The 115343-nt window shown below is 65.2% G+C and carries 107 protein-coding genes and 1 pseudogene (2 of these 108 cut by a window edge); 54 read left to right on the top strand and 54 right to left on the bottom strand.

The features are described from left to right. Window positions 1-3829: the 3' portion of an EAL domain-containing protein gene (locus CH251_RS11400; protein WP_094613302.1), read on the top strand. 770 nt of this gene lie to the left of the window's left edge; the window shows 3829 of its 4599 coding nt (coding positions 771-4599); its start codon lies beyond the left edge, outside the window; its stop codon occupies window positions 3827-3829. 1 nt (window position 3830) lies between these two features. Here the strand turns inward: CH251_RS11400 and CH251_RS11395 are convergent, their stop codons facing one another. The 3 genes from CH251_RS11395 to CH251_RS11385 form a co-directional block, all read right to left on the bottom strand. Beyond that, entirely contained in the window at window positions 3831-5291 is a 1461-nt protein-coding gene (locus tag CH251_RS11395; protein WP_094613301.1) for a dynamin family protein, read from the bottom strand. Continuing rightward, window positions 5288-7096, bottom strand: a complete 1809-nt coding sequence (locus CH251_RS11390; protein WP_094613300.1) for a dynamin family protein — start codon at window positions 7094-7096, stop codon at window positions 5288-5290. The genes CH251_RS11395 and CH251_RS11390 overlap by 4 nt, the downstream gene beginning before the upstream one ends. A gap of 149 nt (window positions 7097-7245) precedes the next feature. Next, a complete protein-coding gene (locus CH251_RS11385) occupies window positions 7246-9825 on the bottom strand; it encodes an IniB N-terminal domain-containing protein (RefSeq protein WP_094613299.1) in 2580 nt (859 codons plus the stop codon). Between the two features lie 288 nt (window positions 9826-10113). Between CH251_RS11385 and CH251_RS11380 the strand changes: the two genes are divergently transcribed. From CH251_RS11380 to CH251_RS11355, 6 genes are all read left to right on the top strand, one after another. Beyond that, the gene (locus CH251_RS11380; protein WP_094613298.1) at window positions 10114-11886 is read left to right on the top strand and encodes an Hsp70 family protein; all 1773 of its coding nucleotides are present in this window, start codon (window positions 10114-10116) and stop codon (window positions 11884-11886) included. Between the two features lie 7 nt (window positions 11887-11893). Beyond that, on the top strand, window positions 11894-14404 hold the full coding sequence (locus CH251_RS11375; RefSeq protein ID WP_094613297.1) for a helix-turn-helix transcriptional regulator: 2511 nt from the start codon (window positions 11894-11896) through the stop codon (window positions 14402-14404). Between the two features lie 43 nt (window positions 14405-14447). Then, a complete protein-coding gene (locus CH251_RS11370; protein WP_094613296.1) occupies window positions 14448-15602 on the top strand; it encodes a hypothetical protein in 1155 nt (384 codons plus the stop codon). Continuing rightward, the gene (locus CH251_RS11365; protein WP_094613295.1) at window positions 15599-17245 is read left to right on the top strand and encodes an Hsp70 family protein; all 1647 of its coding nucleotides are present in this window, start codon (window positions 15599-15601) and stop codon (window positions 17243-17245) included. The genes CH251_RS11370 and CH251_RS11365 overlap by 4 nt, the downstream gene beginning before the upstream one ends. 75 nt (window positions 17246-17320) lie before the next feature. Beyond that, window positions 17321-18619 (top strand): S1 family peptidase, encoded by a 1299-nt coding sequence (locus CH251_RS11360; protein ID WP_179273448.1) that lies wholly within the window; start codon window positions 17321-17323, stop codon window positions 18617-18619. An 89-nt stretch (window positions 18620-18708) separates the two neighbouring features. After that, window positions 18709-19818, top strand: a complete 1110-nt coding sequence (locus CH251_RS11355; protein ID WP_094613294.1) for a S1 family peptidase — start codon at window positions 18709-18711, stop codon at window positions 19816-19818. On the opposite strand, the gene CH251_RS11350 is transcribed toward CH251_RS11355, so the two are convergent. Further along, window positions 19815-20900, bottom strand: coding sequence for a GNAT family N-acetyltransferase (locus CH251_RS11350; RefSeq protein WP_179273447.1), 1086 nt, complete (start codon window positions 20898-20900; stop codon window positions 19815-19817). The genes CH251_RS11355 and CH251_RS11350 overlap by 4 nt on opposite strands. Window positions 20901-21172: 272 nt before the next feature. After that, on the bottom strand, window positions 21173-21829 hold the full coding sequence (locus CH251_RS11345; RefSeq protein ID WP_094613292.1) for a hypothetical protein: 657 nt from the start codon (window positions 21827-21829) through the stop codon (window positions 21173-21175). A 591-nt stretch (window positions 21830-22420) separates the two neighbouring features. On the opposite strand from CH251_RS11345, the gene CH251_RS11340 reads away from it, so the two are divergent. The 4 genes from CH251_RS11340 (at window position 22421) to CH251_RS11330 (ending at window position 27221) form a co-directional block, all read left to right on the top strand. Then, window positions 22421-25702 (top strand): (Fe-S)-binding protein, encoded by a 3282-nt coding sequence (locus CH251_RS11340; protein ID WP_094613291.1) that lies wholly within the window; start codon window positions 22421-22423, stop codon window positions 25700-25702. Window positions 25703-25873: 171 nt separating this feature from the next. Next, window positions 25874-26227, top strand: coding sequence for a hypothetical protein (locus CH251_RS27885; protein ID WP_256978974.1), 354 nt, complete (start codon window positions 25874-25876; stop codon window positions 26225-26227). Between the two features lie 204 nt (window positions 26228-26431). After that, complete coding sequence (locus CH251_RS27880; protein WP_256978973.1) at window positions 26432-26863, top strand: hypothetical protein; 432 nt, start codon at window positions 26432-26434, stop codon at window positions 26861-26863. Window positions 26864-26951: 88 nt separating this feature from the next. Continuing rightward, complete coding sequence (locus CH251_RS11330) at window positions 26952-27221, top strand: hypothetical protein (RefSeq protein WP_094613290.1); 270 nt, start codon at window positions 26952-26954, stop codon at window positions 27219-27221. On the opposite strand, the gene CH251_RS11325 is transcribed toward CH251_RS11330, so the two are convergent. Next, window positions 27214-29127, bottom strand: a complete 1914-nt coding sequence (locus CH251_RS11325; RefSeq protein WP_094613357.1) for a prolyl oligopeptidase family serine peptidase — start codon at window positions 29125-29127, stop codon at window positions 27214-27216. The genes CH251_RS11330 and CH251_RS11325 overlap by 8 nt on opposite strands. A 101-nt stretch (window positions 29128-29228) precedes the next feature. Here CH251_RS11325 and CH251_RS11320 point away from each other — a divergent pair, with 101 nt between their 5' ends. Next, the gene (locus CH251_RS11320; RefSeq protein ID WP_032396086.1) at window positions 29229-29456 is read left to right on the top strand and encodes a DUF3263 domain-containing protein; all 228 of its coding nucleotides are present in this window, start codon (window positions 29229-29231) and stop codon (window positions 29454-29456) included. A gap of 7 nt (window positions 29457-29463) precedes the next feature. On the opposite strand, the gene CH251_RS11315 is transcribed toward CH251_RS11320, so the two are convergent. Next, window positions 29464-30168, bottom strand: coding sequence for an SOS response-associated peptidase (locus CH251_RS11315; RefSeq protein ID WP_094613289.1), 705 nt, complete (start codon window positions 30166-30168; stop codon window positions 29464-29466). A gap of 102 nt (window positions 30169-30270) precedes the next feature. On the opposite strand from CH251_RS11315, the gene CH251_RS11310 reads away from it, so the two are divergent. Both CH251_RS11310 and CH251_RS11305 read left to right on the top strand, forming a co-directional pair. Next, window positions 30271-31521 carry a pyridoxal phosphate-dependent aminotransferase gene (locus CH251_RS11310; RefSeq protein WP_032396087.1) on the top strand — a complete coding sequence of 417 codons (1251 nt, stop codon included), beginning with the start codon at window positions 30271-30273 and terminating at the stop codon, window positions 31519-31521. A 214-nt stretch (window positions 31522-31735) separates the two neighbouring features. Beyond that, a complete protein-coding gene (locus CH251_RS11305) occupies window positions 31736-33094 on the top strand; it encodes a YibE/F family protein (protein WP_094613288.1) in 1359 nt (452 codons plus the stop codon). 140 nt (window positions 33095-33234) lie between these two features. On the opposite strand, the gene ald is transcribed toward CH251_RS11305, so the two are convergent. Next, window positions 33235-34317, bottom strand: a complete 1083-nt coding sequence (gene ald / locus CH251_RS11300) for an alanine dehydrogenase (RefSeq protein ID WP_094613287.1) — start codon at window positions 34315-34317, stop codon at window positions 33235-33237. A 116-nt stretch (window positions 34318-34433) separates the two neighbouring features. Between ald and CH251_RS11295 the strand changes: the two genes are divergently transcribed. Next, entirely contained in the window at window positions 34434-34958 is a 525-nt protein-coding gene (locus CH251_RS11295; RefSeq protein ID WP_179273446.1) for an Lrp/AsnC family transcriptional regulator, read from the top strand. 6 nt (window positions 34959-34964) lie between these two features. Here the strand turns inward: CH251_RS11295 and CH251_RS11290 are convergent, their stop codons facing one another. Both CH251_RS11290 and CH251_RS11285 read right to left on the bottom strand, forming a co-directional pair. Further along, the gene (locus CH251_RS11290; RefSeq protein ID WP_094613356.1) at window positions 34965-36884 is read right to left on the bottom strand and encodes an Hsp70 family protein; all 1920 of its coding nucleotides are present in this window, start codon (window positions 36882-36884) and stop codon (window positions 34965-34967) included. Between the two features lie 175 nt (window positions 36885-37059). Then, a complete protein-coding gene (locus CH251_RS11285) occupies window positions 37060-38481 on the bottom strand; it encodes a hypothetical protein (RefSeq protein WP_143537836.1) in 1422 nt (473 codons plus the stop codon). 268 nt (window positions 38482-38749) lie between these two features. Here CH251_RS11285 and CH251_RS11280 point away from each other — a divergent pair, with 268 nt between their 5' ends. The 12 genes from CH251_RS11280 (at window position 38750) to CH251_RS11225 (ending at window position 53174) form a co-directional block, all read left to right on the top strand. Further along, window positions 38750-39007 (top strand): acyl carrier protein, encoded by a 258-nt coding sequence (locus tag CH251_RS11280; RefSeq protein WP_032396368.1) that lies wholly within the window; start codon window positions 38750-38752, stop codon window positions 39005-39007. 4 nt (window positions 39008-39011) lie between these two features. Continuing rightward, window positions 39012-40166, top strand: coding sequence for an acyl-CoA dehydrogenase family protein (locus CH251_RS11275; RefSeq protein WP_094613284.1), 1155 nt, complete (start codon window positions 39012-39014; stop codon window positions 40164-40166). Further along, window positions 40166-41113, top strand: a complete 948-nt coding sequence (locus CH251_RS11270) for an amino acid--[acyl-carrier-protein] ligase (protein WP_094613283.1) — start codon at window positions 40166-40168, stop codon at window positions 41111-41113. The genes CH251_RS11275 and CH251_RS11270 overlap by 1 nt, the downstream gene beginning before the upstream one ends. 43 nt (window positions 41114-41156) lie before the next feature. Further along, a complete protein-coding gene (locus CH251_RS11265) occupies window positions 41157-42929 on the top strand; it encodes an alpha/beta fold hydrolase (protein WP_256978972.1) in 1773 nt (590 codons plus the stop codon). After that, window positions 42926-44608 (top strand): lipopolysaccharide biosynthesis protein, encoded by a 1683-nt coding sequence (locus CH251_RS11260; RefSeq protein ID WP_179273445.1) that lies wholly within the window; start codon window positions 42926-42928, stop codon window positions 44606-44608. Before CH251_RS11265 ends, CH251_RS11260 begins: the two co-directional genes overlap by 4 nt. Beyond that, window positions 44605-45885 (top strand): hypothetical protein, encoded by a 1281-nt coding sequence (locus CH251_RS11255; protein WP_094613282.1) that lies wholly within the window; start codon window positions 44605-44607, stop codon window positions 45883-45885. The genes CH251_RS11260 and CH251_RS11255 overlap by 4 nt, the downstream gene beginning before the upstream one ends. Further along, window positions 45882-46592, top strand: coding sequence for a DUF998 domain-containing protein (locus CH251_RS11250; protein ID WP_094613281.1), 711 nt, complete (start codon window positions 45882-45884; stop codon window positions 46590-46592). The genes CH251_RS11255 and CH251_RS11250 overlap by 4 nt, the downstream gene beginning before the upstream one ends. Beyond that, complete coding sequence (locus CH251_RS11245) at window positions 46589-47575, top strand: glycoside hydrolase family 16 protein (RefSeq protein ID WP_256978971.1); 987 nt, start codon at window positions 46589-46591, stop codon at window positions 47573-47575. The genes CH251_RS11250 and CH251_RS11245 overlap by 4 nt, the downstream gene beginning before the upstream one ends. Before the next feature lie 48 nt (window positions 47576-47623). Further along, on the top strand, window positions 47624-48910 hold the full coding sequence (locus CH251_RS11240) for a glycosyltransferase family 2 protein (protein WP_094613280.1): 1287 nt from the start codon (window positions 47624-47626) through the stop codon (window positions 48908-48910). Continuing rightward, window positions 48891-51143, top strand: coding sequence for a hypothetical protein (locus CH251_RS11235; protein ID WP_094613279.1), 2253 nt, complete (start codon window positions 48891-48893; stop codon window positions 51141-51143). The genes CH251_RS11240 and CH251_RS11235 overlap by 20 nt, the downstream gene beginning before the upstream one ends. 214 nt (window positions 51144-51357) lie before the next feature. Continuing rightward, entirely contained in the window at window positions 51358-52215 is an 858-nt protein-coding gene (locus tag CH251_RS11230) for a glycosyltransferase family 2 protein (protein ID WP_094613278.1), read from the top strand. Then, entirely contained in the window at window positions 52212-53174 is a 963-nt protein-coding gene (locus CH251_RS11225) for a glycosyltransferase family 2 protein (RefSeq protein WP_094613277.1), read from the top strand. The genes CH251_RS11230 and CH251_RS11225 overlap by 4 nt, the downstream gene beginning before the upstream one ends. Window positions 53175-53247: 73 nt before the next feature. Here CH251_RS11225 and CH251_RS11220 read toward each other — a convergent pair whose 3' ends face one another. Together CH251_RS11220 and CH251_RS11215 are read right to left on the bottom strand one after the other, a co-directional pair. Continuing rightward, the gene (locus tag CH251_RS11220; RefSeq protein WP_094613276.1) at window positions 53248-55653 is read right to left on the bottom strand and encodes a glycoside hydrolase family 2 protein; all 2406 of its coding nucleotides are present in this window, start codon (window positions 55651-55653) and stop codon (window positions 53248-53250) included. Then, window positions 55650-56654 (bottom strand): DUF1839 family protein, encoded by a 1005-nt coding sequence (locus CH251_RS11215; RefSeq protein ID WP_094613275.1) that lies wholly within the window; start codon window positions 56652-56654, stop codon window positions 55650-55652. Before CH251_RS11215 ends, CH251_RS11220 begins: the two co-directional genes overlap by 4 nt. 358 nt (window positions 56655-57012) lie before the next feature. Here CH251_RS11215 and CH251_RS11210 point away from each other — a divergent pair, with 358 nt between their 5' ends. Next, the gene (locus CH251_RS11210) at window positions 57013-57951 is read left to right on the top strand and encodes an endonuclease/exonuclease/phosphatase family protein (protein WP_094613274.1); all 939 of its coding nucleotides are present in this window, start codon (window positions 57013-57015) and stop codon (window positions 57949-57951) included. 22 nt (window positions 57952-57973) lie between these two features. Here the strand turns inward: CH251_RS11210 and CH251_RS11205 are convergent, their stop codons facing one another. Next, the gene (locus CH251_RS11205; protein ID WP_094613273.1) at window positions 57974-59335 is read right to left on the bottom strand and encodes an Hsp70 family protein; all 1362 of its coding nucleotides are present in this window, start codon (window positions 59333-59335) and stop codon (window positions 57974-57976) included. 143 nt (window positions 59336-59478) lie between these two features. Between CH251_RS11205 and CH251_RS11200 the strand changes: the two genes are divergently transcribed. Continuing rightward, window positions 59479-59988, top strand: coding sequence for a low molecular weight phosphatase family protein (locus CH251_RS11200; protein WP_094613272.1), 510 nt, complete (start codon window positions 59479-59481; stop codon window positions 59986-59988). Window positions 59989-60078: 90 nt separating this feature from the next. Continuing rightward, window positions 60079-60459, top strand: coding sequence for a hypothetical protein (locus CH251_RS11195; protein ID WP_094613271.1), 381 nt, complete (start codon window positions 60079-60081; stop codon window positions 60457-60459). 17 nt (window positions 60460-60476) lie between these two features. Here CH251_RS11195 and CH251_RS11190 read toward each other — a convergent pair whose 3' ends face one another. From CH251_RS11190 to CH251_RS11180, 3 genes are read right to left on the bottom strand one after another with little or no spacing between them, the layout of a single operon-like run. Then, window positions 60477-62264 (bottom strand): ABC transporter ATP-binding protein, encoded by a 1788-nt coding sequence (locus tag CH251_RS11190; RefSeq protein WP_094613270.1) that lies wholly within the window; start codon window positions 62262-62264, stop codon window positions 60477-60479. 30 nt (window positions 62265-62294) lie between these two features. Beyond that, window positions 62295-62750, bottom strand: a complete 456-nt coding sequence (locus CH251_RS11185) for an ATP-binding protein (protein WP_094613269.1) — start codon at window positions 62748-62750, stop codon at window positions 62295-62297. 21 nt (window positions 62751-62771) lie between these two features. After that, the gene (locus tag CH251_RS11180; protein WP_373454937.1) at window positions 62772-63152 is read right to left on the bottom strand and encodes an STAS domain-containing protein; all 381 of its coding nucleotides are present in this window, start codon (window positions 63150-63152) and stop codon (window positions 62772-62774) included. Between the two features lie 102 nt (window positions 63153-63254). On the opposite strand from CH251_RS11180, the gene CH251_RS11175 reads away from it, so the two are divergent. Further along, the gene (locus tag CH251_RS11175) at window positions 63255-63644 is read left to right on the top strand and encodes a CrcB family protein (RefSeq protein ID WP_256978970.1); all 390 of its coding nucleotides are present in this window, start codon (window positions 63255-63257) and stop codon (window positions 63642-63644) included. After that, window positions 63641-64006, top strand: a complete 366-nt coding sequence (locus CH251_RS11170; RefSeq protein WP_143537835.1) for a CrcB family protein — start codon at window positions 63641-63643, stop codon at window positions 64004-64006. Before CH251_RS11175 ends, CH251_RS11170 begins: the two co-directional genes overlap by 4 nt. A 10-nt stretch (window positions 64007-64016) precedes the next feature. On the opposite strand, the gene CH251_RS11165 is transcribed toward CH251_RS11170, so the two are convergent. The 7 genes from CH251_RS11165 to CH251_RS11135 all read right to left on the bottom strand — a co-directional run bounded on the left by CH251_RS11165 (window position 64017) and on the right by CH251_RS11135 (window position 70092). Then, entirely contained in the window at window positions 64017-64592 is a 576-nt protein-coding gene (locus CH251_RS11165; RefSeq protein WP_094613266.1) for a YdcF family protein, read from the bottom strand. A 50-nt stretch (window positions 64593-64642) separates the two neighbouring features. Then, complete coding sequence (locus tag CH251_RS11160; RefSeq protein WP_094613265.1) at window positions 64643-64849, bottom strand: hypothetical protein; 207 nt, start codon at window positions 64847-64849, stop codon at window positions 64643-64645. A gap of 76 nt (window positions 64850-64925) precedes the next feature. Beyond that, window positions 64926-65663, bottom strand: a complete 738-nt coding sequence (locus tag CH251_RS11155; RefSeq protein WP_094613264.1) for a MerR family transcriptional regulator — start codon at window positions 65661-65663, stop codon at window positions 64926-64928. A gap of 110 nt (window positions 65664-65773) precedes the next feature. Then, window positions 65774-67291, bottom strand: coding sequence for an NAD(P)/FAD-dependent oxidoreductase (locus CH251_RS11150; RefSeq protein ID WP_094613263.1), 1518 nt, complete (start codon window positions 67289-67291; stop codon window positions 65774-65776). Then, window positions 67288-68208, bottom strand: coding sequence for a reductase (locus tag CH251_RS11145; protein ID WP_094613262.1), 921 nt, complete (start codon window positions 68206-68208; stop codon window positions 67288-67290). The genes CH251_RS11150 and CH251_RS11145 overlap by 4 nt, the downstream gene beginning before the upstream one ends. Before the next feature lies 1 nt (window position 68209). After that, a complete protein-coding gene (locus tag CH251_RS11140; RefSeq protein WP_094613261.1) occupies window positions 68210-69088 on the bottom strand; it encodes an SDR family NAD(P)-dependent oxidoreductase in 879 nt (292 codons plus the stop codon). Then, on the bottom strand, window positions 69085-70092 hold the full coding sequence (locus CH251_RS11135) for an alpha/beta hydrolase (protein ID WP_179273444.1): 1008 nt from the start codon (window positions 70090-70092) through the stop codon (window positions 69085-69087). The genes CH251_RS11140 and CH251_RS11135 overlap by 4 nt, the downstream gene beginning before the upstream one ends. Before the next feature lie 105 nt (window positions 70093-70197). On the opposite strand from CH251_RS11135, the gene CH251_RS11130 reads away from it, so the two are divergent. Further along, complete coding sequence (locus CH251_RS11130; RefSeq protein WP_256978969.1) at window positions 70198-71292, top strand: ferredoxin--NADP reductase; 1095 nt, start codon at window positions 70198-70200, stop codon at window positions 71290-71292. Window positions 71293-71308: 16 nt separating this feature from the next. Here CH251_RS11130 and CH251_RS11125 read toward each other — a convergent pair whose 3' ends face one another. The 3 genes from CH251_RS11125 to CH251_RS11115 are packed head-to-tail and all read right to left on the bottom strand — an operon-like array spanning window position 71309 to window position 74361. Beyond that, entirely contained in the window at window positions 71309-71986 is a 678-nt protein-coding gene (locus tag CH251_RS11125; RefSeq protein ID WP_094613258.1) for a TetR/AcrR family transcriptional regulator, read from the bottom strand. Continuing rightward, a complete protein-coding gene (locus CH251_RS11120; RefSeq protein WP_094613257.1) occupies window positions 71983-72804 on the bottom strand; it encodes an alpha/beta fold hydrolase in 822 nt (273 codons plus the stop codon). The genes CH251_RS11125 and CH251_RS11120 overlap by 4 nt, the downstream gene beginning before the upstream one ends. Before the next feature lie 21 nt (window positions 72805-72825). Then, window positions 72826-74361: an NAD(P)/FAD-dependent oxidoreductase gene (locus CH251_RS11115; RefSeq protein WP_256978968.1), complete on the bottom strand. Its 1536-nt coding sequence runs from the start codon at window positions 74359-74361 to the stop codon at window positions 72826-72828. A gap of 103 nt (window positions 74362-74464) precedes the next feature. Here CH251_RS11115 and CH251_RS11110 point away from each other — a divergent pair, with 103 nt between their 5' ends. The 3 genes from CH251_RS11110 to CH251_RS28135 all read left to right on the top strand — a co-directional run bounded on the left by CH251_RS11110 (window position 74465) and on the right by CH251_RS28135 (window position 76150). Further along, window positions 74465-74695 (top strand): hypothetical protein, encoded by a 231-nt coding sequence (locus tag CH251_RS11110; protein ID WP_094613256.1) that lies wholly within the window; start codon window positions 74465-74467, stop codon window positions 74693-74695. Between the two features lie 73 nt (window positions 74696-74768). Beyond that, entirely contained in the window at window positions 74769-75416 is a 648-nt protein-coding gene (locus tag CH251_RS11105; protein WP_094613255.1) for a TetR/AcrR family transcriptional regulator, read from the top strand. A gap of 143 nt (window positions 75417-75559) precedes the next feature. After that, on the top strand, window positions 75560-76150 hold the full coding sequence (locus CH251_RS28135; protein WP_094613254.1) for a CsbD family protein: 591 nt from the start codon (window positions 75560-75562) through the stop codon (window positions 76148-76150). Between the two features lie 73 nt (window positions 76151-76223). Here the strand turns inward: CH251_RS28135 and CH251_RS11095 are convergent, their stop codons facing one another. From CH251_RS11095 to CH251_RS27220, 3 genes are all read right to left on the bottom strand, one after another. Further along, entirely contained in the window at window positions 76224-76520 is a 297-nt protein-coding gene (locus CH251_RS11095) for a hypothetical protein (protein ID WP_032376174.1), read from the bottom strand. Window positions 76521-76625: 105 nt separating this feature from the next. Further along, window positions 76626-77591 (bottom strand): alpha/beta hydrolase, encoded by a 966-nt coding sequence (locus tag CH251_RS11090; RefSeq protein ID WP_373454940.1) that lies wholly within the window; start codon window positions 77589-77591, stop codon window positions 76626-76628. Between the two features lie 177 nt (window positions 77592-77768). Further along, a complete protein-coding gene (locus CH251_RS27220) occupies window positions 77769-78020 on the bottom strand; it encodes a hypothetical protein (RefSeq protein WP_143537834.1) in 252 nt (83 codons plus the stop codon). Between CH251_RS27220 and CH251_RS11085 the strand changes: the two genes are divergently transcribed. Continuing rightward, window positions 78007-78402 (top strand): hypothetical protein, encoded by a 396-nt coding sequence (locus tag CH251_RS11085; RefSeq protein ID WP_094613352.1) that lies wholly within the window; start codon window positions 78007-78009, stop codon window positions 78400-78402. The genes CH251_RS27220 and CH251_RS11085 overlap by 14 nt on opposite strands. 93 nt (window positions 78403-78495) lie before the next feature. Here CH251_RS11085 and CH251_RS11080 read toward each other — a convergent pair whose 3' ends face one another. The 3 genes from CH251_RS11080 to CH251_RS11070 all read right to left on the bottom strand — a co-directional run bounded on the left by CH251_RS11080 (window position 78496) and on the right by CH251_RS11070 (window position 81016). After that, window positions 78496-79818 carry an NAD(P)/FAD-dependent oxidoreductase gene (locus tag CH251_RS11080; protein ID WP_094613252.1) on the bottom strand — a complete coding sequence of 441 codons (1323 nt, stop codon included), beginning with the start codon at window positions 79816-79818 and terminating at the stop codon, window positions 78496-78498. A gap of 109 nt (window positions 79819-79927) precedes the next feature. Next, complete coding sequence (locus CH251_RS11075) at window positions 79928-80539, bottom strand: DUF305 domain-containing protein (RefSeq protein WP_094613351.1); 612 nt, start codon at window positions 80537-80539, stop codon at window positions 79928-79930. Window positions 80540-80620: 81 nt separating this feature from the next. Then, the gene (locus CH251_RS11070; RefSeq protein WP_094613251.1) at window positions 80621-81016 is read right to left on the bottom strand and encodes a DUF6153 family protein; all 396 of its coding nucleotides are present in this window, start codon (window positions 81014-81016) and stop codon (window positions 80621-80623) included. Window positions 81017-81167: 151 nt separating this feature from the next. Between CH251_RS11070 and CH251_RS11065 the strand changes: the two genes are divergently transcribed. Beyond that, the gene (locus CH251_RS11065; RefSeq protein WP_094613250.1) at window positions 81168-82046 is read left to right on the top strand and encodes a universal stress protein; all 879 of its coding nucleotides are present in this window, start codon (window positions 81168-81170) and stop codon (window positions 82044-82046) included. Beyond that, a complete protein-coding gene (locus CH251_RS11060) occupies window positions 82043-84433 on the top strand; it encodes a phosphoketolase (protein WP_094613249.1) in 2391 nt (796 codons plus the stop codon). The genes CH251_RS11065 and CH251_RS11060 overlap by 4 nt, the downstream gene beginning before the upstream one ends. Window positions 84434-84452: 19 nt before the next feature. Here CH251_RS11060 and CH251_RS11055 read toward each other — a convergent pair whose 3' ends face one another. The 4 genes from CH251_RS11055 to CH251_RS11040 all read right to left on the bottom strand — a co-directional run bounded on the left by CH251_RS11055 (window position 84453) and on the right by CH251_RS11040 (window position 88645). Next, window positions 84453-85337 (bottom strand): universal stress protein, encoded by an 885-nt coding sequence (locus tag CH251_RS11055; RefSeq protein WP_094613248.1) that lies wholly within the window; start codon window positions 85335-85337, stop codon window positions 84453-84455. After that, on the bottom strand, window positions 85334-86176 hold the full coding sequence (locus CH251_RS11050) for a universal stress protein (RefSeq protein ID WP_094613247.1): 843 nt from the start codon (window positions 86174-86176) through the stop codon (window positions 85334-85336). The genes CH251_RS11055 and CH251_RS11050 overlap by 4 nt, the downstream gene beginning before the upstream one ends. Window positions 86177-86283: 107 nt before the next feature. After that, a complete protein-coding gene (locus CH251_RS11045) occupies window positions 86284-87987 on the bottom strand; it encodes a GAF domain-containing protein (protein WP_094613246.1) in 1704 nt (567 codons plus the stop codon). Further along, window positions 87980-88645, bottom strand: coding sequence for a response regulator transcription factor (locus tag CH251_RS11040; RefSeq protein WP_094613350.1), 666 nt, complete (start codon window positions 88643-88645; stop codon window positions 87980-87982). Before CH251_RS11040 ends, CH251_RS11045 begins: the two co-directional genes overlap by 8 nt. A gap of 193 nt (window positions 88646-88838) precedes the next feature. Here CH251_RS11040 and CH251_RS11035 point away from each other — a divergent pair, with 193 nt between their 5' ends. The 4 genes and pseudogenes from CH251_RS11035 to CH251_RS27865 all read left to right on the top strand — a co-directional run bounded on the left by CH251_RS11035 (window position 88839) and on the right by CH251_RS27865 (window position 91152). Next, the gene (locus CH251_RS11035; protein ID WP_094613245.1) at window positions 88839-89750 is read left to right on the top strand and encodes a universal stress protein; all 912 of its coding nucleotides are present in this window, start codon (window positions 88839-88841) and stop codon (window positions 89748-89750) included. 370 nt (window positions 89751-90120) lie between these two features. Continuing rightward, window positions 90121-90651, top strand: a complete 531-nt coding sequence (locus tag CH251_RS11025; protein WP_094613243.1) for a flavodoxin domain-containing protein — start codon at window positions 90121-90123, stop codon at window positions 90649-90651. Between the two features lie 29 nt (window positions 90652-90680). Then, window positions 90681-90893: pseudogene (locus CH251_RS27870) on the top strand (universal stress protein); the annotation flags it as partial. Window positions 90894-90924: 31 nt separating this feature from the next. After that, on the top strand, window positions 90925-91152 hold the full coding sequence (locus CH251_RS27865) for a hypothetical protein (RefSeq protein WP_256978979.1): 228 nt from the start codon (window positions 90925-90927) through the stop codon (window positions 91150-91152). A 20-nt stretch (window positions 91153-91172) separates the two neighbouring features. On the opposite strand, the gene CH251_RS27860 is transcribed toward CH251_RS27865, so the two are convergent. The 6 genes from CH251_RS27860 to CH251_RS10995 form a co-directional block, all read right to left on the bottom strand. Further along, window positions 91173-91772, bottom strand: coding sequence for a hypothetical protein (locus tag CH251_RS27860; RefSeq protein WP_256978978.1), 600 nt, complete (start codon window positions 91770-91772; stop codon window positions 91173-91175). Between the two features lie 140 nt (window positions 91773-91912). Continuing rightward, window positions 91913-92581, bottom strand: a complete 669-nt coding sequence (locus CH251_RS11015; RefSeq protein ID WP_256978966.1) for a GAF and ANTAR domain-containing protein — start codon at window positions 92579-92581, stop codon at window positions 91913-91915. Window positions 92582-92781: 200 nt separating this feature from the next. Then, window positions 92782-93792, bottom strand: a complete 1011-nt coding sequence (gene adhP / locus CH251_RS11010; protein ID WP_094613349.1) for an alcohol dehydrogenase AdhP — start codon at window positions 93790-93792, stop codon at window positions 92782-92784. Window positions 93793-93995: 203 nt separating this feature from the next. After that, complete coding sequence (locus CH251_RS11005; protein WP_179275130.1) at window positions 93996-94496, bottom strand: flavodoxin domain-containing protein; 501 nt, start codon at window positions 94494-94496, stop codon at window positions 93996-93998. Then, window positions 94493-94924, bottom strand: a complete 432-nt coding sequence (locus CH251_RS11000; protein WP_143537833.1) for a hypothetical protein — start codon at window positions 94922-94924, stop codon at window positions 94493-94495. The genes CH251_RS11005 and CH251_RS11000 overlap by 4 nt, the downstream gene beginning before the upstream one ends. A 282-nt stretch (window positions 94925-95206) precedes the next feature. Further along, complete coding sequence (locus CH251_RS10995; RefSeq protein ID WP_094613238.1) at window positions 95207-96586, bottom strand: rhodanese-like domain-containing protein; 1380 nt, start codon at window positions 96584-96586, stop codon at window positions 95207-95209. A gap of 137 nt (window positions 96587-96723) precedes the next feature. Between CH251_RS10995 and CH251_RS10990 the strand changes: the two genes are divergently transcribed. Continuing rightward, entirely contained in the window at window positions 96724-97497 is a 774-nt protein-coding gene (locus CH251_RS10990) for a sulfite exporter TauE/SafE family protein (protein ID WP_094613348.1), read from the top strand. Here the strand turns inward: CH251_RS10990 and CH251_RS10985 are convergent. After that, window positions 97472-97873: a DUF5313 family protein gene (locus tag CH251_RS10985; protein WP_094613237.1), complete on the bottom strand. Its 402-nt coding sequence runs from the start codon at window positions 97871-97873 to the stop codon at window positions 97472-97474. The genes CH251_RS10990 and CH251_RS10985 overlap by 26 nt on opposite strands. Before the next feature lie 227 nt (window positions 97874-98100). Here CH251_RS10985 and CH251_RS10980 point away from each other — a divergent pair, with 227 nt between their 5' ends. Both CH251_RS10980 and CH251_RS10975 read left to right on the top strand, forming a co-directional pair. Continuing rightward, window positions 98101-98409: a WhiB family transcriptional regulator gene (locus tag CH251_RS10980; RefSeq protein ID WP_094613236.1), complete on the top strand. Its 309-nt coding sequence runs from the start codon at window positions 98101-98103 to the stop codon at window positions 98407-98409. Window positions 98410-98529: 120 nt separating this feature from the next. Beyond that, complete coding sequence (locus tag CH251_RS10975) at window positions 98530-98748, top strand: ANTAR domain-containing protein (RefSeq protein ID WP_094613235.1); 219 nt, start codon at window positions 98530-98532, stop codon at window positions 98746-98748. Window positions 98749-98893: 145 nt separating this feature from the next. Here the strand turns inward: CH251_RS10975 and CH251_RS10970 are convergent, their stop codons facing one another. Next, window positions 98894-100108, bottom strand: a complete 1215-nt coding sequence (locus tag CH251_RS10970; RefSeq protein WP_094613234.1) for an EAL domain-containing protein — start codon at window positions 100106-100108, stop codon at window positions 98894-98896. 444 nt (window positions 100109-100552) lie between these two features. Here CH251_RS10970 and praA point away from each other — a divergent pair, with 444 nt between their 5' ends. Both praA and CH251_RS10960 read left to right on the top strand, forming a co-directional pair. After that, on the top strand, window positions 100553-101062 hold the full coding sequence (praA, locus tag CH251_RS10965) for an alkane oxidation protein activator PraA (protein ID WP_094613233.1): 510 nt from the start codon (window positions 100553-100555) through the stop codon (window positions 101060-101062). Between the two features lie 52 nt (window positions 101063-101114). Then, on the top strand, window positions 101115-101831 hold the full coding sequence (locus CH251_RS10960; protein ID WP_094613232.1) for a hypothetical protein: 717 nt from the start codon (window positions 101115-101117) through the stop codon (window positions 101829-101831). A gap of 64 nt (window positions 101832-101895) precedes the next feature. Here the strand turns inward: CH251_RS10960 and CH251_RS10955 are convergent, their stop codons facing one another. The 5 genes from CH251_RS10955 to CH251_RS10935 form a co-directional block, all read right to left on the bottom strand. Then, entirely contained in the window at window positions 101896-103005 is a 1110-nt protein-coding gene (locus CH251_RS10955; RefSeq protein WP_094613231.1) for a GGDEF domain-containing protein, read from the bottom strand. Window positions 103006-103102: 97 nt separating this feature from the next. Beyond that, entirely contained in the window at window positions 103103-103321 is a 219-nt protein-coding gene (locus CH251_RS10950) for a hypothetical protein (protein ID WP_143537832.1), read from the bottom strand. 388 nt (window positions 103322-103709) lie between these two features. Then, window positions 103710-104126, bottom strand: a complete 417-nt coding sequence (locus CH251_RS10945) for a hypothetical protein (protein ID WP_094613229.1) — start codon at window positions 104124-104126, stop codon at window positions 103710-103712. A 98-nt stretch (window positions 104127-104224) separates the two neighbouring features. After that, on the bottom strand, window positions 104225-104893 hold the full coding sequence (locus tag CH251_RS10940) for a GDSL-type esterase/lipase family protein (RefSeq protein WP_179273442.1): 669 nt from the start codon (window positions 104891-104893) through the stop codon (window positions 104225-104227). 34 nt (window positions 104894-104927) lie between these two features. After that, window positions 104928-106757, bottom strand: coding sequence for a DUF4012 domain-containing protein (locus CH251_RS10935; RefSeq protein WP_094613227.1), 1830 nt, complete (start codon window positions 106755-106757; stop codon window positions 104928-104930). Between the two features lie 458 nt (window positions 106758-107215). Here CH251_RS10935 and CH251_RS10930 point away from each other — a divergent pair, with 458 nt between their 5' ends. Genes CH251_RS10930 through CH251_RS10910 form a run of 5 tightly spaced genes read left to right on the top strand, consistent with a single transcriptional unit; the run spans window position 107216 to window position 110609 of the window. Continuing rightward, window positions 107216-108439, top strand: a complete 1224-nt coding sequence (locus CH251_RS10930; RefSeq protein ID WP_094613226.1) for an alkane 1-monooxygenase — start codon at window positions 107216-107218, stop codon at window positions 108437-108439. Next, window positions 108439-108603, top strand: coding sequence for a rubredoxin (locus CH251_RS10925; RefSeq protein WP_037193905.1), 165 nt, complete (start codon window positions 108439-108441; stop codon window positions 108601-108603). Before CH251_RS10930 ends, CH251_RS10925 begins: the two co-directional genes overlap by 1 nt. Continuing rightward, window positions 108600-108773, top strand: a complete 174-nt coding sequence (locus tag CH251_RS10920) for a rubredoxin (protein WP_027495558.1) — start codon at window positions 108600-108602, stop codon at window positions 108771-108773. The genes CH251_RS10925 and CH251_RS10920 overlap by 4 nt, the downstream gene beginning before the upstream one ends. Continuing rightward, window positions 108770-109978 carry an NAD(P)/FAD-dependent oxidoreductase gene (locus CH251_RS10915; protein WP_256978965.1) on the top strand — a complete coding sequence of 403 codons (1209 nt, stop codon included), beginning with the start codon at window positions 108770-108772 and terminating at the stop codon, window positions 109976-109978. Before CH251_RS10920 ends, CH251_RS10915 begins: the two co-directional genes overlap by 4 nt. A gap of 10 nt (window positions 109979-109988) precedes the next feature. Further along, the gene (locus CH251_RS10910; RefSeq protein WP_094613346.1) at window positions 109989-110609 is read left to right on the top strand and encodes a TetR family transcriptional regulator; all 621 of its coding nucleotides are present in this window, start codon (window positions 109989-109991) and stop codon (window positions 110607-110609) included. 171 nt (window positions 110610-110780) lie between these two features. On the opposite strand, the gene CH251_RS27855 is transcribed toward CH251_RS10910, so the two are convergent. Next, on the bottom strand, window positions 110781-110906 hold the full coding sequence (locus tag CH251_RS27855) for a hypothetical protein (RefSeq protein WP_256978964.1): 126 nt from the start codon (window positions 110904-110906) through the stop codon (window positions 110781-110783). Between the two features lie 61 nt (window positions 110907-110967). On the opposite strand from CH251_RS27855, the gene CH251_RS10905 reads away from it, so the two are divergent. Beyond that, a complete protein-coding gene (locus tag CH251_RS10905; RefSeq protein ID WP_094613345.1) occupies window positions 110968-112431 on the top strand; it encodes a PLP-dependent aminotransferase family protein in 1464 nt (487 codons plus the stop codon). A gap of 139 nt (window positions 112432-112570) precedes the next feature. On the opposite strand, the gene CH251_RS10900 is transcribed toward CH251_RS10905, so the two are convergent. The 4 genes from CH251_RS10900 to CH251_RS10885 all read right to left on the bottom strand — a co-directional run. Beyond that, window positions 112571-113329 (bottom strand): ABC transporter permease, encoded by a 759-nt coding sequence (locus tag CH251_RS10900; protein WP_094613344.1) that lies wholly within the window; start codon window positions 113327-113329, stop codon window positions 112571-112573. Window positions 113330-113367: 38 nt separating this feature from the next. Beyond that, window positions 113368-114306, bottom strand: coding sequence for an ATP-binding cassette domain-containing protein (locus CH251_RS10895; protein WP_094613225.1), 939 nt, complete (start codon window positions 114304-114306; stop codon window positions 113368-113370). A gap of 16 nt (window positions 114307-114322) precedes the next feature. Continuing rightward, window positions 114323-115174: a DUF4097 family beta strand repeat-containing protein gene (locus CH251_RS10890; RefSeq protein WP_094613224.1), complete on the bottom strand. Its 852-nt coding sequence runs from the start codon at window positions 115172-115174 to the stop codon at window positions 114323-114325. Window positions 115175-115251: 77 nt separating this feature from the next. Further along, window positions 115252-115343, bottom strand: partial view of a histidine kinase gene (locus CH251_RS10885; RefSeq protein ID WP_094613223.1) — the end only. It continues 397 nt past the right edge of the window; 92 of the gene's 489 nt are visible here — the last part of the coding sequence; the start codon falls outside the window, past its right edge; its stop codon occupies window positions 115252-115254.

The following is a 115343-nucleotide window of genomic DNA, read 5'->3' as shown; positions in this document are numbered from 1 at the left end:
TCGGCAGATCGAGCGTCGTCGACACGGTAAAGGGATCTCGGTGGCCGAGTATGCCGCCTCGTTGCCGGACGACACCGCCGAAGCCGGTGCCCTGGCACGAGCGATTCTCGTCAGCGTCACGTCGTTCTTTCGCGACGGCGCAGTGTGGGAGAGCGTCGGAATGCGGTTGAAGACCGTGGTCCGCTCGCTTGCGGCTCACGAACCCCTCCGCCTGTGGATACCCGGATGTGCAACGGGAGAAGAGGCCTACACGATTGCGATGTTGGCCGCCGATGCTCTCGATGGAGCCGAGCACAGGAGCGGGCTGAGCAGCCGATTGAAGGTGTTCGCCACCGACCTCGACGACGCTGCGCTGACCGTGGCTCGGCGGGGCCAGTACCGCGCCGCCGAGATCGACGCCGTGCCACAGCGACTCCGTGACCGATGGATGTATCAGTCCACCGCCGGATGGGCAGTCGTCCCGGAACTGCGCGAGTGCATGGTCATCGCTCACCACAATGTGGCCTACGACCCGCCGTTTCCTCGTGTGCACCTGATCTCGCTCCGCAACACACTCATCTACTTCGAGTCGCGCCTCCAGGCACGAGTGATGGATCTGTGTCACTACGCTCTGGTGCCGGACGGGCTCGTCGTCCTCGGCCTGTCGGAGCGAATCTCCAATGTCGATGCAGTGTTCACCGCGGTCGACTACACACATCGAATCTACCGGCGAGGCGATTCGAGCCGACTGCCGTCCATCGCCGTGACTCGGCGCCTTCAAGCTCCACCGGCCAACGGCGGCAATTTCCCGAGCGGCACAGGCCCGACCCGCGCCGACGCCGAACTCCCGTACCGCCGCATACTCCAGATCACCTCGGCTCCGATGCTGATCGTCGACGACCGCGATGTACTGATCGAGGTGATCGGCGACGTCTCACGCTGGTGCACGGTCGGCGAGGGCAGACAGACCGGGGCGGTGACCGAGATCCTCCGGGAACCCTATCGCCTCACGGTGCGGACGCTACTGAGTCAACTGCGTCAAACCAATTCCACGACAGTGGAATTGGTGACCGGTGAGGGCAATCGTGTGCGAATCACGGGCGCTCAGGTATCGACGGAGTTCACCACCCGGACGGTCGTGTCGTTCCGCGCCGAGGAGGCTCTGCCCACGCACGGCACGGTGGATTCGTCCGCTACGGCGTCCACACCCGTCCTCGACATGAATGCGCAACTCGACTCCACGCAGCGCGCGCTGGAGGCCATCGTCGCCGACCTCGGATCCTCGAACGAGGAACTGCAAGCGATGAACGAAGAGCTGCAAGCATCCTCGGAGGAATTACAGGCCACCACCGAAGAAGCACAGGCCGCCAACGAGGAACTCGAAGCGACCAACGAAGAGCTGACGACCCTCAACCAGGAACTGCAAGCGCGCACCAACGAGGCGCAGCAGGCCAACACCGATCTCACCAACATCCAGTCGTCGCTCACCAGCGGACTGATCATCATCGACCGCGAACTGCGCGTCACCCGCTTCACTCCCCTGGCCGTCCGCTTGTTCTCGCTGATCGACGCGGACCGCGGCCGACCGCTCACAGCCATTCCCACCACTGTCGAGATCTCCGGCCTCGAGGACGACCTTCACGCGACCCTCGAACATCGCCAGTCGCGCATACGCGAAATCAGCAGCGCCACTGCCGACTACCTGTTGCAGACCCAACCTTATGTCGGTGCCGACGGCGACGTGCGGGGTGTCATCGTGGTGGTGACCGATGTCGGCGAGATCAGCGCCACGAGGCGGGCTCGTGATGCCGCACTGACCAACTTCCACCTCGTCGCGGACTCCATCCGCGAGATAGTCTGGCAGCGCGACGCCACCGGCACGCTGACCTTCATCAACTCACGCGTCGAGGAGATCTACGGTCTCGACCGCGACAGGGTCATGGCGGAGCCGCGGCTACTTCTGTCGACCGTGCACCCGGAAGACCGAGACCGAGTCGCCACTGTTTCTGCTGCCGCCGAACAGGATTGGAGATGCGAGTATCGCATCGTCCGTCCGGACGGATCGATTCGCTGGATCGAAGAAGTTACCCACACCATCCGTACGAGCGACCCCGCCGACCGACTGGTCATCGGTAGCGCCGTCGATGTCACCGACCGCCGCGTCTTCGAGGACCAGGCAGCGGAGCGCAGCGCCGTACTCGACGCACTCTTCGGTACGGTCACTGCCGGAATCGTCGTGCTCGATCGCGAGAACCGGATACTGTCCGTCAGCACCGGTTTCACGGCCATCACCCGATTCGAGCCTCACGAATTGATAGGAACGAGTCTGTCGATGCTCATCGATCGAAGGGCCGGCGGCATGCCCCCGTCACCCGAGATCGAACCGGGACTGCCGGACAACGGTGCGTTCGACAGCTGGACGGTCGTCGACGCACATGGGTCCTCGCATCCGATCAGCATCGAATTCCATGCTGTACCGGTGAAATCCGACTCGCCCGCCGGACCACATTCGGTTGCAGTCGTTCACGACACCTCACGGATACGCGAGATCAGCGCCGACCTGGCCGCTCGGGAACAGTTCGACCGACACACCGGGCTGCTCACCAGGCAGTTCTTTCGATCACGCCTCGCCGAGCTTCTGAATTCCGGGACCACGAGAGTCGCGGCACTGTGGATCGACCTGGACGGCTTCAAGGAGATCAACGATCGCTTCGGGCATCGTGCAGGCGATCTCGTACTGAGCACGGTTGCGGCACGACTGCAGCAGGCGGCACGCCGACACGACATCGTCGGTCGTCTCGGCGGTGACGAGTTCGCCGTTCTCGTCACCCGAAGCGAGGACACGGACAGCCTCGAGATGCTGGCGCACAGAATCCTTCAGGACTTACGGAACCCGATCTCACTCGTCGACACGACGGTGTACGTCTCGGCATCGATCGGCATCGCACTGAGTCCAGGCGACGGCACGACTGCGGACGAACTGCTGCACAACGCCGACACGGCCATGTACGAGGCGAAGAAGTCCGGCCGTGACCGACATACGTACTTCGCTGCAAGTATGAACGCGATCGCGGACGAGCGGGCATCGATCCGGCACGAGCTGGGAGAAGCGTTCCGCAACAAGGATTTCGAGTTGCACTATCAGCCGATCGTCGATGTGAGCACCGGACGAGTGACGATGCTGGAGGCACTGGTCCGATGGCGGAGGAACGGGGTCGTCGTTTCCGCTCAGGAGTTCATCGACCACGCCACCCAGACGGGCCATCTCCGGGCCTTGGGAAAGATCGTTCTCACGTTGCTCGATGCGGATCTGACTACACTCGAGAGCAAGCTCGGTCAGACCCGCCCGCGGGTGGCGGCGAACTTCTCCGGAATCGAACTCGACGAACGCGACGTCATCGACCGTCTCATCACCTGGGCACCACCGGGAGGGTTCGACAAGCTCGTCATCGAAGTCACCGAATCCGCATTGCTCGACGAGCACGGTCGTGCCCGAGACACCCTGGGCATCCTGAAGCGTTTCGGCGCGAAGATCAGCATCGACGACTTCGGCACCGGATACTCGAACCTCGAGCTGCTCGACAGACTCGAACCGGACGTCATCAAGATCGACCGATCTCTGCTGCAGCGAGCATCGAGTCACCCGCGCGGCCGAGCCATCCTCGATGCCGCTGTGCGACTGGCGAAAGCGCTCGACGCAGAGACCGTCGTCGAAGGCGTGGAAAGCCAACAGATGTGGGACTACGTGTGCACACTCGGTGTGGACATGGCGCAGGGGTACCACATTGCCCGACCGATGCCGCTGCGCCAGGCGATCGACTGGATCGCCGCGGCCGATTCGGCCCGTTAGATCAGGACAGAGACGCGAGTATCCCTTCGGCGCTGCGGGCGGCCAGGGCGCACGAATTGGACGTGAAGCGATCCAGCAGTGGATGCTCGGACAGCGCTCGCCACTTGTGCACGGCCGCCAGCGCGGTGTCGCGCTGCTCGGCGCGTCCGGCATCGGGAGGCAGATCGAGGCGCTCGGTGGCGGCGATGCCGAAGCCGCCGATGATGCGCTGCAGCTCGAGCAGTCCGCCGTCGGGCAATTTGGGTGTGGTGGAGCGCAAACGGCCGAGCAGACGCAATTCGGCGAAGCCGTGCACGTCGGCGAGCATTCGGCCGGCTTCGGTGCGAAGCGCGTGAGATTCCGGCCTGAACTCCAGGATCCGTTGCAGGGCAACCAGAGCCGAATGCAACTTGAGCTGATCGGCGCGCTGACCGAATTGCACGTCGATCACCGAACGAAGTTCGGTGAGCCCGCTGCGCTCGACCAGATCGGCAGCCAGCGTGGGCGAATCGCGCACCCCGAGCCTGATCAACGTCACAGCCATCCGAATACCGAACAGCCCGAACCGATCGACGATGCTGGCCCGCAGCGATGCATCGACCGGAAGCGTGCTCTCCGCACGTACGAACCGATCGGCCGAGAGCATCGCCAACTGCAGATCCTCGGTGGGCACCGTGGCCAGCATCTCGAACGCCGCGAACTCGTTCTGCCGCAACGTTTCCGCTCCGAGCGCAAGCAGACCTGCAACCGGAACCACGGCCTGGCACAGGCCGGTGGCCTCGAGTTCGGACGCGAAGCGCGCGGCGACCTCCTTGGCCGACATCATCGCGTCCATCCGCCCCGAACCCACCTCGTCGGCCCGCGAGACGACGCCGATCACACCGAGCGGTCCCGAATCGCCGCCCACGTGCGCACCGATCTGCCCGAGAAACGACACGTCGGTCGCATTGAGGGTGCGCAGCAGATACACGACGGCGTCTGCACCCGAGGACGAGTTCTCGGGCGTGAGCATCGCCAACGTACGCGCCGACACGTCTCGCGAGAGGGACGAGGTACCGGGGGTGTCGATGATCGTCGTCTGCGCCAAAGCGCTTGCGGGCCATTCGACGTCGAGTCGATCGACCTGCGCGGCCGTCAACGACCCGAGGTCGAAGGTCAATCGCCCGTCGCGCCGTTGCACCGGCACGTTCGCGGCCCGGTCGCCGTCGTACCAGGCCGTGACGGCGGGTGTGACGCCGTTGCGGTACCACGTGACGACCTTCGTGCACTCGGTTGCGTCGGTCGGGGCAATGTCCTGTCCGACAAGAGAATTGAGCAGGGTGGATTTACCTGCCTTGAGTGATCCCGCGAGAGCCACTCGCAGCGGCTCGTCCAAGCGGTACAGGCATTCGTCGAGCATCCAGGACGCTTCGGCATCACCGGAGTACGTCGATCGTGCCGCCGAGATGAGATCGCGGGCCCGGGCGAGAGCCGCCACGCTCATACGGCGGCGTCCTCGACCAAAGACACTGCCCGAGAATTCAGTTCGGCTACCACCCGCATGTCCTTCTCCAGCGCGGCGATGCGAGCGGCACGGTCGGTGTTGTCGGCAGCGGCGGCCTCCTGCGCCGAGCGCAACGACTCGTTGAGCGAGCGCAGCGTCTGCTCGGCGATCGAGGTGAAGTGATCACGCAGGACTCGCTGAATCTGCCGCAGCCGGTCCTTGGACTCCTTGCCCACCTGGAAGCTGACGTCGTCGGTGAATCGCCTGATCGCGATCTTGGCCTCGGAACGCCGCGCTTTGACGCGGTTCTCCTTGTCCTCCTTGTACGCCTTGGTGCCGAGCAGTACGCCCGCACCGATCGAGATCGGGTTGAGCAGACTCAATCCGACGAACGTGGTGATCAGGCCGAACATCAGCACACCGCCGTAGGATCCGCGCATTCCCACCAGGACCTTCTGGGTGATTCCGATACGACCGGATTCCAGATCGGCCAGGGACGAGACGGGATCGAGGACGTTGTCGAGATCACCGAGATCCAGATCGGGTAGCGCCGCCGCTCCGGACGAGGCGAAGTGTTCGGCAACCAACTCCGAAAGCCACAGTGCCCGTTCGTGAGCCCACACGAAGTTGTCGCCCACCGACGCGGCGATCTGCTCCTCGAGCCACTCGCCGAGCTGCGGCCAGTCCTTGCCCGGATCCCCCTCGTCGACGGTCTCTTCCGCTTCCCGGGTCACTCGCCGCAACCGGTCGCGCAGATCGTGATCGATGTCGGAGGCGAGATCGGCGATTCCGTCACCGAGCGTCTGCTGCCATTGCGACGACCGCTTGTGCAGCTCCTCGGCAGCGGACTTGGCGCGCTGCAGACCGGCGACGGCCGCGGCTGCCCGCTCCGGATCCTTCAGTGCCGCAAGCTCACTGCCGAACGAGAGTGTCAGATGTTCGGTGACGGATCGGACGTCGAGCGAGACCGAGGAGCGGGCCAGCACATCCGCCCGGGCCACCACGTCGTCCCGCAGAAACGCGTAGAGCTGTTGGAAACCGGATTCGGCGTTGAGTTCCTCGTCGTTCAAACGCAGTGCGTGCGAACGCAACAGAGACGAGACCGGCAACATCTGGACGTCGATGCCTGCGCGGTCCAGGTGTCCACGATTGGCCTCGACGATCTGCCGCCAGTGCGGATACAGATCGATCTTGGTGATCAGCACCGCCACGGCCGGGCACAGTCCCTGCACCTGTCGGAGAAAGCACAGTTCCGGCTCGGTGAATTCGCGCGAGGCGTCGGACACGACGAGCACCGCGTCGGCCGACGGAATGAGACCCAATGTGCCTGCAGCGTGCGGATTCGTGTGCCCGCCGACTCCTGGAGTGTCGACCAACACCAGGCCGTCGGCGAGCAACGGACTCGCCACCCCGATGTCCAGGCGCAACACTTCACGGCCCTGGGCCAGCGGACTGGCCGGGGTGACCGTCGTGATCTGTTCGGGCGGAACGTCGACTCGGATGGGCTCGTTGCCCGGATCGGCGAGTACGAGCTGCGCGGACAGGCTCTCGGCGTTGGACACCACGGTCGGGATGGCGGTGGTCTCGTCGTCGCCGACCGAGCACACCGTCAGATTGAGCAGCGAATTCACGAACTGACTCTTGCCCTGCTTGAGCGGTCCGACCACGATGATGCGTCGACGTGGATCCAGCACTCGCGAGCGCGCCGCCTCGACTCGATCCACCAGGTCGGATCTTCCCGCCGATGTCGCCACCGCCGCGGTTCGGCTCAGCAGCTCGGCCAGCTCCGTAGATTGCCCGTCCATACGCTCGTGCTCACAACCGTTCTCGTCGACTTCCGCGGTACCCGGGCTTCAACCGACGCCCAGGAACGAACTCTAGCTACGACTCGGCCCCGAGTGCCGGTGAACACTCGGGGCCGAGTCATGTCATCGCCTACCCGCAGGCGAGAGGATCAGGGCTGCGTCGGGTCGAAGTCGTGATCGACGGTCACATGTCCCAGCGAGTCGGCTGCCGAATCCACCGAACCGTGCAGGCTCGAGTCGCTGAACAGGCTCGAATCGGTCTCGCCCTGACCGAAGACGTCCGAGTCGACGCTCGACCAGCCGGTGCCGGTCGCGGTAGCCGTGGAATCGAAAGAGCTGGAGTGATCGAACGATCCCGACGCCGCGGAGGAAAGGCTGCCGCCTGCGTCTGCCAGTCCCTCGGCACCCGACTGCAGGCCACCGGTGAGGCTGCCTGCGGCCTGGCCACCGATGTCGGCAGCGGAATCAAACCCGCCGCCCGCGGAAGCCGCAGCGTCCGCACCAGCATCCAAACCCGCACCCACAGTGGACGCGAAGTCGCCTCCGATCGAGGCACCGGTATCCAGTCCTGCACCGACGTTGGAGGCGATCTCGCCGCCCACCGAGGTTCCGGCGTCGACGACTCCGCCCGCGGCACCTTCGAGGCCACCGGCAACCGAGCCTGCAGCTCCCGCGGCACCTTCGAGGCCCGCACCTGCGGACGCTGCGGCATCGATTCCGCCGCTCACCGCACCCGAGACGGCTCCTTCGAGTCCGGCTCCGGCCGAGGCCGCGGCATCCACGCCGCCTGCGACTCCGCCTGCCACTCCGCCCGCGATACCGCCGCCGAGGCTGCCGAGTCCGGCCAGACCGCCGGTCAGGCCCGCACCTGCATCACCCACACCGGCGAGCCCGCCGGCCACACCTGCACCGACATCTCCGACGGCCGCCAGGCCACCGGTCACATCCGCGCCCACGTTTCCGACGGCCGCCAGGCCACCGGTGAGGTCTGCGCCCGCGTTTCCGACGGCCGCCAGGCCACCTGTCACATCTGCACCGACGTTTCCGAAGGCCGCCAGGCCACCGGTCAGATCGGCACCGACATTCCCGACGCCGGCGAGGCCACCGGTCAGATCAGCACCGACATTTCCGAGGCCTGCGAGTCCTCCGGTGAGGCCCGCGCCCAGTCCGCCGAGTCCGGCCAGGCCGCCCGACAGGTCTGCGCCGAGTCCGCCGACTCCGGCGAGTGCTCCTTCGACGGTTCCCGAGAGGTCTGCTCCGGCGGCAACCGCGGTGTCGATCGCTCCGACGAGTCCTGCGCTGACGTCGGCTCCGGCTCCGAGTGCGGCTCCGAGGTCGAGTGCTGCGCTGGTGTCGAGTACCGATTCGAGGGCGGTACCGAGCTGGGCTCCGGCTGCTCCGCCGACGCCGAATGCCGTTCCGAGAATGCCTTCGAGGCCGCCGGCAACTCCGCCCGCAAGTCCGCCTTCGAGTCCGCCGACAAGTCCGCCGCCGATGCCTGCGCCTGCTCCGATCGTGCCGTCGAGTGCAGCGTCGAGAGCGGCGGTGAGACTGCCGACTGCGCTGGTGTCGAGATCGAGTGCGGTTCCCAGTGCGCCACCGACCACTGCGCCGAGGTTGCCGCCCGCGGCCAGCAAGGCGTCCACGTCGAGGTCAGCGAGCGCACCTGCGTCGAGGACGGCTCCGAGTGCGGATCCGATGGATCCTGCGATGGCACCGTCTGCGGCGAAGAGACCGCCCAGGCTCGCGCCGACTCCGCCGGCGAGGTCGCCGACCAGTGCGCCACCTGCACCGAGCGCTCCATCGAGTGCGGCGCCGATGTCGGTGGTCAGGTCTGCTCCGATGGTTCCGAGTCCGCCGAGCGCGCCGCCGATTCCGGCGGTCAGAGCGGTGCCGAGGTCACCCGCGATGTCCAGTCCGGCTCCGGCACCGAGTGCGGCGTCGAACACTCCTCCGAGGGCAGCGCCGAGCTCTGCACCGATGGTTCCGCCGACTCCGAAGACCGCACCGAGAGCGCCGGCCAGGCCGCCCTGGATGTCGGCCAGTGCGCCGAGATCGATGGCACCGGTCGCGCCGATGGCGGCGTCGAGTGCGGCCTGCAGCTGTGCGGCGATGTCTCCGCTGATCTCGCCGCCGATGCCTGCGCCTGCTCCGATCAGGCCGGTCAGTGCAGCGCCGAGTCCGACGGTTCCGCCGAGCAGACCGTCGAGGTCCAGATCCACGCCGCCGCCGAGCCCGCCGCCGATACCTGCGCCTGCACCGATCAGAGCGTCGAGTGCGCCGCCGAAGGCAGTGCCGAGCTCGAGACCGATCTGGCCTCCGACGGCCAACGCTGCAGCGAGTGCTGCCTGCAGGGAAGCAGCGATCTCACCGGTGACGTCGATTCCGCCGGTCAGGCTGCCGCCCGCTGCGAGTCCGCCGCCTGCGACTGCGCCTGCTGCCAATCCGAGTCCGGCGGACAGTCCGCCACCGAGGCTCGCGCCTCCGGCGAGTGCGCCGTCGAGTCCCGCCGACCCGCCTGCACCCAGGATGGCCGAGAGCTGGCTGCCCGCACCGGCGAACAGTCCCGACTCCGCGACCAGAGGTGCGACCGCGACGATGTCGGCGTGAGTGACGTCGCCGAGTCCCGCGGCGGCCAGCGTCGTCTCGGGATTGGCGCAGTAGGCGGCTGCGGCCTGGTCGTCGCGCAGCAGGCTGAGGATGAAATCGAGTACGGCGTTGGTAGCCATCGTGGGTCTCCTTGACGAGGGGTGCTTCGTGGTTGATCACAAAGCTATGCACCGCAGAGCCCCCGCCCAACGGGGCCGATCCCCCTACTCCCCCGGGGGTTGCCAGGGGACTTCGATTAGGGGATCTCGGCGCTTTAGGGGATTTCACTCGTTTCACGCTCTAACCTGCTGTGAGACGTAACGAATAGGTAGCTTCTGCCGACAGTGCGAGTAACGGCAGTAGTACCGACGGCAGGGCGAGACGAAGGCGGCGACACGAACATGAACGGCAGGAGTGGAGCCCGCGGAATGACAGAGACAGGGCTCGGCATACGTATCGGTTCGGTGACGGCGGCGGCCGCACTGGACACCGATCCCGTCACCTCGGTGGTCAAGCGTTCGGCACTCGACCTCCGCCCGGGCGAAGCCCCGCGTCTGGCAGAGCTGTGGGACCGGTCCACTCGGAATCTGATCAGCGGCTTCGCCGACCGGGTCGGCGATCCGGTGGAACTGATCGACGACGACGGCCGCAGCCATCACGCCGAGGACCTGTACGCCACCGCTGCTCGCGCGCTCGTCGCCGAGGCCTCCGCCGGAACCGAGTCCGCTCCTACCGTCGTCGTCACTCACCCCACTCGCTGGACCGCGTACACCGCGGAGGTTCTCGGTGACGCGCTGGACCGCGCGGGGCTCACCGACGTCACGCTGGTCCCGGAGTCCGTCGCAACGATGCGCTGGCTCGAAGTCACCCGAGGAACGCAGTCCGATGGCCTGGCCGTGGTCTACGACCTCGGTGCGACCGCACTCGACGTCACTCTGATGCGCACCGGCTCCGAGGCAGGCACCGTCGGCACCGGGGTTCACTCGCAGGAGTACGGCGGAGCGCAGTTCGATCACGCGATCATGCAGTACGTGCTCGACACCGTCTCGGGCAGCCAGTCCTTCGAATTCGATCCCTTCGATCCCGATACCGTCGGCGCGCTGGTGGAACTGCGGGCACGCTGCGGTGAAGCGAAGGAACAACTCTCCTACGACACCTCGACGTCCCTGACGGTCGACCTGCCGGGCCTGCACACCGAGGTTCGCCTGGTGCGCTCCGAGCTCGAAGAACTGGTGCGCGCATCGCTGCTCGGGTCGATCGGGGTGGTACGCGACGCCGTCACGGCCGCCGGCCTCGACGTCACCGACATCGACCAGGTGGTCCTCGTCGGTGGCAGCTCGGCCATACCACTGGTCGCCGAGCTGATGTCGTCCGAACTGCGTGCACCCGTGGTCGCCGGACCGCGTCCCGAACTGACCGTCGCAATCGGTGCCGCGATTCTCGGCAGCGACATCGCCGACGCCTCCGCCGCCGACAACGCCGCAGCCCTGGCCGCGGTGCCCACCACGGCCGTGGCGTCCGCTGCGGCAGCCGCGCCGATGCCTCGCCCCACTCCCCGGCCTGCACCGACGCCGACCGCCGTCGAATCCGACGCAGGGATGTCCGGTCGCAAGAAGGCCGGCGTCGTCGCCGGATCCGTTCTCGTCCTCGCCCTTCTCGCCGGCGGAGGCCTGTCGGTGGGAACGGCGTTGACCTCCGACAACACCACTCCGGCCGAATCGAACGCGGAGACCTCGATCTCGAGCACCGAGACACCGGGAACCACCGCGGCAGTGGCGGATGCCGCCACGACAACAGCGGCCACCGGCGAGAACGGTGCCGCCGCAACCGGATCCGAGAGCGCACCGACCACGGTGGTCAACGCCGACGGCTCGGTGACGCAGATCGACCCCGTCACCGGCGCTCCGGTCGCGGGCTCCCCGGCCCCGGCCCCCGCCGACAACGGCGCGGCCACGGTGCCGACCATCCCGTCCGTCGCTGCACCGACCGTTCCCAACTACCAACCGCCTGCCGTGCAGGTTCCCCAGGCACCGAGCGTGCAGGTTCCCAGCTACCAGGGGCCCACTCTCGGCGATGTCGGACAGGGCGTCGGTAACGGGCTCGGCGGAGTGGTCGGCGGCGTCGGTGACGGACTCGGCGGTGTCGTCGGCGGCGTCGGTGACGGACTCGGCGGAGCCCTCGGCGGCCTGACCGGCCGATAGGTCGACCGTGACCAGCACCCGTTCCGGACTCGTCGGCGTCGAGCGTGCCGATCGTTTCGTCCGTGATGCTCTCGTCGCCAACGGATTTCATGTCGTCGTCGGAGTGAACGGCTCCGGCCGATCCGCGGTTCTCGAGTCCGTTGCGGCGGCGACGGACGTGTACGCGGGCACCATCGCCGACGCACCGTCCGGCTCCACGGTTCTCGTCGATGATGCGCACTTGCTTTCGGAGCAGCGGCTCGACGAGATCGCTGCGGCTGCAACACGATCGGACATCACTCTGATCGTCGCCACCGCGCCGCGCAGCTTCGATTCACGAATCGAGAAGTTGATCGCCTCCGCCGGTTCCAACCGTTTGACACTGGTTCCGCTGGACAAGGTGGCCATCGCGGCCAGGGCAGCAGCAACCGTCCGGCCGATCTCGGCCTCGCTCGCCGCTACCGTCGCCAAGGCGACCGGCGGAGTTCTCGCCGCTGTCGACGCGGCCCTGGGTGCGCTCGGCGGCGACCGTTCCGATCCGGCTCCGCTCCGCGTGGTCGCCGAATCGATTGCCGAACAGCACCGTCGGATGTTGATCGAGACCACCGACGACACGCGGGCACTGCTGCTCGCAGCTCGATTCGGCGTCACACCCGACCCTGCAGCGGCCGCGCAGATCGTTCCACGCGCCACCGATGTCGAGTCGATCGTCGACCTGGCCTGCAGCTCCGGCATGCTCGACACCACGGGCACGTTGATTCCGTCCGCCGAGGCCCCGCTGATCGAGATGATCGGAGACGGGCGCTGCCGCGTCCTGCTCTCGTCGATCACCGAGGTCGCCACCCGATCCCGCCTGCTCGACGCCACCGCGGCACGTGCGTTGGCCGAGCGCGGCGTCGTTCATGCCGGGCTCGCGGATTTCCTTGTTCAGCAGGCAGATTCGGCTCCCGCAGATGCCGCCGGTGCCCTGTACAGCGCGGCCGTCGATGCAGGGTTCGATTCGGTGGTGCTGGCTGCGAGACGGTCCGAGGTCGCGGCGGCAACCGGGGATCTGGACGAGGCGGCGAGATTCGCCGATGTGGTGCTCGACGGAGCTGCCGGGTGCGATGCGGCGGATCTGCGGACTGCGGTGCGAGTGTCGGCGTCGATTGCCGCGCAACGCGGAATGGCCTCGCGCAGTGCGCAATTGTTCACGTGGCTCGGCGAGGACCGACTCGGACCCGACGCCGTGTGGGCCGCCCTGTCCGCTGCGGCGGCCGGTGATCGCGCCGCCGCCGATCGTTCGATGGCTGCCGTGTCCGCACTCGCGCCGACGTCGAGTATCGCGTCGGGCAGTCTGCTCGTCACCGGAGTGCTCGAGTCGATCGAATCGCGGAGCGCAGCGGCCTCCAGTGCTGCCGCGAATGCACTGATGCGGGCAATGACGTTGACGGGCAATGCTTCCGATCGCTCGTGCACCCCGGATACCGCCGCCGCCGTCGCGGCCTTGCACGCGGTGCACTGCGGGGACCTGCCCCGCGTCGATTCCATCGTGGCGCGGGCACTCGGCGAACACCGTCCGGGTTCCGAGGCACACACCAGACTGAGCCTCGTCGGGGCCTGGGCGTCGATGCTGCGGGGAGATACCGCCGATGCAGGTGCCGCGATCGAGGCACTGCGGATTCCGGCGTCGCACGTGCGCAATCAATTGTTCCTGCATGCGATTCGGGTGGGCCTGGCTCGCAGGTCCGGTGACGCAGGGTCACTGATCACCGCGTGGACCCAGGCGCAGAACGTGATCGCCGAGTACTCCGCCGACCTGTTCGCGCTGCTGCCCCTGGGCGAATTACTCTTGGCCGCAACTCGACTCGGCCAGGTGGACCGCGTCGAGCATCTGGTGTCGCAGGCCACCGATCTGCTCGCAGCGCTCGGTGATCCACCCGTATGGGCATCGGCGCTGCACTGGTACCAGGTCCAGGCGGCCATCGTGGCCCAGACTCCCGACGCGTTGGTGCCGCACGCCAAGGCCCTGGCCGCAGCCGCTCCGACCCACCCGTACAGCGCCGCACTCGCCGCGGCCGGTCGCGCATGGCTCGGGGTGTTGCAGGGCAGACCCGACGCGACCGAGGTGGAGAATTCCGCACGCACACTGACTGCCTTCGGGCTGCCCTGGGATGGAGCCCGACTGGCGAGCGAGGCCGCACTGACCGTCACCGATACCGCGACGGCGACCTCGCTGCTGCACATCGCCAGGTCGTTGCGCCAACCCAGCTCGACCGGGCGAGACAGCCCCAGATCGACGCCGCAGCCGACGGGCTCGCTGAGCGAACGCGAGGCCGAGGTCGCCGAACTGCTCGTCCTCGGCGTCACCTATCGCGAGGTCGGCAGCCGGCTCTACATCTCCCCGAAGACCGTCGAGCATCACGTGGCCCGCATCAGGCGCAGGCTCGGGGCCCAGTCGCGGTCGGAGCTGATCTCGATGCTGCGCGCCATGGGGTACGGGGCCTCGACCAGCGCGGGCGTCGACCCTGTAACTGTGCGAGGACCGGGAGCGACATAACGACCGAGCAAACCTCCCCGAGTCCAGAACAGGTAGCAGCCCCATGACCGAGCAGCCCGGCAGTGCGAGTGTCGGCGCACCGGATGTCGGCCTCTACCTCGACGACGAACGCGCCGTCGCCGCCGTGTCCCATCCGATTGCGCCCGGACCGTCGTTGCATCTGGCGTCACTGCACTCGACCGTGCTCAACACTCATCCCGACGGCACCGTCTCACTCGGAGATGCGACCGACGACGATTCCGAGGCCTACACACACTTTCTCGACTCCCTCGCCGACGGCGTGGGTGTCACCGGCAGCAAGGGCACCGTCTTCCCTGCCGAGCAACTGACGTCGATGGCCCTGTTGTGCCTGCTCACCGAGGTGGCGTCGTCGATCGATCTGCAGCCGCGCGATCTGGCGGCGGCCGCGACCTACCCTGCCCGCTGGACGGCCGAGCAGGTGTTCGCGCTGCGTTCGGCGATGAACGCGCACGGCCTTGCCCACGTTTCACTGGTGGCCGAAGCGGACGCGCTCGCCGCGTGGAACGCATCGGTCCTGCAGACCCTGCAGAAGAAGGACACCGCCGTCGCCGCCGCACGCGGCGCTGCGATTCTGGCTGCGCGGTTCCCGGTCGACGCCGTCACCGAGCGGTTCGCGGTGGTCGGCCCGACGAGATCCGACCGTCGCCCACTCTTCGCTGCGGCAGCGTTCGCCGCCGCGTTGACCGTCGGTGCCGCGCTCGTCGCGCTGCAACTCGGCACGTCCACCGACACCGCGGTCCCCACCATCGACAACGCCCAGGTGGTGCCGCCCACGTCGTCGATCCGCTCCGGTTCGGGTGGCCCGATCGACTTCCCCACCGTCGTCGTCGAGCCGGCCGCCGAGATCGCTCCCGTCGTTCCGCTGCCTGCGACCACGACGGAAGAGACGACCCCGCCCGAAACCTCCGACCGCCCGCGGAGCGAGCCGACCGAGACCGACATCGAGACGCGCCCAGCGATCGAGGCACCCGAGGACACCGACCCCGAGGAGCCTCCGATTTTCGTCGAACCGGACGAGCCGGAACTGCCGGTCGAGGAGAACACCGACGAGCCCGCCGAGACTCCCGAATCCGACCAGGACGACGAGCAGACCGCTTCCGAGCAGAGTCCGGCGGCCCGCGGCGGCACACCCTCCGACCGAGCGCAGAACGACCGATCGACAGGGGCAACTCCATGACCGGTGCCGGGCATCTCGGAATCACCGTGGGCAACACCAGGTCCGTCGCTGCCTACCGCGCATCGGTGGAGGACGAACCGACGATCGTCGTCCTGCCGACGACCCTGCGATTCGACGAGGACGGCCGAGCCCACCTCGGTGAACCCGCCGACACTGCCCCGTTCACCCGGTTCGTCGATCTCGTCGGTCAGCAGGAAGATCTCGAGCCCGACGCCGACGCGTACCGCGCCGAGGACTTGATGGCCAACGCCGCCAACTGCCTCGTCACGATGGTGTCCGCGAAGGCCGGCGTGGCAGGCGAGATGCCCGTCACGACCATGACGTACCCGACGCGGTGGACCCGGGCTGCCGTCGCCCTGCTGCGTGACGCCCTCGATCACACGGGCCTCACCGACGTTGCCCTGGTGCCGGACGCCAAAGCCGCCAGCGCGTTCGCGCAGCCGAGTCCGGGAGCTGCGGTCACGGTGGTCGACATCGGTGCCACCGGCACCGACGTCTCCACCTTTCCCGGAGGTGGGACGGTGCGTAGCACCGCCGTCGGCGGAGACGCCTTCACCGACGCGCTCTTCGATCACGTGGTGACCGATCGCGAGCACATCGACCTGTCCGACGCGGCAGTCCTGGCGGCCCTTGCAGGTGTGGTCGCCTCGTGCGAGGCGGCCAAGCAGACCCTGAGCACGGCCGAAACCGCCACGATCTCGGTCGAACTTCCCGGTGTCTCGCAATCCACGACGGTGACACGAGCCGAGTTCGCGGAACTCGTCGCGCCGTTGCTCCACCGGCTCGACGTGCCGGGGACCGGCACCGTGATACTCACCGGCGCCAGCGCTGCACTCCCGTCGGTGGCGACTGACATCGGTGAACGCTCGTCGGGCCCAGTACTCGTCGAGCCGCTCGCCGCGACCCGCGGCGCACTGGTGCTCGCCGAGGTCGAAGACGTCGACGGCAACTCCCTGGTGACCGGGGCAGCGCCGATCGTCACCCGCAACGACGGCACGGAGTCCCTCGACACCGACGCCATCCCGGTCGTCGCGCCGGAGCCGTCGCTCGCCTTCTCCGAGGCAATTCCAGCCGTCGCTCCGGTGTTCGACCATTCCGAATTTCGATCCGAGCCGATCGTTCCGGTCGACGAGAACGCGTCGAACACCGGTTCTGCACCCGTCGTTCCTGCCGTTGCCGCTGGATCGGTGGGGGTGAAGAAGGAACGCAGCGAGCGCTCCCGGACGATCGCCACCATCGTTGCCGGTGCCGCGGCAGGCGTGGTCATCGTGCTCGCGATCGCGGCAGTGAGCGGAGTGTTCGGCACCGCCCCCGCCGCGACACCTCCGACGGTCACCGATGCCGGCTCGCCGATCGTCACCTCGACTCGCGCGCCGTCGACCACCACCTCGAGCCCGGTCGAGCCCGTCGTGGTTCCGGAGGTGATCGACGAGCCGACGTACGAGCCGTACGTCCCGCCCGCGCCTGCTCCCCAGCCTGCCCCTCCGCCCGCACCGGTGCCGACGACGGTGGTGCCAACCACGCCGCCCGTGGTCACCACGACTCCGGTGACGACCACCCCCGTCGCAACCACGACCACGGCGACGACCACCACGACCTCGGCTTCGGTGACAACCACGACCGAACCGGTCGCCAACCGCTGAGCTGCACGAACACTGATTCTGCGCCCGATGCCCTAGGGTGGGTCGCTGATGCCAAGCACCCGATGAAGGGATTTCATGCGTAACACCGGGGCGCTGCGTGCCGCAGTGCTGTGTTCGACGGCTTTTGTTCTTCTTGCTTCGTTCTCCGGGACAGCAGCAGCGGACCCCGTCGTCCAGTCACCCGCCGATCAGCTTCCCCGCGAGCTCGTCGAGGCCGTGCAGCGAGATCTGAAGATCTCCCCGCAGGAGTACCTCGATCGTGCTGCCCGCGCACAGGAACTGTCTGCTTACGCGTCGGACTTCCGGGCCAGCCGTCCCGCAGATTTCGCCGGTGCCTGGATCGGACCCGACGGCAATGCCGTCGTCGCCGTCACCTCGCCTGCTGCGGCACAGGCCGTCGCCAAGGACGGATACGCCACCGCGCAGTCGCCCGTGTCGGCAGACGGACTCGAGAAGTCGCTGGCAGACCTCAACAGTTGGATCGCAGGCCTTCCCCGCGAGATCTCCGAGCAGATCAACGGTACGGCCATCGACTTCATCGACAATCAGATCGTCATCGATCTGGTGAACAGTCCGATCGGTAGCGCACTGAATCTGCCGACGCTGCTGGCGAACATCAAGGTCATCCTGTCCCCCGGCGGAAACAAGCCGGTCGACCCGACTCCGATGGGCGGCGACACCTACGTCACCACCTCGGGACCCATCGCCGACGCTCCGGCCACCGACATCAGCATCTGCTCGTTCGGCTTCAACGCCGTCGACCCCTCCGGTGCCGCCGTCAATCTCACCGCAGGCCACTGCAACCCCGACAAGGCCACCGGATCCGGCGGCGCACCGGTCTACCTTCCCGATCCGGCCGACATCTCGCGCAGCACGCAGATCGGGTCCTTCGACCGGTCCAGCCTGGGCGCGGCAGACGGCCTCGACTGGTCGGTCATCGCACTGAACGACACCGGGATCGCATCCGGACTCGACCGCCCCACCGTCCGTGGAGCGAACGGCAGCACCGTCACCGTCACCGGAACCGCGGCTCCTGTGATCGGAGCGCCGGTCTGCAAGTCCGGGCAGTCGTCGTCGTTCACCTGTGGAGTGGTTGCGGCCGATCGCGTCGAGACCCAGCTCTACATGGAGGACGGAACGTCCCGCACCGTGCGCGGATTCGCCAGCACCGCATGCACTCTCGCAGGCGACAGCGGTGGAGCCATCGTGACCGGGACACTCGCCCTCGGAATCACCAGCGGATCCAACAGCGGCGGCGCACCCGACTGCAACGAGGCGAACCTCGCTCTGGCGCAGTACGGCGGCACCGCCAGCCTGGGCATTCCCATCGATCAGGTCACGCGCGCAACCGGAGCCACGCTGCGAACCGACTGAGTCGGGTACTTCGGGAGCCGTTCACCGCCTATAGTCGTACGTCAGGGTGAACGGCATCACATTTTCTGATGCCCGGGGGAGAGGTTTCTATGCGTCGCCGTGCTTTCCGGCTGTCGATCGTCGCAGTTCCGCTTCTGGCGACGATGGCGGTGTTCGCACCGACCGCGAGCGCAGAACCAGGATTGCCACCCGCGCTCGCCGACGCCGTGGCCCGTGACCTCGGGTTGACTCCGCAGCAGTTCCTCGACCGGGCGGACGCGGCACGCCGACTGGCCGACTTCACCGACGCTGTCGGCTCCGACGGGGTCACGAACGCGTGGCTCGATGGCGACGGACGCCCCGTCGTCGCGGTGGCGGACGGACCGACCCGCGCCGACGTGGCCGATGCCGCATCGGCCAGCGGTTTCGAGGTCGATGCCGCGCCTATCGTGATCCCGCCGGCAGTGTTCGATGCCGTCCAGCCGCTGTTGGACCTGCTCCCGTTCGATCCGTCACCGACGGCAGGCCCGATCCGTGCGAGTTCGTATCTCGGCGGCGACAGCTTTCTCGCAGGTACACCGGCCGGCCTCGGTCAGCGTTGCTCCCTCGGGTTCAATGCCGTCGACCCGACGTACGGATCGGTGAACATCACTGCAGGACACTGCAATCCGAGTACCACCGATACCGGTTCCGCAGCACTGACGGGCGCGTACCCGATGTGCGGCAGCCTCGTGGGCTCGAAATTCGGAACGTTCTACCGAACCAGCCAGTCGCGCAACGATTACGCCTTGATCGACATCGACGATGCCAACGTGGCCGAATTCGAGAGCAACGCAGTGCGAGTCCCCGGAGCGGGCCCGCTACACGTCACCGGCACTGTCGACCCGATCGTGGGCGCTCCGGTCTGCAAATCTGGATCCAGAACCGGATTCAGTTGCGGCACCATTCTTTCCACGGGCCAGCAGGTAGCACTGGGCAACAATGTCCTGGACCGTGGTTTCTCCACCTCCATCTGCGCGCTGCGCGGCGACAGTGGCGGCCCCGTCGTCAGCGGCACCCTCGCCGTCGGCATCGCAAGTGCATCGAACGTGGGAGATCAACCATCCTGCGAGATCGCGACCGTCGTCAGCATGCTGCAGGGTCAGCGACCCGAACTGTTCGCCACCCCCATCAACGACGTACTCGCCGAGAACCCCGGTCTGACCATCCGTACGTCCTAGTCGTTCGACGGGCGCAGACGTGACAGCACCGCGTAGCCGACCCTCCGCGCGTACGCGACCCGCGGGGAGAGCTCCCATCGAAGCAGCAAACTCACCAGGATCGGCGAGCCGACCGTGCGGCTGGGTACGCCCACCACAGCCAACACGTCGTAGCCGGACGTGGACCACGCCTTCTTGTTGTCGTTGACACCTACACCCTGATCCAACACGGTCACGTCGAGTTCGTCGTGCGTCTGGATCAGCCATTCCACCATCTGATGACCGGGTTGATACTTCGCAACTGCGGGATCGTGGTGCGTCAGCCACGACTCGAGTCGCGATCCTGTGCGGATGCAGATCTCGTGCGCGCACCATCGCCCGTCGACGCTCACTCCTACAAGAGCCAATCTGCCGGCCGCTGCTTCACCGAGCAGAAAGGCCTTGGCCGACGCCGAGGGATCGGCAGGCGAGCTCTCCGTGAGGTAATTCGTGCGATCGGTGTGACGCGTCGACGCCGCGGCCAACCTGGAAATGTCCGCCCAACGCAGCTCGAGGTGCTCGGCATCGCGGATGGTTTCCACCACCAGGGGACTCCCGGACCGCTCGGCCTGACGTCTGTACTTCTCGAGCCGCTTCAGCGACTTGTGCCCACGCACATTGCGTGCGGTACTGCCCGGCGGTACGTCGATGACCGGAACTCGCTCCCGCACGAGCGAATCCGAACGCCACCGCGGGTGCGCAGCGAGCGCCTCGATGGCAGTTCGGTTGTCGATCATCGAGTCCGCGTAGTAGATCAGCCCGTGATCGTCGATCGAATCCCAGAGAGCGCGAGACGCCGCGTCGTCCTCACTGAGCAATTCGGTCGGGACGCCCTGCCCGTTCCCGAGAATCCTCGCCACCTTCACCGGACCCATTCGCGTGACGAACATCGGGGCTAATGCCACCAGACGCCCACCTCGACGTACATGCACGAAGGCGAGCTCACTTCCCGCCGGCCGTGGGGCATTCAGTGCGTAACCGGGGCGGGAGGAGAAGACCGTGCCGACCCGTTCCGCCAACGCATCCCACTCATCGCGTAGCTCGTCGGTGAGCCTTGTGTCCATGCCCCCACAAAAGGGTTCACAGTCGGTTTTCATAGGCTGTACTTTACGGTCGGTTTACTCAGTACGCACAACCCCTCATTCGACTTGTTTTCGTCGATTTACTCGGCTCATGGCATTCGACTGTCGACGCCGCCTCGGCCTACACGAAGCCCTGCTGCACCAGACAATTCCTGTGCGATCACATCGATGACACGCGGAACCGGCGCATCGAACGGAGCAGGGCCCGCACTCTCGTCGAGAGTGCGGGCCCTGCTCGGTGTAGAAGCTGAAAGCTACTTGGCCCAGACCGTGGTGCCCGGTGCCGCGTTCAGCGTGTTGATCAAGTCGATGCCGGCAACGACCAGGGTCGGGCCACCGGCGATGATCGTGCCCGCGATGCCGCCGACCGTTGCACCGAGCGGTACCGATGCCAAGCCAACGGGTCCGCCCAGGAAGCCGAGTCCACCGACCACAGCACCGATAGCGGTACCGGTGAAGCCACCGATCGCGGTCGCGATGCCGAGCTGCGACGAGAAGTTCTGCTGTGCCCTGAGGTTCTCCTCGGGCGAGGCGACGGTCGTTGCGCCGATGCTGCGCGAGTTGGCCGAGGCCTTCGTGAAGTCGAGGTTCGGAACCAGACGCAGGGTCTTGCCGTTGTCATCGACGTTCTGCTCGTACGGGAAGTTGAGTCCGCCGAGGTTGAACGACAACGGGAGCGTCACGAGGGTGTTGTCGGCGGCGTCGAGGACGTCGACCGTCTTGCCGTCGTCGGCGACCTTGAAAACGCCTGCATCGATGGTGGTGACGATCGTGCGATCTTCGAGATCGACGGTGTAGTTGGTGTCACCGGGGGCTGCCTCATCGGCGGGCTGGGCGTACGCGGTTCCGCTGGCCAGGCCCATCGCGACTGCGACGAGGGCCGATGTGACGACCAGTTTGCTGAGTTTCATGTGGAGTTGAGTTCCGTTTCTGTGCATTGGGTGTTTGGCAGTACCGCTAGGCAACCGTCAAACGCAAAGTCACCCCGATGACGCGTCTGAGACTTGTGGTGCGCTTCGGAATTGTAGCGTACAAATCGGACCGGTCGTTGTCCTTTTGAAACCGCCCCGACCTCCACCACTTATCCACTGTCACAGTCGGATTCGCCGCCATCGCAGTATCGGCATACGCCGACTCCATCGAAGTCGCTGCAATCTGTCACAGCCCCCGACAATGGAGCGCAACCAGTACTCGACGTCGGTTTCCGTCGGACATCGATGCGACGACACCCCGCCGAGTAAGGGCCAAGTAAGGACTGCCTTCTAGACAGCACCTCGACGGCCTACGCATACGGTGATCTGTGAGACAACCTACTGACGAGTTCAGCCCACCCGTCGGACGGCCTCATTTCAGCACCCACCAGCACCGCTTCACCCGGCGATGCTAAGTTACCCGTCAGTACAGCAGAATTACTACTGACGAGTAACATAGACCGGAATCCAGCTCGACGGGCTGAACCCGCGGTAGCCCTCCAGCTGCCACCTTTAGCGAAAGGCCGCGACATGAACGCCCTGACGATCACGTTGGGCACAGTCGGTGCTCTGCTCAGCCTCGTGTGTTGGTACGTCTTCATTCGCGGGGGTCTGCGGATGTTCAACATCGTGCGACTCGGCCAGCCGGCACCCGACCGCTGGCGACCGATAGTCCCTCGCTTCAAGCAGATGGTCGTCGAGTTCCTCGCTCACACCAAGATGGTCAAGTTCCGCACCGTCGGCTGGGCGCACTGGCTGGTCATGATCGGTTTCATGCTCGGTGCCATCGTCTGGTTCGAGGCCTACGGCCAGACGTTCAACCCCGAGTTCCACTGGCCCATCGTCGGTGACACCGCGGCCTACCACCTCATCGACGAGCTGCTCGGGCTGGGCACCGTCATCGGTATCACCACGCTGATCATCATTCGCCAGCTCAACCACCCGCGTAAGCCCGAGCGCCAGTCGCGCTTCGCCGGCTCCGGGTTCAAGGCCGCCTACTTCGTCGAGGCCGTCGTGCTCATCGAGGGTCTGGGCATGGTGTTCGTCAAGGCGGGCAAGATCGCCACCTACGGACACGCGAACCCGTACACCGACTTCTTCACGATGCGCCTGGCCGAACTGCTGCCGGCCAACTCGAACATGGTCTCGGTGTTCGCGTTCATCAAGCTGATGTCCGGCATGATCTGGCTCTACATCGTCGGCTCGCGCATCAACTGGGGCATCGCGTGGCACCGCTTCACCGCGTTCCCCAACATCTACTTCAAGCGCATGGACGACGGCACCGTCGCACTCGGACCGGCCAAGCCGATGATGTCCGGCGGCAAGGTCCTCGAGATGGAAGAGGCCGACCCCGACGTCGACGCGTTCGGCGCAGGCAAGATCGAGGACTTCAGCTGGAAGGGCTGGCTCGACTTCACCACGTGCACCGAGTGCGGCCGCTGCCAGTCGCAGTGCCCCGCCTGGAACACCGGCAAGCCCCTCTCCCCCAAGCTGCTGATCATGTCGCTGCGCGACCACAGCCACGCCAAGGCCCCGTACCTGCTGGCCGGCGGCAAGAAGGACATGGCGGGCGACGAGGTCGGACTCGTCGACGCCGAGGGCAACGTCGACCAGAAGGCGCTCGACGCCATCCCGCAGAACGCCCGTGACGAAGCCGATCGCAAGCTCGTCGCCGACGCCATCGAGGGCGGCATCATCGATCCCGAGGTGCTGTGGAGCTGCACCACCTGCGGTGCGTGCGTCGAGCAGTGCCCGGTGGACATCGAGCACGTCGACCACATCATCGACATGCGCCGCTACCAGGTGCTCATCGAATCGGAGTTCCCGTCCGAGCTCGCAGGTCTGTTCAAGAACCTCGAGAACAAGGGCAACCCGTGGGGCCAGAACTCCAAGGACCGTCTCAACTGGATCAACGAGATGGACTTCGACATCCCGGTCTTCGGCCAGGACGCCGATTCGTTCCAGGACTACGAGTACCTCTTCTGGGTCGGCTGCGCCGGTGCCTACGAGGACCGCGCGAAGAAGACCACCAAGGCCGTCGCCGAGCTGCTCGCCACTGCAGGTGTGAAGTTCCTGGTGCTCGGTGCCGACGAGACCTGCACCGGTGACTCCGCTCGCCGCGCGGGCAACGAATTCCTGTTCCAGCAGCTCGCCATGCAGAACATCGAAACGCTGAACAACGTCTTCGAGGGTGTCGAGCAGAACAAGCGCAAGATCGTCGTCACCTGCGCCCACTGCTTCAACGCACTGGGCAACGAGTACCCGCAGGTCGGCGGCGACTACGAGGTGGTCCACCACACGCAGCTGCTCAACCGACTGGTACGGCAGAAGAAGCTGATCCCGGTGGCCTCGGTCAGCCAGGACATCACCTACCACGACCCGTGCTACCTCGGCCGTCACAACAAGGTGTACGACGCCCCGCGTGAGCTCATGGCCGCGTCGGGCTCCAACCTCAAGGAGATGCCGCGTCACGGTGAGCGGTCCATGTGCTGTGGTGCCGGTGGCGCACGCATGTGGATGGAAGAGAATATCGGCAAGCGCATCAACATCGACCGGGTCGACGAGGCACTGGCGACCAACCCCAAGAAGATCGCCACGGGCTGCCCGTTCTGCCGCGTCATGCTCACCGACGGTGTCACCGCGCGTCAGGAAGGTGGCGCACACGAGGGCGTCGAGGTCGTCGATGTCGCGCAGCTGATGCTCGAGTCGATCACCCGCGTCGAGTCCTCGGTGCTCGCCGAGAACATCAAGGTCATCCCCCGCGAGCGCACTCCTCAGGAGGAGCTGGCAACGGAGAATGCCGCCGAGGTCGAAGAGGCCGAGCGCATCGCACCCGTCGAGGAACCGGCCGAGGCGAAGTCTGCTCCGGCAGCTCCGGCTCCGAAGGCCGGCGGCGGACTGAAGATGAAGGGTCTGGCCAAGGCTCCGGGAGCCAAGGCACCCGGTTCTGCCACCAAGGCCGAGGAATCCACGGAGGATGCCGCACCCGCGGCCAAGCCCAAGGGTCTCGGCATGGCCGGCGGCAAGGCACCCGGCGGCAAGGGCCTGCAGATGAAGGGCAAGGCACCCGGCGCGAAGGCGGCTGCACCTGCACCTGCACCTGCACCTGCCGAGACTCCCGCGGCGGCCGAAGCACCTGCTACCGCAGAGACCTCGGAGTCGACTCCGTCCGTCAAGCCCAAGGGTCTGGCTGTGAAGTCCGGATTCAAGAAGCCGGGTGCCAAGGCACCGGGTAAGCCCGCCGAAGCCACTACGGCGTCGGCCCCTGTCCCGGAAACACCTGAAGCACCTGCGGAATCAGCTTCTGCTGCAACCGAATCCAAGCCGACCGTCCAGCCCAAGGGCCTGGCCGTGAAGTCCGGATTCAAGAAGCCAGGCGCCAAGGCACCGGGTAAGCCTGCCGCCGAAGCGCCTGCCGCCGAGGCTCCCGAGGCTCCCGCTGCTGAGGCACCAGCGTCGGAGGCGCCCGCCACCGAGGCTGCGGCCGAATCCAAGCCGACCGTCCAGCCCAAGGGCCTGGCCGTGAAGTCCGGATTCAAGAAGCCGGGCGCACGCACGCCCGGTGCGGCCGCCGCGGCACCTGAGCCGAAGACTGCAGAGCCCGAGAAGGCCGAGCCGACTCAGGAAACCGAGGCCCCGAAGTCCGAGGCACCAGCAGCCGAGGCACCAGCGGCCGCGGCACCGGCTACCGAGGCACCGAAGGCGGAGGCGTCGGACGCTGCGGGTGAAGCCGACGATCGGACTCCCCCCAAGCCGAAGGCCGGTGGACTCGGATTCGCTCCGGGGGCAAAGGTTCCGGGTCGCCGGAAGTAACCTCACACCCTTTTCACCGACTGCGCGCCCTTGCTCACCTCAGAGCAGGGGCGCGCAGTCGTCAGTAGGGGTGTGAGGTTCCCCGGCCCACGGTTGTCCACAGGCGCACCGGTTATCCACAATCGGCCAGAGGGGGTTGTCGAAAGCGATTGCGGCCGAGAGCATTCCTTCATGACCCGCATCGTCTCGCGATCCGACGCACTCTCCCGCGGAAATTCCGACGCAGAATTGCAGCGCTACTGCCGAACGCGAGCGTGGCGTCGACTCCGTCCCGGACGGTTCGTCAGCAGAGACGAATTCGATGCACTGCCAAGGAAAGACAAGCATCGGGTCATCGCCGAGGCGGTGTTCGACGCGACCATCGCCCCCGATGCCGTGGTCAGCCATGTGAGCGCAGCAATATTCCACGGTCTCGACGTGTGGAATGCCGACCTGAGCCGAGTGCACACCCGCAATCGTGCCCGTGGCGGCGGTCGTAGCAGTGCCGTTCGAGCAGTGCACACTTCTCCGTACACCGACGAGTAAGTCGCGACCGTCGACGGCGTACGGGTCACAGGTCTGGCGCGCACCGTTGCCGATTGCGCTCGTTCACTTCCGTTCGAGACGGCCGTCTGTATCGCGGACTTCGCGGCGAGAAGCCGCGGACTCACCGCCGAAGATGTTCTCGCCGCACTGGATTCATGTCCGAACCATCCCGGCAATCGGATGGCGCGTCGGGTCGCGGAATTCATGGACGGTAGATCCGAGAGCATCGGGGAATCACGCGCCCGGGTGTTGCTGCATCAGCTGGGCTACAGCCCGCAACTACAGGTGCAGATAGTCGACGATCGCGGCTTCGTCGGGCGCGTGGATTTCGATCTGCCCGACCTCGAGACCGTTGTCGAATTCGACGGCAAAGTGAAGTACGGGCGCTATGTGCCCGAGGGCAAGTCTGCGGCCGACGTGATGTGGGAAGAGAAGCGTCGCGAGGATCGCATTCGCGCAACCGGCCGCCAAGTGGTGCGCATCGCCTGGTCGGATCTCGATCACCCCGAGCTCGTCGATCGGATGCTCCGCGTCGCTGCCGACAGAGCGCGACGGCGCAACCGAGCGACCTTTCTGCCGAGCGCGCACCCCTCGTCGCGCCGGTATACGGGCGCGCACCCGGCACAAGCGGTGTGAGGTTGCCGAGGACCCCCTCGGAAGTGGCCGAATCGGACATCGTGAGTATGGTCGGACTCGAAGGCGTACCGACAAGTAGGGAGCAGGCATGACCGACGACGCGGACAAGCTCTTTCGCCGCTACGACGAGTGGTGGACGGCCCTGTCGCCGGACGATCGAGCGCACGTCGAGCAGTGTTGCGAATCCGGCCGCACCGACGAGCGCCTCTGTGCACTCATCCTCGAGAACGACGGCCCGTCGAAGGCAGCGTTCGAGGTGGGCAGCAGGTTGTCCGAGGGCAACAGCAAGTATTGCGCCATTCCCAGCGCGCTCCTCGAGTTTCTGGAAGCGAAGCGCGCGCACCCACCACTCAGCTAGCGGGACGCCACAACTTCAGCTCGGGAATTCCGGGCGGCGTGAAGCCCATGACCTGGCCGTAGAAGGACAGTTCGGATTCTCGCGCGTTCACCTGAGTTTCCAGTTTGCGGAATCCGTGCGACTCCCCTGCATAGGCCAGGTAGGCGTGCGGAATTCCCTTCTTCACCATGGCATCTCGGAACCGCTCGGCCTGTGACGGCGGCACGATCGGATCGTCGAGCCCCTGCAACAACAGCACCGGGCACGACAGTCCGTCGACGTTGTTGACCGGCGCACGGGTGCGGTACAGGTCGATGGCCTCGGGCAACGGTCCGATGAGTCCGTCGATGTAGCGCGACTCGAAGTCGTGGGTCTCGGCAACGAACAGCTCCAGCTCGGCGACACCGAAGTACGATGCGCCGCAAGCGAACACGTCGGAGGACGTCAGCGCGGCCAATACCGTCCACCCACCTGCGGAGCCGCCCTCGATGGCCAACCGGCGCGGGTCGGCGAGTCCGCTGTCGGCCAGACCCTGCACCGCGGCGATGGTGTCCTCGACGTCGACCACTCCCCACTGCCCGCGCAGCCGGTTGCGGTATTCGCGGCCGTATCCACTCGACCCGCCGTAGTTCACATCGACGACGCCGATACCGCGGCTGGTGAAGTAGGCGTACAACGGGTTCAGAGCGGGGGCAACGTGCGCGGTCGGGCCGCCGTGCACGAACGCGACGTACGGCGGGAGTTCGCCGTCCAACCCCTCGTACGACGGGTTGCGCGGCGCGTAGGCAATGGCGTGCACCTCACGGTTCGGCCCCTGGAACGTCACCTGACGTCCCTCGGGTAGGTATGCGCTGTCGGGTACCGACTCGAACCCCGAACGTACCGAGGTCAATTCGCCGGATTCCAGGTCCAGGGCGAACAACCCGGCTGCCACCCGAGCTCCGCCGCACTTGAGGAGCACCGTCGACCCGGAGCGCCCACCGAGCCCCACCGAGGTCACACCGTCGAGCGCAATGTCCTCCAGCGCCCCGGACGCCGGATCGAGCACCGCAAGCGTGTCGGTGCCGACGGTGCGCACGGTGAGCAGCTTCCCGTCGCCCAAAATCGAGTACCAGCCCGAGCCCAGCCGCCACAGCGGAGCCCCGAAGTCGGCGTCGAGCGTCAGCAGCGGAGTGACCGACCCGTCGAGCGTGACCGAATACAGGTTCCACCAACCACTTCGGTCACCGATCGCGTACAGCGATTCGTTGTCGATCCATTCCGGCTGCATCACCGATTCCTCGGTCGAGCCGAGCAGCACCGTCCATGCGCCGGGATCCGAGAGGGACGCGACACGTAATTCGGTTCCGTCCCAGGGCATCTGCGGGTGGTTCCAGGCGATCCAGGCGATGCGGGTGCCGTCGGGTGAGAGTCTCGGGAACGCAAGGAAGTCCGAGCCCGCCACCAGCGAACGCACCCCGCCGCCGCCGAGATCGATGGCCACGATGTCTCGTGACACCGCACCCGCGTCGTGCATCTCGCGAACTGCGATCACGTCGGTGCCGACCACCGAGAGATCGCCGTACCGGATTGCCGACGCCACAGCCGGTTTCGGAGTCAGTGGTACGGGTGCCCCGCCGGGGGTGAGTCGGTAGACGCGTTGATCGGAGAACTCGGCGAACACCAGGTCGCCGTCTGCCGTCGCGGTCCAGGCTCCCCCGCCGTATTCGTGGACGCGGGATCGGGCGTTGAACGGTGCGGGCAGAACGGGCTGCACTTCTCCGTCGACATAGCGGCAGATGGCCGTCCGGCCCTGTTCGGCGGGCCGCAGTTCCGACCACCAGATCTCGCTGCCGACGAAGCACCCGCCCTCGACGGGGTGGCCCGCCGACGACAGATCTGCCGCGGAGATGGGCGAGGGCCAGGATCCGAACGCGAGGGCAGTCACGCCGTCCACCCTAGTGAACTGACGTGCACGTAACGCGTTGTTCACCGGCCCTTCAACCGTGACCCGGACAATAGGAGTCAAGTAGCACTAGGGGGAACACCATGCGCCGGACCACTACCCATTCGGTGGACCACGAGATTCTGACATTCGGCCGAACCTGGCGTGGGTACGGCGGTGGCAGCGACGAGGACATCTACGTGGCATTCGGCGTCGACGCGCGTACCTACTTCCAACGATTGCGTCGAATCCTCGATTCGCCCGTCGCCGAGGAGCTGACGCCGGACGAGCGAGCCGCGATTGCCGACATCTGCCGGTTGCGACTCGCCTGAACCACCGCTACACCGGCGTCAACAGCTCCGGGCTGTTGTTCTTCACACTGTTCACCGCGGTGCTCACCTCGTAGGGCTCGAGCCGTGGCTCGGGAATCGCGGCCAACAGGTCTCGAACTTCACCGAGGTCCGTCACCGCAGGGTCGAGCCAACTCGCCCGCAGATCCGGCGGCAGCACGACGGGCGAGCGATCGTGAATGTGTCCGAGCGCATCGGCGGCAGGCGAGGTCAGCACGGTGACCGACCAGACCCAGCGCGACTCGTCGTCCTCGGCCTTGGTGGGGTCTCGCCACAACTCGTACAGCCCGGCCATCGCGAGCACGCCGTCCTGGTGCAAGAAGTACGGCACCTTCGCTCCGTCGCGCTTCTCCCACTCGTAGTAGCCGTCGGCAGGGACGATGCATCGCCGACGGCTTGCCGCCTTCTTGAACGACGGCTTCTCGGTGATGGTCTCGGACCTGGCGTTGATCAGCCGGGAACCGATTTTCGCGTCCTTTGCCCACGACGGGATCAGGCCCCAGCGCACCGACCGCAGTTGCCGCACGGCGTCGGCCTCGGGTTCGTCCTTCGGCGGCCGTTCGAGCACCGTCCGCACCGTCTGTGTGGGGGCCACGTTGTAGGACGGCGGCACCTCCGCACCGACGGTCTCGGCGATGTCGAACACCGCCTGCAGGTCGCTGTCACTCCGGGTACTGGCATACCGTCCGCACATGGAACGAGATTGTTCCACCCGGCACCGACAACCCGCGCAAAACAACCCCGCCCGAAACAACCTTGTGGAAACCGATACTGCCCACCTGGCACGATGTGACGGGTGACCACTCCGCAGATCCACTCCCAGCCGCGTTACCGCACGTTGCAGCAGTCGACCAAGCTGCAGAACGTGCTGTACGAGATCCGCGGACCGGTACACGCCCACGCCGCCCGCCTCGAGGCCGAGGGGCACCGCATTCTCAAACTCAACATCGGCAATCCGGCACCGTTCGGCTTCGAAGCTCCCGACGTGATCGTGCGGGACATGATCGCGGCGCTGCCGGTGGCCCAGGGGTACTCGGAGTCCAAGGGCATCCTGTCGGCCCGCCGGGCCATCGTGACGCGCTACGAACTCGAACCGGGCTTCCCCGAGCTCGACGTCGACGACATCTACCTCGGCAACGGGGTGTCCGAGCTCATCACGATGACGATGCAGGCGTTGCTCGACGACGGTGACGAAGTGCTGATCCCGGCACCGGACTACCCGCTGTGGACGGCGATGACGACGCTGTCCGGCGGCAAGGCCGTGCACTACATGTGCGACGAGGAGAACGGGTGGAATCCCGACCTGGCCGACATCGAGTCCAAGATCACCCCGAAGACCGTCGCACTGCTGGTGATCAATCCCAACAACCCGACGGGCGCGGTGTACTCGAAGGAGGTGCTGCAGGGCATCGTCGACCTGGCGCGCAAGCATCAGCTGCTGTTGCTCGCCGACGAGATCTACGACCGGATCCTCTACGACGACGCAGAGCACACCTCGCTGGCGAGCCTGGCCCCCGACTTGCTGTGCCTGACGTACAACGGACTGTCCAAGGCCTACCGGGTGGCCGGTTACCGCGCCGGATGGCTCGCGATCACCGGACCGAAGGCGCACGCCGCAGGTTTCATCGAGGGCATCGACCTTCTCGCGTCGACGCGACTGTGCCCCAATGTGCCTGCGCAACATGCCATTCAGGTCGCACTGGGCGGATATCAGAGTATCGAGGATCTGATCCTGCCGGGCGGCCGTCTGCTCGAGCAGCGCGACGTCGCGTGGGAGAAGCTCAACGCGATTCACGGCGTCTCGTGCGTCAAGCCGCGGGGTGCGCTGTACGCGTTCCCGCGACTCGATCCCGAAGTGCACGAGATCTACGACGACGAGAAGCTCGTCCAGGATCTGCTGCTGCAGGAGAAGATCCTGGTGGTTCAGGGCACCGGATTCAACTGGCCCGGCCACGATCACGTGCGCATCGTGACGTTGCCGTGGGCACGAGATCTGGCCGTGGCGATCGAGAGGTTCGGCAACTTCCTCGCGTCGTACAAGCAGTGAGACGCGAAGTTACCGAAAAGTAGTTGAAAGTGATGCACAAAACATCGGGGCGATCACGCCTGAACGACGAATGATCTGTACATTGGCGGACGGCACTTCGGTGCCCGCGAGCCCTGGTCGTACCCCTCCCCCCCGGGTCGGTCAGGTGGTGGCGGGGGACGCCCCCCCTGCTCCCCGCCACCGAGCTCCTCGCATCGGCCACTAGCCTGGCATCGTGGAATCACACGGCAATCCTTCCGAAGGCAGTAAGCCGAGCCTCGGATCTCATGTGGGTCACGGTCACGGGCACGGCCACAGTGACGCACCGGTGCCGTTGGGACCGGTGGCGGCCAAGGTCGTCGTCGGACTGCTGGTCGCCATAGCCATCGCCGTGATCGGCGGCGCCATCGCTCTGTGGCCGAGCCAGCAGAGCATCGATATCCCGCTGCCGTTCCAGACCTCCGGCGGAGGTGCGGTGTCCACCGAGGCCGGCACCATCACCTCGCAGAGCATCGGACCCTGCGGAAGTCCCGACGCAGGCCGAGCGTTCACCGGCGACCCCACGCCTGCGGTCAACGACTCGTACGAATGTCAGCGCAGCATCGTCGACATCACCACCGGTGAGGACGCAGGCAAGCGAACGGTACTCGAGATCGCGCCGGGGCCCGGCCAACCGACTCTGAGCGCCGGTGAGGACATCCGGCTGGTCGTGCAGACCGACCCCGCCGGTGGAGTCCGCTACTCCTTCAACGACTACTCCCGCGGGCTGCCGCTGGCGCTGATCGTCGGTGTGTTCGCCGTGGTCATCTGCGTCGTCGCCCGCTGGCGGGGATTCCGCGCACTGGTGGGCCTGCTCATCGCGTTCGCCGTGCTGGTGGTGTTCATGCTGCCCGCTCTGCTCGACGGTGCACCCGCCATTCCGGTCGCCCTCGTCGCCGGAGCGATCATCCTCTACGCCGTGCTGTATCTGGCGCACGGGGTGAATCTGCGCACCAGCTCGGCGCTGCTGGGCACTCTCACCTCGATGGCGGTGGCGGCGGTGCTGTCCTACGTCGCCATTCGCATGACCCACCTGACCGGGTTGTCCGAGGAACAGAACACCGCCGTGCAGACGTATATCGGCAACGTCAGCGTCACCGGCCTGCTGTTGGCCGGCTTCATCATCGGCTCGCTCGGAGTACTCAACGACGTGACGATCACGCAGGCGTCGGCCGCCTTCGAGCTCGCCTCGGTGGACGAGACGGCATCGCGCCGCGAGATCTTCACCGCCACGATGCGGGTGGGGCGTGACCACATCGCCAGCACGGTCTACACGCTCGTGCTCGCCTACGCCGGTGGCGCGCTGCCGCTGCTGCTGCTCTTCAGCGTCGCCGACCGGTCCATCCAGGACGTGCTCACCGGCGATTCGGTGGCCATCGAGATCGTCCGCTCGGCGGTGGGCGGTGTGGCGTTGGCGTTGTCGGTTCCACTGACCACGGCGATCGCCGTGCTGCTGGCGCGGCCGATCACCGTCGCAGGAACCTCGAACCGAGCAGAGCGCCGGGCCGCGGTACCTACCCGCAAGACCCGGCGCTCCGGCCGCCACAGTGCGTAGAGCGGCTTCGCCGCATGTGAGCAGGAGTGGAGCCTGCGGAACGACCCATGTGAGCAGGAGTGGAGCCTGCGGAACGACCCATGTGAGCAGAAATTCGTAGTGGGCTACGAGTTTCTGTGCACGTGCGGCGCAGCCGCTCCTCAGGCGAATGCAGCCGCGACGGTCTCCGAGAGCAGGGCACCGTTGTGCGTGCTCAGGCCTGCTTTGAGACCCGAGTCCGCCTCGCATGCAGCTTCCCAACCCTTGTCGGCGAGGGCCACGACGTACGGCAGGGTCGCGTTGGTGAGCGCGTAGGTGGAGGTGCGCGGCACAGCGCCGGGCATGTTGGCGACGCAGTAGAACACCGACTCGTGCACCTTGTATGTGGGATCGGCGTGGGTGGTGGCGTGCGAATCCTCGAAGCAGCCGCCCTGATCGATGGCGATGTCGACCAGAACCGAACCCGGCTTCATGCGCTGAACCAGGCTGTTGGACACGAGCTTCGGTGCCTTCGCGCCGGGCACCAGGACAGCGCCGATGACGAGATCCGCTGCGAGAACGGCTTGTTCGAGCTCGTACGCGTTCGACACCAGCGTCTTGACGGCACCGCGGTACTGATCGTCGATGGCGCGTAGCGCCTTCACATCGAGATCGAGCACGGTGACGTCGGCGTGCATGCCGAAAGCGATTGCGGTGGCATTCTTTCCGGAAACACCGGCACCGATGACGACGACATTGGCGGGGCGCACTCCGGGAACTCCGCCCATGAGAACTCCACGTCCACCTTCGCTCGACATCAGGTGGTAGGCACCGGCCTGTGGGGCGAGGCGTCCGGCAACTTCACTCATCGGTGCGAGCAGCGGGAGCGAACCGTCTGCCGCAGTGACGGTTTCGTAGGCGATGGCCGTGGTACCCGACTCCAGGAGCGCATCGGTGCATTCCTTGGATGCGGCCAGGTGCAGGTAGGTGAACAGCACCTGCCCCTTGCGCAGACGCGAATACTCCTCGGCGATAGGCTCTTTGACCTTGAGCAGCAGATCGGCCGTCTCCCACACCTCGGCGACATCGGTGAGGATCTGTGCGCCGGCGGCCTTGTAGTCGGTGTCGGTGAACGACGATCCGGCCCCTGCCTCGGTCTCGATGATCACTTCGTGTCCTCGCGAGACCAGTTCGTGCACGCCTGCCGGGGTGATGGCCACCCGGTATTCGTGGTTCTTGATCTCGCGTGGAATTCCGATCTTCATGGCGGCCTCCTCGGTGGTGGGTGACGTGGAGCCGAGGCCCCATCCGTGTAGGCCAACTATGAATTATCTACGGAATCGACGCAACGGATGTGAATATAATTCTGTACAGTCGAGAAATGGCAAGCAATAGTTCATTCGAGGGGGCCGGAGAGGGTGCGCAGCCGAACGATGTTCGGCCGGTCCCCCTGGACCGAATCGACCACATCCTGCTCGACGAGCTCCGCCGCGACGCCCGCACGCCCAACAACGCACTCGCTGCCGCGGCCGGTGTCGCCCCGTCCACCGCACTGGCCCGTGTTCGTGCCCTCGTCGAACGCGGCGTCATCCGTGGCTTCCACGCCGACATCGACCCCGAGGCTCTCGGCCAGGGCATCCAGGCCATGATCTCGGTTCGGCTGCAAGCAGATGCTCGACGGCGCATCAGCGAATTCGGATCGAAGATCGCCTCGCGGAAGGAGACGCTGAACATCTACTTCATTGCCGGTGCGGACGACTTCCTGGTGCATGTGGCAACCGTCGACACCGCCACTCTTCGTGACTTCGTCGTCGAGAATCTCAGTGCCGACCCCGCTGTGGCCGCCACCGAGACCATCCTGATCTTCGAGCACATCCGACCGCGAAACACACACGCGGACAAGTGAGTTCGATCAGGGAGCGGGAGGCGCGATCGGCGGGAACCCGGGCAACGTGAAGTCCGGGAATCCCGGGATAAGTGGCGGCGGCTGCTGCGTTGTCGGAGGAACGGACTCGACGGGCGGCGGAGGTGCGGGCTCGGCCGTGGTCGTCGTCGGCTCCGGAGTCCACGGCTCCTGGTAGACCTCGGTCTCCGGCGGCACCGTGGTCGGTTCGACCGTGGTCTCCGGTGCCGGTGCGGGCGGCGGCAACACCGGAGCAGGCACCACGGAGGTGGGCACCGTCGTGGTGACCGCAGGAACATCCGCCTGAGTGCGACTGACCGAGGTGTCGACCACCTGCGGTGTGTTCTGCTGGGTGAGCATGAACCCGGATACGGCTACCACCACGGCAAGACCGAGCGCAAGCACGCCGCCGGTGCGGAGCCTACGACGAGCTCGGGTGCGATCGTCCTCGCCGTCGTCGTCGTCGTAATCGGCGTCGAGCCAGTAGACGTTCTTCAGCTGGAACGGAACCGGCTTGCCGTCGTCGACTGCCTCGGACCGGTCAGCAGTGCCCTCGGCAGACGAATCCCCCGTGTTCGTGCTCAACGCAACGACCTCCCCGTCGACCCGCACCCCCTGCACGTGGTCGTCGAGAACATCTTCCACTACCGGTGACGTGTCCGAAACCGAATCGGCTGCAACGGACTCGGAGGAGTCGGTGAACCTGGAGGACGCGAAACCTTCCGCCGTCCCGGTGGGCTCGGCCTGCACCTCGGAGACCGGCACCTCGGACACCGTTGCCTCGGACATCGTGTCCTGAGACTTCGAACCCTCGCTGATCGGTGCCGCCGCGATCCAGGGACGGGCGGGGACAGGACGCGCCGCTGTGGGCGCGGACGCAGGTACGGGCGGCGCGGCGTGCTGAGAATCGGCGCGAGCCGGAACCGGTCGGACCGGAGCGGTCAGAGGAGGCGGCACCGGAGCCGGTTCCGAGCGCACCTGCGACACCGCGGCGGACTCCACCGGCCGACGAGCATCCGGCGACCGTTGCGTTCCGGTTCGCGTGCGCGAATGCGGCCGTGCAGTCAGTGCAGCTCCACGTGCCGCGACGGTCTCGGGCTCGGTCGGCACGATCGACGGCAGTTCGAGCAGCGGTCCGACGCGCTTCTGCACGATCGGCATGCGCGCGCCGCCGCCGATCAACACGACGGCGTCGATGGGAACGTTGGCCCCGATCATCACCTCGCGCGCGAACTCGATGGCCTCGTCGAGCAAGTCGGTGATGAGCAGCTCGAAGTTCTCACGGGAGAGCAGGATCATCCCGCTCGCATCCGGCAGACACACCGCATCCTGAGTGGACAGACGTTCCTTGGCGATTCGGCAGCGCTTCTCGAACAGCGCCATGTCGGGGTCGGTCGACTGCTTGCCGAGGCGTTGGAGCTGATTGTTGCGGACGTAGGCGTCGATCAGATCTCCGCTGTACTCACCGGATCGCTGCGAGGCGATGACGGTGCGCTGAACCAGGTCCACGACGCTGACGGTCAGTCCGGAGCTTCCGAGGTCGAACAGGGCGACGGAACTGCAGTTGCGGGCTTCACCCGTCGCTGCCAGGTACTCGACGACAGCTTCCACCTCGTGGACCAGGTGATAGTTGTGCAGGTGTGCACCGGTGAGGGCAGCGTGCAGGGCGTCGACCTGGCGAGGGTCGCGGTAGGCGACGCCGGTGGCGAGTTCGGGCTCGGTTTCGGCTGCGGCACCGATCGATTCGGCGGCCAGATGCGGAAGGTCTCCACCGACGCTGTCGATGAGTTCGTTGCGGAAGAACAGAGGCCGGTCGATATCGCTGACCAGGCCGGAAGGGTCGGCAACGGGTGCCCCGAACTGCTCGGCTCTAGGCTGCGCCGTGCGCACGGCTCGGGTCCCCATGGACACCCCAAGCAGCACAGTCACGGTGTTCGGCCTCACTTCGGTCGGCAATGTTTCTCGGACGCGGTACAGCTCGTCCAGAGCGCCAGGCTACCGCTTCGGCCGAACAGGCGGGGCGCGCGCCCCGGAGCTGGGCGCACCCGGGCACGACGGAACCGGGCGTGCTCCCCGCCCTGCCCGCACGAACCGGATCGCCGGTCTATTCCGGCAGCTCCGGATCGACGACCGGTTGGTACATTTCGCCGTCGTAGCTGAACGCACGCTCGTACAGGTCCGCGTCGGTCAGTCGAGCGGGCCCGAGGACGGGCAGCTCGACGGGATCAGGAGCGGCCTCGTCGGCGGGACCCGCGGCAGCAGAAAGCGCCGCGGCGAAGGTGGAATCGACTGGAACCTGCTGGTCGATCAGCGGTGTGGGCGGCGGCGTGTCTCCCCGGGTGAACACCAGTCCCACCACCGCGACGATCAGCAGGCTCACTGCGACGAGCACGGACGCATCACGAATCGACCAGGTGCGTCGGCCGCGACGAACCGGCTCGGCAACGACGCCTGGCTCGGGTACAGCGGGCTCGAGCACCGAGGGCTCGAGGGCCTCGGGTTCGAGCACCTCGGGCTGCAGGAGTGCGGGTTCGGCGAGGTCGGTCTCGAAGGTGGTCGACGGGATCGTCAGATCCTCGGTCGCGAGTTGGTCGACGGTCAGGCCCTCGACCATCCACCCGTCGACGGTATCCAGGCCGGTTGTCTCCGGTGCATCGAGTGTGTCGGGAGCTGCGAGCACCTCGGGCGCATCGAGCAGTTCCGACGCATCGTCCGGGACGGTGATGATCCCCACATCGGCGTCGAGCGAGGCTCGGGCGGGTCTTTCGTCGAGTGCCGCGCCTTTGGCGATGGCCATCGCAGGCGCGTCGGGCACGTGGACGGGAACGTTCCACTTGTCCTCGATGATGGTGCGCACCGCAGGAATGCCCGCACCGCCGCCGATCAGCAGTACCGCGTCGGGTGCCTGCTTGGAGGCCCAGTCCAGAGCGTCGGAGACCAGCGGAGTGATCTCTCGCTCGAACTCCTTTCGGCTGAGCAACATCGGGCCGCGGTTGGGTGCCCTGACTCCGACCGACGAGCTCACCAGCTCCTTGAGTTCGCGGAAGAAGGCCTGGTACTCCTGATCACCCTCGGGTCCGACCGGAGCAGGCAGAATCCCCTTCGCCATCACGATGCTCCGGACCACTTCGTCGAAGCGATCGCCGCTGATGTCGACGGTGCGTGCGGTCCACTCGACGTACTCGCCTGCGACGTCGAGTGCGGTGGCCGAGAGTCCCTTCTTGCCCAGGTCGACGACCAGGACGTAGTCCTGATCGGCCAGTTCCGGAACGGTGCGGGCGTAGGCGAGCAGGGCGCGGGACTCCTCGACCATGCGGGCTTTCGGCACGGTGCCGTCGCCGAGGGTCTCCAGCAGCGCCGTCACGGCTGCGGTGTCCCATCCGGCGAGCACGATGTCCTCGAACGGCCCGAGGTCGACGAGCTTGCCCGGCAGCAGGTCGTGTGCGCCCTCTGCGTCGATGGAGTCCTCGACGCGGCGGCCGTCGGCGGTGTACGCGATGCGCACGGCACCGGTACCCACTGACACCCCGCAGACTCCACCCATCGATCAGACAGTCCTTCGCAGATTGTGTTTCGACGCCGGATCCGGCACCCGTACGAGCCCCCGCTCCACTCGAAGTGTACGGCGGCCTTCGAGCCCGATGCGGGCATCCCGGTAACGCTACTAAACAATCTACGATATTGTTTGGAGGGGTCTGGGGAGACTTTGGGTCGAAAAGGCGCACAGCCAGCCGACCCTGAGTCGACGACGAGGCCGTCCGGTCTCGTGGTTAACGCGATCGGTGGAGGTTTCGATGCAGACGCTCAATGCTCACGACGTGGTTCGCGTGCGAACCGTTCTGGAGAAATTCGGAAAGCTGCCGGTCCCCGTGGAGGGCATCGACGAAGCCGCCGACCTGTACGACAGCGGCCTCACCTCGCACGCCAGCGTCAACGTGATGATCGCGCTCGAGGACGAGTTCGACGTCGAATTCCCCGACACCATGCTGCAGAAGTCGACGTTCGGCAGTATCAACGCGATCGCCGCGGCCATCGCCCAGCTGACGGACTGAGCCCATGACCACCGTCTACGAGAGCTCGATCGACCAGTCGATCACCGACGTGCTGGCCGTACTGCGGACCCATGCCGACGAGGTCGACCGCGATGCCCGTTTTCCCACCGAATCGGTGGATGCACTGCGCGACGCCGGCCTGCTCGGGGTCGGAATTCCGCGGGAGTTCGGCGGAGGCGGGGCAACACTGACCGACATAGCGCGGATCTCGCGTGCCCTCGGTGCCGAGTGCGCATCGACGGCGATGATCTTCGTGATGCACCAGTCGCAGGTGCTCAGCATCGTCCGCCACGGCAAGTCCGACGCCATGGCAGACCTGCAACGTCGCATTGTGACCGATCGCATACTGGTGGCGTCGGCCACTACCGAGATCAACATCGGCGGCGACGTCCGCTCGAGCAGCTGTGCGGTGGAGTACGACGGCGAGCAGATCACGCTCAGCAAGAACGCACCGGTCATCTCCTACGGCGAGTACGCACAGATCGTGCTCGCGACGGCGCGGCGCAGCGTCGACAGCCCGCCGAGCGATCAGGTGCTCGTGGTGTGCGAGAAGCCCGACGTGACGCTGGTCAAGACCGGCACCTGGGACACCCTCGGCTTCCGTGGCACCTGCAGTCCGGGCTTCATGCTGGATGCGCGCACGACGACGTCGAACATCCTGGGCGACAACTACGGCGACATCTCCGCTCAGACCATGCTTCCGGTGGCGCACGTGCTGTGGGGATCTGCGTGGCTCGGCATCGCCGACGCTGCGGTCACCAAGGCCCGCAAGTCGGTACAGAAGGCCGCACGCAAGACTCCGGGAACGCCGCCGCCGAGCGCGCTGCGTCTCGCGGAGTTGATGGTGGTGCACGAGCAGTTGGTGGACACGGTGTTCGGTGCCGCGGCCAAGTTCGAGGCGGTCGCCGACAGCCCCGCCGAGCTCGGAGCCATCGGATTCGCGCTCAAGATCAACAACGTGAAGGTCACCGCGTCGACGCTCGTCATCGACATCGTCGGCAAGGCTCTGCAGATCTGCGGGATCTCCGGCTACCGACAGGGCGGCGAGATGAGCATCGGCCGTCATCTTCGTGATGCACACGGGTCCGCGATCATGGTCAGCAACGAACGCATTCTGGGGCACAACGCCCAGCTCTCCCTCGTCTACAAGGGCAAGTGATGACTACCACGCACTCCGCACCGGAAACAGCGATCAGCGAACTCGACTCCGCCCGAGCAGCTTTCCGCGCCGAGCTCATCGACGCCGGCTTGCTGGTTCCCAGCTCGATTCCCGGATTGTACGGGCGCAGTGGCGAATTCGAGGACATCATCGAGTTCGTCGACGCCCGAGTCACCGAGGCCGGGGTGGCCGAACACGGCCGTCAGGCCACCAGGTTCCGATTCGCTCCGGTCTTCCCGCGGGAAGCGTTCGAGCGCACCGACTACATCGCGTCGTTCCCCAACCTCACCGGTGCCATCAACACGTTCGAGGGCGACAACAAGGCGCACGCGGAACTGTTGGCCGAGCGCTCCGACGGCAAGGACTGGGATCATTTCCTCCAGTCCGCGGGCACCATGCTGGTCTCGGCTGCGTGCCATCCGTCGTACTCGATGCTCACCGGCACGCTGCCCGACGAGGGCACGCTGATGGACATCTACGGCTACTGCTTCCGGCACGAGCCCGCAGTGGATCCGGCTCGGATGCAGGCATTTCGGATGCACGAGTTCGTTCGAGTCGGCACCCCCGACGACGCGATCGCACACCGCGAACGCTGGGTACCGCGTGGCCTCGAAGTGCTGGCAGATCTGGGGCTGGAGGCCGAGGCGGTCATCGCCAACGATCCCTTCTTCGGTCGCGCCGGACGCATGCTCGCGGCGAACCAGCGCAACGAGAACCTCAAGACCGAGCTGGTCGTCAAGCTCTACGGAGATCTCGACGAGGGCACCGCGGTCGTCTCGTGCAACTGCCACCGTGATCACTTCGGGCACACCTTCGGCATCGAGACCGTCGACGGCGAACCCGCCCACAGCGCGTGCGTCGGTTTCGGCATGGAACGCATCGCACTGGCGATGCTCCGCACCCACGGACTCGATCGATCGGGCTGGCCTGCCGCACTGCGCAACTGATCGATACCGCTTCACCCGTGTACGTACACGAAGGACCAAATCTGTGAACAGTTCCCGCACCGCTCCCCGGCGCATCGGCTCAGTTCCCGCCGAGTCCTCTTCGCGTACGGCGGGCGGCAAGTATCCGACGTGGTTCGGCCCGTCCGCCTCGCCGCTGTTCGGCACCGTCCACGTGCCGTCCGGCGGTACGGCGCGCGGCGGTGTCGTCCTGTGCCCGCCGCTCGGCAAGGAGCAGGTCGATTCGTATCGCGGTATGACCCTGCTCGCCCAGAAGCTCTGCGCGCAGGGACTTCTGGTGCTGCGGTTCGACTACCGCGGTACCGGCGATTCGTGGGGTGACCAGGATCAGCCAGGCGCAGTCGAGCACTGGCGGCAGAGCATCGTCGAGGCCGTCGAGTACGTTCGCGGCTGCGGGGTGCGCGAGGTCGGCCTCGTCGGTCTGCGCGTCGGTGCCTTGTTGGCGTGTTCGGTCGCCGCCGAGTGCGGACCACTCGCCGCGTTGACGCTGTGGGATCCGGTCGTCAAGGGACGGTCGTATCTGCACGAGCAGCGCGCGCTGTACTCGGTGAGCGTCACCACCGACTCCGACACCGATCCCAGGGTGTCGATCATCGGCGCTGTGCTGCATTCCGATTCGGCCGCGGACTTCTCCGCACTCGACGCCGCGAAGGCGAAAACCGATGCGCCGGTGCTTGTCGCCACACGCGCCGAGCGAGGCGATACGAAGCCGGTGCGCAAGCTCGTCGAGACTCTCTCGGCTCAGGAACATACATTGACCGCTCACGACGATTTTCTCGAGCCGAGCGATTTCGAGGTCATCATCCCGACGTCCGACATCGCCTACCTCGCGACGTGGACGGCGTCGAAGTTCCCCGTCGAGCCCACGAGCGACATCGAGTTGCAGCGCCGCTCGGCGTTCGTGGTCGACGGAATCCACGAGAGCATCGAATACCTGGGCGCACAGCAGCTTTTCGCGATTCGGTCCACCTCGGATCGATGCCGGGCAGGCGGACCGACCGTGGTGCTGTACCCCACCGCCAACGAGCACCGCGTCGGCCCGGTCCGCATGTGGGTGGAGCTGGCCCGGCTCCTGCCTCGATTCGGAGTCGCCACGGTGCGTTTCGATCGACGCGGCACCGGCGAGAGCGGCATCGTGTCCGATGGGGAGTTGACCCGGCTCTACAGCGACGAGGGCAACGAGGACGCACTCACCGCTGTCCGGCAGTCCGGCACCACCCCGGACAACGTCCTGGTGGCCGGAATGTGCTCGGGCTCATGGTATTCCAGCTTCGCCGCCCGGGAACTGGGGGTTCGTGCTGCCGTACTGCTCAACACCCTGGACTGGACCACTCGCCGTCTCGAATTCGTCAAGCGTTCCTCGATGCACATCGAGGAGACGGGACTGAAGGCCCGCACACTCGACCGTCTGCACAACTGGGGTGTGCGGACCAAGAATGCGCTGCAGCCGCGAATTCCGTATGCGCTGTGGATCTGGCTCGGGCGGCGCGGCTTGATCCAGGTCCCCGAGATCTCGCTGCGCATTCTCAGCGACCGTCAGGTGCAGACGCGAGTTCTGCTCTCCCCCAGCGATACCGTCTGGTTCGAGACCAATCGGGGCCCGGAGGGAATGCGCCGGCTCCGACGCCGATCGTCCGTGCCAACCGTCACCTCCTTCGACTCCGGTGATCATTCGCTCTACGGTCGCGATCTGCGAGAGACCGTGCGAGCCGAACTGGTGACGGCCGCCTCCGCTGCCTTCGACATCGAGATCGCCGCACCGTCGCCTCCCGCACCGGTGGGGAAGGTTCGATTGTGAAGCACCGCGCTCCCAGGATCCTGCCGCCCAAGCACGAACAGCTCGATCAACTGCGGTGGTATCCGGTAGAACCGGCTCGGTTCGACCTGGGTCTGATGAACAGCCCGACGATGCCGGTGCCGACCGTGCCCCGGCACGATGCCGTGCACTCGGTCGACGTGTCTCCGATCGCCGCCGTCGCCGAACGACCGGAACCCGAGAGCGGACCGGGCTCGAAGGCCTCCGATCGCAACCTCGCGCTCAATTCGATGGCCCTGATGCTCTCGACGGCCATCACCGGAGCACTCGGCTTGCTCTTCTGGGCTGCGGCCGGTCGTCTCTATCCCGTGGCCGAGGTGGGCAGCGCGTCGGCGGTCATCACCTCGGCGGTGATGCTCTCGACGCTGTCCAATCTGAGCCTCGGTTCGATGTACGAGCGTTTCCTCCCGATCTCGGGCCGGCTGGCCAAGTCGTTCATCGTGCGCGGCTACCTCACCGTCACTGCATTCGCGTTCGTGCTCGGCGGCGGCTTCCTGCTCGTTGCGCCGGTGGACGAGATGTTCACCAACACCGCCGAAATCGTGTCGTTCCCGTTCTTCGTCGCCGTGCTTGCGGTGTTCGCGCTGCAGGATCAAACCTCGTCCGGCCTCGGCGTCGCACGCTGGGCGGCCGCCAAGAACGTCTTTCACGCCATCCTCAAGTTCGTGTTGCTGTTGGCGCTCTTCTCCACCGAGCGCAGTACCTCGATCATCTCGGCCTGGGCAGTCCCCGCGATCGTGGCGTCGGTATTCGTCCTGCGCGCGATCATGAAGAACGTCCGAACCGAACAGCGGTACGCAGGCAAGCCGGACCTGCCGCCCAGGCGCGAGATGTGGGCCTACTTCGGCTCGGCGTACGGCATCACCGCGCTCGGCTCCCTCGCTCCGCTGCTCGTGCCCATGATCGTCGTCGCCACCCTCGGTGCCGAGGAGAACGCCTACTTCTCTCTCACGTGGTCGATCGTCAGCGCGCTGTACATCCTGATCAGTGTGTTGATCGGACCGTACGTGGCCGAGGTCGCCGCCCACCCCGCACAGTTCCATCGCCTGACGAAGCGGTTCATGACCCTCGTGTGCATCGTCGCGTTGGGTGGGTCGATCTTCCTGGCATTCATTGCGCCGTTCGGTCTGGGACTCATCGGCCAGGGCTACCGCGATCAGGGCACCATTATCGTGCAGTTGGCCGCGCTGACCATCCCGCTCTCCGTCGTCGGTTCCCTGTACGACGGTTTGGCTCGGGTCCGTCGACGCATGCGACTGGCCGTGATCGTGCAGGTGGTGGCCACCTCGATCATCATCGGCGGCTCGGTGGCTCTGTCGTCGTCGATGGGCATCGCGGCCGTCGGCTGGGCGTACCTCGCAGCCGAGGCGTTCGGTGCCGTCGTGCTGATCGTGCCGCTCGTGCGGTGGATTCGTGAGCTGTCCGCAGGCAGCAACGGCGAGTCCGGTGACGACCAGGACCCGTCGGGCTCCCCCGGACCCCGCGGGCCGATCGACGACAGCGACGCCCGTCCTCCGCGATCGCGTCATCGAGAGCCCCGCCACGCCGAGCCCCGCCACCGTGAACCGCCTCGCCGCGACCCACAGGACGGTCCGCCGCCGCTCGACGAACCGTCACCGCGCCGTATTCCGGTCCATGCTCAACACAGGACGGCACCATGACTCAGACCTATCGCGCCAGTTCGTTGGACATGCTGCGGTCCGATTCGCGCATCGTGACCGTGCTCGGACCCGCGGACTTCGGCGATCTCGCCCGAGTGCAGAGTCGCGTACTCGCACTCGCCTCGATCGGTCCGGCGACGCGGCTCGGCCTGCGCGCCGACCAGTCTTCGACGGGCTGGGTGTACGAGCCGGACCGGGTGCTCGAGCACATCACCGAGGGACCGGCCGTAGGTCACGAGCAGTTGGCCAAGGAACTCACCGAGTTCTCGCACGCCTCCGCGCCTGGAATTCCTCTTCGGATGCGTCTGGCCGGTCGCTACCTGTTCCTCGATCTCAATCACGGTCTCGGCGACGCTCTGTTGCCGGTCGACCTGTTCGCGTACCTGGCCGACGCACGTCCCGACGCACCGCTTCCGGCGTGGGCAGCCAGTGCCGTCGACGGTCACCCTCTTCGAAAAGCCCTGCTGCGCTGGGTCGTTCGCAATCCCAGGAAAGTCGTCGACACGATCTACGACCGCGTACGCCCCGGCTCGAACCCCGAGTCCACCACCTCGGCCGCCGCACCCGACACCCCATCGCCGACGGCATTTCGGCCGTGGGCACCCTCGGCCGCGGTGGCCACCGCGGTGACCCGGCTCGGTACCACCGACGCGATCCGGCGGTGGCGGGAATCCCATCTGCCCGGCGCAAGCGTCAGCGCGGTGATGTGCGCTGCGGTGGCCTCGGCGTTCGCCCGCACGTCGTTCCCCCTCGATCGTTCTGCCGCCTTCCTGTTCGACTGCAGGCGATACCTTCCGCCGTCGTCCGTGGTGCTCGGCAACTTCGCGGCCGGGATCGGCTTCACCGACCTCGATCCCACCTCGGCCGGGAACGTGCACGACGCACTGGCCGGTGCCATCGCCAAGGGCCGTCCCATCGCGTCGGCGACGATCAGCACCATCAAGTACAAGCGAGAGCACCGGGCCGTGTCCGGTGTGTTCGACGACCGCGTACCGGTCCGACCCAAGGTCAAGCTCATGTACTCCGATGTCGGTAGAGTCAGGCAGCTGGAGCCGGTCTCCTGGTTGGCCGAGCCCGCCGACCGCGCCTTCTTCGTGATCGCCGATCCTGGTCGACCGGAGTCGGTGATGATCACGATGGAGACCATCGGTTCGGTCGTCTTCGTCTCTGCGTCGTTCCACGACAATGTTTTCGACAGCCACACCGTGCAGGCCGCACTCGATCTCGTAGCGGCAGACCCCCTCGCATTGCTCGCCCCTCAGGAGAAGACTGCATGACCACCGAAGCGAAACGCCCCACGAAACCCGAAGCGAACCGGCCGGCGTCGAGCACCGGCGCGCCTGCACCGGTGCGATCGGGCTTCGTCGCCCATGTCGCTCGTTGGGCCGGGTTGTCGGTGGTGCAGTTCGTCCTCGTCGAGTACATCGTCTCGGCCACGTGGCGGGGGCTTTACAGCTACCGGAACAACTACATCAGCGAGCTCGGCATCCCGTTCTGCGGGCCCACCGGCAACTGGCCGTGCAGCCAGCTCTACGTTCTGCTCAACGCGTCGATGGTGTTGTTCGGTGTGGCGATCGCCGCCGTGGGCGGATCCTGGTACATCGTCCGCAGAATCGACGGCAGAGCTGCCTCGTTCTTCGTCGTCGCCGGTGCCGGTGCCATCACCGCGGGCGTGGTCAACCAGGGCGTGAACTACCCGATCCACTCGTTCGGCGCCACCGCGTTCTTCGTCTTCGGAAACTTCGGCCTCGTCATCGCGGGCGGGCACCGAAGCCTGCGACGCCCCATCCGCATCGTGGTCACCGCGCTCGGTGCCGTCGGCCTGGCCGGTTACTTCGCCTACATGAGCGGTCACGAATTCGGACTCGGTATCGGCTCCATGGAACGCATCGCCACCTATGCGCTCCTCGTGGGCATAGTCGTACTGTCGGTGTCGCAGTTCAAGGCGACGCGGGTACCGAAGACCAGCGACGAGACGGCGTGAGTCGTCACGCCGCATCGAGCCGAGAGTCCGGAGCTGGGACCGTCGAGGTTTCGCGGCTTCCCGGAACCGGACTCATCGTCGAGCCGCCTCGACGGCGATGGCCGTCCGTACTGGCGTTCCTGATCGTGCTCGGTCTGGTCATCACCGGCACCGTGTACGGGCTGTCTCAACGCTCGGACGGAGGCGACATCGATCCCGATTCCACCGCTCAGGGCACCGTCGACGCGAGGTCGACGACGTCGGCGTCCAACACTGCAGCCGCCAAGCCCGGATTCACCGTCTACGACGACTTCTCGGGGACGGCGGGCGACGCGATGGCGAACGACCGGTGGAGTCACGATGTCGGTCGGACCGGATGGGGAAACGACGAGAAGCAGGACTACACCGACTCGACCGAGAACTCGTCCCTCGACGGTGACGGCAACATGGTCATCAAGGCCATGCGCAACGGTGACGGCTACACCTCGGCCCGAGTCACCACCAAGGACAAGTTCGAGTTCACCTACGGCCGCATCGAAGCTCGGATCAAGATGCCCGCAGGAGCCGGACTGCATCCGGCGTTCTGGATGCTCGGTACCGACCTGGACTCCGTCGGCTGGCCGCTGTCCGGCGAGATCGACATCATGGAGACGCTGAACCAGGCCGACCAGTACCACACCGGAATCCATGCCCCGCAGCCCGATTCGTTGACGAGCCAGAAGGTGGACGCAGGCGGCATTCCGCCGGAGCCGCTGTCCGAGAACTTCCACACCTACTGGGTCGAGCGTTCGCCGGGTCGCGTGACCACCGGCATCGACGACACCACCTTGGCCACCGTCACGCCGGACGACCTGATCGGCGGCGACGACTACTGGGTCTTCGACAAGCCGTTCTTCCTGCTGTTCAACGTCGCAGTTGCCGGCGACTGGCCCGGCCCCACCGACAACTCCACGCCGTTCCCGGCAACCATGACGGTCGACTGGGTGCGGTATCGCGCCGACTGAGACTCCGCTGTATCTGCCCGTACGTGTCACCCCGAAAGGACCCTCCCCGTGTTACCTCCCGCGCTCCCCAGACTCCAGTCTCCCGAATGGGACGGTGCCGTGTGGATCGGTGACATCGACCTGGAGCAGGATTTTCCGGAGTTTCTCACCCTCGACGATTCCGACGGTTACCGTCGTGCCCGGCTGTTGATCCGCCGCGGACTGGACCCGCTCGGTTTCGTCGAACTCGATGTCGTCGACGGCGCGGTCGCGGCCGAAGACGCGCGACGGGCGGCGATGTCGCTCGCGCAGGTTCCGATGCCCGACGCTCTGCCCGACGCCGAACGCGCGTTGCCGCCGATCACCGTGGTGATCTGCACCCGCGACCGAGTGGACCATCTGAAGGGCGCGCTCGCCTCGGTGTTCGCTCTGGACTACCCCGACTTCGAGGTGGTCGTCGTCGACAACGCGTCCCCGACCGATGCCACGCAGCAGTACGTTCGCGGGCTGGGCGACCCCCGCGTCCGCGTCGTGTCCGAGCCGACGGCTGGACTGTCGAGGGCCAGGAACACGGGGTTGCGGGCGGCGCGACACGACATCGTCGCCTTCACCGACGACGACGTCGCCGTGGACGCAAGGTGGTTGCGGAGCATCGCGCGCGGCTTCGGGCGGGCCGATCGGGTGACGTGTGTGTCCGGCATCGTGCCGAGTGGGGAGATCAGAACTCAGGCGCAGGCGTACTTCGATCGCCGTGTCGGGTGGGCGAGTTCGGTGACGCCTCGGGTGTACGACCTGAAGAATCCACCGGCCGACGTGCCACTGTTTCCGTTCCAGGTCGGGATGTACGGAACCGGAGCCAATTTCGCGGTCGACCGCGGGCGGATGTTCGATCTGGGAGGCTTCGACGAGGCACTGGGAGTGGGATCTCCGACCAACGGCGGTGAGGACCTCGACATGTTCTTCCGGGTCTTGATGGCCGGCGACAAGCTGGTGTACGAGCCTGCGGCCATCGTGTGGCACCGTCACCGCGCCGATTCCGAGGCGTTGGCGGTGCAGGCGCGCGGGTACGGGCTCGGGCTCGGCGCGTGGCTGTACACGGTCGCGACCGACCGCAGATCGGCGACGCTGGCCGCCACGGTGGCCGTCCGCCGACTCGGCAGTGCGATTCGGTTGTCCGCCAAGATGAGCAAGGTGGCCTCCCCTCCCGACGATCTCGCTGCCGACCTGCCGGACGGCATCGGCCGGATGGAACTGCTGTCCATCGCCAAAGGTCCGGCGGCCATCCGGCGCAGCAGGCGCGAAGGTCGCGAGCGCACTCCTCTGGCGGGGGTGAGCCGTGAGCCAGTCCTCGACTGATTCCGGATACCGGTCCATCGCGGATCTGCGGCACAAGCTGTTCGTTCCGTCCGATTGGACCGTCGACTGGCCCGTCGGCACCTCCGACTCCGCTGCAGGCACGCGGCGGCGCGCGGGTAGCCGATTGCGCTACTCCGACATCAGCGTTCTCGCCGCACTGTCCGGTCTGGCCTCGATGATCGCGCTGCCGACGCTGGTTCGCGTCGCGCTTCTGACGGTTCTGCTGTTCTTCGGACCGGGTGCCGCGATTCTGTCGTGGGTGCGTATCCCGCGCACCGCGGTTCCTGCTGCCCTGCCGATTCTGAGCATCTCGGTGGTGACACTGATGGTGTCGGCGGCGATGTGGGGATACCGCTGGTCGCCCCGGATGTGGACGTTGTGGCTGTGTCTGGCCCTGATCGGGTCCTCGGTGCTCTGGTACCGCAAGCACGGCCGTCCCGACCTGCCGGTGTGGATCTCGCGGGCACGCGAGGTCGTCGCTCCGTCGTCGCGAACGTCGGCCCTCGCCTCCGTGCGATTCGTCCTGACCGACCGTGAGACGTTGCGACGCAACGTCGCCGCCCTGATTCTGGCGTTGGCGTTCTTTCTGTGGCTGCCGCTGTTGCCGGGTCTCGAGCGCGCGACGTACTCGCAGTTCGGACTGTTGACCGCCGGAACCGGCCCGGGACTGGTGCTGTGCATGGTTCTGATCATGGCGGGGTTCCTGATCGCGCTGCGGCGTCATCAGCTGCGCACCATGCTGGTCGCCATCGGCCTGGCCATCGTGGTGCAGCGATTCACCGTCACCCTCGTCACCTCCGCCCCGATCTACGACTGGACGTACAAGCACGTCGCCGTCACCGAGTTCGTGCTCGATCTCAACCGGCTGGCTCCGAGCGGCGTCGACATCTACAGCGAGTGGCCCAGCTTCTTCCTCGTCTCGGCCTGGTTCCAGCACGTCACCGGATACGACACGCTGGCTCTGGCGCACGTGTTCGCGCCGATGATCCACGTGGTGCTCGCAGCGGCCGTCTACGGACTCGCGCGGGTCATGAAGTTCGACAAACGCGCAGCGATCACGGCGGCGATGCTCGCCGAGGTCATCAACTGGGTGGGCCAGGACTACTACTCACCGCAGGCGTGGGCCGTACTGCTCGCCGTGGGCTTCCTGGCGCTGTTGATGTCCTCGACACTCACCAGGGCCGCGGCGTACGTGTCGATCATTCCGTTCGCGGCACTGGTCCCTACCCACCAGCTGACGCCGTACTGGCTGATGGCCGTCACCGGCGTACTGCTGGTGACGCGACGAGCCAAGCCGTGGTGGTTGATGATTCCGCTCGGCATCATCCTGCTGGGATACCTGTATCCGCGACTGCCGATCGTGGCACCGTACGGACTCTTCCAGGGGTTCGACCCCGTGCAGAACGCCGCCAGCAACGTCGAGGCGGAGGGCGTGCTCGGCAAACAGATCACGTCCCTGGTGTGCCGTGCACTGTCCGGTGGGGTGTTCGTGCTGGCATTCGTCTCGGCGATCTACGCCTGGCGTACCAAGAAGACGTTCTGGGCTCCGATGGTGATGGCATTCGGATCGATCATGCTGCTCGCCGGCCAGAGCTACGGCGGTGAGGCGATCTTCCGGGTGTACCTGTACGCGATACCCGGCTGCGTGCTGTTGATCACGCCACTGTTCCTGGCGCTGTTCGATCGCAAGCCTTCCCAGGATCGCCCGTCCCGGGCCCGCAGGCTCACCGCCCGGACCTCGGTTGCGGTCGCCACGGCAGGTGCCATCAGCTGTGCCGTGCTGGGCTTGCAGAGCTACTTCGGCCTGTGGCCGATCGTGCTCGAACATCGCGCACAGATCGACGACGCCCGAGCGGTGGCCGCGCAGTCGCCGTCCGGCACCTCGGTCACGATGCTGTACTCCTCGGGCTACCCGGCCCGGTCGACGTCGGACTACGGACGACTGACCGAGGCCAACGAATACTGGGACGTCCCGCTCTACGCGCTGGGCCCCGAGTACATGGAAGGCTTCCCCACGCCCGAGAAGCTCGGCCAGATCGACTACAACGCGTCGATCAGCGACACACCCACCTACATGGTTCTCACCCGTCAGTCGCTCGAGGCGATGCAGTACTACGGGTTCGTCGCCGACGATGCGGTCGCCCGTTTCCGGCAGTGGCTCGCCACCAATTCGGCGTGGTCGGTGCGGTACCAGGACGCCGACACGATCGTCTACCAGTACCGATCTCGTTGATTCGGTTCACAAACTATGACGTGAATCTCCAAACAATCTCCCAGTTGGTTTGTTTGTAGCTTGACAAACCCGCAGCTTCTTTTAAGCTTGCTTTCAGTCAAAGGAAACAGGTTCTTACGCTTCAGAACGAACGTCGGGACACTGTCTGTGGATGCGGCGGGGGTCGATTCACGGAGCTCGGAGACATCTGCCCATCGCACTCGACCCATGTGGAATGGATATGTTGAATCGTCAGAATCCCCGCGTCAGTGTCGTCATCCCGACGCTCAACGAGGCCGCGAACCTTCGTCACGTCCTCCCCCTGCTCTCTCACGACTACGAGCTCGTGCTGGTCGACGGTGGATCCGTCGACGGCACCATCGACGCGGCACGCGAGATTCGCGGTGACATTCGCATCATCAAGCAGACCCGCAAGGGCAAGGGCAATGCGCTCGCCTGCGGCTTCGAGGCCGCTACCGGCGACATCATCGTCATGTTCGACGCCGACGGTTCAGCCGACGCTGCCGAGATCCCGCGCTTCGTCGACGCCTTGATCGCCGGTGCCGACTTCGCCAAGGGCAGCCGGTTCTGCGAGGGTGGCGGCAGCCACGACATCACGCCGCTGCGTCGCGCCGGCAACGGTGGCCTGCATCTCGTGGCCAACACGCTCTTCGGAACTCGCTTCTCCGATCTCTGCTACGGCTACAACGCCTTCTGGCGCGATCTGGTGCCGGTCCTCGACCTGCCCGTCGTCGATCAGCCGGGTGCCGAGGGCATGATGCTCTGGGGCGACGGTTTCGAGATCGAGACCATCATCAACTGCCGCTTCGCCGAGGCGTCCGTGCGCATCGAGGAAGTGCCGAGCGTCGAGCTGGCCCGCATCTACGGCCAGAGCAATCTGCGCACGTTCTCGGACGGTTTCCGGGTGCTGCGCACCCTGATGACCGAGCGCATGCGTGCCCGCAGGATCAAGCGCAAGTCCATCGTTCGCCCGCTGCGAGAGTCGATCGACGCCCGTACCGACATGGACCTCGAGTTCGAGGCACTGGAGTCGTACAACGAGGTTCTCGAACTCCGCGAGAAGACGGCGTGAGTCTGCCGACTTCCTCGGTAGTCATCTGCGCATACACGTTGGCTCGATGGTCCGAACTCCGGGCCGCCGTGACGGCCGTCCTCGATCAGGACGTGCCTGCCGACGAACTGATCATCGTCATCGATCACAATGCGCAACTGGCCGAACGCGCACGCGACGAGTTCTCGCCGCTGCACCGGACCGTGAACGTGGTGGAGAACAACCACCCTCGCGGCCTGTCCGGAGCGCGAAACACCTCGCTCGATATTGCGACCGGTGAGATCGTCGTCTTCCTGGACGACGACGCTTCACCGCGCACCACGGAATGGCTCGGAGCCATTCTGTCCCATTACTCGGACGATGCCGTGTACGCCGTTGGGGGCTCTGCATACCCGGTATGGCCGGACAAACGTCCGGCCTTCTTACCGGCCGAGGTAGTGGGTGAACCCGGCGAACTCGATTGGGTCGTCGGGTGCACCTACCGCGGGCAGCCAACGGAAACCGCTCAGGTCCGCAATCTCATGGGCGCGAACATGTCGTTCCGCCGTGAGACCGTCGTCGCACTCGGCGGATTCGTCTCCGGCATCGGCCGGATCGGACGTGTCCCCCTCGGCTGCGAGGAGACGGAATTGTGCATCCGTCTACGCCAGACGTATCCGGACGCGCAGATCGTGTTCGATCCTTCGATCGTCGTCGATCACACGGTCAGTGCCGACCGCACTCGTCCGCGCTACCTGATCACGCGCAGCTACGCCGAGGGCGTGTCCAAGGCCGCCATCGCCCGGTTGATCGGGGCCGAGGACGCATTGTCCTCCGAGCGGGCCTACACCGCCAAGATCCTGCCTCGTGCGGTCGGCCGAGAGACCAGCGCCGCTGCGCGCGGCAACCCGGCACGCGCGTGGGGTGCGATGGCCGTGGTGGCAAGTGTCGGTGCAGCCGGAATCGGCTATGCCCGAGGTAAACTCAGCACGAGCCGCTAGCGGCACGTGCACGGCTTGGGCCATGGACTGAATTCGTAGTCCACTACGAATTTCTGCTCACGACCCAGGCTGCTCACGACCTCGGTGCCACCGAGGCCCGCTCCACCGAGTTCAGTGCTCGAACGTGGCCGCGCGGCGCGGCTGGCCCTCGGCTCACGAGAGTCAGCGTACGAGGTTCGTTCGGTGCCAGGTGGAACCACGAGTCCGACACCTCGAATCCGTCGATGTCGACGCAGACGTACTGTGCCGGCCAGTCGGACCGGACTGTCAGTTCCCAGTTCCCCGAAATCGTTTCGACGACACCGGCGACCAATCCCACCGTGTTCTGACGGCTCTGCGCGCCGACGAGTGCGGTGGTTCGTGTCACCTCCACGCCGTCGTCGTCCAGGAACAGGACTGTGACGGCGGAGTAGGTTCGACTGCCGAAGCGGTAGGCATGGTTCACGTCGGTGAAGGTGCCGACGATGGAATCCACCGTCAGTGCAATGGATCCGTTCGCCGGGGCGTTCACCGTGCGTTCGAACTCGTGACTGCCGCGAGCGGCGTGCAACACCACCCGGATACTGCCCGAGCGCGCCGGTCCGTCGTTGACCAGTTCCACCCAATAGCCGTCGAGTCCGTTGTCGGACAACAGCAGTGCCACCGGGGCGCTTGCCCGCGCCAACGCGTAGAAGGGCGCCTTGGGTACACCGGCGGTATCGACGATGCCCCAGCCTGCGCCGGGTACGGTGTCTCGTAGCGTCAACACGAGGGCTCCGCCGCACCCCGAGGATGCGCGACGCCAGTGGCCGAACGCTTCGGTGAACGCTTCGACGATCGCGGCCCGACCGTAATCGAGGTACAGCTCTGCGTCGTCCCGGCGGATCAGGTGTGGGTCGACGCCGAAGATCGCGCGTACGTAGTGATCTCGCACGTCCTCGAAATCCCAGGACGAGCCACGGTCACGTGGGACGGCGGCCTTCCAGTCCGGGTGATGCCCGGCGACGGCGGCGGCCCCGAAGAATTTCTCCACCTGCGCCTGTTCCGGGGGGACAGCGAAGGCCAGGCACTCTGCCGCGAAACGCACTCCGGCAGTACGGATGTCGGACAGTGGCCGGAGGTATCCACCCACCCCGAAGTAGTGCGCGATGCCGTCGCCCACATGCGTGTGCAACTCGCCCCGAGCACTGGACGGGCTCGATGTCACATAAGTCACCGCGGGCAGTCGATCTGCCAGAAATTCGGGAATCATGCTGTCCAGCATCACCATTCGCTGATCGTCGGCTGCGAGACCCAACATCGTGGGTTGCTGCTGAGTCTCGCTTCCGCCGCTGACGACCACCAGGGCAGGGTTGGCCGAGACGGTCTCGGCGAACGCGTCGAGCTCGCGGGTGACCGCCGCGGTGTAGGTGTCGTCGGTGGGCGGGTCGATGGTGCCGAACATGACGTCCTGCCACACCATGATGCCCAGTTCTGCACACAGAGACCAGAATTCGGGCTGCTCGTACACCAGGGTGCCGACGACGCGCACCATGTTCAGGCCCGCCGATCGGAGCCCCTCGAGTGCCTCCCGTAGATCGGGCTCCGGCGACCACAACCGCACCGGGTCCAGCGGGGTCCACGTTCCTCCGCGGCAGAAGACGGTCTGGCCGTTGACCACGAGTTGCGCGCCGCCCGCCGCGCGATCCAGTTCCACCGTTCGGAAGCCGACGACGCCCATGGGATGCACGATGCCGTCGATCTCGAGCGCGACGCGATACGTTCGCGGTCGGCCGTGTGTGTGGGGCCACCAGAGTTCGACGTCGGGTAGCGTCACCGACCGTTCGATGCGCTCGACGGTTCCGAGCTCGAAGACGTTGTCGTCGATGATGATTCGAGCCACCCGTGGAGCATCCAGGTCGGCGCGCAGTGTGACGATGCCGTCCGTACCCGATACCGCAGTCGACAGGTCGACGCGACGTACGTCGGGGATCACCGTCATCGACACCGGGCGCCATAGTCCGACGGGTACCGGAAGGGGCCCGTACACGGGTGCTCGTCCGAGCATCGTCGTCCGCTCGTGCCTGAGCCCCTGTGCGGCGATCAGCGACGATCGCCACCGACCTCGTGGGCGTCGAGTCTTCAGATGTGCCGTCAGCGATTCGACGTGGACGGCGATGGTGACGGCGTCACCGCAGTCCGTCAGTTCGAGAGTCTCGGGAACGAACATCGACGTCACGGTTCTGCGATGGACGCCATCGATCCAGATCTGGGCACGGGTGGCGATGCCGCCGAATCCAACTCGCACCCGGCGATGGTCACCGGTGGACACATCGGCGACGAACCACCAGTCGTGATCGTCCGGATTCACCGCGAGCGAGTCTCCGAGCGCGGTGGCGACCGTGCCCGGCACCACCGCGTCGATCCAGTCGAGATCGCCGCGGAGGTCGCCGGGGTCGAGTACGGAACCGGCGTCGGTGCGGGCCAACCGCCACCGAGCGCCGTCGAGCAGATCGATCACGTGCTCAATGCACCTGCAACGATGTCCATGGCCGCCGTCCAGTTCTTGCTCATCTCGATCAGCGGCTCGTCGAGCACCACATCCCGGCCACGTGCGGCGCGCGCCATCCGGAACTGGACGGCCTTGGCACCGGAGGCGGCGTCGAGGAAATGCGGAGCGGCCGCGGCGGCACCCGTCACGCCTCTGCCCTCGAGGTACTGCACGTAGTTGGCAGCGAGTTCTGCGGTGGCGCCGAATTGCCGGAGCAGGCCGAACGACCACAGATGGAAGGCGTCGGGTCCCGCGGTCTGCACGAGCGGGATGTCGGCGACGATGCGGCGGGCCAGCGCATCTACCGGGTTGCCCGGAGCACGGCGGGCCAGGTGTGCGCGAGCGACATCGAGGTCACGGCCGTCGAAACCGGCGTCGAGAACCGTGGAGTCCACTCTGATCTGCTCGACGTACGGCAGCAGCACTTCGGCGTGCGGTTCCGGTGCGAGATTGAAGATCCCGTCGAAATCGGCCCCGGTGAGCTCGAAGTAGCCGCGATTGTGGAAGTACCCCATTACCTTTCCGTCGCGATCGACGAGGTTGGGCACGATGGTGGTCTTGGTGTGCTGATTGCGGTAGCTGGTCCCCGCGGTGTCGGGCAGCCAGAAGCCGTCGACCTCCACGGTGACGTGGATGCCGTCTTCCAGGCCTTCGACGACGTGCTCGAGCACAGGACGCCACACGTTCATCTCGGCGACGCCGATGCCGTACAGGGTGCGCAGGTCCTCGGGCGCGATCTTCACGAAGTCCCACTGTCGCCCGTCGCAGCCGGCGCTCAGCACGAAGGCGAGAGCAGGAGTGGGATCTGCACCGAACGAGTGCAGAACTTCGATCCACAGGTCGACGTAGCAGTTGGTTTCGGTCCAGATGCGGTCGTGGTTGTGTATCGGGTGCGGTCGGTAACTGATGGGGTCGAGTTCGAGGACTCGTAGGCTGGTCCCGAGCCTGTCCAGCACTGCATCGTTCGACATGAAGCCTCTCCTACCGGATCGAATGTCGGACGGTCCCCGAGCCGCATTTGTCCGTATTGCCTGTATCCAGGCCCCTAATCCTAACGAATCGGTTTGTTCTTCGCATTCGATCGGACGGTAGGATTGTTTTTGCCCGGACGAACTACTTGCGGGACCACCACCTCGACAGCAGCGATACCTGCCCCCGATAACGGGGGCAATCGCAGAGCGAGCAGTCGGTTCCGCGCCGGTAATGCTGGTGCGCAGCTTGTTCGTGATGGCACTTGCACAATGGCTCTGAGCTGGGCACATGCCGAGTGTAGACAACACCTGACACATCCATGCCCAACTGGGGCACGCAATAGGAGGCACAAGCGCGATGCGCCGTTTCGCATCCAGCGCAGCGCTGGTCATCGGCTGGGCTCTGCTCGCAGCCGCATTCGGAATGTTCCTCGTTCGCCAGGTAGGTGTGACGGAGATCACGTTTGTAGCTTTAGTCGTCGGGGCTCCGTACCTCGGCATCGTCTCGATCGTCGCCGTGCTGCTGTTCGCCGCAGCGCACTCGCGCATCGGATCGGCCGTCGCAGTTCTGGTCACCATCGCGGTGGTCGGGGTTCAGGTGCCGATGTTCCTCGCCGACGGCCCGGACAACACCGGCCCGGAACTGTCGGTCCTGACGATCAACGTTGCGCACGGCGACGCCGACGCCGCGTCCATCGTCGACGCGGTGCGCAGCAACGACGTCGACATTCTCGCGGTCCAGGAACTGACCCCGGAGGAAGTGACCGATCTACAGGACGCGGGCATCGACGACCTACTGCCCTTCTCCTTCACCGCTGCGCTCCCGGTGGCCGATGGCACCGGGCTGTGGAGCCGCACCCCGCTGACCGACGGCACACGCCTCGACAACTTCGGATTCGTACCGGTCCAGGCGAAAACCACCGTCGACGGGCAGGATCTGACCGTCGTCTCGTTCCACGCGATGTCTCCGGCCACACCGCGCCACACCACCGAATGGGCAGCCGACCTGGCCAGGATGCGGTCGATCATGGAGACCTACCAGGGCACTGTGCTGGTAGCGGGCGATTTCAACGCCACCAACGACCACCGGCAGTTCCGCACGTTGGCATCGTCCCCGTTCTCCGACGCGGCCGACGGGGCAGGCGCGGGCCTGTTCCGCACGTTCCCGTCGGAGCGTCCGCTCGCGCGTCTGGACCATGTGGTGACGAGTGAGAACGTTCGTGCTCGGTCGGTCGAGCCCTTGGCGATCCCGGAGAGCGATCACCTGGCGGTTCTCGCGGAGTTGCAGCTGCCCTGAACCGGGCGTCCGTCGACGCCTGCTAGAAGCGTGGCAACTCGATCACCGGTGCGGGCGGAAGCTGGATCTGCGGCAACTGGATCTGCGGCAGGCCGGGAATCAGTGGCGCTGGGGCCGGCGCAGGAGCAGGCGCGGCGGGCGGGACGTATTCCGGCTCGGAATACGTTCGGGCCGGGGCCTGAGCTGCCTCGGTGGTCGGCGGCACAGTGGTAGTGGGTGCTGCGGTGGTGGTGGGCGGCGCGCTCGTCCTCGGCGTCGTGGGCTCTGCAGTGACAGGTGCGCTCGTCTCGGCCGGTGCACTCGTCGGTTCCGTGGAACTACCGCCGTACCCGAGGGACAACCCGAGGGCAGCGATCGCAACGAGGCCACCTCCGACGAGCACGGCGCCGCGCACCTTGCGCTTGGAGTCGGCGGGCTTGTCGGCAGCGGGCTCGGGGCTCAACCAGTCCGGAGCCCCGGTCAACGATGCGGGATCGGACGGAGACTGCCGAACGCCCGGCTGCGGGCTCGGTTGACGAGGTGCATCGGCCACCGGAGTCGCCAGCAGCGCGGCGCCGCGTGCGGCCACCGATTCCGGGTTCGCCGGGGTCACGACGGGCAGGCCGATCCACGCGCTGAGAATCGATTCCACCAGCGGAATACGTGCTCCACCGCCGATGAGGAAGAGAGCGTCGACGTGCTTGGGTGAACGACCGATCACGTCACGCACCAACCGCGCCGAGTACTCGATGGGGACGGTCACCAGAGACTCGAACGCCTCGCGCGAGATCAGGATCACGCCGCCGTCACCGGGAAGACATACCGCGCCGCTGGTCGACAGCTGTTCCTTGGCCACGCGGCACCGCGCGGTGAACTCGCTCAGTTCCTGGTTGTCGGCAATGTCGACGCCCTGTTTGGCGAGCTGATTGTCGGAAATGAGCCGATCGAAATCGTCACCGCTGATGTCGATGGTGCGCTCGGCGAGCAGCACCTGCCCGGTACCGCGGTCGATCACACTGATCGTCAATCCTGAGCTGCCGAGATCGTAGAGAGCGATGGTGCCGAAGTGTCCCAGCTCGCCCGACGCCTCGAGGTACTGCAACGCTGCTCGCGCCTCGGGAACCAGTCGGTAGTTGTAGAGCCGCTGACTCGCCATCGCCTGCTGGATCTCGCCGAACTGCTGCTGGTCTCGATACGCAACGCCTGTCGCTTGCACCGGTCCACCGTCGCCCGGCTGCGAAAGCACGACGCCGATCGATTCGGCGGCCAGTTCCTCCGCGCGGTCCCAGTAGGCGTCGACGGTGTCGTGGTGGAAGTCGAGGCGACCCGAATCCTGAGGGCGTGCGTCGGGACGAGCCATGCGCACGGCACTGGCCCCCACCGACACACCGAGAACTTCGGTCATTACCTGCCTTCGGTCGACTTCCCCGTGAACACACGCCGAGACTGGATGTCACGAACGAGTCTCGATCCCCCTGCCAATGGCTCACTGTAGCGCGTCCCGCGGTGCACAGTGCAGGAGCCGACCACAGCACTACAGTTGCGGGCATGCGCGTTCTGTTCGTCTGCACCGGGAACATCTGCCGATCGCCCACAGCCGAGCGACTCGCGGCCGCATTCGCGCTCGAGGGCGGGTTCGAGCTGACCGCGAGCAGCGCCGGAACGCAGGGCTTGACCGGACACGCCATGGACCCGACGGCTGCGACGGTGCTGACGCAGCTCGGCGGCGACCCGGACGGTTTCGTTGCCCGACGCCTCACGCCCGCGATCGCTGCCGACGCCGACCTCGTTCTGACGATGACGGCGGCGCATCGCGACGCCGTCCTGGCACTTGCACCGCGGCAGATGCGTCGCACCTTCACGCTGCTCGAGGCGGCCGGTCTCGCCGCCGCGTCGGGCGCGCACTCCGTTGCGACCCTGGCCGACGCACGGGCGGTGCACCGTGTCGACACCCTCGACATCGGCGATCCGTATCGGCGCGAGCACTCGGTCTACGAGCAGGCCGGGGAGTTGATCGCGGAGACTCTCCCCCATGTTCTGCGGTTGTCGACGCAGTGACCGTCCACCTCTCACCGCGCCGCTCGCTGAGGTAACGTTCTCGCATCATTGCCGACCATCCGGGTCCGGCCACGGCGTTAGGGTCTGTGCATGCGCGACAAGGTCATCGCGTCGGCAGCAGTGGCGAGCGCCGGACTGGCAGTCGCAGTGGGCTTGACCATCGGCGCTCTCGGTGGCGCGTTCGACGACTCGAGCCAGACCGTTCGTCCGCCCGCTCTGAAGTCGGACAGCCTGAGTTCGGTCGAGTCGACGCCGACCTCGACGATCGTCATCGTCCCGCCGTCGCCCACGTGGCAGGTCGCGGTACCCACTACTGCTCGCCCCACGACGACGACTCCGGATCGGCCCGAGTCCACGACGCGAAGCCCTCGCCGAACCCCGTCCTCGGACCGCACGACCACCACCACCTCGGAGGACGAGTCGGACGAGGAAAGCAGCACAACGGAAACCGAATCCGACGCCGGTCCCTAGGCCCCGGCCGGGTGTCGTCAGGCGGGCTTCGTCAGCGCCGTGTTGTCACCGATTCGCAACGCGGCCACAAGTTCTCGGTAGAGCGAGTCGGTGTTCATGAGCTCGGAGTGCGTGCCCCTGGCGCGAACCACTCCGTCCTCCATCACGAGGATCGTGTCGGCGTCGAGCACGGTGGACAACCTGTGCGCGATGGTCACCACAGCCGAGTCGGCCGCGATCGATCGGATCACCTCGTGGATTGCCGCCTCGGTGCGGCCGTCGACCTGAGCGGTTGCCTCGTCGAGCAGGAGAATTTCCGGACGACGAACGATGGCCCTGGCCAACGCAATTCGTTGACGCTGCCCACCGGAGACGGTCGATCCGATCAGGTCGGTGTCCAGCCCTTCGTCGAGCGCGCGGATCGCCGAGTCCAGATGCACCGACTCGAGCGCCGCCCAGATGTCGGCCTCGCTGGCCTCGGGATGGCTGAACAGTAGGTTCTCGCGGATCGAGCCGGGAAGCACCGGTGTCTCCTGCTCCACGTAGGACAGCCGGGCTCGTACTTCGTCGATGGTCAGCTCGTCGTACGGGGTTCCGCCGAGCCTGATCTCGCCGGCCTCGGGCGTCAGGAAGCGCAGGATCAACGAGAAGACGCTGGTCTTGCCCGCGCCCGACGGGCCGACGATCGCGGTGTGTCCGCGCGCGGGCACCGCGAGGTCCATTCCGCGTACGGCCGGCTCCCTACCTGGCGCGTATCGTGCTGTGACGCTCCGGAATTCGAGAGCCGGAGCGGGCGCTCGAGTCTTCTCCGACCGCACGGAGCCTGTCTCACCCGTTTCGGTGACCAGGTCGTCGATCTGGCGAATGCGGGCAGCCGCGGCCATTCCGGCCTGCAGTGCGGTGATGTTCGTGGCCAGTGTGGACACCGGGCCCATCACCTGGAATGCGTACAGCAGAAACGCGATCAGGCTGGACACGGCCAATGCCCCGGTACTGACGCGATAGCCGCCGAGACCGAGGATTCCGATGATCGCCAACTGCACTCCGCCTCCGGCGAACGTCCACGCCAATGCGGAGATCTTGACCGCTCTGACACTGTGCTGGGCGGAGATTCGCGCCTCGGAGATGACTCGCTCCGATTCGCGGGCCTCGGCCCTGCTGGACTTGACGGTACGGATGGCCCGCAGCGTGCCGTCGAGAATTCCGCCGAGGCGGCCCACCGCTTCCTGGGATTGCCGCTGCGCGACGGCGATCGGAGGCATCAGGCGTGCGAACAGAACTGCGATCGCAATGATGGCCGCGGCGATCGCGCCGAGCAGTACCAGATCCAGCACGGCCATGAGTATCAGTGCGCCGACGAGGCCGACCACACTGTTGACGATGGCCACCAACGCATTCGACGTGGCCTCGCGCAGCAGAACGGTGTCGGAGGTGACCCGGGTGACGAGTTCTCCGGTGGGCCTAGTGCCCAGACTTCCCACGGTGGCACCGAAGTACTTGCGCACGATGGATTTACGGGCGTCGAGGACCACGCGTTCGGCCAGGACCCCCAGCACGATCCATTGCAGATACAGAACAAGCGAGCCCACCACGAGCAGACCGACCAGAATCAGCACCGGCTGGATCAGGGATGCGTCGGTGCCGAGGCCGTCGAGCACTCCTTTGGCGACCATCGGTGTCGCCAGAGCGGCTCCGGTGCCGATGAGACCGAGGGTCAGGCCCAGCGACAGGGTCCGACGGTGCGGCCGGACGAACTGCCAGAGCACGCGCAGGTTCGGAACCGTTATCTTCTTCTTCTCGGCTGTAGCGATCTGCACGTCGACCATGGCACCAGTGTGCCGGATAGGACGGTCGGTCTAGCTCGCGTCCCAGATCATGTGCACGGTCGTACCGTTCTGGTCCGAGGTGACGGCTGCACTGTCGGCCAGCGCTCGCATCAGCGGCACACCGCGCCCGCGGTTGGGATCGGAGTTGTGCGATGCCCAGTCCCCGCGATCGGTCACCTTCACTTCTATCCGCCCCTCCGCCGCGCGCGAGACCCGAATGTCGAGTGTCCCGCGATCGGTGTGGTCTCGATACGCGTGCTCGACGCTGTTCGCTATCGCCTCGTACGTGGCCAACACCACGTCGTACGCACGATCGGGGTCGACGCCCACCTTGCCCAACCAGTCACCGAGCTCACGACGAAGCTCCGACGCTCGATCCGCATCAGCAGGTTCGCCGGTGAACAGCAGTTCTTCCATTCGCGCACCTGCCGTCGAGATCGAACTGTCGGTACGTGAGTCGTCACCTCCGAAGAGAGTCGCCATCATGAATCCCGTCTACCCAAAAGTTCAGGATCTACCCGCATGAATTGCAACGAATGCTTCGTCGACCGTTGCATAGATTCCGAACACCTCGTCCAAACCGACGAGAGTGAGGGGACGACCGGTGGCCGGACCATCCGCGACCACCGCAAACCCGGCCTCGCCGCCGAGTTGCTGATGCGTCGACGCCAACAGAGACATGCCCGCGGAGGCGAGAAATCCCACATCACTGAGGTCGATCACCACCGCCGTCGGCGATTTCTCCAGCACGAGAGCAACCGACTCGGACAGATCAGGAGCAGTCACCAGATCCAGTTCGCCGGATACAGCCAGAACGACGTCCTGATCACGCCATTCCACAATCACGTCGAAGTGTTGGGGCCCGAGGCCCGCGTCTTCCGCAGTCACACGCCGACTTTACCCCGGCTCACCCCGGCCGACTTTCTTCCACTCAGCCGAGTGGCCCGACTCCCGTTAGGCTCGCTTCGGTGATCGAGGGACAGCATTGACGTGAACCGTTGCGGATCTCGCCGTCGTTCGGTCGGCGAATATGTTGCCGTCACGGTCGGCGGCGCAGTCGGTGCGGCGTTGCGGTACGAGGTCTGGACGTGGCGAGCATCGCCGAGGTGGCTGCTGGTGAGCACGTTCGGAGTCAACGTGTTCGGATGTCTCGTCGTGGGTGCCGCGTTGGGGTATCTGTGGGGTCGGCAGGCTCCGGTTGCCCGGGCAGGAGTGTTCGGACTGGCGTGCGGCTTCACCACCTTCGGCCTGTACGCATTCCACGCCGTGACGCATCGCGGTGCCTGGAATTCGGTTGTCTATCTGCTGGCCACACCGGTGGTGGCGCTCGTCGCGATGGCTGTCGGTGCGGCGATCACCAAACCGGGAAGCACTCGATGACGACAATGCTTCTGGTGGCCGCCGGAGGCGGGCTCGCTGCGCTCGGGCAGTTCGTGTTCGCGCACGCGATCAGGTCTCGGCGACGGTTGTCCGCGCTCAATCTGGTGGCGTGCGCGGCGTTGGGATTGGTGTTCGCGCTCGATCCACCGGACCGGTTTCGTTCGCTCGTGGGTATCGGATTTCTGGCCTCGGTGGCTCCGATGGCCACGGTGGCGCTGGCCACGCTTCGGCTCACTCGGAACCAGCAGTATCGCAGCGCTGCAACGTTCTTCGCTGCGAATGTGGTGGGCGGTATCGCCGCGGTGATGTTCGGCTTCCTGGCGTGGAAGTCCGGCATCACGCTCTATCACAAGATTTTCTGACTCGGATCCGTCAGTCGCTCGTCGAGTCCTCGCACGGCCCCTGCACTCCGGCCTTGACGAATCCGGCGATCTGATAGAGGTAGGTGAATTCCCATTCGACGAGGGAGAAGTCGTAGGAGCGTGGCGTCGGACGCATGGTGACCGTGCCGTCGAAGCACTGATCGAAGATGTAGCGGGCGCGCGGTAGGTGGTAGCGCCAGGTGACGACGATGACGTGGTTCCAGCCGCGTTCGCGGGCCAGTTCCTGGGTGAAGATGGCCTCTCCGCGTGTGGTGGAGGGCACCGGCGGAATACACAGCACCTCGAACTTCTGTGAGGATGTCGCGCACGCCTTCTTCATGGTCGAGTCGCTGGATCCGTAGGGATCGGAGAGCACCACCGTCTTCGCCAGACCCTGCTCGGCGAGCGAGATTCCGTAGGCCTCGCGGCCGTCGTGTTCACCGCCCAGCACCACGATGGCGTCGGCCGTGGTCAGCGGATCGACGCGAGCCTTGGTGAACGCGACGTAACCGCCGATACCGATCGCGGTCACCAGGACAACAGGGATCGCGAAGGCGAGAAACAGCAACAAGCGTCCGCGGAACACCTCACCAGGTTAGGGAAGGTGTACCGCGGGCGCGCGGTCAGAGACTCGGATCACTCACTCGGCTGCGGCACGGTGACGTTGCAGTCGGTGACCTCGGGGTTGATGCCGAAGTAGTTGAGCGGTCCAGCAACGACAGTGAGGGCGATGGTGCCCGCTCCGCCGCAGTTCTCGGGTGCGCTCTCGAAATATCCGCGCTGGTACGACGCGAATGCGCCGACTATCAGCCAGACCAGAACGATCAGTGTCACGAATCTCATGGTGCCCCCTTAGGCGGTCAGCCGCCGTTCGGCTGTCGGGAGCCAGGTATGTCCGATTGTCGCAGTCTTCAAACCGCTACTGGTCGTTCTGCCTGGACAGGGTCTGCGAGAGATAATCGCTCAGTGCCTGTTCCTGGACGCGGTCGAGGGCGCGGGCCAGCTCTGCTTGTGCCGATTTCATCGCCAGGGCGCGCATCTTCTCGAACATCTCGGTCGTCTCGGCCACCTCCCCCGACTTGGGGAGCCAGCCGGGACCGTGTTGGCTGATCAGGTGGTCGGTCACGCTGCCCACCATCGACTCGGCGATGGCGTTCATCTTCGAGGCGGTTCGCTCGTGTTGGTCGAGCAGTTGTTCCAGGGTGAAGCCGTACTGGCTCAGATCGACGAACACCTCGAGGAGGGTGGGGTCGAGAATCTCGCATTGGTCACCGTCGATTCTGATCAGCTTCGCTTCGATCAGTCGCGTGACGATGACGTCGTTGTCCTCGCCCAGGAATTGGGCGATCAGGTCGACGGGAATGACCGTGGTCTCGGCGGACGACCACTTGCGCGTCACGATTTCCTGCAGGCCCAGGATTTCTTCGAGGTCCTTGCCCTGCTCCCAGCCCGAGAGGAAATCCGCGATGTGCGCCGAGGTGAAACCCCGCTGGAGCAGCGAGTCGATCACCTTCAACCGAGTCAGATGGTCATCGCCGTAGATGCCGACGCGGCCGCGGAGAGTGGGTGGCGGGAGCAGCCCGCGTTCCTGGTACGCCCGCACATTGCGGGTGGTCGTCTTGGCCTCTCGGGCCAAGTCGTCGATTCGATACTCCACCGAGCTCCCTACCTCCGCCGCGCGTCGACCCACAGGATATACACCGATCACGCGACGAAAGAGGGAGCCGGGTCGCACATGCCGCCACACGGGATGCGCGCTCTCGTTGTTCAGGAGTGCGCGACGGCCGGGGCGGGCGCGAGGTCGACACCTCGCGGGATGGTGGTGTAGTCGCCCTGCTCGACGCGTCGGAGTTGGTTGACGTACTGCGTGGCGAACCCGGGGAACATGGTGGCGTTGAAGCCGTCTTCGGTGAGATACCAACTGCTGCAACCGGAATTCCATGTGGTCTTGCCGAGCTTGCGCTGCAGTTCCGCGTTGTAGGCGTCCTGCACGTCCTGCCGAACGTCGCAGCTGTGCAGATCGCCGTCGAGCACCAGGGAGATCGCCTCGACTATGTAGTCGATCTGAGCCTCCATGTAGACCAGTGCAGAGCTGTGGCCGGGACCGGAGTTCGGGCCGAAGGTGAAGTACATGTTCGGGTAGCCGGACACGGCAATGCTCTTGTACGCCTTGGCCCCTGCGCTCCACTCGTCGGCCAGCACTCGCCCCTCACGGCCGGTGATCGGAATGGGGGTACCGGTGTTGGAGACGTCGAATCCGGTGGCGAACACGATGGCGTCGAACTGATGCTCGATGCCTTCGACGGTGCGAATTCCCTTGGGTGAGAGCGTCGCGATCGGCCAGGTCACCAGCGTGCAGTTCGGCTTCTGCAGCGCTGGGTAGTAGTCGCTCGTCATCAGCAGCCTCTTGCACCCGGCCCGGAACCGAGGTGTCAGTTGCCGCCTCAGCCAGGGATCGCGAACCTGAGAACGCAGATGTGCGCGACCGACGAGTTCGACGATGCGAGTCAGTGGGGTTTTCCAGACGACACCGAGTGCGACGGACTCGTGTCCCCAGAACCACAGCGAACGTGCCAACGTCTGAGCCTGGGGGTATCGCGCGTACCGACGCTTGGTGCCGCCTCGCGTCTTTCGGTTCACTCTCGGCAGCGTCCAGCCCGGCGTGCGCTGGAAGACCTTGACCGTATCGGCTGTTTTCACCAGTTCGGGCACGATTTGCACCGCACTCGCTCCGGTGCCGACCACGGCGACCTTCTTGCCGGCGAAGTCGTAGTCGTGATCCCACCGAGCACTGTGGATCTTGCGCCCCTCGTAGGTGTCGATTCCCCGAATGTTCGGCAGGCTCGCGTTGGCGAGTGGCCCCGACGCCATCACCACTGCGCGCGCCCGCACATCGGCGTGCCCGTCGACACTCACGTGCCAATGCCCGGCTGCCTCGTTCCAGATGATGTCGACGACGTTGTGCCCGAATCGAATACGCGACTCGATATCGAACTCGTCCACCATCGTGTGAATGTAGTCGAGGATCTCGCCGCTACCGGAGTAGGTGTGCGACCAGTTCGGATTGGGCGCGAAGCTGTACGAGTACAACCGGGACGGGATGTCGCAGGCTGCACCCGGATAGGTGTTGTCGCGCCAGGTTCCACCGACCGCGCTGCCGCGTTCGAGGATGACGAAATCCTCGACTCCACTGTTGCGCAGTCGGATCGCAGTGCCGATTCCGGCGAATCCTGCACCGACGATCACCGCATCGAGTACGCCGTCACGCACATCGAATTCGTTCATGCGACGGGCTCGTACGTCAGTTCCTTGGCCCAGGTCGGCTCGGAATTGAGTGTCTTGCTCGGGTAGCGGCGAGTGAGCTTCACCAGTCCGTCCGCCAGGACGTGATAGGGGTGCTTGCGGTTGATGACGATGCTGCCGTGCCACTGCACGATTCGGTACATCGGCACGCGCAGCGCCTCTGGGCTGCGCTCGCCGACACTCTTGAACCGCTTCATCGCGGTGTACAGCCGCTCTTCGTCGACGCCCATCTCGACGATGTTGTCGCGCATCTTGTTCAGCAGCGGAATGTAGCGAAGGGTCCCGACGATGAGGGCCGGGTTCATCCACGCACCGACGGTGTCGACCAGAATCTTGCGCATCCGCGAATGTCCGAGCAGTTCGATCACGGCGAAATCGACTGCCAGGTGCCGTGACTCGTCGGAGTTGATCTTCTTGAACACTGCCTGACACACCGGATCGTCGATCTCGTCCATGATGAACTTCACGAGTGCGCCGTCCAGCGCCACCTCGAGCATCGGTATGACGGTTCCCAGCACGGCCAGCGACAGCCCGTCGGAATGCTTGTCGAGCCAGTCGATCACGAGCTTGACGTTGATGTTGGGCTCGGGCATCTCGTCACCGTCGAGCATGCCCCAGCGACGCATGAGAGCGAGCTCGGCGTTGGCGTGCTTCTGCTCTTCCGCGTGGAAGTAACGGTAGATCTCGGCCAGCGTCTCGGTCGGGGCCTTGAGGGCCATCGCCGCGAAGCCCCGAGCTCCCACGTTCTCGATCCACATCAGATCGGACATGAAGGGCTTGAGCTTGGCGTGCAGTTCGGGGCTGATCGTCTCGGCACCCGGTCCGTCCCAGTCGATATCGGCCAGAGCCCATTGACGGTCCTTGATCTTGGTCAGCATGTCGTCGAAATCCATTGCCATGTCAGGCTCCTGAGTTTGTGGAAGTGAGGGATTCGGTCTTCGCCGGCTCCTGCTCGGCGGGCATCACACGATTGAGCAACCCGAGAAAACGCACGTACACCGCGGGCAGCAGTCTCTTGAATCGCCAGACGGCTTTGGCGTCGAACTGGGGCACCACGTAGAGCCGACCTCGGTCGAATGCGTCGAGGGTTCGGATCGCGATCTTGTCGGGCGAACGTCCGGTCCAGCGCATCGCGAACTCGGCCAGCCGCGACGAACTCGACGTGATTCGGCCGTCGAGCGCCACGTTGGTCTTGACGAACGTCGGGCACAGGACCGACACGTGCACGCCGGTACCCGACAGCTCCGCAGCCATCGTTTCCGACAGCGACATCACCGCGGCCTTACCCACGTTGTAGGGCCCCATCAGCGGTGCGGCGGCGAAGCCTGCGGCCGAGGCTACGTTGATGATCCCGCCCTCGCCTGCGGCACGCAGTCCGGGGGTGAACACCTCGCAGCCGTGGATCACGCCCCACAGGTTGATCCCCAGGGCCCAGTTCCAGTCCTCGAAACCGATGTCTCCGACCGGCTTTCCGCCGATCCCGACTCCGGCGTTGTTGATCACCACAGTCGTCGGTCCGTCGAATTCGACGGCGGCCCGAAGCGCGAGCTCCTCGACGTTCTCCCGAATCGACACATCGCACTCGACGGCGTATCCCTCGGCACCGAGTGCGTCGATCATGGCGACCGTCTCCTGCGCTCTGGGCAGGGAGATGTCGGCGCACATCACGACGCCTCCGCGGCGGGCCAGTTCGAGTGCGAAGGCGCGGCCGATGCCGCTACCTGCGCCCGTCACCACTGCCCTCGATCCGTACGACGGTCTATCGGTCTTCGATCTCATCGGGTCACCTGTTCCTTCGAGTCATGGTGCGTGTCAGCGGTATCGAGCGTCTGCGCGATGAATGCCGATGCGTGCGCGAGGGCACGGTCGGCCTCGGGCACCAGCCGGGGCAGGGCCTGGAACACGTGCATCTGATCGGGCCAGATTTCGAGTTCGCTGCTGCCGCCGGCCTTGTCGATCATCGAGTGCAGGTGCCGTGCATCGGCGCGCAGCATCTCGGCTCCACCCACCTGGATCAACGTGGGTGGCAGGTCACGCACGTGGGCGAGGTCGAGCCGCAGCCGCGGAAGGTCGGACGCGTTGCCGTCGGTGTAGAGCTTTACGAGTGCTCGCGCCGATGCCGCAGAGATCATCGGGTCCTTGCGGATTCGCTCGGTCTGCGCCGAGAGCTCGAAGTCGAGGTCGATCAACGGCGAGAACAGCACCACTGCACCCGGCTGCGGCGTGCCGGTTCGGTCGTTCTCGATGATCAGGTCGGCGGCGAGGTGGCCACCCGCCGAGTCGCCCGCGATGACGATGTTCCGTGCGCAGTACCCCTGCTCGAGGAGCAGGCGGTAGGCCGATTCGATGTCGTCGGCCGCTGCAGGGAACGGGTGTTCCGGTGCCAGTCGATAGTCGACCGTGAACACCGGCAGCCCGGTGCACCTGGACAACCTCGCGGTCAGCCCACGATGCGTGCGGGCCGAGCAGATGACGTACGCGCTTCCGTGAACGTAGAGAATCACGCGCTCTCCCGGTGTCACACCGGCTGCGCGGACCCATTCGCCGCGGACACAGCCGTCTGCAACGAGGTCCACGGACGTTCCCCTCGGAACGGGACCGAAAAGGTTCATCGACGTGGCGACGATGCGTCGGGAGAACCGAATACCGCGCCGGTCGGTCGGCAGGACACTGGTCAGCGGTCGCAGGGACCACCGAGTGACGAAGGCAGCCGCGCGCGCTCGCGGTGACCCCACGGCTGAAACGCCGGTGGGTAGGAAGGTGCGATCCGTGGTTGAACTCACGACGTCACCTTCACTCTCTATTCGCCATTTGTCAATGGCCTATTAAATAGTGGCGAAGTGTGCAACAGTGACGGCAGACCCATTTCGAGCCCTGAGGAGCAGCTGGTGACGACGTTCGGAAGCCGACCACCGGCAGACCTCGCAGCGCGCGAAGACGACACCGCGACCAGGATCGTCGCACTCGAGATCGACCGGGTCGTGCACGAAACCGAGGACGCGATCTCGCTGACGTTCACCGTTCCCGAACATCTGGCCACGCAGTTCTCCTACGAAGCAGGGCAGTTCCTCACCCTCGAGATCCCCTGTTCGGACGAGGGGTCCGTGGCGCGCTGCTACTCGTTCTCGAGCTCCCCGGTCCGCCACGACCAGCCGACCGTGACCGTCAAACGGATCCCGAACGGTCTCGCGTCGCAGTGGCTGCACGAGAACGCGATTCGAGGGATGCGTCTGAATGCGCTGGCACCGTCCGGTATGTTCGGCCCCCAGAGTTGGGACTGCGACTTCGTGCTGATGGCCGCGGGCAGCGGCATCACCCCCATTCTGTCGATCATCGAGACCGCCCTCCTCCGCCACGGCAACCGGATGACCCTCGTCTACGCGAACCAGGACCGCGAGTCGGTGATCTTCGCGGAACAGTTGGCGCAGTTGCAGTCTCGGTTCCCCGATCGACTCGAGGTGCACCACTGGTACACCTCGGATTCGGGACTCCCCACCGCTGCCGGTCTGGCAGCGACAGGAGTCGTCGTCGCCGACGACTGCGAGGTCTTTCTCTGCGGTCCGCCGCCGTTCATGAACGTCGCGGAAGAATGGCTCGAAGGCGCCGGTGTGACTGTTCGTCGTACCCACCGCGAAGTGTTCGCGTCTTTCGAGTCGAATCCGTTTCGACACGTCGAATCGCCGGTCACGTCCGGATCGGAGGCGGACTCCGTCACCGCCGAGGTCGAGATCGACGGAGTGGCAACCGAATTCGAGTGGAATGCCGACACCAAGCTACTCGACCGCCTGCTCGAGCTCGGCCTCGACCCGCCGTACGTCTGCCGTGAAGGGACCTGCGGCGGCTGCGCGTACACCCTCACCGAGGGCACCGTGACCATGCTCGCCAACGAGACTCTCGACGACTACGAACTCGGGCACGGGGTCCGCTTGGCGTGCCAGTCGGTGTCCGCTGCCGAGCCGATTCGTGCGGTGTTCGACCGCTGATGCCAGCGGAGGGCGCTCAGCCCTCGAGGGTCAACGGGTGAGGTTCCGACGCGAATCGTGCAGCGGAGCCTCCCGAGCGCGCTATGCCCGCGATACCGCCCCACACCATCATGGTCAGGTAGTCGACGAGTTCTTCGACCGACATCGTCCGGTCGTACATCCACCAGTGTGACGCCAGTCGAACCGCACCGATCATCGCGAAGGCCATGGGCATCGAGCCGACCGTGGAGAACTCTCGCTCGGCAAATGTGTCGTCGATGACGCCGGCCAGCAACTCTGCGATCAGTCCCTCCGCGGCGGTGATGACGTCGTGATCGCCCGAGACGGCGTTGTTGTTGTGAACGTAGATGTAAATATCGGGATCGGTGGCGACAGTCGTGACGTAGGCGGAAATCACTGCGCGGGTGAGGTGGTACTCGTCGAGGTAGTCGGACATCGCGTCCCGCATCCGAGGCACCAGCGCCGTCTCGACGTATCGAGCCATCGCGGCGTCCGCCAGGCCCTTCTTGTCGGCGAAGTGCTTGTAGAGGACGGTTTTCGAGACACCGTTCGCCGAGGCGATCTCGTCCATGCCGATGTCGTGGCCGTGCCGACGAATCGCGGCCAGAGTGCAGTCGAGCAGTTCCTGACGCCGGGCGATCCGGTGATCGTGCCACCGGTGGCTTCGCCCGTCGACCTTCTCCGGAGCGCTCACGCCGACTGCGAGACCGTTCGTGATCCCCGCAGCAGAATGGACGCCACCCGCTCCGGATCGTCCGTCATCGGCACGTGCCCGAGCCCCGGATATGTCGTCACCTCTGCCTGCGGAAAGGTCCGACGCACCAGCGGTGCCTGATACACCGGCAGCACCCAGTCGCGACGACCCCATGCGACGGTGACCGGGACGGACTCGTCGACCGGAGTGCTGAAGCGCGGCACAGCGTTTCCGGCCGCGTCGATTGCTCGATTGGTGGTGATGCTCAGCGCGTCGATCGTGGCGGTTGCCGCGGGAACTCGCCACGGCTTGGCGTAGAACACGCCGTTTGCCACAGTACGTCCGACGACCGAACGCATGACCGTGGGCGCGATCGGACCGATGACTCGCGACGCGGCCCGCAGCAACCGAAAGACGAGCAGCGCCCGCGTCTGATCCCAGTGTCCGCGAAAGAAACCGGCCGGCGACAGGGCGGTCGCGGACGCCACCGACCCGCGGGCGGCGAGTTCGAGCGCGAAGTAGCCGCCCAGAGAGTTGCCTGCCACGTGCGGCTTCTCGCCGTCCACCGAGATCTGCTCGAGGAATCGTTCGAGTTCGACGACGATCCATGGACCGAGATCGAATTCCTCGGTGGGCAGCTCGGGCGAATCACCGTGTCCGGGCAGGTCCACGGTCACCACTCGCCGATGGCGCGCCAGTGCGTCGACGACGCTGTCCCACGCGTGCTGCCGGTGCACGATGCCGTGGATGAGCACCAACGTCGGCCCCTCTCCGCGGATCGTGTGCGCGAGAGCCCGGCCATCGATATCGAAAGTCACTGCAGTTCCACTCTCTGTCGTCTACGCGGTGACCGCGTCTGTTGCCTCGCGTTCCGCCGCCCGGGTAGGCACGGTTCGACCGAACCTCATCGATTCCGTCAGGTCGTCGAATCGTGCGTCGATTCTGTCCAGAATGTAGTTCTGGCGCACCGACCACGGGCGCTCGGTCCCCGATTTGGGTAGTTCGTTCAGGGACCGCGTGACGTAACCGGAGGCGAGATCGACCACCGGGCGAGATCCCACGGACTTGCCCTGCCGGTCCGGGACGGCATGCGTATAGCCGTGAGACCGCATGTACACCAACAATTTCGCCACTGCCTGGGCTGTCATGTCGGCTTTGAGCGTCCACGATGCATTGGTGTACCCGATGCACCAGGCGACGTTGGGCACGTCTTCGAGCATGTGGCCCTTGTAGACGAACTTGTCGCTCGCCTGGAACGGCTTTCCGTCCAACGACAGTTCGATTCCGCCGAAGGCCTGGAGCTGCAACCCCGTTGCGGTGACGATGATGTCGGCGGGGATCGTCTCGCCCGATTCCACTCGAATACCGTCGGTGGTAACCTCGGCGACCCGGTCGGTCACCACGGTTGCGCGACCGGAGCGAATGGCCTTGAAGAGATCGCCGTCCGGCACGACGCACAGGCGCTGGTCCCATGGGGCGTAGGTGGGATCGAAGTGCTTGTCGACGTCGTATCCTCGCGGCAGTTGGGCTTTCGTCATCGCGCGAAAGACCTTGCGGGCCGCGTTCGGTGCGCGGCGGCAGAGCTGGTAGGAACCGACCATCAACAGGGCGTTGCGCCAACGCAATGCGCTGTGGGCGAGAGTGTCCGGAAGTAGGCGCTTGGTGATCGTGGTGAACGGATCGGTCATCGGCAGCGAAGCTATGTAGGTCGGTGAACGCTGGAGCATCGTCACCGACTCGGCGTCGACCGCAAGCGAGGGCACCAATGTGATTGCGGTTGCTCCACTTCCGATCACGACGACCTTCTTGCCGGAGTGATCGAGGTCCGCCGGCCACTGCTGCGGATGCACGACCCGTCCGGCGAAGTCCTTGAGCCCGGGGAGGTCGGGGGTGTATCCACCGGAATAGTCGAAGTAGCCGGTGCACAGAAACACGAATCGACTGCGGTACGTCGTGGGAACACCGTTCGTCAGGGCGTCGACCGTCCACAGGTCCGTCGACGAGTCCCAGTTCGCTGCCGTGACCATGGTCGAGAAGCGCGTGCGCTCGTCGATGCCGTTGGCGTAGGCGGTATCGACGATGTAATTGCGGATGTCCTCGCCGTGAGCGAGAAGGGTGTCGCCCTGCCACGGCGTGTGCGGGAACGCGAACGTGAAGATGTCACTGTCGGAGCGAATACCGGGGTACCGGAACAGATCCCAGGTACCGCCTGCTCGCTCGCGCCCTTCGAGGATTGTGTAGCTCAGTTCCGGTGCCATCTGCTGCAGGCGATATGCCGCTCCGATGCCCGATATACCGGCGCCGATGATGAGAACGTCCTGGAAGTTGTCGGCAGAACCGTCGATCTCGGGCCACTGGGCCTGACTTTTCTTCACGTCGCACCTCTGCTGTGTTGCCGAACTCCATCGGGGTTCGCGCCTTCAGCAGCGACACCGCGACCTACATCACACAATGTGCCATTGACGAATGGTGATGTCAATGCCAGTCTTCTTGTACATCGAAGACAGGAACTCTCATGAACCGCTCACGTCGCAGTGGAAGCAACGCCCGATGACTCCCGTGGTGGTCGGGGCCGCAGGAATCATCGCCCTCGTTCTGTTCACCTCGCGCGGAGCAGGCATGGACTTCGACCGACGCGCCTTGGCCGGGGCGTACAAGCCGGTGCGCTCGACGTGGCCGAAGCGACTTCGGACGCGTCGACGCCCGTGATGAGCTCGGGAGCGGTCATGTCCGTTTTGTGACATCACCCGACGAGGCGGGCTCGATCAGTACGCTCGGACCCATGCCCGACCGGAAGTACGCAGGCAGATCCCCACAGGAGCGGTCCTCCGAACGGCTCACCCGCCTGATGGACACCGGGATCGGTCTGTTCGGCACGCACGGATACGCCGCGACGACGATCGGCATGTTGTGCTCGGAGTCCAATGTGTCGACCCGTCACTTCTATCGCGAGATCGGAAGCCGGTCGGAGCTGCTCAAGAAGATCGTCACCACCATGAATCAGGACGGCGAGCGCGCTGCGCGTGACGCACTGTCCGACGACGGTCGGCACTCGGCGGTGGAGTCGATCGACGCCGCGATCCGGGCGTACCTCGGCGTCACGTGCAGAACCCGGATGGCGGCTCGGGTCTGTTACGTCGAGGTGGTCGGGGTCAGTACCGACATCGAGTTGTGGCGCATGAACCAGCGAGACGTCGTCGTCGAGATGTTCGACTCCCTGGCAACTGCCGCCGCAGCACGAGGAGAACTGCCCGACAGAAACTATCGTCTGGTCATTCTCGCGATCATCGGTGCCGCCAACATCTTCGCCCAGGAGTGGGCGCTGAGCTGCAGCTCCGGAGGCGAACCGACCGACGACACCTTCACCCCGTACATCGACACGCTCGTCGAGTTGGTCACCGCCGCACTTCGGACGCCCCGACCCGTGTAGCCCGACCGTCGATAGTGACCCATCACACTCCCGCTCGACGTATGTTTCGGAGCAGCCGGTTCGACTCATACTTATCGGCGTCGTCCGCGACGCCCCCAGCTCCGGATGTCCGGAGACGACCTACACGAAAGAGGTACGCACCGATGGCCGACTTCATCGACAAGGCTCAGCACAAGGCAGAGGAACTGGCCGGGACTGCGAAGGAGAAGGCAGGCGAGGCAACCGGTGACGACAGCCTGCGCGCCGAAGGTGCCAAGGATCAGACGAAGGCCAACACTCATCAGGCCGCCGACAAGGTCTCCGATGCCGCCGAAAGTGTTGCCGACTCCGCAGCCGGTGCAGCCAAGGAGGCCAAGCATGCCGCTTCCGACGTCGCCGACAAGGCGGCCGATGTTGCCGAGGACGTCAAGGACACCGTCAAGGACAAGGTCGGCAACATCGATGCCGACGACGTGAAGGAGAAGGCGTCCCAGGTCGCCGACAAGGCAGCCGACAAGGCCTCCGCCGTCGCCGACGACGTGAAGACCAAGGTTCGCAACATCGACAGCGAGGATGTGGCCGAGGCCGCGAAGGTCGGCACTCCCGTCATCGCCGCCATCGCAGCCGTTGCCGGTGCTGTCGCGTTCGTGCTCATCCGTCGACGCAACCGTCGCAACAGCGCTGCGCACCTGTTCGTGCCGTCGAAGCGCACCACCCGCAAGCTCGCCAAGAAGGCTCGCAAGCACAGCTTCTGAAAGTAATTACACGACAAAAGCCCCGCCTCCTTCGAGGCGGGGCTTTTCTCGTCCTGTGCAGCGGGTCTCGTCCCTACAGCGGCTTGAGTGCCCGGCTGGGCACCCAGTGCGTGACGGTTTCGCTTCGGTCTCGCGACATCAACTCGTACGTGACGCGACCGAGCCAATCCCCGTCCACGGTGATCGACCATTCGACCAGGTCTCCCGGCACCACGCGTCGAACATCGAATCCCTCGGGGTTGAACTTCGACGCGTGGTGTGGCGGCAGTGGGTAGAGGATGTTCAGGTCGATCCACACCTTCAGCGGCGGGCGGAGCAACTTGAAGGGGCGCACGGCAGACGCCGGTCGAGGTTGCGCGCGCCGTGCCATCGTTCGATCATACGTTCGATTTCTACGCCGATCCACCGCCCCGGAGAACGAAGAACGGCCACCCGCACACGAGGTGCAGGTGGCCGTTGTTCGGTGTTCCGAGGATCAGATGCCGAGCGATCCCGCCAGGAAAGGCCAGGACTTGTGCAGGTCGTCCTGCCAGTAGCCCCACGAGTGGTTTCCGACCGGGCGGAAGTCGACCGTGGCCGGGATTCCGAGCTGGTCGAGGCGCTTGGCCAGGTTCGAGGTGCAGAAGTTGGTGGCAACTTCGATGCCGCCGCCGACGATGACCTGGTTGGCGAGCGTCGCCGGGTCGTTCTTCAGACGCGGGTTGGCGAAGGTGTCGTTCGGTGCACCCGGTAGGCCGCTGCCGGTGCTCATGTAGATCTGCGTTCCGCGAAGCTTCTCGGCGTTGAGCAGCGGATCGTTCTCGCGCCACACGGGGCCGTCGAGCGGTCCCCACATGTTCTCGACGTTGCCGCCGCCGTAGGTCTCGACGACGAGCTTGACGAACTGCTGACCGATGGGGTCGGAGGTCTGAGCGCAGCCGCTGTACGCAGCGACACCGGCGAACTTGCCCGGGTACTTGATCGCGATGTTGAGAACCGAGGTGCCCGTCATGGACAGTGCTGCGAGCGACTGGCGACCGTTGGTGTCGAACTGGGCGTCGATCAGCGGGGGCAGTTCTTCACCGAGGAAGGTGCTCCACTTGTTGCTGCCGAGCTTCGGATCGTCCTGCAGCCAGTCGGTGTAGTACGACCACTTGCCCTTCTGCGGGGTCACGATGTAGGCGTTCTTGTCCGAGAAGAAGGCCTCGGCGTCGGTCTGCGACTGCCACGATGCGGCATCCTCGCCGCCGCCTGCGCCGTTGAGCAGGTACAGCACCGGGCGGGACACGCTGTCGTCGGCCGGCTTCTGCACCGTCACGGGGATGGTGCGGTTCATCGACGCCGAGAACACCTGGAGCTGAACCTGGCGGTTGTCGAGGGTGTTCACCGACTCGATTCGCGAGCCGTTGCTCGACTGCGTCGTGGCCGCAGGCAGTTCGTCTGCGGACGCGACGGGCGTCATCAGCGCGGTCGGAAGAATCGCCACTGCGAGGGCGACGGCCGTAGCCGAACCGATTCGCCGGAAGCCGTGTCGTCGAGATCGTGGCACGCTGTTTCACCTTTTCGTCGAGTTACACCGGTCGAGTCTCTACATCGGCCGAAGATGAGGTGACGTTACCTCGAGCAACCGTCCGAAGCGTCACGGACCGGACGATTCCGAGACTCGATCGTGATGGTCCTGGCGCTTGCCGCGGGTGGCGAAAACACAGGCTGCGACGACGATCACCGCGGTCACCACACCCACGGGCAGCAGCGAATACAGCGAGACGATGGGCCGCTCGTAGTCGTCGGAATCAGCAGCGCAGACGTAGAGGTGTTCCCACGAGACGAGTGTCTGTGGTCTATTGGGTGCCCGCCCCGCGAAGGAGTCGATCGAGATGTTTCGTCGCACCGCCGTCATTGCTTGCGTCATTGCAGGTGCCGCCGCCCTGGGCATGGGAACGGCCGCCGCCGACGAGTGGCCTACTCCGCCGCCGTATCCGAGTCCGTCTGCTCCACAGGACGTCACCGGCTTCCTCACTCCTCAGGACCCGGACTACTGGAACCCCTTCGTCAGCGAGAACCGATTGACGTCCCCCTACGGCAACAGCACCCGCATCGTGTGCACCGGATTTCACGGCGTGCTCGGCTCCTGCTGGCAGGCCGATTCGAATGGCAACCCGCACAAGCTGATTCTGCTGAACATGAACTACCCGGGCTCGACGGGTCAGCTGTTGCCCGGCGGCGGTCCCGGGCACTTCGTCTACCCCGGTTTCATCCCCGGCATCGGCTGACCCCGTCGACACCGGCAGCAACTGATCTGAGCGTCCACTATTCGCCCCCGAAAGCGGGATTCCGTGTGAGGACCGAAATAGTGGACAGGGAGATCAGTTGTACGGCTTACGCGCCGTTTCGGGGCCGCCGTAGGTGATGGCTCGTTCGCGTCGGGTGCCGGTGGCCAGGGTTGCGGCCCAGTTGATCAGAGTCCCGACGCGATTGCGGTTGCCGGCCAGGAACGCGATGTGGATGACGCCCCACGAGACCCAGCCGAGGAATCCGGACATCTTCAGCGGCCCGGCCTGAACCAGGGCGTGACCGCGGGCGATGTAGGCCGCGGTGCCGAGGTCTCGGTACTCGAAATCCTTTCGCGCAGAACCGGACAGGTCTGCTGCGATCGCCGCGCCCGCCGCTCGGCCGCCCTGCATCGCCACCTCGGCGACGCCCGCAAGCTGGTTCAGCGACATGATGTCTCCGACGACGAACACCCTGCGATGTCCGGGGATCGAGAGGTCGGGTTGCACCGCGATGCGTCCGGAGCGATCCTGTTCGACGCCCATCGCGTCGGCGAGTTGCTTCACGAACGGAACGGCTTCGACGCCTGCGGTCCACAGCACGGTGTGGGTGTCGTAGCGAGTGACGGTCTTGGGTTCTGCCTTGGCCGTCACCTCGACGTCGGTGGCCGTGACGTCGGTGACGTGAACTCCGAGATGGGTTTCCACGCCTACCTCGTCGAGGGTGCGCTGCGCCTTCTTGGTCAAGGAGTCGGGGAACGATTCGAGTACGCGGTCGCCGCCGTGGAACAGCAGCACTCGCGCCTCCGACGGATGGATCGCGTCGAACTCTTTCGCCAACGCCCTGGTGGCGAGTTCTCTTATCTGTCCGGCCAATTCGACTCCGGTCGGGCCTCCCCCTGCCACGGCGAACGTGAGCCAGGGTCGGCGTTCGTCGGCGGTGGGCAGGGATTCGGCCATCTCGAAGGCTGAGATCAGCTTTCGCCTGATCGCGAGGGCATCGTCGAGGGTCTTCATCCCCGGTGCCCACTGCACGTATTCGTCGTGGCCGTGATAGGCCTGCTGCATACCGACGGCGACGACGAGGTAGTCGTAGGGCAGCTCGAACGTCGAGCCGTCGAACCGACTCGCCGTCACCACTCCGCCGTCACCCGCCGAGCCGTCGACATGGGGGGTCACCGAGGTCGCTTCGCCCAGTGCCACGTGCACGTTCTTCTGCTTGCGCAGCAGGTGTCGCAGTGGACTGGCGATCGAACCCTCGGACACCAGACCGGTGGCGCACTGGTAGAGCAGTGGCTGAAAGACGTGGGAGGTACCGCGTTCGAGCACGGTGACGTCGACGTCCTCACCGCGTAGGCGTCGGGCCGCGTGCAGCCCACCGAATCCTCCGCCGATGACCAATACCCGTGGACGTGCCATGTGAACGTTCTCCCTCGGACCGACCCGTGGAGAAGGACTCTCCGATTTTGCAGCCTACTCGAGTGCCGCACCCCCGGTCAGGAGGTGCGGCACTCGATTTGGAAGCGGATCAGCCGAGCAACGTCCGCATGGTGTCGATTTCCTGCTGCTGCGAGGCCACGATCGCGCGAGCCATCTCCTGCGCATCGGGGTTCGAGCCGTCGGCGATCTCGATGTTCGCCATCTCGATTGCGCCCTCGTGGTGCTCGATCATCATCGTCAACCATTGGCGGTCGAACTCGGCACCGGTGGCCGCACTCAACGCGTCCATGTCCTGTTGGGTCATCATGCCCATGCCCGAGCTGTGGTCCATACCGCCCATGTCCATGTTCATGTCGGGCATGGGCTGGCCCCACTCGGTGAGCCAGGCGGTCATCCGGTCCATCTCGGGTTGCTGAGCGGCCTCGATCGCCGACGCCAAGGCCACGACGTCCGAATTCTCGGTGCTGCCCTCGACCATTGCCGCCATCTCGACCGCCTGCGCATGATGCGGGTACATCATCTGGGCGAACATCACGTCGGCATCGTTGAACTCAGCCGACGACGAGTCCGACGCAGACGAGGACGACGCAGACGAGGTTCCCTCCGACGACGAATCCGACGAGGTGTCGCTGCTGCAGCCGGCGAGAAGGAATGCGCTCACGGTGGCGGCAGCCAGCGAAGCGACGAGTGTTTTACGCATGTGAATCTCCTTGAACAAGTGCGAAATACAGGGATCTGGGTATGCCGATCCGCCGGTGGCGTGCGTCCACCGGGCTGCCTGTCACACTCGCAAGGTCACCGATCTGTCCAGCTCCCAGAGGGTCCACGGCGGCGCACGCTCCGAGATGGAGTCGGTGCGCCCACCGATACCGTCCTCCGACATCGGCGTGTGGACGACATCGACGCTCGCCGCCGGGACCGACAGCCCACCCCACGCCACCGTGGTTCCCGCGCACGGATGCATCATCTGATGTGCCGACGGGCAGTCGTGTTCACCGGCCGCCACCTGTACCGGATCCTGATGGTGGGTCGTCGACGCCATGGCGGCGTGTTCGCTGCTCACCGACAAGGTCGGTGTCACCGAGTGCATCAGCAGCACCCCGAAGATCGTCAGCGCGATCAGCAATCCGGTCGCCGAGGCGAAGCCCGGGCGTCTGCGTCGGATCACTGATTGCATGTCATCGACGATAGCAAGTCATACCCCCTAGGGGTAACTGGCAGGGACTTCCGCCCCGCACCGAAGGACTTCCGCCTCTGTCTGCGACGGTCCGATTCGGGCCATGCTCAGGGTGTATCTGCACACGTAAGTCAAGGGACGGGAATTCGTCATGAATGCATCGAGCCGGTTAGTCGTCGGAGTCGACGGATCCGCCACATCGCTCGACGCGGTCCGCTGGGCAGCACGCGAGGCTGTTCGACGCCACGCTCCGCTCGAGTTGGTCACGTCGTCTCTGTTCGCGCCGGGAACCTACGGCGATGCCATCAGTCTTCGGATCGGTTCGTTCTCGGACCCCGATGTCGAGGCCAAGCGTGTACTGACCGCCGCGGTCGATGTTGCGCACAAGGCCGCAGCGGGCAACTCGCTGATTCTCGACACTCGTCTCGAACACGGCTCGGCCGCACGGAACCTGACGCATTTCGACGTCGCGCCCGCGATGATCGTCGTCGGGTCGAGAGGTCTCGGCGAGTTCACCGGTGGATTGATCGGGTCGGTCAGCACCGCAGTGGTCTCGCATGCGAAATGCCCCGTGGCAGTGATCAAGTCGAACATCATCAGTGACGGGCCGGTCGTCGTCGGCGTGGATTGCACCTCCAACAGCCAACCGGCCATCGGCTTCGCTCTGAAGGAAGCATCACTGCGAGGCGTCGACCTCGTTGCAGTACACGCCTGGAGCGACCTCGAGCTGGGCAGCGTGTTGACGCGCGACGACGAGGGTCCGTGGGTCGATTCCGAGCTAGCCGAGAAGACGTCGTTGGCGGAGAGCCTGGCCGGATGGTCGGAGGACTACCCGGACGTCACCATCCATCGGGTGGTGGTTCAGGACAGGCCGGTTCGTGAACTGGTCCGCGCGTCCGAAACCGCGCAGTTGATCGTCGTGGGAAGCCGCGGTCGGGGCGGATTCGCGTCGATGCTTCTCGGCTCCACCTCGCGTGCGGTGCTGCATTCGGTGGATGTCCCCGTCGTCGTGGTACCCACCGATCGATGAGCGCGACGGCGGTCGAATCTTTCTACGGCTCCAATGAATTGGACGCAGACCTACGCTATTGGGCTGCGGCGAACTATCTGACGGTGGCGCAGATCTATCTGCAGGACAACGTATTGCTGCGTCGGCCTCTGACCGCCGAACACCTCAAGCCGAGGCTGCTCGGGCACTGGGGCACGAGCCCCGGACTGTCGATGATCTACACCCTCCTCAATCGCGTGATTCGTCGAACCCATTCGGACTGGCTGTACGTCACCGGTCCGGGTCACGGCGGTCCGGCGTTGGTGGCGAACACCTACCTCGAAGGCACGTACAGCGAGATCTACCCGGACATCTCGCTCGACAACGCCGGCGTTCAACGTCTGTGCCGCCAATTCTCCACGCCTGGCGGCATTCCGAGTCATGTCAGCGTGCAGACACCCGGCAGCATTCACGAGGGTGGAGAACTGGGCTACGCCCTCGTCCACGCCGCCGGCGCAGCGTTCGACAATCCCGATCTGATCGTCGCCTGCGTCGTCGGTGACGGTGAGGCCGAAACCGGTCCCCTGTCCGGTTCGTGGAAGATTCCGGCTTTCCTCAATCCGATCCGCGACGGGGCCGTGTTGCCCATCCTGCATCTCAACGACGGAAAGATCTCCGGACCGACGGTTCTCGGACGCAGCACCGATCGATCGATCGCGGACTACCTGAGCGGGCAGGGGTGGGCACCGATCTTCGTCGAAGGCGAGGACCCGCGAAAAGTGTTCCCGGCGCTCGAATCTACCCTCACTCGCGCCCACGACACGATCGAGAGAATCCAGCACGCCGCCCGCAACGGCGAACCACAGCACGACGTCCAGTGGCCGGCCATCGTTCTCCGCACTCCCAAGGGCTGGACCGGACCGCACGAGGTGGACGGCAAGCTCATCGAGGGCACCCACTGGGCGCACCAGGTGCCGCTCTCCGGTGTTCGGGAGAAACCGGAACACTTGGCTCAGCTCGAGACGTGGCTGCTCTCCTACGATCCCCGATCACTGTTCGACGACGCCGGCGCCCCGGTGGCCTCCATTCGCGCGCTCGCTCCGTCGGGCACCGAACGCCTCGGTGCCACTCCATACGCGAACGGCGGTGTGCTGTTGCGGCCCTTGGTCATTCGAGACCTCGAGAACTACGCGCTCACCGTCGAGTCCCCGGGGCGCACGTCGCACGAGACGACCACCGTACTCGGGGAGATGATGCGCGACATCTATCTCGACAACGCACAGACCGACGGCGGCGGCAACTTTCGGCTGTTCTGCCCCGACGAGACCGCGAGCAACCGCCTGCAGGCCGTGTTCGAGGCCACCGACAGATGCTGGCAGCTGCTGACCAACGAGTTCGACGACAATCTGGGTCCCGACGGCCGCGTGATGGAGGTGCTCAGCGAGCATCTGTGCGAGGGCTGGCTCGAGGCGTACCTACTGTCGGGGCGACACGGTCTGTTCGCGAGCTACGAGGCCTTCGCCATGGTGAGCGTGTCGATGCTGATCCAGCACACCAAGTGGCTCCAGCATGCGGCCACACTCGCGTGGCGGGCTCCCGTCGCATCGCTCAACGTTCTGCTCACCAGCACGTGTTGGCGCAACGACCACAACGGATTCAGCCATCAGGGGCCCGGACTGATCGACGCGGTGATTCCGCTGGCACCGGATGTGGTGCGCGTGTGGCTACCACCGGACTCCAACACTCTGCTCGCCGTGGCCGATCATTGCTTCCGCAGTCGAGGCCACGTCAACGTTCTGGTGGTGGACAAGCAGAGTCACCCGCAGTATCTGACGCTTCCCGAGGCGCGGGCGCATGCCGCGGCGGGTGCGTCCCGCTGGGACTGGGCCGGCACCGAAGTGGCCGATACCGACGAGGACCCCGAGATAGTTCTGGCGTGTGCCGGCGACGTGCCGACCGAGGAAACCCTCGCTGCCGCAGAATTGTTGCGTACGTGGACTCCCGAGCTCAGGGTTCGCGTGATCAACGTGATCGATCTGATGGCGCTGCTCCCCGTCGTCGATCATCCGCACGGATTCTCCGACGAGCAGTTCGTGGATCTGTTCACCGCCTCGGTCGATGTGGTCTTCGCGTTCCACGGCTACCCCCGTGCGGTGCATCAACTGGTGCACGGCCGACCCGACGCCCAACGGTTCCACGTTCGCGGATTCATCGAACAGGGCACCACGACAACACCGTTCGACATGGTGGTGCTCAACAAGATCAGTCGCTATCACCTGACGCTCGCAGCACTGGACCGAGCGCGCACTGCGCCGGCCGGTGCCGAGCAACTGCGGCAGCACTGCCAAGACCAACTCGCACGCCACGACGCCTACATCCGAGAGCATTTCGAGGATCTCCCGGAGATTCGGCAGTGGCGATGGTCGTGACTGCCGAACCTCTGGAGAGCTACCCGCGGGCGATGATCAACGGACAGTCGACCCGGTGGGCCAGCGAACGGACGGTGGATCCGAGAAGTCGGTCGCTGAAACCGTTGCGGCCGGTCGAACCGACGACGACGGCCTGCGCACGGGGTGATACCTCGAGGATCTTCTCGACCACGTTGCCGCGCAACACTTTTTGCTGAACCACTACGTCCGGGTACTGTTCGCTCCAACCGGACAGGCTCTCGGCCAACACGGTTCGACCGTTCGACACGATCGCGTCGGATCTGTCGGACTCGGACGCGTCGGGCGACGAGATCGGTTCGTCCGTCGACACGTGGACTGCAACCAATTCTGTTCCTCGGAGCGAGGCTTCGTCGAATGCCAACCGAACAGCCTTCTGGTTGTGCGGCGACCCGTCGACTCCGAGGACAACAGGGCCTCGTGACGAATCCACCTCGACGCTTCCCGGCACGATGACCACTGGGCAGTGCGCTCGAACCGCCACCGCGGTGCTCACCGAGCCGAGCAGTTCGGCGAAATATTCGCCGTTGCCGCGCGAGCCGACCACCATCATCGACGCACTCGAGCTCTGATCGAGCATGGCCTGAATCGTCGGTCCCACAATCGATTCGCTCATGATGGTGAGCGCGTCCGGGTTCCTCACCGAACGTCGAGCAACCAGCGACGCCCAGGCCAGGGTCGACTCTGCGGCTGTGTGCTCCTCGGAGCCGATGTGAGACGGCAGCGCGACGAAACTCGTGTACAGGGCCTTGACTTGGTAAGCGGACACCAGCTTCACCGGTAGTCCACGCAACTCGGCCGCACGCGCGGCCCAACCGACTGCGTCGAGCGAGGATCCGGAGCCGTCGACACCGACGACGATCGGAGACTGCCTCGAGGTACTCATGCGTGCGGGACGACGAGGACGGGGCAATGGGCATGCCGCAGTACGGCGGTCAGCGTTCGTCCCGGCACTCGGTCTCGTTCGTGACCGACCACCATCAGCTGGGCTGTCTCGGAGATGGCGACCAACTCCGATCCCGAGTCGGCCTCGGCGTATACCGATGCCACCCGAATGTCCGGGTAGTCCGCGCCGAAGGGTTCGAGTCGAACATCCATTGCCGATTCGGGATGGAGCCCGTCGGCTGGACCGCTGAGGGCGGACGTGAGAACGGAGGAGACAGCCTGGGTATGCACGGCCAGAACGCTGGCCGCCCTGATCGACGCCTCGTGAAATGCCTGAGCCACAACTGAATCGGCTCGCGAAACGTCGGCGTCACCCAGGGCCGCGACGACCGGGCCGCCGCGTTCGGCATCGAAGTGCCGGACGATGGCCACGGGATTGGGCGATGCTTCGACCACGGCACCGACCATCGATCCGAGTACCCAGGCGGCCACCGCACTGCCGGTGGTGGTCCCCAGTATCAACAGAGACGCAGATCCGGCTTCGGTCGACATCACCGATTCGGGCCGACCGTGCAGAACGACCGACTCCACAGCAACCGACGGATCGATCGCTGCGGCCACGTCCGCTGCGCGGCTCAATGCCGTGCGGGCGTAGTCGCCGTCGACATCCGGAGCGCCGTATACGGTTTCGGCCATTGCGTGTCTGTCGATGACGTGGATCAACCGAAGCGACGCGCCCCGTCCGCGTGCCTCCTGCACGGCGAACCGGACCGCATCGAGTGCGGTCTCCGATCCGTCGATACCGACCGTGACAGGTCCGGTGGAATGTGAACTGTTCATCAGATACCTCTCGATGGTGCGCGTCTACAACGAGAACGGTACGAGCGCAAGCACACCGGTCACAGCAGTCCGAGGTCATCGGAACAGGTGACCAAGGTCGTCCGTCGTCAGGGCAGCGGTACGGACCAGATCAACTCGGTGCCCCCTGCGTCGGCTGCGGACGGCCCGAGGATCAGCGTGCCGCCGCAATCGACAGCACGCGCTTCGAGGTTCGCCAGTCCACTACGAGTGATGTTCTCGTCCAACCCTGTTCCGTCGTCGGAAACCTCGATGCGGAGATCGTCCCCGACAGCCAGCGTCACATTGACGGTCTCGGCGCGGGCGTGATGGACAACGTTGCTCACCGCTTCACGAATGACGGCGACGGCGTGGTCGGCGAGGTAACTGTCGATGACCGACAGGGGCCCGAACATGCGAACCACGGCGCGAATGGGAACGCTCTCGGTGAGTTCGAGGACGGCTCCGTTGACGCGCTGCCGAAGGCGAGTGGTCGAGTGCGTCGCGCTCTGCAGGTCGAAGATCGTCGTGCGGATGTCCTGGACGGTGTCCTGCAGGTCGTCGATGGTGCGAGCCAGACGCTGACGAATATCGTCGAGCTCGGTCTTCTGCAACGTACTCTGCAGCGACAATCCGGCTGCGAAGATCCGCTGGATCACGTGATCGTGTAGGTCCCGAGCGATCCGATCGCGGTCCGCGAGGACGTCCAGCTCGTGCATTCGTCGGGTGGTGTCGGCCATCTGCATGACGAGCGCGGCCTGGTCGGCGAAGCTGGAAATGAGATCGAGTTGAGTGTCGTTGAAGACCGGCCCGCCCTTTCGGCGCAGCGTCACCAGGACTCCTCGCACGCCGTCCGCTACCCGTAGCGGCGAGATCAGCGCCGGGCCGAACGTATTCGCCACGTGCTCGTTGGGCCGGTAGTCCAAGCTTTCCTTGCGGGTGGACGTCCGAAGACGATATGCCGCACCGGAACTCGATCCCTCGATCGGGATGAGCGAACCCACCAGGGCATCTGCGTCGTGCCCTTCGGCGACCGAGATGACCAACCGGGAGACCGCGTCCGAGTTCGGACCCACCTCCTCGGGAACAGCGATGAACGCACTGTCGGCCGCGGTCAGATGCAAGGCTCGTCTCGATACCATGTGCAGGACTTCGTCGATGTCGCTCCCGGCCAACAGTTCGGTACCGATGTCCCGCATCGCTTCCATCCACGATTGACGGATCCGCGATTCCTCGTACAGGTGTGCGTTCTCGATCGCGATTCCAGCCGCCGACGCGAGAGCCCGCGTCACCACCTCGTCGTCCTCGGTGAACTGGGCTCCGTCCTTCTTCTCGGTGAGGTACAGGTTTCCGAACACCTCGTCACGCACCCGAATGGGCACGCCGAGAAAGGATTTCATCGGCGGATGGTTGGGTGGGAAACCCACTGCCTCAGGATGTGCCGACAGGTCGTCGAGTCTCAGCGCATGGGGCTGGTCGATCAGCAGACCCAACACACCTCGTCCGGTGGGAAGTGGGCCGATTGCCTCGCGCACCTGCTCGTCCATGCCGTGATGGATGAACGCCTTCAGCTCGTGACCGTCGCCTCGGACGCCGAGTGCACCGTACCGGGCACCGACGAGGTTTACTGCCGACTCCACGATCGACCGCAACGTCACCTCCAGGTCGAGGCCGGAGGTGATGACGAACATTGCGTCGAGCAGACCGTCCGCCTGCACGCGCGCATCCGCGATGCGCCCGATTCGGTCCTGTACCTCGGCCAGCAGTTCGCCGAGTCGGAGCTGCGGGAGACCCGATCCGCGGTGATCATCCATCCGACGGCCCGGATTGCGTTCGCGGATGCGTTTCGGCCAGCCTCGACGCATACACCGCTGCCTGGGTGCGGCGCTCCATCCCGAGCTTGGCGAGCAGCCGGGACACGTAGTTCTTCACTGTCTTCTCCGCCAGGAACATTCGAGCGGCGATCTGTCGATTCGTCAGCCCCTCCCCCAGGAGGTCGAGCAGTGTCCGTTCCTGCCCGGTGAGGTGATCGATCGGTCCGGGAGCGGCCGTGCCCGCCCGCAGCTTGTCCATCAACGCTGCCGCAGCGCGATTGTCCAGCAGTGACCGGCCCGAGCCGACATCCTTGATCGCGCGGGTCAGCTCCATTCCGGTGATGTCCTTGACGACGTATCCGCTCGCGCCGGCGAGGATCGCGTCGAGCATGGCTTGATCCTCGGTGAACGAGGTCAGCATCATGCATTTGAGATCGGGGAGTCGGTCGAGCAATTCGCGACAGAGTTCGATGCCGTTGCCGTCGGGCAGTCGAACATCGAGAACGGCGACATCCGGCCGCAACGCGGGAATTCGAGCGAGTGCCTGTGCGCAACTTCCGGCCTCACCGATCACGGAAAGATCGGGATCGGAGTCGATGAGATCGATCAGACCTCGACGCACGATCTCGTGATCGTCGACCAGAAACACTGTGACCACGTCCAACCCCTCACCCGCGTCCTCGGTGGGCGCATCTCCCTCAACACTACGGACCCGCAGGCGAGGCAGCTTCACCTTTTGTCATCGAAAGTGGAGTCGAAAGTCCCTGCCGTCGGTGTAGTTGTCCTGGTGCGCGAATGCCGAGCCGAAGCGTCTGATGGAGCTCTGACACCGCCATGAAGGGACACATCCGATGGGCATTTCCCACACCGTCGTCGGAGTCGACGGTTCCGCTGCGTCTCTGGACGCTGTCCGGTGGGCCGTGCTCGATGCCGAACTGCACGGCTCCGACCTGACGATCGTCTCGGCCGTCCCGACGGTTCTCACGGGTCTCGATGCCCTACCCGAACGGACATCCGCGCATTTGAGGTTCGAGACGAATCGCATTCTGGACGAGGCGATGTCGATAGCCCAGCCGAGGGGTTCGGCCGTGTCCACCATCGCCGTCGACGTAGTTCTGTCGGACCGCCCCGCCGCTGCCACCTTGCTCGAGATGTCGGAGACGTCTCGGATGATCGTGATAGGGACGCGCGGACTCGGTGCAGCACAACGTATGTCGTTGGGTTCGGTCAGCGTTGCCCTGAGCACGCATTCGCACTGCCCGGTCACGGTCGTACATGCGTGGCCGACGGGTGGCTACACACAGTCCGAAGCGGTCGTGGTCGGCGTCGATGGAACCTCGGCCGCCATGGCCGCAGTGGAGTGGGCGTTCGAGGAGGCCGAAGTGCGCAGCGCTCCGGTCACCGCAGTGCACGCATGGGCCGATTCCGATCTGTCGATAGGGATGTCGGTTCCCGGCCTCGAATGGGCGGTCCATCGACCCGAGGCCGACGACGTATTGGCAAGGGCCGTCGACGATTGCGTCCGTCGACATCCGACGGTGGCGCTGCGCCATGTGGCGGTCAGAGACCGTCCGGTCCACGCACTGCTGGACCACGCGCAGAATGCCCAACTACTGGTGCTGGGCAGTCACGGTCGCGGTGGATTCGCCGGGATGATGCTGGGCTCGACCAGCCGCTCGGTGATGGCACGCGCATCGTGCCCGGTCACCGTCGTGCCCAGTGCTGCCCGCAACAGAACGACCCCTACGAAGAAACATCCGTGACGACGATCCCGGTGAGAGCCACCGGCGGGCGATTCGACGCAGCCGACCCGTATCGGATCGGTGAATGGCACTCCGCCTGGCGCACAACGAGCAAGTCCATCACCTTCGGCCGTGCCTGTGGGTCGTAAGTCCCTACTCGGCGACGGTCCCGCAGCGCAGAGTGATCATCGAGCAGTCTCCCTCCACGACAAGGACCACCCGGCATGATTCTCGTTCCTTCACTCGACAGTGCCGGACCCAACACGTTGGAAGAACTGTTCGCGGCGCGATATGCGCGCGGTGACGTGGATCGAGAGCAGTACCTGACACAGATGGATGGCCTTGCACTGCGATTCAACCGAACCCGAACCAACATTGACAGGACGTCCACATGCGAATCCTGATCGCAACAGCAAGCCGCCACGGTGCCACCCGAGAAATCGGACAGTGGCTGGGCGCATCCATTCTGCGGGAAATGTCGAACGTCGACAGCACGACGACAGTCGACGTTCGTGACACCGTCGATGTCGACAGCATTGCCGAGTACGACGCCGCGATCATCGGCAGCGGCGTCTACATGGGCCGATGGCTCCGAGACGCACGTTCGCTGATCGCCAGGGAGCAGGCCGAACTGGAAGCAATTCCTGTGTGGCTCTTCTCGAGTGGCCCGGTGGACGGCAGTACACCTACGAAGACTCAGCCGAAAGAGTCGAAGGCCGACTGGGCGATCGAGCATCGTGTGTTCGGTGGCAAGTTGATCAATTCGCGGTTGTCACTTTTCGAACGTGCGATCGTTCGGCTGATCAAGGCTGCGGACGGCGACAGCAGATCACCCGCAGATATTGCCCGATGGGCCGACAACATCAGCGGCATCCTCACCGAACGACTGGTGTCCTCACCCGAGAAAGGCCGATCTTCATGAGCGCTACCTGACCGACCGGCCGCCCCATCGTGGTGGGGGTCGATGGATCGTCCTCGTCGATCATTGCCCTGCAACGCGCGCTCGCCGAGGCCACAGCTGCGGCATTCGGCACCGATCTCCCCGCAGGTCTGAAACAGGTTGCGAGGCAGGGTTCTGCGGCGAAGGCTCTACTCGAAGCCAGTCATGACGCCGAGATTCTCGTTGTCGGAAGCCGCGGTCACGGCGGGTTCGTCGGACTGCTCCTGGGTTCTGTCAGCTCGCAATGTGCCGAACATGCCCACTGCCCGGTGCTCGTGGTTCATTCGAGGGATCATCTCCAGCCCGGGCACCACCGGGGCGATCCCGTCGCACATCGCCACGGTGGCAGTCGCATCCGCCTCGATACGGGTACGAGAACTGTCGCGATCGATCGACTTCTACCGTTCGGTGTTCGAGTTCACCGTCTCGTATCCCAGCCCGTTGCAGTTGCCGCGCAGCGTCATTGCCCATCGCTTTCGCTGAGCGTTCGGCAGACGCAGGCCCTACGGTCGAACGGGCGGAAACCAGCCACGGGCGTCGCGCAGGGTGCGGCCGGCCTCTTCGACTGTCGATCGGTTCCAGCGCTCGGCGAGTCTGCGCAATTCTGCACGTGCTTCGGCAACCGTGCGGCCACTTGCAACGAGAACACCGATCGCTTGGTTCACCTCGCTCACGTCGGCGAGCGAACGCGGGTCGGCGGGACCGAAATCGGTTCCGCCGCTACGGACCAAATGTCGGTCCAGCACAGCCGAACCTTGCGAGAGCCCGAGTGCGAAGCCCACATCCGCTGCGAAGTCGACGAGTGCTCCGGCTGTACCGGAGAGGATCAGCAGTTGCCTGGCCGAGGGGGAATCAGGAAGACCGGCGAGGGTGAATTCGAGCGACGACGCAACGACTCCCTGATGCGGGCGGCTGGTCGCTATCGAGACCTCGAACCGTTCTCCGGCGACTGTCACCGTCAGGGTGATCGAGACCACGGCCGAGACGGCCGCATCGATGTCGGTTGCCAACTGCCTGGCCAAGTGCGCGAGATCGACGGTCGAGTTGTCCAGTGATTCGGTCAGTGTCGCAAGATCGTCCAGCAATCGAGGCCGAAGTTTCATCGAGAATCCAGGTGCGGCCCGATCGCCTATTCGATTCTTCCGATACACACCCGCAGCGTCGTGCCCGGGCGGATAAGCCAGCGCGAGGGAAAGTCGGACTCGATACCTCGAAATGCGCGTGCGACTCGAACGGTACGCCCTTATCTGCGCGAACGGGAGCGGGCCGTCTTCATCGCCTCGCCCACCATGGCCTCTGCGATCACTGCGACCTTTTTGTGTTCGCTCTGGCTCAGTGATCGGAGCTTGTCGTATCCTTCGGCTCCGGTGCATCCGCTTCGGCTGATCAGCACTCCGATCGCCTGGTCTATCACCGCCCGGCTGTTCAGCGCCCTCTCCAGCTGCTCGGTGAGCCGGGCAGCACTGGCCAGTGCGCGCGCGTTCTGTACCGAGATCGCAGCCGGCACCGCGAACAGTTCGCCCAACTCGGCAGCGCGAGCATCGAACGCGTCGGGTCGGTGCGCGTAGACATTCATCGCGCCGAGCACACCGCCCGCGGTGATCAGCGGCAGAGACAACACGCTGTGCACTCCCAACCGACCGACTTTCGGACCGAATTCCGGCCACTGCGAATCAGTTCCGAGTGAACCCGATCGAACGGTGATGCCCTCTGCGGCCGCCGTGATGCAGGGGCCTTGTCCGAGACCGTACTGAATGTCGTCGACTACGCGAACGAAATCTGCACTGGCAACGATCGTGTCGGGGCGGTCAGGATGTAAGAGCGTCAATCCGGCACCGTCGGCACCGGGAATGGCCCGTACAGCGAATTCCGCCACGTGAGAGAGGGTGTCGGACAGAGACAGATTCGTCATCGACAATCTGCTCAAGTCGGCCAGGCTCGACCTGAGATCGTCTTCGTGTTCCTCTGCGTTCATCACTGCTCACTCCGTTGTGGGCACACATACCTTTCGGGTACGCGCCTGCCCACCCCGACCTTACGGCCTCCCCCAACGGCCGGACGTTCGGCCGAAGGAGCATCGCGATCAGCCGACAGTGATCGACGATGTCGACATCAGAACTCGAAGACCTGGCGAGCGGTGACGCGACCACCCATGAGGTCGTCGAAGCACTCGTTCACTTCGTCCAACTTTCGCGAGACGGCAGAAACCGTGGTCCGCCCGGCCTCGTGCAGTGCGAACACTTCACGGAGGTCCTTTCGGGTGCCGACGATCGAACCGAGGACGGAGATTCCGCCGACGACCGTCTCGAAGATCGGGACCGGGAACACACCGTGAGCGGGCATCGAGACGCACACCAGTCGGCCGCCGCGGCGAAGCGAACGGAAGGCCTGATCGAACACGCTCGGGATGACGGCCAACACGATGGCCACATCGGCCCCACCGAGTGCCTTGATCTCCTCGACGGGATCGACCTTCGACGAGTTGACGGTGTGATCGGCACCGAGTTCACGAGCGAGTTCGAGCTTGTCGTCCTCGATGTCCACTGCAGTGACGAATCCGCCGGCGATCTTGGCGTACTGCACGGCCATGTGCCCCAGTCCACCGACACCGAATATCGCAACGCGTTGAGCCGGTGCCACCCCGCCGACCTTCACGGCCTTGTAGGTGGTGACGCCGGCACACGTCAACGGAGCTGCGTCGAACGAGGAGATGCTGTCGGGAACGCGGACGACGTATCGCGCATGTGCCACAGCGTATTCCGCGTATGCGCCATCGATGGAGTAGCCGCTGTTCTGCTGCTTCTCGCACAGCGTCTCCCATCCGGAGACGCAGTGATCGCATTCCCCGCACGCAGACCCGAGCCACGCGATCGCAACGCGTTCGCCGATTCGACTCTCGTCGACCTGCGATCCCACTGCCTCGATCACGCCGATGCCCTCGTGTCCCGGAACGAACGGCAGCGTCGGCTTTGCAGGCCAATCACCCTGCGCTGCATGGATATCCGTGTGGCAGACGCCGCACGTCTCCATCTTCACGAGCACCTGCTCGGGTGCGGGTGTCGGGATCGGGATGTCCTTGACGACCAGAGGCCCGCCGAACTCGGTGACGACTGCAGCTTTCATGGTGAGTTCCTCCAACTGTGCAAACCGTGCCGTTCTCGACGCTCGAGCGATGCACTGATATCGATCATGACGACTGCTGCCTACCCGGATGTAGGGCCGGAAGTCACCGACGAGCGAGGACAGATCCCGGTTTGTCCGTTGGCGGGCGAAGCGCCTTGGTGTGCAGCACCGTTCACGCTGAACACCGCTGAACGAGCTGCGGACTATCTCGGAAACGGAATGGAGGCGAGGCGTGCCAGTATGTCTCGTGCCCAGTTGCATACTCGGATCCAGTCGCGGAAGTCTCCTTCGGCGGCACCGGACGAGGCGAACACCAGTCGCTCACCGTGCGACAGCTCTGCCACATCGAGCTTGCCGGGAAATGTGCAGTGTGACTGCGCATTCAACACTGCAACTGCCCGCGCCGCATCGGCCGTGTCGTTGACGGGCCTGTCCGCTGAATGCAGGGGCCCGCACGAGAACAGCCATACGGGCGGATGCGGCTTGTCCGCCAACCGTGCGACCAGGTCGTTGACCATCGGAATCCACCGGTTCGAATAGACAGCGCTCCCGATCACCAGAGCGTCGTAGCCGTCGACGCAGTCGACGGATTCCGGTGCACGTACGTCGACATCGACGCCGCCGTGCTCGAAGACACGTGCCAATTCCCGCCCCAGCGTGTCCGTCGCTCCGTGGCGACCGGAGGTGGAGACGAGTATTCTCATTGCTCCTCCGACACGAGATACGCGGACTTGCCCGCAGCCACCGTCATCCGCCATCCGCGGACCGCAATGACGAATCCCAGTACCCCGAACGATCCCTGCAGCCAACTCGTCTCACCGGTCACCGCCGGTTGCACGATGATCCAGGCAACCAACAGCACACCGGCGATGTGAGCCATCGGCCCCGATCTTCCGCCGCCCGCGAACGCGGACACCGCAGCAAGTCCCATCGGGATACCGACCACCAGCACAAGCGAGAGAGCTGTGAGTGTCACAGACCAATTCGCCTGCACATTCGGATCCGGATCGATTGCACCCGAGAACAATCCGATCGCTCCGCCGAAGGCGTTGATCGAAACACCTCCGCAGACTGCGCCGAGCCACGGCCATCGTCGGTTGTGGTCGGTGGCCATCGGCGTTGTCGATATCATCGATCCAGTGTGCGTGGTACGAGGTCGATCACACCAGAGCACAAAGTACTTGCTGCTCCACTACCTGAAATCGGTTCTCAGCGAACGAAAAACGACCGCATGCTTCGACGCTCCTTCACGGGCGGCGTCGAATCCTCACTGCAGGTGCAGCGATCCGATGCCGCAACCGTCCGCATGACGGAGTCGACATGTTTGCCGCAGCCGCCCCAGCCGGTTTTGTGGCATTTCTTGCAGGTGACGGGGTAACACATGAGAATCCTCCTGGTACGAGTCGGTCGAAAATCAGGCCGGGACGTGAGCGTCGGCCCAGGCGTCGTAGCCGCCCAGCAGGTCCGAGACGTCGTCGAATCCCTCAGCACGCAGCAGCGATGCAGCCACGCTCGAGCGCCATCCTCCGGCGCAGTGCATCACGATCGGTTTGCCGGTCGGAACCTGATCGAGGCGAGTTCGCAACTGCGCCAGCGGGATCGGGATCGCTCCCGGTATCGTACCGAAGTCGCGCTCGCCCGGATTGCGAATGTCGACGAGTGTCACCTCGTCCGCGGCGAGCATCACGTCGAGCTGCTCGACCGTGGTGCGCGGTGCCGTCTCGACCAATGTCTCCAGCTCGGCTGGAAACACACCGTCACTGCCGATTCCGAGGTATCCGGTCACGTTGTCGGATCCGATTCGGGCCAACCGCAGTGCTGCCTCCTGCTCTTCGCCCGGATAAGCGATGAGCACGATGCGACCGCCGACCTCCGCGACCATGCCGCCGGTCTCGGCGAAGCGACCGTCGAACCCCACGTTGACCGATCCGCGCAGATGGCCGGCCGCGAAATCGTCCACGCTTCGCGCGTCGAGCACCCTCGTACCGGCGGCGAGTTCGGCCTTCACCGCTTCGGGTGTCAGCTCAGGAACGATCCGACCCTGCGGAAGGAGTGGGTGGATCCGCTTGTTCATGGCGGCATCGGCGGAGAAGTACGACGGCGCTGCCGGCTGACCGTCGGTGACGAGAGCCACGAAGGCGTCCTCACTCATCGGCTGCACCGACGGGTTGCTCGCGCGCTGCTCACCGATGGTGGAGGTGAGCTCGGAGGACAGGTTCTTTCCACAGGACGAGCCAGCGCCGTGAGCGGGCATGACGGTGACCTCGTCGGGCAGCGTCAACAGCTTCCCGTGGATCGTCGAATACATTGCACGGGCGAGGTCGGCGGTGGACCCGTCCCCGAGATTGACCAGGTCAGGACGTCCGACATCCCCGATGAAGAGAGAATCACCGGTCAGGACCGCAGTGGGTGTGGCACCGGGGCGCTCCCGAACCAGCACCGAGATCGACTCCCAGGTGTGACCTGGCGTCGAGAGGATTTCGAGTTCGACGTCGCCGAGGGACAACCGCTCCCCGTCGTGCAGTCGCCGGATCGGATAGTCGGTCTCGGCGGCCTCGCCGAAGCCGATCCAGGCATCGGTCGCGTCGACCAGTTCGAGGTGGCCCGAGACGAAATCGGCATGGAAGTGCGTGTTGACGACCCCTTCGATGGTGAGTCCGTACTTCGCGGCGTCGTCGAGATACTCGGCGATGTCGCGACGCGGATCGACGACGATCGCGCGCCCCGTGCTCTGATCTCCGATCAGATACGAACCGTGGGAAAGACATTCGAGGTAGTACTGCTCGAGGATCATGGGTTTCTCCGTCTGAGAAGTCTCCGGGCGACATTCGCGGGGTGATAGACACACTGTGCAATACCCCCTAGGGTATGTCAAGTACCCTAGGGGGTATCCAAAGAGGAACTGCCGATCGGGATGGACCCACGATGACGTTGACACTGGCACTGGCACTGGGATTCGGCGTGGTGATCGGCATCCTGCTCGGCCTTCTCGGTGGCGGCGGCTCGATCCTGGCCGTTCCGGTGTTGGTGTTCGCGCTGGGAATGCCGCCCACCGAGGCGGTCGCGGTCTCGCTGATCGTCGTCGGCGCTGCCTCGGCCGTCGGGGTGCTACCGAAGCTGCGGGCACGGAAAGTCGAATGGCGTCTGGCCGCCGTGTTCGCGGCGACCGGGATTCCCGCCACCTTCGCCGGGAGCGCCGTGGGTCGCCTGCTTCCGGACACAGCGCTGCTGCTCGGATTCGCAGCGGTGATGGTGGCCGCCGGTGCACGTATGCTCGCCGAACGGAGTGACACCGGAACAGCCTGTAAGACATCGGGATCGGGGATCAACTGGAGACGATGCGCCCCGCGATCGATCCCGGCAGGGCTGGCCGTCGGCTTCGTGACCGGACTGTTCGGCGTGGGAGGAGGCTTCCTCATCATTCCGGTTCTGGTGCTGATGCTGGGTATCGAGATGTCGGTCGCGGTCGGCACCTCGTTGGTCATCATCGTCGCCAATTCCGCTGCAGGCCTCTTCTCGCACCTGAGCGGAACGAGCATCGACTGGGCCGTCACCGCCGCATTCGCGGGCACGGCGATCGCCGGATCGCTACTGGCCGGACACTTCGGCACTCGCGTCGATACCGCCCGCCTCCAGCGACTCTTCGCTTACCTGGTGTTCGTGGTCGCCGGCTACGTCGTCATCGACGTGCTGGTCCTTCGCTGATTGCGCTCTGGTCGCGCCCGAATCGTGCCTCGTACTCGCGGCGCTTTTCCTCGGTGCCTTCGCGTTTCCGTTCGGCGGGGTCGTCCGCCATGCCGTGTTGCCGTAGGCGAAATCCTCGGTACACATTCATCAGACCCAGTGCGAAGTAGAGCACCGGAAGCAGAATCAGCGACATCATCAGCAGCGGCAACCACACCGGTCCGGGAAAGAGAAGGAACATCAGAAGAAGGGGAACGAGCGGGATCGTGAATCGCAGGACGTGCCGAACAGCAGATCCCCGCCCCAAGAGATCTTGGTGCACCCACGGATTCAAGTCCGCGGGCAGCGTTCCACCCAGGTTGTAGGAGATCCATTGTCGTGCAGTCGGCTCGAGCATGAGAACGACGCTATGGCGTGACGGTCGTCGCCCGCAGGTGCCATCGGTAGCCTGCATGCCGCCGAAGGTCCCTACTTGTCCGAGCCGAAGTTCCGCTCACCGCAACCGCCGCACGCCCATCATCGCTCTGTCGGGTGAATTTTTCACTCGGACTTGTGTTTCGAGTACCCCGTGACGGGGAACAGAGGTCGTGGAACGATCGGCACGACGCGAAACGGATCACGACGATGACGGATGACCAGGTCTGGCGCCTCAAGGGTGCGTGCATCGACGATATGGATGCCTACGACTCGCAGCAACTTCCCCGCCACGGACGCAAGCGAGCAGAGCGGGCGTGGCGCTTGTGCGCCGACTGCCCGGTGCTGCGGGACTGCGCCGAGCAGACGGCTCGCGATATCGAGTCGGGTCGCATTCCGGTGGGAGTGGTGGTCGCCGGTGCTGCGTATCACGACAACGCGAGCAACGGCCGTCGCACGGACGCGTACCGCACACTCGAGTTTCTCATCGGGCGTCCGTTGGCCAACCCGGCCGCCTGATCACGGAACAGTAACGGAACGCTACGAATCAGGTCACGCCAACAGCTCTGTTCGACGCGTTTTCGGCGCGTCTGTGAGTGTCTGACCTGCGGCGTTCCACCTCGGGTGACAATAGTGCGCATGGATGCAGGTCAGGCTCTTCGCATTAGTGAGCCGAACGATGTGCAGAAGGCTCTCGACAACCGGGCACCCATCGAACAGGCCAAAGGGATCTTGATGGCCGTGCATCGCATCGGGCCGCAGGCGGCCTTCGACATGCTCGCCGAGCAGTCGCAACGCACCAACCGCAAGCTTCGCGAGATAGCACTCGACCACGTTCGTTGGGCATCGGCCGGGTAGCCGAACGAAGTTTGGCCCCACACGCTGTTTTTTCAACGTGCGGGGCCTAGGCGATGGAGCAGTCCGGACTACACGATCGCTTGAGTGCCGTATGCCCTGACGCGGCCACCCGAAACATCACCTTCCTTCGCCCTCCGCGAAGGTCTCAGAAGCGCGCCAGAATTGCTCGGGCACAACGAACTACGGTCGCGCGATCGTAGGACATCACGTAATCGAACTCGCGGTCGGCGTCGACTTCGCCGCGGTGCAGATCGATCGCTGCGAGCACTCCACAGAAATGCGGTCCGAGCACCACCACGTTCCACTCCTCCACGAGCGGATCCGTCGGATCGAGGGGCGCGTGCATCACGCCGCCCTCCTGCACGTATCCCATGCCCACGCCGTAGACGCCTGCGTACGAGATTTGCTCGGCCATCGAGACCCACCGCCCGCGGGTGGTCTCGGTGAAGTGCTCCGCCCGCTGAAAAGTGCCAAGCACCAACGTTTCCGGTCCCGCTGCCGCGGCCTGCATCTCGAGCGACGTACTCATCGCCACCAGCAGACGCTTGGTGCTGCGAGTGGCCGTCTTGCCCTCGGACGCGATGGCGTACGGCGACTCGGCGGCGACAGCAGGTGTGCTCCAGGTCGGGAACGGGGGCATCACCTCGGCAGCGTCGGCAGGAAGCTCCTCGGTCGTTTCCGCCGCCGGATACAGTTCGCCCACTCCGTAGGTCGCTCCGAGTCCGAGTGCGCGGGTGCGATGCAGCACGGTGTCGACTCCGCTGGCCACCACCACCGCTCCGGTTCGTTCCACCTGAGCCGAAACGGCATGGGCGGTACGCGCAGTGGCCAGATCGGGTCGGCGGGAAACCATCGATCCGGCGAGGATGATCACGTCGGGTTCGATGAGTGGCAGCAGAGTCATCGACTGCGGCCGACGACCCACATCGTCGACGGCCACCACTTTGCCGTCGCGCCTGGCCTTGTCGATCGCTGCGAGGGTGCGGGCCGGACTGTCGACGAGTGCCGCTTCGGTGACGACCACGATGTCGCGGCGCAGTTGTTCTTCGGTGGCCGAGTCGAGTGCGGCGAGGGAGTCGACGTCCATGGACACGAGCATCGGCAACCGCACCGACTCGTTGATTCGGGCCACTCCCCACGCGAGAGCGTCGAGTTCACGCTTGGCGTCCATTGCTCTGGCTGCGCGCTTGAGCGCGTCGGCCGAGGCGAGCGGACCGTTCTCGGGGCCCCGCAGTTGCACTTCGATCGCTGCGAGCGCGCCGTTGTCCAGTCGACAGACCGGGGCGAAATACGGATGCACCGTCAGCTCTCCCGTGTCCGTGTCGACTGCAGATCCTGCTTCGGCCAGCGCGAACGTCACACCACAGTTTGACACGAAAAAACGACCCCCGTCACGCGGGGGCACATCGATTTTCAAACCTGTCAGGCGTGCTTTGGTTTCGCGTGCTCCATGGTGAGCGTCGGAGGTGTCATCGACGCAGTCGCAACTATCTCGTTTCGGTAACTTTATATAACGTAATGGTAACGACGCACCCGCGTACACAGCCTCCGGACCGAAGGTCCACCGCGTTCGCGAAAGCGGTCCGAAAGCTCGTGGTGCGCTGCACATTCCGGAACACTTCCGATCTCCGTTACCACTGCATACAACAAACATACCGACCGGATTGTGACTTCTCACAGACTTGCTGAAAAGCAATTTCTGCAGAAGTTTCGCCGACCTAACGTCCCTCCCGGTTGCCGGAACGCCGGCACCGTCGGACCCTCGCGGGGGTCCGGAGCCGTTCTGGACTTGGAGGATCGATCGATGACGCTCAACCCGCCGACCCGCTCTCGCACACTCTCCGCCGCAATAGCCGCTCTTGCCATCACCGGAGCGACACTCGGTGCCGCCAGCGCCGGTGCCGCCACAATCTCCCCCGCCGGCACCGCTTTCACGGCACCCGGCACGATCGTCGTGAGCACACCCGCTTCGTTCGGAGTGCCCGTGAGTTGTTCCATCTCACTGTCCGGCACCACCAGTGCCGACGGCTCCTCGGCAACGATCACCGACGCCCAGATCAGCGGTTCCAACCGTCTGTGCGGTCTGCCCCAGCTGAAGAACCTGCCCTGGACTCTCACCCCCACCAGCGCCACCACCGGGGAGGTGTCCAACGTGGGCTTCTCGTTGGTCGGCTACAACTGCGGGCCCGCCACGCTGGCCGGATCCTTCGACAACATGACCAACACACTTACCGCGACGAACCAGCCGATGTCCGGCAACTGCACCGTCAACAGCCTGTCGGTCCAGCCCAACCCGGCCTTCACCCTGTCCTGACTCCTCCCCGTCCCACCTCGTTCCGTAGCAACCATTCCGAGAAGGAGAACACGTGAAGATCCGCAACAAGACTGTCGTCACGATGACGGCATTGGCGTCGAGCATCGCCCTGGGCACGCTCGTCGCCGCCCCGGCCAACGCTGCCGACACGCTTCCCATCACGTTTCAGGCCGACACCACGACGATCATCGCCAAGACCGGTCAGCCGGTGGTGTTTCCCACCACCGATCTCGCCACGGACGTCGATCTGGTCGGTGGCACGGTGACCGGAACACTCGCGCTCCCGCAGGCATCGGCCGACCTGAAACTCGGACCCGCGACGCTGGCGAACTTCACGATCTCGATCGTCGACGCGACGCCGGTGTCCGGCACCATCGTCCGCGGCGGACCGGACGAGGCACCGACGTTGGATCTCGACGTCGCGCAGAGCTTCAAGATTCGCATCGATTCGGTCAAGCCGTTGGGCATCGACACCGGTTCGGCCGGATCGGCCGCAGTCGACCTGATCCCGGCGGGTAGCAATTGCGTCACCGCCGAAACCACCGCCAACCTGTCCGGTTCGCTCGATGCGATCGACCTGATTCAGAACAACCAGGCCGATGCCCACGTGAAGGGGACGTACACGATTCCGCAGTTCCAGAACTGTGGCGCGTTCACCTCGGTGCTGAACGCGATCATCGCCGGTCCGGGGAACACTCTCGACGTGCACCTGACCGATCCGGTCTTCGACGTCGGCACCCGGTCCGCGATCGCGGCAGAGGTGGCCTAGCCTTTTCGCACCTCGATCGGCGGCGTCGACCGGTTCCATCGCGGAACTCGGTCGACGCCGTCGTTCACTGCCGTTCGTCGACCGGATGGAACGACGGCTCCCCGTCTTCGTACACCGTGACGCGGTTGCCGCCGATCCGCTTGGCCCGGTACATGGCTCGATCGGCTCGGCCGAGCAGCACATCGACACCCTCTACGACGCCCCGCGGGTCGACAACCGCATGGGCGACGCCTATCGACGCTGTCAGCGGGGACCGGTCGGTCGCGTCGCTCAGGCGGCTTCGCAATTCCTCTGATCTGTCGATCACCGAGTGGACTCCGGCAAGGCACACGATCGCGAATTCTTCGCCGCCGAGTCGCACGGTCACTGCCGGTGTCGGGAAGACATCGAGAATTCGGCTCGCGGTCAGGCGAATGACGGTATCTCCGTGCTCGTGACCGAATCGATCGTTCACGGCCTTGAAGTTGTCGATGTCGATGACCACGGCGGCCAGTTCCGCATCCGCAACGGCACGAAGGTCGAGGTTGCCGATCGCCGCGTCGAAGCCCCGTCGGTTCTGCATTCCGGTGAGCGGGTCGTAGAACGCGCCGGTGGCGTCGCGGCGCAGCAGCATCAGGAAGGAATGGCAGATCAGCGGTGCCGAGAACATCACCAGGATCAGCATCACGAGATAGAGATTGGTCTGCAGGCGCCGTTCGGGGTCGTTCACCATGGCCGAGGTGTAGAGCGCGGCGACGGTGACGAACGCGAAGAGGTGGTGGGCAGTGAACAGCTTGGGGCCGTGGAAACCCACGACGTAGCTGCCCATCACGGTGAACAGTGCCGCCATCGGCAACATCTCGGACGGCCCGTCGACGGTCAGGAGAACTGCGGCGAGCACGATGTCGGCGTACAGCACGAAGGCGACGGACATCGGCCAGGACGGCCAGCCGCCGATCAGCCAGGCCAACCCCAGTGGCAGCGTCGTCACGATGGTGAACCACAGCGCCAATCGCCCTGGGCCGCTGTCTCCGAGAGCCGGGATGGTCAGGGCGATCGCCGCGGCGGCCGCGTAGAACCAGCAGTAGATCCCGATGAGAATCCTGGTGACGTGCAGCGCTTGTTGGGACCGTGCGTACGCAACGTTCCACCCGTAGTCGACTGGAAGCGACCACCATTGGCGAAGACTGTTCACAGATCGAGCAGCTTTCCTAGTGTCCCGACTCGGATGGACAAGTCAACCACAGACGAAACCGCCTGGTCCGAGAAGTCGAGAACTTGCTCACCCCACCTCAGCCGCGCATACCGTCGGCCAACTCGAAGACTCGGCCCGCGTAGCTCACCACGAATGCATCGAGGGCCTGTTGCGACAGTTCGGGGCATCCGGCTCTGCGGAAGAAGTGCTCCAGATCCACCAGTCGATCCCCCATACCGACGCGTTGTCGATCCAGGGCCTCGAGCTCGACGACCAATGCCTTCAGTTCCTCGACCTTGCGCAGCACGTCGTCCATCGGATCACCGTCCACTTCACTGGGCCTTCCAAATGTGGGCGGCGGAGCCGGGCTTCCCTCCCAACTCCGCCGAGCCCGACTCTACTCTTAATCGAACACATGTGCGAACTATTGCGGATGGGCCCGTGGTTTGTACCACTCATCCTGTGCACAATCCAAGAATGTGACCTACAGTCTGTGACATGCTCCAGAAAAGGGGTTCGAACGGGGTTCGACCGCCGGGTTCGACCGATCCAATTCAGTTGGCGCTCTTAGCAATCCTCACGATTGCCGTGATCGCTCTCGCCGTTGTCGCGATCCAACAGGGCCGCCTCTGATCACGCGCCTCAGCGCTCAGCATCGACTCCACGAAACGGCATTCCGCGTTGGGCGCACGCTTTGCGAACGCTCAGGTCCGCACTTCGGGCACCATCGTCACGTGCGCACCCGGATCCGCAGCGAGTACCGCGGCCCGAATCGCGCGCAGATACGCGACATAGGTCGGGTGCCCCCGCAGTTGTCGCGGGCCGATGGGCACGAACGTACCCGATGCCGGGTTGCGAACGAACTGCTCGATCTGCGACCGCGCTTGTGCGCCATCGAAATCGGCGTCGACGGTGACGATGAACCGCATCACCGTGTCGCGTTTTCTCCCCAATCCGAGACGGTGCACTCCGAACCAGAGGCGGGTGCCGTCCGGTCCCAGATACTCGATGCCCCATCGACCGAAACTACGTTCGGCGGTGTCGACGACCGTTCGGGCGAGATGCTGAACGGCCATCGTCGACGAGATTTCGATGCACGCGTCTTGACGACGTGTGGTCATCCCCTGCCAGCTTTCTACAGTTCCACCGAATACCTCCCCGACATTCGGTGCATATCGGGCGAATCTAGCAGCTCATCCCACATCCGGCACGACGACTGTCACGTCTTCCGAACTCCAACCGCTGCGGCAACCTCGGCTGCCATCTCGGCAGCCGTTCTCGCGGTGGGGTGCACGCCGTCGAAGGTGGCTCCGGGTCGATCGAGCAGTGGCGCGAATTCTGCGACGGGTATGCCGCGCTCGGCGGCCAGTGCTCGAATTTCGTCGTTGAGGTCGTCGGCGCTGACCTTCCGCGACGACGGAACCGTGGCGATCACCACCGTGTCGACGTCGCGTGCCCGGTCCAGGATCGTGCGTAGGTTCTCGATGATCCGGGGCAGCGGTACCGATCGGGCGAGGTCGTTGGTGCCGCCGTTGACGACGAGGATGTCGGGGTTCGCTGCCAGTGCTTCGTCGGTTCGGGCGAGGATCTGCGTCGTCGTTGCGCCGTTGATTCCCAAGTTGGCACCGTCGGCCGCAGAAGCATCGTCTCCGCACACGAGGTACGAGTACCACGACGTGTTGCCGTGAATTCCCCAGTCGACGCGTGAATTGCCTTGCGCCATCGAGTCTCCCAGCGTCACCAACCGGGGACCGGTGTCGTTGACGCTCCACCCGAAGCAGTGCGCGTTATGGATCGTCAGCGCCGGCTTCTTCAGTGGTCCTGCCACCAGTGCGGCGGCGAGCGCCAACCCGAGTGCCCCGGCGATCCACAGTCGAGTTCTTCGCACGCCGGGGATTCTGCCCTACGGGTGACACGGGGAATCAGTTGCAGTCGGGGAAGTCCACTTCGGTCGGTGCCGGGGCCGATTGCGGCTGAACCGGTGCTTGCGCCTCTCCGGCGACGGTCGGTTCGACGAGGTTGTACTCGATGGTCGTGGTCTGTCCCGGCTCGATGACGACGGGCACGTAGAACACCGGATGGCCCCGCTCGGCAGCAGTCAGCAGAAACAGGGGAGTTCCGTCGATGGTGGCGTTCGTCAAGGTCGCGCCCTGAGTTGCGTACAGCGCCACCACCGATCGGTTGGTTCCCGGGGGTCCGTCGTATCGGGTGGAGTCGTTCTGCCTGCCGGCGATGTAGGTGGTGTAGTCCTGCAGCGGAGCATTGTTGGTGATCTCGGCGACGACGCGGGTGGTTCGCGTCGGGCCGTCGCAGGACTGTGCGGAGTAGGTGACCTTGCGCTGCAGGTAGTAGTCGAGCTTGCCTCCTGCACCGTTGTTCACCACCACCGCGGCGTACGGTTCTGGGCTGTCGGGCACTTCGTGGCCGATCTTGGTCGGACCCAGGATCGCTTGCAGCGCCGGGTCCGCACTCCATACGGAGATGTGGCCTTCACTGGCGGCCTTGCCGAGTGCTTCGAGCAGCGCACTGGGAGATCCGATGTTGCCCTGCATCTTCGCGACCACCCGGGCGGCGATGTCCTGGAGGTAGGCCTTGCGCGCGGTGTTGTCGTCCTCGAAACGGAAGTACGCGTCGGACTGGGTGATCCGGACGACGTTCGATCCGTCGATCACCTCACCGTCAGCCATCGTGATGGGGCCGACGACATCGAGGATGTAGCCGAGGGCAACGGGATCGGTGGCCAGAGCGCCGTCGACACGTTCACCGGTTTCCTGCTCCCACATCGACTGCCAGATCCGTCCGGCGTACGGGAAGTGCGGGCTGACGTTGCTGTTCTGCCAATTCCGAGTGGGCTGGAAACGACCCTCGTAGGTGTCGAAGAAGTCCGGACCGAGATCGATGGGGTCGTACGGAATTCGGAGCTCGGCGTTGCTGGCCAGCGAGTCGACCGCTACCTTGCCGTCGACGGCACGCACGATGCCGAATCCGCCTGTCAATCCACCTGTTCCGCGAGATTCCGAGAGAGTCTGGAAGGCCATGAAGTAATTGCGTGGGCCGTCGGCACCGAGCATCGCGGGGAGCACCTCGGCGGCGATGTCGGTGTTGGTCAACAGGGTCGTGAGCTCGTGCGTCTGATCCTGCAGCTGAGTTCGAGCGTCGCCGACCCGAGCGAGGAAGGTCGGTTCTTCGATCGCCTGGGATTGTGCGTCGAGTACGTTCGCTGCGGCGGCGGCCTGTGACAGCGCGGGCGAGGCGGTGCGCAGGGCGACGATGTCGATGGCACCGTCGGGCCCGCGCAGCCGACTCGGATCGAGTGTGGCCCCCACCTCGACCGACGGCGTCAGCACGTCCGCGCTCAGTCCGTTGACGACATCGGCAATCTGCGAGACGACGTCCAGCGGTTGGCCCACGTACGGAATCGCCGCGGCAGCCTTCCAGATCAGCGAATCGGTAGCGTCCTTTGCCTGGGTCGACGTACGCACCGCGTCGTCCACAGAAGTCTCGGCCTGCTGCGCATCCCCCTCCAGCAGTGCAGTTTTCGCTGCCTGGGCGTGGTCGCGAGCCTGACCGAGGTAGGTGTACGCGGCATCGGCGGTGTACGCGAGCCACGCGCCGAGGCCCAGTGCAACGCCAACCAGCAGACCGAAGCCCAGCAGTATGCGTCCACCGTTCTTCTTCTCGGCTCGTCGATGCCTGGTCGAACGGCGAGAGCTGCGGCGTTCACCGTGTGAGTAGTCGTTGTCGTAGCTCATGGCTGAGTGCGCGCCCCTTTCGCTTCCGGCTGAGACTACAAACGACGTCCCCTCACCGCGACACGACTTTCGGGCGGGCTGCGCCGGTCTCGTACCGGCGCAGCCGTCGAACTCAGGACCCGAGGATTGCGCTCACCGCGGTGGCGCCGCTCTCGGCGCTTCCGCTGCTGACCAGCTGAATGATGACCTCGGCGATGATCTTGGCGATGAATACGTCCATAGCTACTCCTGTTGTGAAGTACCCCCGACGGGATACAGACGGACCTACGTGCGCTGCAGCCGTTTGTGACCGGCCACAGCGAGTCGGAAGGTAGCAGCTGGATCTGTCCAAACGGTGGCGCTGTGGGCGCAGCCACATTCCCGTGCTCGTTTGTACAAATTTGCAAATTTGTCCACCGAGGTGACAAATCCGGTGTATTGTCCAATCCATAGTGATCGGCCTTACACAAGGAGTGACGATGACCGCATCGAATGTCGACAACCATGCGCAGGCACCGGTTGCCGAATGGCACGACCGAAAGCGCTACCTCTGGCTGATGGGGTTGATTCCGCCCACGGCGGTGTTCCTGGCCACCGGCCTGGTCTGGGCTTTCAATCAGCTCGGCTGGAACGCAGTGGCTCCGGTCTGGTGGTGGATCGGCGCGCTGCTCGTCTACGGACTGCTCCCGATCCTGGACCGGTTCTTCGGCCCGGACGGCGACAACCCACCCGACGAGGTGATGAAGGCGCTCGAGGAAGACAAGTACTACCGCTACTGCACGTACGCGTACATTCCGTTCCAGCTCGCGAGCTTGGTGTTCGCCTGCTACCTCTGGTCGGCCGACAACCTGTCGTGGCTCGGGATCGACGGAGGGCTGGGGCTGATCTCGAAGATCGGTCTGGCCATCAGCATCGGCGTGATGGGCGGCGTCGGCATCAACACCGCGCACGAGCTCGGTCACAAGAAGGACAGCCTCGAGCGCTGGCTGTCGAAAATCACACTGGCACAGACGTTCTACGGCCACTTCTACATCGAGCACAATCGCGGCCACCATGTTCGCGTCGCCACACCCGAGGATCCGGCGAGCTCGAAGTTCGGCGAGAGCTTCTGGGCCTTTCTCCCTCGCAGTGTCTGGGGCAGCCTGAAGTCGTCGTGGGAGCTCGAGAAGACTCGCATGGAGCGATTGGGCAAGAGCACGTGGAGCATTCAGAACGACGTACTCAACGCGTGGCTGATGTCCGTCGTTCTCTACGCGGTGCTCGTCGCGGTGTTCGGTCCGATCGTGCTGCCGTTCCTGGTGATTCAGGCCATCTACGGCTTCTCGCTGCTCGAGACGGTCAACTACCTCGAGCATTACGGCCTGCAGCGTCAGAAGAAGGAGAACGGCCGCTACGAGCGGTGCACCCCCGAGCACAGCTGGAACTCCGATCACATCGTGACCAACATCTTCCTGTATCACCTTCAGCGACACAGTGATCACCATGCCAACCCCACTCGCCGCTACCAGACTCTGCGCAGCATGGACGGGGCACCGAACCTGCCGAGCGGATACGCGAGCATGATCTCGCTGGCGTACTTCCCGCCCGTGTGGCGCAAGGTGATGGACCACCGCGTTCTCGACCACTACGACGGCGACATCACGAAGGTCAACATTCAGCCGTCCAAGCGGGAGAAGATCCTCACCCAGCACGGAGCCAAGTGATGGCCGCCTTCGAGTGCCCGGTGTGCGAGTTCGTCTACGACGAGACCAACGGCGCTCCGCGCGAGGGCTTTCCGGCCGGCACAGCGTGGTCCGAGGTACCCGACGACTGGCCGTGCCCCGATTGCGGTGTCCGCGAAAAAATCGACTTCAGGAGTAAGGCATGAAGCTCTACCGCTGCGTTCAGTGTGGATTCGAATACGACGAGGAACTGGGCTGGCCCGAAGACGGGATCGAGCCCGGCACGCGCTGGGACGACATCCCCGACGACTGGTCGTGCCCCGATTGTGGCGCTGCCAAGGCGGATTTCGAGATGGTCGAGGTCGAGCGCGGGTGAGTACGTCCGCTCCGCACGCGATCGCGATCATCGGTTCGGGTGCAACCGGGTACACCGCGGCCAAAGTTCTACGCGCCGAGGGTTTCACCGGGTCCATCACGATGATCGGCAGTGAACACGCTGCGCCGTACCGCCGCCCGACGGTGTCCAAGGAGTTGCTGACCGGAACCAAGTCGATCGAGCAAGTGCAGCTCGGCTCGGCCATCGACGGCGTCGACGTACGCTCGGGTGTCACGGCTGTCGACGTCGCCGATTCGACTGTGCTGCTCGACGACGGCGACCCGGTTCCGTACGACGCGCTGCTTTTGGCAACCGGCTCTCGGGCACGGCAACTCGATCTCCCGGGCCACGTGTTCACCCTCCGCGGTGCCGCCGATGTCGAGCCGTTGCACGCCGACATTATGCGAACCCGATCACTCCTGGTGATCGGCGGCGGCCTGATCGGATGCGAGGCCGCCGCGGCTGCGCGGTCCCTCGGAGCCGAGGTCACCGTCCTCGAGGCAGCAGCGGCACCTCTCAACCGGATCGCTCCGGCCGCGGTCTCGCAGATGTACGTCGACCTGCACGCAGACAACGGGATCGCGTTCCACACCGACGTCGCCATCACCGACCTCACCGAGCAAGGCGACGGAACATCTCTCGTGACCGCCGCGGACGGTCGTTCGTGGTCCGCCGGCACGGTGCTGGTCTCCGTCGGCTCGGTGCCCAACGTCGAACTCGGCGCAGGCATGGGCCTCGAGATCGGATCTGGGATTCTGGTCGACGCGGGGATGCGTACCTCGACACCGAACGTCTACGCGGCGGGCGACGTGGCAGAGGTACCCAATCGACTCCTCGGCGGCACGTATCGCAGCGAACACTGGAACGGCGCACTGGATCAGGCCGCCCGGGCTGCCCGCTCGATGATGGGTGTGGAACCCGGCGATCTCGATGTCCCGTGGGGCTGGTCCACCCAACACGGCGTCAACCTTCAGTTCACGGGTTGGACCGACGCACAGGACGAGTACGTCGTTGCCCGTGGCAGCATCGCCGACCGCCACTTCACCGCATGTGCGCTGCGTGACGGCCGCCTCGTCGGGGCCATCGGCGTCGGGTTCCCGAAGGACATCAGGCAGATCAGATCCTTCATCGCCAGCGGAGATCCCATCGATCGGGATCTCCTCGGAGAAGATTGGCTGGACGAGCCCCATGCGGTCGTTCGATAGAGTCGTGTTCATGCCCGCAGCCGAACAGACGTCGACCCCCGGTCGATACCGTGAAGCCGCGTCCACCCTTGCCCGCGATACCGCACTCGATGCGCTGCGCGAGTTGTTGAACGAGCGCAACTGGCGCAACGTCACGATGAGCCACATCGCCAAGGCAGCAGGGCTGAGCAGACAGAGCCTGTACAACGAGTTCGGTTCACGACGCGGCGTCGCGCAGGGTTACGCCATCAGATTGACGGACCTCTTCGTCGCGATGTGTGAAACGGCGCTGTATCAACACGAGAACGACGCATCGGCCGCACTGCGGCAGGGCTTCTCGTCGTTCTTCCAGCTGAGCGCGCTCGATCCCCTCGTGCGATCACTGCACGGGGGCGACGCACCCGAGGACCTGCTCCGGCTGATCACCACCGACAGCGCCGTACTCATCGAGCGCGCGGGAGACCGTCTGGCCGAGACGTTCCAACGCGGCTGGGTGGGCGCGAGCCCGCGTCAGGCAGACGTCATCAGCAGGGCAATCGTGCGCCTGGCATTGAGCTACATCCCCGAGCCGCCACCCGATATCGCCTCCGCAGCAGATGATTTCGCACTACTGCTGACTCCGTACGTCGATTCCATCACCGCCGACCGCTGACCCTAGGGTTCTCCTCTGCCCCACGTCCCACCGCCCCCCTGATCCCGCGCGCGCCCCCCGGATTTCGCAAACGCGCGCGCGTTTGCCAGGTGCGCGCGAAACAGGCCCGGATCGGTGGCAAGACCGCACGCGTCTGACGAATGCGCACGCGTTTGTCGAGGCGCAGCCGACTCAGTCGACGTCGATTCGACTACGCGGCGGCCCGGCGGGCGCGCTTCTTCCACCCTCGCGCAGTGCCACCACAGTCCACCCTGCGCCTACGACGGACAGTGCCAATACAGCTCCAATTGCGATCATGGACCCACAATGGACTGCTTTCGGCAGAAATTGTGCAGTCCAGTGTGCAAGAGTGGCATGCATGGACTCGTACGACGCCACCGCGATCTCGGCCTCGGACCTGGCAGCGCGCATCGACCCATCGACGTTGCGCAACCGATCCGGTGGTCCGCTCTACCTCGAGATCGCCGACGAGTTGCGTCGGCTCATCGAGAACGGTGAGGTGTCGGCCCAGACGCGTCTGCCTGCGGAGCGGGCGCTGTCGATCAGTTTGGACGTCAGTCGGGTGACGGTTGCGTCGGCGTACCGGCATCTGCGCGAGGGTGGGTGGATCAGCGCCCAACGAGGCTCGGGTACCTACGTTTCCCCGACGGGTTCGCTGCCTTCCTGGGGTTCGCTGGCCGGCGATCGGGAGACTGCGAACCTGGAATTCGTCAATGCGTCCCCCTCGGCCTCGCCCCTGTTGTCCGACGCGTACGGCGTTGCGGCAGAGAAGATTCGAGACCGCTTCTCCTTGGGCGGCTATGCTCCGTCCGGTCTGTTCGAGCTCCGCGAAGCCATTGCCGCCTACTACCGAGGGCGCGGAGTACCGACCACTGCCGACAACATTCTCGTCACCTCCGGTGCCACCGACGCCATCCACGCGGTGTTGGCGACGTTCACCGAGCCCGGGGCGCGCGTGTTGGTGGAGCACCCTACGTATCCGGGTGTCGTCGAACTCGTTCATTCACTGGGTGGCCGGTGCATCCCGGTACCGATCGACCCGGACGACACCGACGAATTCGTGACATCGGCGGATCGCGCCGCTCGACAGAGCGCTCCCACGCTGGCCTACTTCATGCCTGACTTCTCCAATCCGTCGGGTGCGCGACTCCCCCTCCGCACTCGCCGCCAGCTTTCCGCCACCATGCACCGCCACGCCGTACTGACCATCGTCGACGAAGTAGCGGCGGATCTGTCTCTCGACGGCTCACCGGATATCGAACCGTTCGGAGCCGCAACTCCGGATATCGCGACGGTGACGATCGGATCGACGAGCAAGACGGTGTGGGGAGGTCTGCGAGTCGGCTGGGTTCGAGCCGAAGCAGGTCTGTTGGCGAGAATCGCCGCAACCTATGCGCGACGCCAACTTTCGGTGTCCGTCATCGATCAGCTCGCTGCTACGGAGTTGCTGGGCCGGTACGACGAGGTGCGTCGGGTGCGCGCGGAGGCGTCGAGGGTTGCTCGTGACCACATCGTCGCGTCGATGCGTGATCATCTGCCGGACTGGCATTTTCGGGTACCGGACGGAGGCCTGGCATTGTGGTGTTCCCTACCCGACGGCATCAGATCCAGTGCCCTCGTCGCCGAAGCTCACTCTCACGGCTTGTTGCTGGCACCGGGACTGCGATTCGGAACGGGATACGCCTTCGACGATCATCAGCGCCTACCGTTCACGCGGTCAATTCCCGACATCACCTCGGCTGTAGAGATCCTTGGTCGCCTGAGTTCGGCGGGTACGCCGACACCGACGATCGCGTCGACCAGACCCGCAGCGGTGGTGTGAGCCCCGACGGCTATCGCAAACGCGCGCGCGTTTGCCAGACGCTCGCGAATCGGTCACCTGCTCGCTAGCTGAAACGCGCGCACCTGACGAATGCGCGCGCGTTTGTGACGCCGACACCAACCTCCGATGTCCGACGATCTCAGCGAACCGACTTCTTCTCGTAGATCGCCATCGACCAGACGTACCCCGCCAGAGTGATCACTGCGCACCAGGCAAGTGCCAGTGGCAGATTCGTACCCAGCGGCTCCCCCGCCAACAGTCCGCGCAGGGTTTCGACGAACGGAGTGAAGGGTTGATACTCGCCGAACCATCGCAGTCCCGACGGCATCGTGTCGGTCGGAACGAACCCACTGCCCAAAAAAGGTAACAGCAGCAACAGCATCGGCAGATTGCTCGCGGTTTCCACCGACTTCGACGCCATTCCCATCGCCACCGCGAGCCAACTGATTGAGAACGCGATGAGCACCACGATTGCCATCGCCGAGATCCATTGCAGTAAGCTCGCATTCGGTCGGAAGCCCACAGCGAGTCCCACTGCCAGTACAACCACCACTCCGAGAATGGCCTGCACCGTGTTGCCGAGAACGTGGCCTGCGAGAACCGCTGCCCGCGAGATCGCCATTGTTCGGAACCGAGCAGTGATGCCTTCGGTCATGTCCATCGCGACAGTGGTCGCCGTCCCACCCGCCGTACCGGCGATGGTCATGACGAGGATGCCCGGCATCACGTACGGCAGATACGCAGAACGTCCGGCATCGGGGTCCACGCCGGGCAGCCCTGCGCCGAGGGTTCCTCCGAACACGAAGACGAACAACATCAGGAACACCACCGGTGCGCCGATGACGAACATCGTCAGGCCCGGATATCGGCGGATGTGCAGAAGATTGCGGCGCAGCATGGTGATCGAGTCGCCTACCGTGTACGTCGTCGTTGTGGTCACGATGCCTCCTTGCTGTCGGTCCGCCCGGTCAGTGCCATGAACACGTCGTCGAGGTCGGGGGTATGGATACTCAGGTCGTCGGCCTCGACGCCTGCCGAACCCAGTCGATCCAGCACAGCCTGCAGAGTTCGGACGCTCCCATCGGTGGGTACCGACACCGCCAGACCGTCGGCATCGACGACCGCGCCGCCGAAGGCTCTGGTTGCGTCTTCGAGCGATGCGACATCGGCGAATCGAAGGCGGATGTGACCGCCGGGCATGCGACGTTTCAGCTCGTCCGGGGTGCCGTCGGCGACGATCCGGCCGTCGTTCAGCACGGCTATTCTGTCGGCGAGTTCGTCTGCCTCGTCGAGGTATTGGGTCGTGAGCAGCACCGTGGTGCCGTCGGCCACGAGGGATCGAACGATGTCCCACATGGTGCGTCGGCTCCGTGGGTCGAGACCGGTGGTCGGCTCGTCGAGGAAGATGACGCGTGGCGGTGCAACGAGAGTCATCGCAAGATCGAGCCGGCGCCGCATACCACCCGAGTACGTGGACAACGGCTTTCGCCCGGCCTCGACGAGATCGAACTGCTCGAGCAACTCCGCCACCCGCGGCTTGGATCGCGAGCCGAGATGACGCAGCCTGGCCATCAACATCAGGTTCTCCTCGCCGGTCAGGAGGTTGTCCACCGCCGAGAACTGACCGGTGAGACCGATTGCTGCCCGAACTCCGTCGGGATCGCCGACGACGTCGCAGCCTGCGACTGTCGCCGAACCACTCTCCGGCCGAACGAGAGTGGACAGAATATGGACCGTCGTGGTCTTGCCTGCCCCGTTGGATCCGAGCAGGGCGGTGACGGTGCCGGTGTCGACGGTGAGGTCGACACCGTCGAGTACACGCTTGTCACCATAGGACTTTCGCAGACCACGGGCGTGAATTGCGGGTGTTTGCATGTCCGGACCTTCGCTTTCAGCTGTGCTGCGTATGTCGGATGGCGATGTCTCCGTACCGCGTTCGAGCGCGAATCGTCACGCTCTCTTCTGTCTCATCGGGCGCGCCTTCGGGAGTGAGTTCGTTGCGAACGTGTCCGTCCTTCGACGACAGATCGAGCCACGCGGGCACGCCGCGCCGCACACCGACGGTGACCTGGCCGTATCCGCTTTCCACTTCGATTGCACCACTGGTCACTTCGTGAAGAGTGATGCTGCCGTACGCAGTTTTCGCGCTTACTCCGCCGAGTGACTTCTCGACATCGAGATCGCCGTAGGAGAGCTTGGCGTCGAGATCGCTGCCCGACTCCCGCACCATGATCGAGCCGTGCGACGCCTTGACCGCCGCATCACCGACGACGGTGCCGAGTCGAATTTGGCCGTGGTCGGCAGTGATGTCGATACTGCCCAGCGCGGTCCCGACGGTCGCGTTACCGTGCCCGGCCCGAACCCACAAGTCCTCTGCTGTTTCCACTTCCACCGGTCCCATCGAACTCTTGATCCGCACGGCGCCGAGATCGCCCACGGTGCGCAGGCTGCCGGCCGCAACTTCTGCAGTGAGGCGAGATCCCTGCGGCAGTTCGACTTTCACCTCGACGGACTCGGTCGGTCCGAAGAAGCTGATGCGCGCCTTGGGGCCGATGACGGTGAGGCGTTCGCCGTCGAAGTCGACCTTGGTATTCTCGGCCCCCTTACGATCGACGGCTTTGGACGGGTTGGTGGGTGTGACGGTCACGACGGTGTCGGCGCGTTCTGACGCAACGACGTCGATGCTGCCGACCTGCAGATCGATGGCCAGGTCGATCGGAGTCGGTGTAGCGAATTCGGGCATGGCGATGCCTCCTGTGGGCATGGTTGTGACACTCTGCTGGGCGCAGAGCTACTGAAAAGCTTTGATAGACCGGACGATCAGCGCGCCCAGCTGGCGAAGTTGTCGCCGGTACGAACCGTTCGTTGCGCAGCACGACGCTGCTTGGGTTGAAGTGCAGCGGCGACGGCTC

Source organism: Rhodococcus sp. 06-462-5 (assembly GCF_002258315.1).
Classification (GTDB): Bacteria; Actinomycetota; Actinomycetes; order Mycobacteriales; family Mycobacteriaceae; genus Rhodococcoides.
Note: the sequence above shows the minus strand (reverse complement) of the source record. Positions and strands in the feature narration are given on the sequence as shown.

What these genes read in the sequence shown, in the direction of transcription:
- CH251_RS11330 (WP_094613290.1), top strand. Translation starts at nt 26,952, where the DNA reads ATGACCGACGACGCGGACAAGCTCTTTCGCCGCTACGACGAGTGGTGG.
- CH251_RS11230 (WP_094613278.1), top strand. Translation starts at nt 51,358, where the DNA reads ATGGATATGTTGAATCGTCAGAATCCCCGCGTCAGTGTCGTCATCCCG.
- CH251_RS11200 (WP_094613272.1), top strand. Translation starts at nt 59,479, where the DNA reads ATGCGCGTTCTGTTCGTCTGCACCGGGAACATCTGCCGATCGCCCACA.
- CH251_RS11170 (WP_143537835.1), top strand. Translation starts at nt 63,641, where the DNA reads ATGACGACAATGCTTCTGGTGGCCGCCGGAGGCGGGCTCGCTGCGCTC.
- CH251_RS27855 (WP_256978964.1), bottom strand. Translation starts at nt 110,906, where the DNA reads ATGATCGCAATTGGAGCTGTATTGGCACTGTCCGTCGTAGGCGCAGGG.
- CH251_RS11075 (WP_094613351.1), bottom strand. Translation starts at nt 80,539, where the DNA reads ATGCGTAAAACACTCGTCGCTTCGCTGGCTGCCGCCACCGTGAGCGCA.
- CH251_RS11320 (WP_032396086.1), top strand. Translation starts at nt 29,229, where the DNA reads ATGCGCCGGACCACTACCCATTCGGTGGACCACGAGATTCTGACATTC.
- praA (WP_094613233.1), top strand. Translation starts at nt 100,553, where the DNA reads ATGACGCTCAACCCGCCGACCCGCTCTCGCACACTCTCCGCCGCAATA.
- CH251_RS11385 (WP_094613299.1), bottom strand. Translation starts at nt 9,825, where the DNA reads ATGGCTACCAACGCCGTACTCGATTTCATCCTCAGCCTGCTGCGCGAC.
- CH251_RS11215 (WP_094613275.1), bottom strand. Translation starts at nt 56,654, where the DNA reads ATGTCGAACGATGCAGTGCTGGACAGGCTCGGGACCAGCCTACGAGTC.
- CH251_RS11355 (WP_094613294.1), top strand. Translation starts at nt 18,709, where the DNA reads ATGCGTCGCCGTGCTTTCCGGCTGTCGATCGTCGCAGTTCCGCTTCTG.
- CH251_RS11110 (WP_094613256.1), top strand. Translation starts at nt 74,465, where the DNA reads ATGCCAGTCTTCTTGTACATCGAAGACAGGAACTCTCATGAACCGCTC.
- CH251_RS10920 (WP_027495558.1), top strand. Translation starts at nt 108,600, where the DNA reads ATGAAGCTCTACCGCTGCGTTCAGTGTGGATTCGAATACGACGAGGAA.
- CH251_RS11360 (WP_179273448.1), top strand. Translation starts at nt 17,321, where the DNA reads ATGCGTAACACCGGGGCGCTGCGTGCCGCAGTGCTGTGTTCGACGGCT.
- CH251_RS11140 (WP_094613261.1), bottom strand. Translation starts at nt 69,088, where the DNA reads ATGAGATCGAAGACCGATAGACCGTCGTACGGATCGAGGGCAGTGGTG.
- CH251_RS10985 (WP_094613237.1), bottom strand. Translation starts at nt 97,873, where the DNA reads ATGCTCGAGCCGACTGCACGACAATGGATCTCCTACAACCTGGGTGGA.
- CH251_RS27865 (WP_256978979.1), top strand. Translation starts at nt 90,925, where the DNA reads ATGCCCACTGCCCGGTGCTCGTGGTTCATTCGAGGGATCATCTCCAGC.
- CH251_RS11085 (WP_094613352.1), top strand. Translation starts at nt 78,007, where the DNA reads ATGTTTCGTCGCACCGCCGTCATTGCTTGCGTCATTGCAGGTGCCGCC.
- CH251_RS11345 (WP_094613292.1), bottom strand. Translation starts at nt 21,829, where the DNA reads ATGAAACTCAGCAAACTGGTCGTCACATCGGCCCTCGTCGCAGTCGCG.
- CH251_RS10980 (WP_094613236.1), top strand. Translation starts at nt 98,101, where the DNA reads ATGACGGATGACCAGGTCTGGCGCCTCAAGGGTGCGTGCATCGACGAT.
- CH251_RS11070 (WP_094613251.1), bottom strand. Translation starts at nt 81,016, where the DNA reads ATGCAATCAGTGATCCGACGCAGACGCCCGGGCTTCGCCTCGGCGACC.
- CH251_RS11160 (WP_094613265.1), bottom strand. Translation starts at nt 64,849, where the DNA reads ATGAGATTCGTGACACTGATCGTTCTGGTCTGGCTGATAGTCGGCGCA.
- CH251_RS10900 (WP_094613344.1), bottom strand. Translation starts at nt 113,329, where the DNA reads ATGCTGCGCCGCAATCTTCTGCACATCCGCCGATATCCGGGCCTGACG.
- CH251_RS11065 (WP_094613250.1), top strand. Translation starts at nt 81,168, where the DNA reads ATGAATGCATCGAGCCGGTTAGTCGTCGGAGTCGACGGATCCGCCACA.
- CH251_RS10925 (WP_037193905.1), top strand. Translation starts at nt 108,439, where the DNA reads ATGGCCGCCTTCGAGTGCCCGGTGTGCGAGTTCGTCTACGACGAGACC.
- CH251_RS11315 (WP_094613289.1), bottom strand. Translation starts at nt 30,168, where the DNA reads ATGTGCGGACGGTATGCCAGTACCCGGAGTGACAGCGACCTGCAGGCG.
- CH251_RS10995 (WP_094613238.1), bottom strand. Translation starts at nt 96,586, where the DNA reads ATGATCCTCGAGCAGTACTACCTCGAATGTCTTTCCCACGGTTCGTAT.
- CH251_RS11250 (WP_094613281.1), top strand. Translation starts at nt 45,882, where the DNA reads ATGACCACCGAAGCGAAACGCCCCACGAAACCCGAAGCGAACCGGCCG.
- CH251_RS11390 (WP_094613300.1), bottom strand. Translation starts at nt 7,096, where the DNA reads ATGGACGGGCAATCTACGGAGCTGGCCGAGCTGCTGAGCCGAACCGCG.
- CH251_RS11145 (WP_094613262.1), bottom strand. Translation starts at nt 68,208, where the DNA reads ATGGCAATGGATTTCGACGACATGCTGACCAAGATCAAGGACCGTCAA.
- CH251_RS11095 (WP_032376174.1), bottom strand. Translation starts at nt 76,520, where the DNA reads ATGGCACGGCGCGCGCAACCTCGACCGGCGTCTGCCGTGCGCCCCTTC.
- CH251_RS11395 (WP_094613301.1), bottom strand. Translation starts at nt 5,291, where the DNA reads ATGAGCGTGGCGGCTCTCGCCCGGGCCCGCGATCTCATCTCGGCGGCA.
- CH251_RS27885 (WP_256978974.1), top strand. Translation starts at nt 25,874, where the DNA reads ATGACCCGCATCGTCTCGCGATCCGACGCACTCTCCCGCGGAAATTCC.
- CH251_RS11035 (WP_094613245.1), top strand. Translation starts at nt 88,839, where the DNA reads ATGGGCATTTCCCACACCGTCGTCGGAGTCGACGGTTCCGCTGCGTCT.
- CH251_RS10895 (WP_094613225.1), bottom strand. Translation starts at nt 114,306, where the DNA reads ATGCAAACACCCGCAATTCACGCCCGTGGTCTGCGAAAGTCCTATGGT.
- CH251_RS11150 (WP_094613263.1), bottom strand. Translation starts at nt 67,291, where the DNA reads ATGAACGAATTCGATGTGCGTGACGGCGTACTCGATGCGGTGATCGTC.
- CH251_RS27880 (WP_256978973.1), top strand. Translation starts at nt 26,432, where the DNA reads ATGGACGGTAGATCCGAGAGCATCGGGGAATCACGCGCCCGGGTGTTG.
- CH251_RS27860 (WP_256978978.1), bottom strand. Translation starts at nt 91,772, where the DNA reads ATGAAACTTCGGCCTCGATTGCTGGACGATCTTGCGACACTGACCGAA.
- CH251_RS11365 (WP_094613295.1), top strand. Translation starts at nt 15,599, where the DNA reads ATGACCGGTGCCGGGCATCTCGGAATCACCGTGGGCAACACCAGGTCC.
- CH251_RS11080 (WP_094613252.1), bottom strand. Translation starts at nt 79,818, where the DNA reads ATGGCACGTCCACGGGTATTGGTCATCGGCGGAGGATTCGGTGGGCTG.
- CH251_RS11370 (WP_094613296.1), top strand. Translation starts at nt 14,448, where the DNA reads ATGACCGAGCAGCCCGGCAGTGCGAGTGTCGGCGCACCGGATGTCGGC.
- CH251_RS11015 (WP_256978966.1), bottom strand. Translation starts at nt 92,581, where the DNA reads ATGACGAATCTGTCTCTGTCCGACACCCTCTCTCACGTGGCGGAATTC.
- CH251_RS11060 (WP_094613249.1), top strand. Translation starts at nt 82,043, where the DNA reads ATGAGCGCGACGGCGGTCGAATCTTTCTACGGCTCCAATGAATTGGAC.
- CH251_RS11090 (WP_373454940.1), bottom strand. Translation starts at nt 77,591, where the DNA reads ATGACGCCCGTCGCGTCCGCAGACGAACTGCCTGCGGCCACGACGCAG.
- CH251_RS11055 (WP_094613248.1), bottom strand. Translation starts at nt 85,337, where the DNA reads ATGAGTACCTCGAGGCAGTCTCCGATCGTCGTCGGTGTCGACGGCTCC.
- CH251_RS11340 (WP_094613291.1), top strand. Translation starts at nt 22,421, where the DNA reads ATGAACGCCCTGACGATCACGTTGGGCACAGTCGGTGCTCTGCTCAGC.
- CH251_RS10890 (WP_094613224.1), bottom strand. Translation starts at nt 115,174, where the DNA reads ATGCCCGAATTCGCTACACCGACTCCGATCGACCTGGCCATCGATCTG.
- CH251_RS11195 (WP_094613271.1), top strand. Translation starts at nt 60,079, where the DNA reads ATGCGCGACAAGGTCATCGCGTCGGCAGCAGTGGCGAGCGCCGGACTG.
- CH251_RS11025 (WP_094613243.1), top strand. Translation starts at nt 90,121, where the DNA reads ATGCGAATCCTGATCGCAACAGCAAGCCGCCACGGTGCCACCCGAGAA.
- CH251_RS11000 (WP_143537833.1), bottom strand. Translation starts at nt 94,924, where the DNA reads ATGATATCGACAACGCCGATGGCCACCGACCACAACCGACGATGGCCG.
- CH251_RS11045 (WP_094613246.1), bottom strand. Translation starts at nt 87,987, where the DNA reads ATGGATGATCACCGCGGATCGGGTCTCCCGCAGCTCCGACTCGGCGAA.
- CH251_RS11295 (WP_179273446.1), top strand. Translation starts at nt 34,434, where the DNA reads ATGGCAAGCAATAGTTCATTCGAGGGGGCCGGAGAGGGTGCGCAGCCG.
- CH251_RS11210 (WP_094613274.1), top strand. Translation starts at nt 57,013, where the DNA reads ATGCGCCGTTTCGCATCCAGCGCAGCGCTGGTCATCGGCTGGGCTCTG.
- CH251_RS11005 (WP_179275130.1), bottom strand. Translation starts at nt 94,496, where the DNA reads ATGAGAATACTCGTCTCCACCTCCGGTCGCCACGGAGCGACGGACACG.
- CH251_RS28135 (WP_094613254.1), top strand. Translation starts at nt 75,560, where the DNA reads ATGGCCGACTTCATCGACAAGGCTCAGCACAAGGCAGAGGAACTGGCC.
- CH251_RS11350 (WP_179273447.1), bottom strand. Translation starts at nt 20,900, where the DNA reads ATGGACACAAGGCTCACCGACGAGCTACGCGATGAGTGGGATGCGTTG.
- CH251_RS10945 (WP_094613229.1), bottom strand. Translation starts at nt 104,126, where the DNA reads ATGACCACACGTCGTCAAGACGCGTGCATCGAAATCTCGTCGACGATG.
- CH251_RS10950 (WP_143537832.1), bottom strand. Translation starts at nt 103,321, where the DNA reads ATGGACGACGTGCTGCGCAAGGTCGAGGAACTGAAGGCATTGGTCGTC.
- CH251_RS11280 (WP_032396368.1), top strand. Translation starts at nt 38,750, where the DNA reads ATGCAGACGCTCAATGCTCACGACGTGGTTCGCGTGCGAACCGTTCTG.
- CH251_RS11190 (WP_094613270.1), bottom strand. Translation starts at nt 62,264, where the DNA reads ATGGTCGACGTGCAGATCGCTACAGCCGAGAAGAAGAAGATAACGGTT.
- CH251_RS10905 (WP_094613345.1), top strand. Translation starts at nt 110,968, where the DNA reads ATGGACTCGTACGACGCCACCGCGATCTCGGCCTCGGACCTGGCAGCG.
- CH251_RS11205 (WP_094613273.1), bottom strand. Translation starts at nt 59,335, where the DNA reads ATGACCGAAGTTCTCGGTGTGTCGGTGGGGGCCAGTGCCGTGCGCATG.
- CH251_RS10975 (WP_094613235.1), top strand. Translation starts at nt 98,530, where the DNA reads ATGGATGCAGGTCAGGCTCTTCGCATTAGTGAGCCGAACGATGTGCAG.
- CH251_RS11275 (WP_094613284.1), top strand. Translation starts at nt 39,012, where the DNA reads ATGACCACCGTCTACGAGAGCTCGATCGACCAGTCGATCACCGACGTG.
- CH251_RS10930 (WP_094613226.1), top strand. Translation starts at nt 107,216, where the DNA reads ATGACCGCATCGAATGTCGACAACCATGCGCAGGCACCGGTTGCCGAA.
- CH251_RS11185 (WP_094613269.1), bottom strand. Translation starts at nt 62,750, where the DNA reads ATGATGGCGACTCTCTTCGGAGGTGACGACTCACGTACCGACAGTTCG.
- CH251_RS10910 (WP_094613346.1), top strand. Translation starts at nt 109,989, where the DNA reads ATGCCCGCAGCCGAACAGACGTCGACCCCCGGTCGATACCGTGAAGCC.
- CH251_RS11105 (WP_094613255.1), top strand. Translation starts at nt 74,769, where the DNA reads ATGCCCGACCGGAAGTACGCAGGCAGATCCCCACAGGAGCGGTCCTCC.
- ald (WP_094613287.1), bottom strand. Translation starts at nt 34,317, where the DNA reads ATGAAGATCGGAATTCCACGCGAGATCAAGAACCACGAATACCGGGTG.
- adhP (WP_094613349.1), bottom strand. Translation starts at nt 93,792, where the DNA reads ATGAAAGCTGCAGTCGTCACCGAGTTCGGCGGGCCTCTGGTCGTCAAG.
- CH251_RS11255 (WP_094613282.1), top strand. Translation starts at nt 44,605, where the DNA reads ATGACTCAGACCTATCGCGCCAGTTCGTTGGACATGCTGCGGTCCGAT.
- CH251_RS11270 (WP_094613283.1), top strand. Translation starts at nt 40,166, where the DNA reads ATGACTACCACGCACTCCGCACCGGAAACAGCGATCAGCGAACTCGAC.
- CH251_RS10935 (WP_094613227.1), bottom strand. Translation starts at nt 106,757, where the DNA reads ATGAGCTACGACAACGACTACTCACACGGTGAACGCCGCAGCTCTCGC.
- CH251_RS11380 (WP_094613298.1), top strand. Translation starts at nt 10,114, where the DNA reads ATGACAGAGACAGGGCTCGGCATACGTATCGGTTCGGTGACGGCGGCG.
- CH251_RS11050 (WP_094613247.1), bottom strand. Translation starts at nt 86,176, where the DNA reads ATGAACAGTTCACATTCCACCGGACCTGTCACGGTCGGTATCGACGGA.